Here is a 111,617-nt window from a genome sequence, read left to right as displayed (position 1 = left end):
TGATGATCGTCGCCGGCACGCTGACCAACAAGATGGCTCCAGCTCTGCGCAAGGTCTACGACCAGATGCCGGAGCCGCGCTACGTCATCTCCATGGGCTCCTGCGCCAATGGCGGTGGCTACTACCATTACAGCTATTCGGTGGTACGCGGCTGTGACCGCATCGTGCCGATCGACGTCTATGTGCCGGGCTGCCCGCCGACCGCGGAAGCGCTGCTCTATGGCGTGCTGCTGCTGCAGAAGAAGATTCGGCGGACGGGGACGATCGAGCGGTGAGCGAAGCTGGCGCCAGCGTGATGCGGCAGTGGCGGGCAAGAGCCACGCCGGAGGGAGCGCTCGCCTATCGCGCGCATCTCGCCGGTTCGGTGCTGCCGCAGCTGCAGGCGCTCGCCGGGTTCCGGGGCGTTGCACTGCTCAATCGCCCGGTTTCTGGCGAGGTCGAGATTACCGTGCAGACCCGCTGGGACAGTATGGCGGCGATCGCGCCCTTCGCGCCGCCGGATCTGGAAGCTGCAGTGGTCGAGCCGGCGGCGGCGGCCGTGCTGTTGAGCTATGATGACGTGGTGACGCATCACCAGGTCATTCTCGAAGGATGATGCGATGAGCGAAGCGCTCGTGACATTGGGCGAAGAGATCAAGGCGGCGCTGCCCGGCGCTGTGACCGACATCGCCGTCGCCTATGACGAGCTCACCGTGCTCGCCGAGGCCGCCGAGATCGTTCGGGTCCTTAAGACCCTGTACGACGATTCACGCTTCCGCTTCGTCAATTTCACCGATATCGCCGGCGCCGACTATCCGCAGCGCGAGAAGCGCTTCGAGGTCGTCTACCACCTGCTCTCGCCGCGTCATAACCAGCGCGTGCGCGTCAAGGTTCAGACTGACGAAGCGACCCCGGTCCCTTCCGTGATCGAGGTCTTCCCGGCGGCGAACTGGTACGAGCGCGAGGCCTACGACTTCTACGGCATCCTGTTCTCGAACCATCCGGATCTGCGCCGCATCCTCACCGACTACGGTTTCGAGGGCTATCCGCTGCGCAAGGACTTCCCGCTGACCGGCTTCGTCGAGGTCCGCTATGACGACGAGCAGAAGCGCGTCGTCTACGAGCCGGTGAAGCTGAACCAGGAGTTCCGTAACTTCGACTTCCTCTCGCCCTGGGAAGGGACCGAATACGTCCTGCCGGGCGACGAGAAGGCCAAGGCGGGCTGACGCGATGGGCGAAGGCGACAAACTCTCAGGCGGCTGTCTCTGCGGCTCCGTTCGCTTCACGGCGACGATGGCCAAGCCGGAGATGGACGTCTGCCATTGCGACATGTGCCGCAAATGGAGCGGCGGCGTGCTGATGACCGTGCCGTGCACGGACCTCGCCGTCGCCGACCAAACGCATCTTGCCGTCTACCCTTCGTCCGAATGGGGCGAGCGCGTTTTTTGCCGGAGCTGCGGAACCAGCCTGCTCTGGCGTCAGCGGTCCGGGCAGGGGCCTGTCGCGGTGGCGTTCCCGAGCCTCGACAACCCTGCCGACCTCGTCTTCGCCGAAGAGATCTTCATCGACGAGAAGCCCGCCATCTACGCCTTCGCGGGCGAGCGCCGGCGCAAGACCGGCGAGCAGGTGATCGCAGAGTTCACGGCTCAGTTCGGAGCGCAGCAGGCCGGAGGGCGCGAATGATGAACGCCTTTCGCTATCGCCGCGGATTGAAGAGCCTGGCGGCCATTTTGCTCGTGGCTTTGGCCCCGGCTGCATGGGCTCAGCAAACGCGCTCAGTGACGGTGCGCCTCCCGAACGGACAGGAAACGACCCTGATGGGCGTTCAGGTCTTTCGGATGGCCTTGGCGGCGGAGCATGTTCTGAAGGCCTGCGCTTCGCAGATCGTGCGCTCGGCCGTGGCCGACCCCTCCTATGTTCGAAGCATGTTGAGCCAGGCCGCGACGCTGCCGAGTTACGATCGCGAAGAGGTTCTCGCGGCGGCTTCGGAAAATTCAGCGAATGCCACCGCCTGCAAGCGATATGCGGGCCGTCTCAAATCCGATCCGCTTGAGAACATCTTTCTCAAGCCACAACAGCGGTCCTGACCGATGACCGAACACAACATCCGCAACTTCTCGATCAATTTCGGCCCGCAGCATCCGGCGGCGCACGGCGTTCTGCGCCTGGTGCTGGAACTGGACGGCGAGATCGTCGAGCGCGTCGATCCGCATATCGGCCTGCTGCATCGCGGCACCGAGAAGCTGATCGAGCACAAGACCTATCTCCAGGCCCTGCCCTATTTCGACCGGCTCGACTACGTCGCGCCGATGAACCAGGAGCACGCCTACTCGCTCGCGGTCGAGAAGCTGATGGGCGTGACCGTGCCGCGTCGTGGCCAGCTGATCCGCGTGCTCTATTCCGAGATCGGCCGCATCCTCTCGCACATCCTTAACGTCACCACGCAGGCCATGGACGTCGGCGCGCTCACCCCGCCGCTCTGGGGCTTCGAGGAGCGCGAGAAGCTGATGATCTTCTACGAGCGCGCCTGCGGCGCGCGCATGCACGCCGCCTATGTCCGGCCGGGCGGCGTCCACCAGGACCTGCCGACCTCGCTGATCCACGACATCGCCGAATGGTGCGACCCGTTCCTCAAGGTCTGCGACGATCTCGAGACCCTGCTCACCGACAACCGCATCTTCAAGCAGCGCAATGTCGATATCGGCGTCGTCGATCTCGAGACCTGCTGGAAATGGGGCTTTTCGGGCGTGATGGTGCGCGGCTCCGGCGCGCCCTGGGACCTGCGCAAGTCGCAGCCCTATGAGTGCTACGAGGAGATGGAATTCGACATCCCCGTCGGCAAGAACGGCGACTGCTACGACCGCTACTGCATCCGCATGGAAGAGATGCGCCAGTCGGTCCGCATCATGAAGCAGTGCTGCAAGAAGCTGCTCTCGGCCGATGGCGGCGGGCCGATCTCCTCGCTCGACGGCAAGATGGTGCCGCCCAAGCGTGGCGAGATGAAGCGCTCGATGGAAGCGCTGATCCACCACTTCAAGCTCTACACCGAGGGCTACAAGGTGCCCGAGGGCGAGGTCTACGCCGCCGTCGAGGCGCCCAAGGGCGAATTCGGCGTCTATCTCGTCTCCGACGGTACCAACAAGCCCTATCGCTGCAAGATCAAGGCACCCGGCTTCGCCCATCTCCAGGCCATGGATTTCATGTGCCGCAAGCACATGCTTGCCGACGTCTCCGCGATCCTCGGCTCCCTCGACATCGTGTTCGGGGAGGTCGATCGGTGACGCGAGGCTCAGCTACAAGCGGAGCTCGGCTCGGGCGTTACGTGCTCGGCCTGTGGCTTGCTGCGCCGGCTGTCATGCTCTTGGGCGCGCCGCCGACTGTTGCGCAACCTGCCTACGACCCTCAACGAGGCGGCTTGCAGCCCCAGCGAACCATGCAGCGCCTGAAGACTACACGGCGCAGCCTGCAGGAGGTGGAATCTGCTGGGTTTCGGTATGCTGGGGGCGGTGGCGTCGGAGCCTTTGTCTATTATGTCTACCGTCGGGCCGACGGTGCCGAGTATCACTGCAAGCAGGTCTATTTGTCGGTCGGCGATTGCTATCCTCAAACACCGCCGCATTTGCGCCCAATACCGCGCCACGTCGGCATTCCATTCCTGAAGAATGCCGGCTTCGAGTATGGTGGCATCAACTATGCCAACGGCAGGGTTGAGCACATTTACCGCCAGCCGCAGGGCGGAACCGTCTATCTCTGTCCCAATGAAGGCCCTGAAAGTTGTCGTGTCAGCTCTGCTGTGCGGCCGCGTGCGGGTGCCCGCGTTGGTCTGAACTAACCGTTGGATCGAACATGTCCGTCCGTCGTCTCGCGCCTGATCACGTTCAGCCTGCCTCCTTCGCCTTCACCGCGGCGAACGAGAACTGGGCCGATCAGCAGATCGCCAAATATCCCGAAGGCCGCCAGGCCTCGGCTGTGATCCCGCTGCTGTGGAAGGCGCAGGAGCAGCATGATGGCTGGCTGCCGCGCGCCGCGATCGAGGAGGTCGCCCGCAAGCTCGGCATGGCTCCGATGCGGGTGCTGGAGGTCGCGACCTTCTACACCATGTTCAGCCTGCAGCCGGTGGGCGAGCACTTCATCCAGCTTTGCGGCACGACGCCTTGCGCGCTGCGCGGTGCCGAGGCGCTGAAGAAGGTCTGCGAGGACGTCATTGGTCCGCAATCGACCGTCACCGCTGACGGCAAGCTCTCCTGGCTCGAAGTCGAATGCCTCGGTGCCTGCTGCAACGCCCCGATGGCGCAGATCAATTTCGACTACTACGAAGACCTGACGCCCGAGAATTTCCGCAAGCTCCTCGGCGACCTGCGCGAGGGCCGCCCGACCAAGCCTGGCCCGCAGGTCGACCGCTCCTGCTCGGAGCCGCTCGGCGGCGGCGATACGCTGAAGGATCCGGCCCTCTTTGATGGCTCGGTGATCGGTGCCGGCGACTGGCAGAAGCGTATCGCCAGGCAGCGCGAGGACGCGATCAAGATCGCCAGCGAGAAGGCTGCGGCCGAGGCCAAGGCCAAGGCGGAAGCCGAGGTGGCCGCGGCGACCGCCAAGGCCGGGCCGACCGACGTCAAGACAGCGCCGGCGCCCGAGGTCGCGGCTCCCGGCCGCCCGAAGCCGTCCGAGCCGAAGCAGCCGGCCAGCGCCGCGCAGGACACCCCGTCCGCGACCAGCAAGGCGATCAAGGACACACCTGCCAAGGGTACAGCTGAGAAGGCGCCGACGGCCAAGGCGGCCCCTGCCGCCGAGCCGGCTCCCGCCGTGGCTGAATCCAAGCCGCAGCTGCTGGCCGCGGCCCGCGGCGGCAAGGGTGACGATCTCGAATTGATCTGGGGCGTTGGTCCCAAGCTCGGCAAGATGCTCAATGAAATGGGCATCTGGCACTTTGACCAGGTCGCCGCCTGGACCCCGGCCGAGCTCGCCTGGGTCGATGCAAGGCTGACCGGATTCAAGGGCAGGGCCGTGCGCGATGACTGGATTTCGCAGGCGAAGAAGCTTTCGACAGGCTGGCGGCCGGAATCGGCCCTCGGCGACAAGCCGGTGAAGTGAGGCGACGACAATGCTGGCTGATCGCGACCGCATTTTCACCAATCTCTACGGGCTGCACGACCTGTCGCTGAAGGGCGCCATGCAGCGTGGCGCCTGGGACGGCACCAAGTTCCTGCTCGAGCAGGGGCGCGACTGGATCATCGACGAGATGAAGAAGTCGGGCCTGCGCGGGCGTGGTGGCGCCGGCTTCCCGACCGGCCTGAAATGGTCGTTCATGCCCAAGCAAAGCGACGGACGCCCGCATTATCTGGTCGTCAACGCCGACGAGTCGGAGCCGGGCACCTGCAAGGATCGCGAGATCATGCGCAACGACCCGCATACGCTGGTCGAGGGCTGCCTGATCGCTTCTTTCGCCATGGGCGCGCATGCGGCCTATATCTACATCCGCGGCGAATATGTCCGCGAGCGCGAGGCGCTGCAGCGCGCCGTCGACGAGGCCTATGAGGCGAACCTCATCGGCAAGAACAACAAGCACGGCTATCCCTTTGATCTTTATGTGCATCACGGCGCCGGCGCCTATATCTGCGGTGAAGAGACGGCGCTGCTCGAGAGCCTCGAGGGCAAGAAGGGCATGCCGCGGCTGAAGCCGCCTTTCCCAGCCAATGTCGGCCTCTATGGCTGCCCGACCACCGTCAACAACGTCGAGTCGATCGCGGTCGCGCCGACCATCCTGCGCCGCGGCGCGAGTTGGTTCTCCTCGATCGGCACGCCCAACAATGTCGGCACCAAGCTGTTCTGCGTCTCGGGCCATGTGAACAAGCCCTGCAACGTCGAAGAGGCGATGGGCCTGACCTTCCGAGAGCTGATCGACCGCCATTGCGGCGGTATCCGCGGTGGCTGGGACAATCTCAAGGCGGTCATCCCAGGCGGCTCCTCGGTCCGCATGGTTCCGGCCGAGCAGATCATCGACACGCCGATGGATTTCGACTCGCTCTCGAAGCTGAAGTCGGGCCTCGGCACGGCGGCGGTGATCGTCATGGACAAGTCGACAGACATCATCCGCGCCATCGCCCGCATCAGCTATTTCTACAAGCATGAGAGCTGCGGCCAGTGCACGCCCTGCCGCGAGGGCACCGGCTGGATGTGGCGCGTCGTCAACCGCATGGCCGAGGGGCGCGCCCAGAAGCGCGAGATCGACATGCTGCTCGATGTCTCCAAGCAGATCGAGGGCCACACCATCTGCGCGCTCGGCGATGCTGCCGCCTGGCCGATCCAGGGCCTGATCAATCATTTCCGTCACGAGATCGAGCAGCGCATCGACGACTATGCCGCCAACCCGCATGGCGAGCCGGTCAGGCTCATGGCGGCGGAGTGAGACCATGACCAAACTCCTCATCGACGGCATCGAGGTCGACGTTCCGCCGGAGTACACGGTGCTCCAGGCCTGCGAGGCGGCGGGCGCCGAGGTGCCGCGCTTCTGCTTCCATGAGCGGCTCTCGATTGCCGGCAATTGCCGCATGTGCCTGGTCGAGGTGAAGGGCGGCCCGCCGAAGCCGCAGGCCTCCTGCGCCATCGGCGTGCGCGACCTGCGTCCCGGCCCGAACGGCGAGCCGCCGGTGGTGCTGACCAAGTCGCCCATGGTCAAGAAGGCGCGCGAAGGGGTGATGGAGTTCCTGCTCATCAACCACCCGCTCGACTGCCCGATCTGCGATCAGGGCGGTGAGTGCGACCTGCAGGACCAGGCGATGGCCTACGGCGTCGACACATCGCGCTATGCCGAGAACAAGCGCGCCGTCGAGGACAAGTATATCGGTCCGCTGGTCAAGACCTCGATGACGCGCTGCATCCAGTGCACGCGCTGCGTCCGCTTCACCACCGAGGTCGCCGGTGCCTCCGACCTCGGCGCCATCGGCCGTGGCGAGGACATGGAGATCACCACCTATCTCGAGCACGCGATGAGCTCGGAGCTGCAGGGCAATGTCGTCGACCTCTGCCCGGTCGGCGCCCTGACCTCCAAGCCCTACCAGAACAAGGCCCGGCCCTGGGAGCTGACCAAGACCGAATCCATCGACGTGATGGACGCGGTCGGCTCGGCGATCCGCGTCGACTCGCGTGGCCGTGAGGTGATGCGCGTGCTGCCGCGCGTCAACGAGGCGGTGAACGAGGAGTGGATCTCCGACAAGACCCGTCACATCGCCGACGGTCTCAGGACGCAGCGCCTTGACCAACCCTATATCCGCGAGCACGGACACCTGCGGCCGGCGAGCTGGACCGAGGCGCTGGCGCTGGTCGCGAGCAAGCTCAAGACCGCCAAGCCCGAGCGCATCGGCGGAATCGCCGGCGACCTTGCCGCGGTCGAGGAGATGTATGCGCTTAAAAGCCTGATCGCGGGCCTTGGCTCGAACAACCTCGACTGCCGCCAGGACGGGACGAAGCTCGATCCGGCCTTCGGTCGCGCTGCTTACATCCTCAACGCCGGCATCGCCGGCATCGAGGATGCGACCTCGCTGCTGATCATCGGCTCGAACCCGCGCCGCGAGGCACCGATCGTCAACGCCCGCATCCGCAAGCGCTGGCTGCGCGGTGACTTCAAGGTCTCGCTGATCGGCGAGAAGGTCGACCTGACCTATGCCTATGACTATCTCGGCGCTGGCCCTGAGACGCTGGCCGATCTGGTCAAGCGTGCCGGCGCGGCCGGCGAGCGGCCGATGGTACTGATCGGGCAGGGCGCTCTGACCCGCGCCGACGGCGCCGCCGTGCTCTCGCTTGCGGCCAAGGCCGCCGACCTGCTCGGCGCGGTCAAGGATGGCTGGAATGGCTTTGGCGTGCTGCACACGGCCGCCGCCCGCGTCGGTGGTCTCGATCTCGGCTTCGTGCCGGGTGAAAGTGGTCTCGACGTTGCCGGCATGACGGCGGCGGGTGCGCTCGACGTGCTCTTCCTGCTCGGTGCCGACGAGATCGAGGTGCCGGCCGGCGCCTTCGTGATCTACCAGGGCAGCCATGGCGACAAGGGCGCGCATCGTGCCGACGTGATCCTGCCGGGCGCGGCTTACACCGAGAAGTCCGGCACCTACGTCAACACCGAAGGACGGGTGCAGATGGCGGCCCGCGCCACCTTCCCGCCCGGCGATGCCAAGGAGGACTGGGCGATCCTGCGGGCGCTCTCGGCCTCGCTCGGCAAGCCGCTGCCCTTCGATTCGCTCGGGGCGCTGCGCCGCGAGCTCTACGCCGCGCATCCGCATTTCGCCGCCGTCGATGCGGTGGCGGAGGGCGATCGCGGCGGCCTGGCGAAGCTGGCCGGGCAGGGCGGTGCGACCGACAAGGCGGGCTTTGCCCCGGCCGTCAGCGACTTCTACACCACGAACCCCATCGCCCGCGCTTCGGCGGTGATGGCGGAATGCTCGGCGCTGGCCTCCGGCCGCATGCGCCAGGCGGCGGAGTAAGCCTAAGATGAACTGGGACCTCGTCCTCGACCTTGCGATCATCGCCGGCAAAAGCCTGCTCCTGCTGGTCTGCCTGCTGGTCTTCATCGCCTTCATCCTGCTCGCCGACCGGAAGATCTGGGCGGCGGTCCAGCTGCGGCGCGGCCCGAACGTAGTTGGTCCGTTCGGTCTGTTCCAGAGCTTCGCCGACCTCTTGAAGTTCGTCTTCAAGGAGCCGATCATCCCCTCCAGCGCCAATAAGGGCGTGTTTTTGCTGGCGCCGCTGATCTCCTGCGTGCTGGCGCTGGCAGCCTGGGCGGTGATCCCGGTGGCGGAAGGCTGGGCGATCGCCGACATCAATGTCGGCGTCCTCTACATTTTCGCGATCTCCTCGCTCGGCGTTTACGGCGTCATCATGGGCGGCTGGGCCTCGAACTCGAAGTATCCGTTCCTCGGCGCGCTGCGCTCGGCGGCGCAGATGGTCTCCTACGAGGTCTCGATCGGCTTCGTCATCATCACCGTCCTGCTCTGCGTCGGCTCGCTCAACCTCTCGGCGATCGTCGAGGCGCAGAACTCGAAGGCCGGCCTGTTCGGCTGGTACTGGCTGCCGCTCTTCCCGATGTTCATCGTCTTCTTCATCTCGGCGCTGGCCGAGACGAACCGGCCGCCCTTCGATCTGCCGGAAGCGGAATCGGAGCTCGTTGCCGGCTTCATGGTCGAGTACTCCTCGACGCCGTACCTGCTGTTCATGCTCGGCGAATACGTGGCGATCATGACCATGTGCTCGCTGACCACGATCCTGTTCCTCGGTGGCTGGCTGCCGCCATTCCCGATCGCGCCCTTCACCTGGCTGCCGGGCGTGTTCTGGTTCGCGCTCAAGATCTGCCTGGTCTTCTTCATGTTCGCGATGGTGAAGGCCTTCGTGCCGCGCTACCGCTATGATCAGCTGATGCGGCTGGGCTGGAAGGTCTTCCTGCCGCTGTCGCTGGCGTCGGTCGTCGTGGTGGCGGCAGTGCTGCAGATCACCGGTTGGGGCCCCGCTCCCTGATGGCGGGGCAGGCTGGCCTGATCGGAGCTCTTATCGGCTTCGTCGTCGGTCTGATCGAGTATCGGCTTGTCACGGGTGTTGTGGTTGCGAGCTTACGTCGCACCGACAACTCGCAGACGCAGGCTGAGAAGGATGATTACGAGCGGCGCATCCGCCTGTTGAAGGCGGCGGTGCTGGTGGTTTCGGTGGGTGGATTGCCTATCGTCGGTTACCTGATCGGCCGGGCATTGTTCGGTTGAGACGAGAGAAGGACGGAAAGATGTCACTCGCGCAGGCTGCCAAGGGACTGCTCCTCAAGGAGTTCGTCGGCGCGTTCGTCCTGTCGATGCGCTATTTCTTCAAGCCGAAGGCGACGCTGAATTATCCGTTCGAGAAGGGCGTGCTCTCGCCGCGCTTCCGCGGCGAGCATGCGTTGCGCCGCTATCCGAATGGCGAGGAGCGTTGCATCGCCTGCAAGCTCTGCGAGGCGATCTGCCCGGCACAGGCGATCACGATCGAGGCCGGCCCGCGCCGCAATGACGGCACCCGCCGCACGACGCGCTATGACATCGACATGACCAAGTGCATCTATTGCGGCTTCTGCCAGGAGGCCTGCCCGGTCGATGCCATCGTCGAGGGCCCCAACTTCGAATTCGCCACCGAGACCCGCGAGGAGCTGTTCTACGACAAGGACAAGCTGCTCGAGAACGGTGCGCGCTGGGAACGCGAGATCGCGCGCAATATCGCGATGGACGCGCCCTATCGCTGAGGACGGAGGCTCGTCGCGCGGTTGTCGCGCTAGGCGGGCCTGACTATAGACGCTCCAAACTGCGGCGGGCCCACGACTCGCCGCGTGATGAAAACGAGGGCCGCCCGAAAGGGCGGAAAGGCTGGCGAGATGAATGCCGCAGCGGCTTTCTTCTATCTCTTCTCAGGCGTCACCATCGCTTCGGCGCTGATGGTGATTTCGGCGCGCAACCCGGTCCATTCGGTGTTGTTCCTGATCCTCGCCTTCGTCAACGCGGCGGGCCTGTTCCTGCTGCTCGGGGCCGAGTTCCTGGCGATGCTGCTGATCGTCGTCTATGTCGGCGCCGTCGCCGTGCTCTTCCTCTTCGTGGTGATGATGCTCGACGTCGATTTCGCCGAGTTGCGCCAGGGCTTCCTGCAATACCTACCGATCGGCGGCCTGATCGGGCTGATCTTCGCGGTCGAATTGTTGCTGGTCGTCGGCGCCTGGGTGATCGATCCGCAGATCGCGCGGGCGCCTGTCGCGGCGATCCCCGCTGGTGTCACCAACACGGCGGCGCTGGGGCAGGTGCTCTATACCAAGTACGTCTACTACTTCCAGGCGGCCGGGCTCGTGCTGCTGGTCGCGATGATCGGCGCGATCGTGCTGACGCTGCGCGGCCGGCCGGGCGTCAAGCGCCAGGATATCCCGACCCAGAACGCCCGCACCAAGGCTGCGGCGATGGATGTGAAGCAGGTGCCGTCGCGCGCCGGCGTTCCCGAGGAGATGGCGTGATGATCGGGCTCGGACACTATCTCGCGGTCGGCGCGATCCTGTTCACGCTCGGCGTGCTCGGCATCTTCATCAACCGCAAGAACGTCATCGTCATCCTGATGTCGATCGAGCTGATCCTGCTCTCGGTCAACATCAATTTCGTCGCCTTCTCAAGCTTCCTGAACGACATCGTCGGCCAGGTCTTCGCGCTCCTGGTGCTGACCGTCGCCGCCGCCGAGGCCGCGATCGGGCTCGCCATTCTCGTCGTCTACTTCCGCAACCGCGGCACGATCGCGGTGGAAGACATCAACATGATGAAAGGCTGAGCGCGGCAACGCGCCCGTAACCTGCCATGTATCAAGCGATCGTCTTCCTCCCTCTGATCGGCTTCTTCATCGCCGGCATTTTCGGCCGGCTGATCGGCGCCCGCGCCTCGGAGATCGTCACCACCACGCTGCTGCTGGTCTCGGCGGTGCTGTCCTGGATCGCCCTGTTCCAGGTCGGCTTCGGCTCCGGCACCACCCGCGTCCAGGTCGCGACCTGGCTGGCCTCTGCGGACCTGCGCGTCGACTGGGCCTTCCGTATCGACACGCTGACCGCCGTGATGCTGGTCGTCGTCAACACCGTCTCCTCGCTCGTGCACGTCTATTCGATCGGCTATATGCACGAGGATCCCTCGCGGCCGCGTTTCTTCGCCTATCTCTCGCTGTTCACCTTCGCCATGCTGATGCTGGTGACGGCCGACAACCTCGTGCAGATGTTCTTCGGCTGGGAAGGCGTCGGTCTCGCCTCCTATCTGCTGATCGGATTCTGGTACCAGAAGCCCTCGGCCAACGCCGCGGCGATCAAGGCCTTCGTCGTCAACCGCGTCGGCGATTTCGGCTTCCTGCTCGGCATCTTCCTGGTTTTCGTGCTGACGGGCTCGGTCGCCTTCGACAGCATCTTCCCGCAGATCGCTGGCCTCACCGAGCGCAGCTTCCGCTTCCTCGGCTATGACTGGAACGCGCTGACGCTGACCGCCCTGCTGCTGTTCATGGGCGCCATGGGCAAGTCGGCACAGTTCATGCTGCACACCTGGCTGCCGGACGCGATGGAGGGCCCGACCCCGGTCTCGGCGCTGATCCACGCCGCGACCATGGTCACCGCCGGCGTCTTCATGGTGGCGCGCCTGTCGCCGATCTTCGAATACGCGCCGGTCGCGCTGACCGTCGTCGTCGTCATCGGCGCCACCACCGCCTTCTTCGCCGCAACCGTCGGCCTGGTGCAGAACGACATCAAGCGCGTCATCGCCTATTCGACCTGTTCCCAGCTCGGCTACATGTTCGTGGCGATGGGTGTCGGCGCCTATTCGGCCGGCATCTTCCATCTGTTCACCCACGCCTTCTTCAAGGCGCTGCTCTTCTTGGGAGCCGGCTCGGTCATCCATGCGATGCACCACGAGCAGGACATGCGGAACATGGGTGGCCTCAGGAAGCACATCCCGTGGACCGCGGCCGCAATGACGATCGGCACGCTGGCGCTGACCGGCGTCGGCATTCCCGGGACTGTGTTCGGCTTCGCCGGCTTCTTCTCGAAGGACGCGATCATCGAGAGCGCCTATGCCGCCAAGGGCGTCGCGGGTGGATACGCCTTCCCGCTGCTGGTTGTCGCGGCGCTGATGACGTCGTTCTACTCCTGGCGGCTCTATTTCATGACCTTCGAGGGCAAGCCGCGTTGGGCTGGTCACGGTCATGACGCGCACGGTCACGACGATCATGCGCACGGCGCCCATGGTCACCACGACGACCATGCCCATAGCCACGACGATCGCGGGCATGGTCACGACCACAAGCCGCATGAGAGCCCGCTCGTCATGCTGATCCCGCTCGCCGTGCTGTCGCTCGGTGCGGTAGCGGCGGGCTTCGCCTTCAAGGAAGCGTTCGTCGGCCACGACTACGAGCACTTCTGGAAGGCGGCGCTGTTTACCGGCAAGGACAACCACATCCTGCACGCCATGCACGAAGTGCCGAAATGGGTCGTCGCCTCGCCCTTCGTCGCGATGCTGACCGGCTTTGCCCTAGCTTGGTACATGTACGTGCGCCGCCCGGACGTGCCTGGCAAGCTCGCCGCCGCCAACCCGGTGCTCTACAAGTTCCTGCTCAACAAGTGGTACTTCGACGAGATCTACGACTTCCTGTTCGTGAAGCCGGCGATGTGGCTCGGCCGCTTCCTCTGGAAGAAGGGCGATGGCTTCGTCATCGACGGCATGGGGCCGGACGGGGTTTCGGCCCGCGTCGTCGACGTGACCAACCGGGTCGTGCGGCTGCAGACCGGCTATGTCTACCACTATGCCTTCGCCATGCTGATCGGCGTCGCCGGGCTGGTGACCTGGTACCTCATGGCCCGTGGGTGAGATGATGTTCGGCTTCGGTATCCTCACCGGTCTCCTGGTCCTGCCGCTGGTCGGCGCCGCCTTCATCCTGGCGCAGCGCGGCGACGAGGCCTCGGTCAACTCCAACGCCCGCTGGGCGGCGCTGATCGCGACGGTTGCGACCTTCATTCTGGCGCTGGTCGCCTGGAGTCGTTTCGACTCGGCCAATCCCGGCTTCCAGATGGTCGAGACCCATGGCTGGGTCTCCGACATCATCAAGTTCAAGCTCGGCGTCGACGGCTTCTCCTTCCCCTTCGTGGTCCTGACCGCCTTCCTGATGCCGTTCTGCATCCTGGCGTCCTGGACCTCGGTCGAGAAGCGGGTGCGCGAATACATGGTCGCGTTCCTGATCCTCGAGACGCTGATGATCGGCGTCTTCGTCGCGCTCGACCTCGTGCTGTTCTACCTGCTGTTCGAGGCCGGCCTGATCCCGATGTTCCTGATCATCGGCATCTGGGGCGGCAAGCGCCGGGTCTATGCGTCGTACAAGTTCTTCCTCTACACGCTGCTTGGCTCGGTGCTGATGCTGCTCGCCATCATGGCGATGTACTGGAACGCTGGCACCACCGACATCCCGACGCTGCTGACGCACAAGTTCCCGGTCCAGATGCAGCCCTGGCTCTGGCTCGCCTTCTTCGCCTCCTTCGCGGTGAAGATGCCGATGTGGCCGGTGCACACCTGGCTGCCCGATGCCCACGTCGAGGCGCCGACCGCCGGCTCCGTGATCCTGGCGGCGATCCTCCTGAAGATGGGCGGCTACGGCTTCATCCGCTTCTCGATCCCGATGTTCCCCGATGCCTCGGCGATGTTCGCGCCGCTGGTCTACGCGCTCTCCGTCATCGCCATCGTCTACACCTCGTTGGTGGCGCTGATGCAGGAGGACATCAAGAAGCTGATCGCCTACTCCTCGGTGGCGCATATGGGCTTCGTCACCATGGGCCTGTTCACCCTGACGCCGCAGGGCATCCAGGGCGCCATGTTCCAGATGGTCAGCCACGGCCTGGTCTCGGGCGCGCTCTTCCTCTGCGTCGGCGTGATCTACGACCGCATGCACACCCGCGAGATCGCTGCTTATGGCGGCCTGGTAAACCGGATGCCGCTCTACGCGGTGGTGTTCATGATCTTCACCATGGCCAATGTCGGCCTGCCGGGCACGGCGGGCTTCGTCGGCGAGTTCCTGACGCTGATGGGCGCCTTCAAGGCCAATCCCTGGGTGGCGTTCATTGCGACCTTCGGCGTGATCCTGTCGGCTGGCTACGCGCTCTGGCTCTATCGCCGCGTCGTCTTCGGCGAGTTGGTCAAGCCCGAGCTCAAGGACATCACTGATCTGAACGCCCGCGAGATCGCGATCTTCGTGCCGCTCGTCCTGCTGACGATCTGGTACGGCATCGCCCCCGGCACGATCCTCGACGCCTTCGCGGCGCCGACCGAGGCCCTCATCAAGAACTATCAGGCCGCCATCACCGCCGCGAAGACGGCGATGCTGGCTGTCCAGTAAGGCTGCTCCGATGACCTTGCCCGCTCTCGGCCCCGCGCTTCCGGAAATCGTGCTGGCGCTCGGCGCCATCGCCATGGTGCTTTACGGCGCGATTCAGGGCGAGCGCTCGACGCGTACGCTCGAAATCGCGGCGCTGGCGCTCCTGGCTTTGGCGCTGGTGCTCGTCCTGCGCGGCGAGGGCAAGGTCGTCACCTTCAACGGTGCCTTCATCGCCGACGGCTTCGCCCGCTTCATGAAGGTGCTGACGCTGATCGGCGCCGCCGCCGCGATCGTGCTCTCGGCCGATTTCCTGCGCCGCGACGGCGCCATGCGCTTCGAGTTCCCGATCCTCGTCGTCCTCGCCATCATCGGCATGATGATGATGATCTCGGCCAACGACCTGATCGGGCTCTATGTCGGCCTCGAGCTGCAGTCGCTCGCGCTCTATGTCGTTGCCGCCTTCGATCGCGACAACCCGCGCTCGACCGAGGCCGGCCTGAAATATTTCGTCCTCGGCGCGCTCTCCTCGGGCATGCTGCTTTACGGTTCGTCGCTGGTCTATGGCTTCACCGGCACGGTGAGCTATGTCGGCATCGCCGAGGCCGTGAAGGGTGGCCATCCTGGCATCGGCCTGATCATCGGCCTCGTCTTCGTCGCCGCCGGCGTCGCCTTCAAGATCTCGGCCGTGCCGTTCCATATGTGGACGCCGGACGTCTACGAGGGCGCGCCGACCCCGGTCGCCGCCTTCTTCGCCTCGGCGCCGAAAATGGCGGCGATGGCGATGACCGTGCGCATCTTCGTCGGAGCCTTCCCGGGCGCCCTGCACGACTGGCAGCAGATCATCGTCTTCATGGCGATCGCCTCGATGGCGCTCGGCGCCTTCGCCGCGATCGGCCAGAGCAACATCAAGCGCCTGCTCGCCTATTCCTCGATCGCCAATATGGGCTACGCGCTGGTTGGCCTCGCCGCCGGCACGCCCTCCGGCGTCCAAGGCGTGATGACCTATATGGCGATCTATCTCGCCACCACGCTCGCCGCCTTCGCCTGCGTGCTGATGATGAACCGCAATGGCAAGCCGGTCGAGGACATCGGCGAGCTCGCCGGCCTGTCCCGCACCAATGGCTGGATGGCGTTCGCGATGTCGATGATGATGTTCTCGCTCGCCGGCATCCCGCCGCTCGCCGGCTTCTGGGCGAAGTGGTACGTCTTCCTCGCCGCGATCGAGGCCAAGCTCTATGTGCTCGCCGTCGTCGGCGTCGTCACCAGCGTCGTCGGCGCCTATTACTACCTGCGCATCGTCAAGGTGATCTACTTCGACGACGCCAAGCCGGCTTTCGACAAGGGCGATGCCGGCGTGCGGACCGTGCTGCTGATCTCGGCGGTTTTCGTCCTGGTGCTGTCCTTCCTGCCGGCGCCGCTGTTCGATTCCGCGGCAGCGGCAGCGAAGTCGCTGTTCTGAGCGCTTAGGTGCTCGGCGAAACGGCGCGTGCCGCCGGCTATCGCCTGATCGTCCGCGACGAGGTCGCCTCCACCATGGAGGAGGCAAGGCGGGCGCTCGGCGAAGGCGATCCGGGGCGGCTCTGGATCGTCGCAAAAAGCCAGAATGCCGGTCGCGGCCGTCATGGTCGGCACTGGGGCTCGCCGCCCGGCAATCTCTACGCAAGCCTGCTCATGGTCACGCCCTGCGAGCCGGCTCTTGCGCCGCAGCTCGGCTTCGTCGCCGGGCTCGCTTTGCATGATGCGGCTGCTGCGGTGACCGGGCTCGCTGCGCCAGCGCTCGGGCTGAAATGGCCCAACGATCTGCTGCTCGGCGGCGCCAAGACATCGGGCCTGCTGCTCGAAGGCGAGAACCGGGCAGGGCACTTCAACGTCATCATCGGGATCGGTATCAACGTCGCGTCCGCGCCGGAAGAAACGCCTTATCCCGCCACGCATCTCGCCGCGCATGCTGCCGGTGCGAGTGTCGAGCGCTTGCTGGCGGCCCTTTCCGATGCCTGGCACCGGCGCTTCTCGGCCTGGTCCCTGCCGGGTGGCTTCGGCCCGACCCGTTCCGCCTGGCTCGAGCGCGCCGCCTATCTCGGCGAGGTCATTACCATGCGTCTGCCGGAGGGGCCGGTCTCCGGCCGCTTCCGCGGCCTCGACGCCTCCGGACGCTTGGAACTGGAGACGGAAGCCGGCCTTCGCGTGATCGACGCCGGCGATCTCTTCTTCGGCACGGCATCGGCCTCCGATCGGTCGGCTAGTTGATGAGGCAGCGCCCGCTTGCCCGCTGCTGCCGCTATGGAGACCGGTGGGTGGGCATGCTAGGCCTGCCGCCGCATGCTTCAGAATAGAATGTCAGGATTGCCAGTGACCCGCTCCAGCGACCAGCTCGTCTTCGTTCCGCTCGGCGGCCTCGGTGAGATCGGCATGAACGCCGCGCTCTACGGCTTCGGGCCGGAGAAGAAGCGCAAATGGATCCTGGTCGATTGCGGGCTCTCCTTTGCGGGGCCGGAGGCGCCGGGCGTCGACATCGTCCTGCCCGACCTCAGCTACATCATCCAGGATCGGGCCAACCTCCTCGGCATTGTCATCACCCACGCCCATGAGGACCATATCGGCGCGCTCGCCGCGCTCTGGCCCTCGCTGCGCGTGCCGGTCTGGTGCACCCGCTTCGCAGCCGGCCTGCTCGCGACGCGCCGCCTGTCGGAGCCGGGCGCGCCCAAGGTCGAGATGAACATCGTCGCGCAGGGTGGACGTTTCACGCTCGGGCCCTTCGACATCGAATTCGTGCCGGTCGCCCATTCGATCCCGGAATCGAACGCGCTCGCGATCCGCACCGCGGCCGGCCTCGTCGTCCATACCGGTGACTGGAAGATCGACCCGACGCCGCGCGTCGGACTGCCGACCGACGAAGCCCGCCTGCGCGAACTAGGCGAGGAGGGCGTGCTGGCGCTGGTCTGCGACTCGACCAATGTCCTGCGCGACGGCATCAGCCCGAGCGAGGCCGATGTCGCCGCCAAACTCAAGGAGTTGGTCGCTTCCGCCCCCAACCGCGTCGCCGTCACCACCTTCGCTTCTAACGTCGCCCGCCTGCGTGCGGTCGCCGAGGCGGCCATGGCCAATCAGCGCGAGGTCGTCGTCGTTGGCCGCGCCATGGACCGCGTCATCGACGTCGCCCGCGAATGTGGATTCCTCGATGGCATCCCGGCGTTCCGCGGCGTCGATACCTATGGCTATCTGCCACGCGACAAGGTCGTCGCGTTGGTAACCGGCAGCCAGGGCGAGCCGCGCGCGGCGCTCTCACGCATTGCCGCGGACGATCACCCCGAGATCGCCCTTGCAGCAGGCGACCGGGTGATCTTCTCCTCGCGCACCATCCCTGGTAACGAGAAGGCGGTCGGCGCCATCCTCAACCGGCTGGCGCGCGACAACATCGAGATCATCACCGACCGCACCCATCTCGTGCACGTCTCCGGCCACCCCCGTCGTGAGGAGCTGGCGCGGCTCTATGGCTGGCTGAAGCCGAAGATCGCGATCCCCGCTCATGGCGAGGATCAGCATCTGACCGAGCACGCGACCTTCGCGCGCAGCCTCGGTGTCAAGCATGTGCTGCGCGCCGGCAATGGCGATGTCGTCGCGATCACCGAGGAGGGCGCCCGCAAGCTCACCGAGGTCCAGCATGGCCGGCTCTATCAGGATGGCGAGCTGCTGATCGGCGCACTCGACCGCACCATTCCCGAGCGCCGCAAGCTGTCCTTCGCCGGCGTGATCTCGATCGCGGTGGCGTTGGACGAGAAGGGCGAGCTCGCCGGCGATCCTGAGGTTGCGCTGATCGGCCTGCCGCTCGCCGCCAAGGACGGCACGCCCTTCGACGATATCGTCGCCGATGCGGTCGAGGACCTGATCGAGGGCATGCCCAAGGGGAAGCGCCGCGATCCCGAGGCGGTGCGCAACGCCCTCGAACGTGGCGTCCGCAGCGCCGTCAATGAGGAGTGGGGCAAGAAGCCGCTGGTGAACGCGCTGGTGATCACGGTGTAGGATCGGGCATATCGCCCGCTGAACGCCGCGCCTGAACGGAGTCTTTGAATGATCGGACGCCTCAACCACGTCGCCATCGCCGTGAAGGATCTTGCCGCCTCGACCGCGCTCTATCGCGATACGCTCGGCGCCCGCGTCTCGCAGCCGCTACCGCAGCCCGAGCATGGCGTCACCGTGGTCTTCGTCGAACTGCCGAACACCAAGGTCGAGCTGCTCGAGCCGATGGGCGCGGATTCGCCGATCGCCAAATTCCTGGAGCGCAATGCCGACGGCGGCATCCACCACATCTGCTACGAGGTCGACGACATCCTCGCCGCGCGCGATCGGCTGAAGGCGCAAGGCGCGCGCGTGCTGGGCTCCGGCGAGCCGCGGATCGGCGCCCATGGCAAGCCCGTGCTTTTCCTGCACCCGAAGGATTTCTGCGGCACGCTCGTCGAACTGGAACAGGCCTGAGCCATGACGTCCGAGATCGCATTCTTCGGCGAACCGGAGGCCGGGTCGCCGCGCCCCTTCAGCCTCGCTACGCGCGCCGGCGGCCTCGTCTTCGTCTCTGGCCAGTCGGCGCCGCATGATCCCGCGAACGGCATCGTTCGCGGTGCGACGCCCGGAGAGCAGGTAAGGCAGGCGTTGGGGTATATCGCCGGCATCTTGGCGGAGGCCGGCAGCAGCCTCGATCGCGTCGTGCAGATGACGATGCTGATCACCGATCCCAGCGACTACGCTGCCTGCAATGCCGAATACGTGAAGCATTTTCCGAACGGCCTGCCGGCTCGGCATACGGCGCGGTTCGGTGTTCCGACAGAGGCCAGGGTCGCGTTCTCCTGCATCGCCTTGGCCGGTGAGGGCAACGAATCATGACGATCGGCGGCGGGCTCGCGGTCTATTTCGTGATCTGGTGGACGGTGCTGTTCGCCGTGCTGCCGTTTGGCGTGCGCAGTCAGGCGGAGAGCGGGGAAGTCGAGAAGGGCACCGATCCCGGTGCGCCAGTTCTGCCGGGTCTTGCCAAGAAGGCGGTGGCAACGACGATCCTCGCTGGCATCGTCTTCGGCATCGTCTGGTATGTCTGGACCAATCTCGATATCTGAACAGCGTTCAGTACAACTTAGCGTATAGTCCAAAAACAAAAAGCAAGGCTTTCGCCTTGCCTTTGGAAGTCTGTTTTTTACCGAAGTATCGGCGCGCCATTGTCGATGCGCACTCATATACTAGCGGCTGTTTGTTCCTCCCGAGACCTGGTCCGCGGCGCCCGGAAAACGGTCGGGCGAGCCCAGCGCTGAATTGATTAGCGGATCGCAATAATGTTGTCACCTGTTTAGGCAGGTCGCGACCGAACTTTTTGCAAAATTATTCCAGTTTGTTCTTGTGCGGTGCAACATTGTGCTCCGATGGCGATTCCACGCCTTGTTCCAGTCATAGGATATCGCTACCTCGCTGCCTCAGATGCGCCGGGCCGTTCCGGCGGTCAGGAGAGATTCCGATGCTTCGCACCACGCTCGCCGCTTTGGCGCTTTCCGCTTCCGTCAGCCTGGCTCAGGCCCAGGTGCCCGCGCCGGCCAATCTTGATCCGCAGAACACCGTGGTGCTCGAGACCAAGGACGGGCCGGTGACCATCCGTCTGCGGCCCGACCTTGCGCCCAAGCATGTCGAACAGATCAAGGCGCTGACCAAGCGCGGCTTCTACAATGGTATTGTCTTCCACCGCGTCATCGATGGCTTTATGGCCCAGACCGGCGATCCGAAGGGCGACGGCACCGGCGGCTCCGACCTGCCGAACATTCCGGCCGAGTTCACCCCCACACCGTACAAGGCCGGCTCGGTCGGTATGGCGCGCTCGCAGAGCCCGAACTCGGCGAACTCGCAGTTCTTCATCTGCTTTGAGGGCTGCGGCTCGCTGACCGGCCAGTATACCCTGTTCGGTGAGGTCGTCTCCGGCATGGACGCGGTGCGCAAGATCAAGAAGGGCAGCAGCGCCAACAACGGCTCTGTGACCGGCCCCGACAAGATCATCCGCATGCGCCTGCTGGCGGACGCCAAGTAACTCCCATGCGCCGGTCGCGCCTGCCTGCGCTTTTGCTCCTGCTGCTGGCTTGCACCGGCAGCACGGTGCAAGCGCAGGACACGCGCGATCTCGGCCTGCCGCCTGCCTCCGGCTTCCAGAATCCTGTCCTGCCGCCGCCATCGGGTTCACAGAATCCGGTGCTGCCGCCGCAATCGGGCCAACGCTATATGCCGGGCATCGGCGGTCCCTTCGGTGAAGGTGCGCGCCGGCCGGTCAGGCCGCCGCAAACGCCTGGCGTCGACAACGGCGTTAGTGGCACGGTCAATCCCGAGACGATCGGCCTCGGCGGAGAGACCATCGACAGGCTCGACCAGATCGGTCCGGCGCTGCGGCGCTGCTGGCAGCCGCCCTCGCTCGATGCTCAAAGTGGTAGTGCCAGCGCGAGCGTGCGCTTCAGCCTGCGCCGCGACGGCACGCTCTTCGGCCAGCCGCGCGTCACCTGGGAGATGCGGCGCGCACCGCCCGGCCTGCGCGAGCGTTTCAGCGACTCGCTGATGCGAGCCGTGCGCGACTGTACGCCGATGAGGTTGTCGCCGGGGCTCGGAGGGAGTATCGCAGGCCGCCCGATCACCATCCGCTTCTTCGGCCGTGTGCCGACCAACGAAAGATCAGTCTGATGTCGCTCGACCCTGAGAACACCCTCGTCATGGAGACCACCAAGGGCCGCGTGGTCATCAAGCTGCGTCCGGACCTCGCCCCCAACCATGTCGAGCGGATCAAGCTGCTCGCCCGCGAGGGCTTCTACGACGGCATCGTCTTCCATCGCGTCATCGACGGCTTCATGGCGCAGGTCGGCTGCCCGCACGGCACCGGCACCGGCGGCTCGAGCCATCCGGACCTCGCCCAGGAGTTCAACGCCGAGCCGCATGTCCGCGGCGTCTGCTCGATGGCTCGCTCCCAGAACCCGAACTCGGCCAACAGCCAGTTCTTCATCGTCTTCGACGACGCCCGCTTCCTCGACAAGCAGTACACCGCCTGGGGTCAGGTCGTCGAAGGCATGGAGAACGTCGACAAGATCAAGCGCGGCGAGCCGGTGCGCGATCCCGACTCCATCGTCTCGATGAAGGTTCAGGCGGACGCCTGAGGCGCCTGCCCGCTGTCGGCGCCTGAATCGTGGACGTCGACCTTTTCGACTTCGATCTGCCTGAAGAGCGCATCGCGCTGCGGCCTGTAAGCCCGCGCGATGCCGCAAGGCTGCTCGTCGTCCGCCCGGGTACGCCCAGGCCGCTCGAAGATCGCGGCATCCGCGATCTCATCGAACTGCTCCGGCCCGGCGACGCGCTGGTGCTGAATGACACCCGCGTCATCCCCTCCCGGCTCTGGGGGCGGCGCTATCGCGGCGAGGCCTCGGCCCGCATCGAGATCATGCTGCACAAGCGCGAGGCGGATGATCGCTGGCGCGCCTTCGCGCGCCCGGCCAAGAAGCTGAATATCGGCGAGACGATCGTCTTCGACAGCGACGGCGCCGGCAATGCCTGCGAACTTGCCCGGCTTCAGGCCGAGGTCGAAGACAAGGGGGAGGGCGGCGACATCGGCCTGCGCTTCTCGCTGACCGGCCCCTATCTCGACGAGGCGATCGCGCGGCTCGGCGAGTTGCCGCTGCCGCCCTATATCGCCGGCAAGCGCGCAACCGACCAGAACGACGTCCGCGACTACCAGACGACCTATGCCCGCGAGGAAGGCGCCGTCGCCGCCCCGACAGCCGGTTTGCACTTCACGCCGGAGCTGTTCGACGCGCTCAAGAATCGCGGCGTCTCCAGCCATTTCGTCACGTTGCATGTCGGCGCCGGCACCTTCCTGCCGGTCAAGGCCGATGACACCGACGCGCATCGCATGCATGCCGAATGGGGCACTGTCAGTGCAGCGACGGCTGACGCGCTCAATGCGGTCAAGGCGGCTGGCGGCCGCATCGTCGCGGTGGGCACGACCTCGCTGCGCCTGCTCGAAAGCGCGGCTGGCGAGGATGGGATGATCCGGCCGTTCTCGGGCGATACGGCGATCTTCATCACGCCGGGCTATCGCTTTCGCGCCGTCGACCTGCTGATGACCAATTTCCACCTGCCGCGCTCGACGCTGTTCATGCTGGTTTCGGCCTTCGCCGGCCTCGACCTGATGAAACGCGCCTATGCCCACGCCATCGCCGGGGGCTACCGCTTCTATTCCTATGGCGATGGCAGCCTGCTGTTTCGGGCAGAGCCGTTGGTCTGAGCGCTATTTGGCCGGCAGCGGCGGCACGCCCTTCTGCCACTCGCCCCAGTTGCCGACGATGTGGTCGACGACGCGCGAGCCGACTGCTTCGACATTGGCGACGGTCTCGGCGAAGCCGCCGGCCGTCTGGCCCGGCGCCGGGTCGAGATGTTGCAAGGTCGTCTCGTTCGGATTGCCCTGGTCGAAGTTGACCGCGCCGCGCAGGCTGAGGACCCGGTCGGTGCCGAATTGCCGCTTGATCACCAGCGTGATCGCCGCCGCTTCCATCTCCGTGATGACATAGTCGTCGGCGCCGTAGAGCTTGGCCATGTACTGCGCCTCCTTCGACAGGCCGGGCCCGTGGAAGAAGGTGTCGCCGGTCATGTGCGTGCCGGTCTGGACGGAAGGGGCCGCCCGTGCCCGCTCCTCGGGATAGCGCTGGCGATACTGCTTTGCCGACTCCGAATCCTGCAGGTTTGCCCCCGCGCTCAGCCGCGTCGCCCAACCGACCAGCGTCGGGTTGAGCTTGAAGACCCGGTACTCCTCATAGCCCTTGCGCGGGATGAACACCGGCTCGCCCGGCTTGCCTTCCTCCGGCGCCCAGCGGTGGCCGAGATCGTAATCAACCAGCCAGGTCCCCCAGGAGACGTCACCGATCGTGCCGCGCGAGGGCGGGGTGCCGGCGACGCCGGTGATGACGAAATAGGCTTGCGAGAAGTCGTAGTCGGGATCGAGCAGGATCGCCTGCATCGAGGAGGAGGAATTGACCTTGCCCATGCCGAGCACGGCGCCGCAGACGCCGTCTTCGTTGCAGTAGACCGGCTTCAGCGCGCCGCGCGCCTCATGCGGCTGGCTCTTCTGCCAGTAGCGCTCATACCAGTGCTGGAACTCGCCGGCCCGGTCGCCGGTGTTGGCGCCGATCTCGAACATCGAGGCGACGAAGACCTTGACCTTGGTCGGCGCCGCCTCGGCCGTGCCGAACGAGGCGAGGGTGAGAAGGGCTGCTCCCAGCCCGCTGGCGATCCGGTTCATGGCGATCCTCCTTGCGATGGCCGAAGCCAAAGCAAGGTGCCTGCCATGCACGGCCCGATCAAGCGTGGGCTTCGGGTGGGGCGCTCATCGGAATCGGCTTGATCACGTCGATCAATACGCCGCTGGGGTCGGCGGTGATGAAATGGCGCTGGCCGAACCATTCGTCGCGCAGGTCCTGCAGGATCGGCAGGCCGGCCGCCTTGAGCCGGGCATATTCCGCATCGACGTCCTCGACCTCGAAATTCAGGATCAGCCCGCTGATGCGCCCGCGGCCGGGGAGGGGGATGGTGTCATGGCTGCCATTCAGCACCGCCAGCGTCACCCGCTCGTCGACCGTCGATTGCAGGTGGACGTACCAATCCGCCTCGAACAGGGCCTGGAAGCCGAAATGCGCGATATAGAAGGCAGTGGTCTCGGCGACCTTCTCGGTCATGATCACCGGATAATAGCTCGTGACTTTCATGGGCTTGCTTGCCTCTCGCCATAAACATACAATCTGCATGTTTCTGTTAATTAACATACAGGCTGCACGTATGCAAGAGATGGCACGCCGATCCAATAAGGATCGTTCCGACACCACCCGCGCCGCATTGATCGCGGCGGGGCGCAAGCTCTTTGTCAGCCGCGGCTATGCCGAGACCGGCACACCCGAGCTGGTCGCGGAGGCGGGCGTGACGCGTGGCGCGCTCTATCATCACTTCGCCGACAAGCGCGCTTTGTTCCGGGCCGTGGTCGAGGCGGAGTCGGCCGCAGTCGCGCATGAGATCGAGAGCGCGGCGCGGCCCGGCCTTTTGCCGCTGAAGGCGCTCAGCAAGGGCGGCGCGGCCTTCCTGGAGGCGATGCAGGTGCCGGGACGGACCCAGCTGCTGCTGATCGACGCCGCAGCAGTACTCGGCCGCGACCAGCTCGATGCCATTGACGCCCGTCACGGCGGTCGGACCTTGCAAGAAGGGCTTGCGGCGGCGATGCAGTCCGGCGCTTTGCCGTCTCTGCCATTGACCGCAACTACCCAGTTGCTCAGTGCCGCCTATGACAGGGCTGCCCTGGCCATTGCGGCTGGAGCCGATCCCGGCGAATGGCACAAGCTCATCGACCGCGTGCTTTCCGGACTGGCTTCGCCCAGCGCCGCGCCGCCATAGGCGTGCGCCGATGGCCATATGTGGCCGTTCCGGCTCGCATTCCGCCGGCAAAGGTGCTACCCGGCAGGCGAGAGCAGTTTGAGGCGTCATGTCCGATATTTTCCGCGAGATCGATGAGGAGGTTCGCCGCGACAAGGCGACCGCCGTCTTCAAGAAGTATGGCAATGTCTTCATCGCCATCGCCGTGCTGGCTGTCGCCGGCGTCGGCGGCTGGCAGTTCTGGCAGCAGCAGGAGCGCAAGAAGGCAGAGGCCGTCGGCGCCAAGTTCGAGGCGGCGGTGCGTGCCTCGCGCGACAACGACGCCAGCGCGGCCGAGGCGACGTTGGCCGAACTTGCCGCCAATGCTCCGGCGGGCTATCGCCAGCTCTCGCGCTTCCGCCTCGCGGCCGAGATCGGCAAGCGCGATGGAGCGGCCGGCGCCACTGCCTTCGATGCGCTCGCCAACGACGCGTCGCTCGAACAGTATTACCGCGATCTCGCCCGCCTGCGTGCTGGCTTGCTGCGCGTCGACCTCCTGCCTTATGCCGAGCTGCGCAAGGAGCTCGAACCGCTGGTGACGCCGACCGGTCTCTGGCGCCATTCTGCCCGCGAATTCCTCGGCATTTCCGCGCTGAAGGCCAACCTCTTCGAGGACGCCGGACGCTGGTTCGATGCCGCCGTCGCGGATCCGCAGTCGCCGCAGGTGCTGCGCCAGCGCGTCGAACTCTATCTGACGCTGGTCCGCGGCGGGCCGGTGACTATCAAGAATTGATTCCGGGTGCCGGTTGTTGCCGGCGGCTGCGCCCGGCACAACTGGACGGATCATGACTGCAATCATTGCCATCGTCGGCCGGCCCAATGTCGGCAAGTCGACCCTGTTCAACCGGCTCGTCGGCAAGAAGCTGGCGCTGGTCGACGACCAGCCGGGCGTCACCCGCGACCGGCGCGAAGGCGAGGCCAGCCTCGGCCACCTGCGCTTCACGGTGATCGATACCGCGGGTCTCGAAGAGGCCGACAAGGATTCGCTTGCGGGCCGCATGCGCGCCCAGACCGAAACAGCGATCGACCAGGCCGACGTCATCCTGTTCATGATCGACGCCAGGCTCGGCCTGACGCCGATGGACCAGCCTTTCGCCGATCTGGTGCGCCGCTCCGGCAAGCCCGTCATCCTGCTCGCCAACAAGGCCGAGGGGAACAAGGGCAAGGACGGCGTTATGGAGGCCTATGCGCTCGGCCTCGGCGATCCCGTGCCGTTCTCGGCCGAACATGGCGAGGGCACCTCCGACCTGCTGGAAGCGCTGGCACCTTACGTCGACGACGAGCCGGAGGAGGACGAGGAGGAGGCCTGGGCCGACGCCCCTGCCGCTGTCGCGGACGAAGAGGGCGAGGACCCCAGCCGGCCGGTGCGCGTCACCATCATCGGCCGCCCCAATGCCGGCAAGTCGACGCTGGTCAATAAGATGATCGGCGAAGAGCGCTTGCTGACTGGCCCTGAAGCCGGAATCACCCGCGACACGATCTCGGTCGAGTGGGAATGGCGCGGCAGGCCGGTGAAGCTGTTCGACACGGCTGGCATGCGCAAGCGCGCCCGTATCGACGAGAAGCTGGAGAAGCTCGCGGTGGCGGATTCGCTGCGTGCCATCCGCTTTGCCGAGGTCGTCGTCGTTTTGCTCGACGCGACCATCCCCTTCGAGAAGCAGGACCTGACGCTGGCCGACCTGACTGAGCGCGAGGGGCGCGCCGTTGTCATCGGTCTGAACAAATGGGACCTTGTCGCCGACAAGCAGGGCCTGCTCGCCGAGCTCAAGGAGAAGGCGCATCACCTCTTGGCGCAGATCCGCGGCGTCGAGATCGTGCCGCTCTCGGGGATTGCCGGCGAGGGCATTGATCGGCTGATGCAGGCGGTGTTCCGGGCCTATGAGGTCTGGAACCGCCGCGTCTCCACCGCGAAGATCAATCGCTGGCTCGAAGGCGTGCTCTCGGCCCATCCGCCGCCGGCTGTCGCCGGTCGCCGGATCAAGATCCGCTATATGACGCAGGCCAAGGCGCGGCCGCCGACCTTCGCGCTGTTCGGCAACCAGCTCGAGCACCTGCCGATCTCCTATATGCGCTATTTGACCAACAACCTGCGCGAGGCCTTCGAATTGCCGGGCACGCCGGTCAGGCTCCATACCCGCGGTGGCGCCAACCCCTACGACAAGGCCAAGAGCTGATGCTGGAGACCGTCAGCGCGCTCTTCCTGCGCGCCGACGGGCGGGTGCTGCTGGGCCTCCGTGCCTCGTGGAAGCGCGCCTGGGCCGATCACTGGGACGCAATCGGCGGCCGGGTCGAGGCAGGCGAGGGGCTCGAAGCCGCGCTCATTCGCGAATGCCGCGAGGAGGTCGGGCTGACGCCGCTGACCTATCGGCTGATGCTCTCGGCCGAGGAACGCTTCCCGGAGCGCAACGGCGCAGCACTGCACCACATCTATGTCGTCTCTGGCTGGGACGGCGGCGAAGCGGAGAACCTGTCGGACGAGCATGTCCGGATCGGCTGGTTCTCGCTCGACGAGATGGCAGCCCTGCCGAACCTGACAGTGGCGGATTTGATCGCGGTGGTGCGGGAGTACGCGGCTGCGTGACCACACCGTCATGCTCGCCCTTGTGGCGAGCATCCACGTCTTAAACGCCGCACTGCCCGAGGAAGGCGTGGATGGCCGGGACAAGCCCGACCATGACGAAGCACGGATCGCTACGCCGACAGCTGCAGCCGCAGCATCTGCCTTGCGGGCGGTCGACGATCTTGCCGTCGCTCAACGCTGCGCGGGAGTATTGCTTGGAGAAGACAGCTCGCGCGCTTTGGTCTCGTCCGCGCGAGCCCCATCCTGATCGCCTGCGGCACGTTTGGCTGCGGCGCGGAAGCTGTAGTTCTCGTCAGAGTTTGGCGCCAGACGAATGGCTTCATCGAAATCGGCGATGGCTTTGGCAAAATTACCCTGGTCGAGATGGGTCAGGCCGCGAACGGACCGGGCTTTTTCAAATGTGGGCGCGAGGGCGATGGCGCGATCGAGATCGGCGAGAGCTTTGTCGGGCTGTTTGAGCCAAGCTTGAACCGATGCGCGTGTGACAAAGAAATCCGCTTGCGACGGGTCGAGGCGGATGGCGGTATCGAGGTCGCGTAAAGCCTGCTGGAGGTTCCGCATATACAGCAGATGAGCCTTCCCGCGCTTCGAGAATGTAATGGCCGCTGTCGGCGCAAGGGCGATGGCCCGATCATAATCGGCGAGCGCCCTTGCGTACGTGTCGCCTGTCCCCGGTGCCAGGATATCTCCGCGATCGAGGAGGGCGCCGGCGAGATCGCCGCCCGTGAGGCTCCCGCTGTCAATCAGCCTGGTGCAGGCTGCGAGAGCCCGATCGCCACGTGCGATGATCTCCTGGGCACGGGCCATGATCTCCTGCGCATCGGCCGACGCTCCCGCAAACGATAGTTCGCTGATCGAGCGACAGGTCTGGCGCAATTCCTTTGCCAGAGCGGAATCGGGGCTTATGCGAGTGCTGTCCGCTACAACTCGCCCCGCCGTCATCGCAGCTATCGACAAACCGAGGGCGGCGAGGGCAGGCAATAGCGAGAGGGAGCGTAGAAGCATTTTACTCCGGTGCTCGCCTCTTCCAGCCAATCTTCAGGGCACTCTCACGCCGGCATCTGCGGCGTCAGCACCTTGCCCTGCGGGAAATCGAAGATCTTGCCGGTCTCGGTCCAGCTTGGCGAGGCGATCTCGACCAGATGTGGCGCCAAGTCTTCCGGCGTCTTCAAGGTCATCGGGTCTTCGCCCGGCATCGCTTGGGCACGCATGCGCGTGCGCAAGGGGCCGGGATTGACCAGCATGACCCGCAGATTGGTCGTGCGCGTCTCGTCGGCGTAGCTGCGCGCCATCGCCTCGAGCGCCGCCTTGGACACCGCATAAGGTCCCCAATAGGCGAGTCCCTTATGCGCTGCGCCGGAAGACAGGAAGATCGCCCGGCCGGATTCGGAGGCCTTCAGCGCCGGCTCGACCGATTTCAGCAGCCGCCAGTTGGCGCTGACATTGATGTCGAAAACCTCGGCCCATTCCTTCGGGCTGACATGGGTCAGCGGCGCCAGCGGGCCGAGGACACCGGCATTGGCGAGCAGGATGTCGAGCCTGCCCCAGCGCTCCAGCACGGCGGGGCCCAGCTTCTCGATTGCGGCGGCATCGGCGAGGTCGGCCGGCACCAAAGTCGCGCTGCCGCCGATCGCCCGGATCTCGTCGTCGAGCTCCTCGAGCGCGCCTGTGGTGCGCGCCAGGGCGATCACATGTGCGCCGGCCTGGGCAAAGGCGAGCGCCGCAGCGCGGCCGATCCCGCGCGACGCGCCGGTGACGAGCGCGACGCGCCCTTCCAGAGGCTTGCTCATCGAAATCCCGTCGAAAGGGTCAGCCGGCGGCCAGAAGCGAGATTTGCTGCTTGGCGCTCTCGCCGATGACATCGGTCAGCGAGGTCGGATAGTCCCCGGTGAAGCAATGGTCGGTGAACTGCGGTCGGGTCGGATCGCGCTGCTCATGCCCCATCGCCTTGTAGAGCCCGTTAACCGAGATGAAGGCGAGGGAATCGGCGCCGACGAACTGGCGCATCTCCTCGAGCGTATGGGTCGCGGCGAGCAGTTTTGCCTGGTCGGGCGTGTCGATGCCGTAATAGTCGGGATGGGTGATCGGCGGCGACGAGATGCGGAAATGCACCTCGCGGGCGCCGGCCTCGCGCATCATCTTGACGATCTTCAGCGACGTCGTGCCGCGCACAATGGAGTCGTCGACCAGCACGATGCGCTTGCCTTCGACCACGCTGCGATTGGCCGAATGCTTCAGGCGCACGCCGAGTTCGCGAACCTTCTGCGTGGGCTCGATGAAGGTGCGGCCGACATAGTGGTTGCGGATGATGCCAAGCTCGAACGGAATGCCGCTCGCCTGGGCGTAGCCGAGCGCTGCCGGCACGCCGGAATCCGGCACAGGCACGATCACGTCGGCATCGGCTGGTGCCTCCGAAGCGAGCTGAGCACCCATCGCCTTGCGGCGCTCATAGATGCTGCGGCCTTTCACGATCGAATCCGGCCGGGCGAAATAGATGTACTCGAAGATGCAGGGCCGTTCCGGCACCGGCGGGAAGGGCTTGTGGCTCTCGATGCCCTGCTCGGAGATGACGACGACCTCGCCATTTTCGATCTCGCGGACGAACTTGGCGCCGATGATGTCGAGCGCACAGGTCTCGGAGGTCAGGATCGGGCAGCCATTAAGGTCGCCGAGCACCAGCGGGCGGATGCCGAGCGGATCGCGCGCGCCGACCAGCTTCTTGTTGGTGATGCCGACGAAGGCATAGGCGCCCTCGATCTGGCGCAGCGCGTCGATGAAGCGCTCGATGAACTTCGCCTTGCGGCTGCGGGCCACCAGATGCAGCAGGACCTCGGTGTCTGAGGTCGACTGGTAGATCGCGCCGTCGCGCACGAGGTTGCGCCGCAACGTCAGCCCGTTGGTTAGGTTGCCGTTATGGGCCACCGCGAAGCCGCCGCCATGCAGCTCGGAGAAGAGCGGCTGGACGTTGCGCAGGATGGTCTCGCCGGTGGTCGAGTAACGGACGTGGCCGATCGCTTGCTTGCCCTTGAGCTTCTCGATCACGCTGGCGTCCGAGAAGGCGTCGCCGACGAGGCCGAGCTGGCGCTCGGTATGGAAGCGGTGGCCATCGAAGGAGACGATGCCGGTGGCTTCCTGGCCGCGATGCTGGAGCGCATGCAGGCCGAGCGCGGTCAGCGCCGCGGCGTCGGCATGGCCGAAGATGCCGAAGACGCCGCACTCCTCGCGCAAACGATCGGCGTTCGGGTCGAACACGGCGTCGGCATCGTGGATCTGGCTCATCGCAGGCTCCATCGCGGCATTATACTCCAGTCAGGGCCGGCGTTGCGCCGGGGCGGGTGTCGCGCCGGTGGTGGCCGGAGCGGACGAATCGATCACGCGCTGCAGCGCCTGCCGATCGGTGGCAGGCGCCTGCGTGCGGCGCTGCGGATCGGCCGGGGCGGGGCTGCCGGCCGGCGGAGTGGCGCCTGGCGTGCGCGGCTCTTCTGCCGGAGCTTCCGTGGGCTCGGAGCCGCCCTTCGTCGGAATAAGCTTCTTGAAGAAGTCGGAATTCAGGTCCTGCGGCAGCATGGTCAACAAGCTGCGCCCGGTTTCTTCGAGAAGCGGCTTGGCTCGTGCGTCCTTGGCCCAGGTCGGCAGGTTCTTGTCACCCATCAGGGTCATGAAGAACAGATAGCCGACCACGGCGAGCAGCAGGCCGCGGGCGGCGCCGAAGACGAAGCCGAGAGTGCGGTCGAGCGCGCCGATGCGCGAATCGAGCACGAAGTCCGAGATCCGCGCCGTGATCAGCGAGACCACGATCAGCGTGCCGAGGAAGAGCGCGGCGATCACTGCGACCAGGGCCACGGTCTTGTTGGGGATGTACTGCTCGGCGAGCGGCATCAATTGCGGATGGAAGATCCAAGCGACGACGGCCGCGGCCGCCCAGGAGGCGATCGCCAGCACTTCGCGCGTCAGACCACGCACGGCTGCCAGCAAAGCCGAGATCAACACCACGCCGATGACGACGAGATCGAGAATTGTCACAGGCATGTCAGGGCCGCTTCGCTGCAAAATCGGGGCCGGCACGCGTCAAATGGGTGGGCCGGGCGGATTTTGCTATACCCGCTCGCGTGCCGCGCGTCACCCATGCAGTCGGCTCATTTTGCACTGCGGCGAGAGCTGTCACCGATCAGGCTGTTCAGTCTGATCGGTGAATCCGTCTCTCCCTTGAGAATCGAGACCATTTTATCGATCACCCTGCGCCGCAGGCTGGCGGGAACGGGCTCGAGGCGCGCTCGCCGCAATCTCCGCTACGAGCTCACCGACATGGCTCAGCCGCCGCAATCTCAAGCCGTTGCCGTCGCCGATATCGGCTCCGGCGGAAGGCAGCACCGCGCTTTCGAAACCGAGCTTCGCCGCTTCGCGCAGCCGGGCCGCAGCGACCGAAACCGGCCGGATCGCGCCCGAGAGTGCGATCTCGCCGAAATGGACCGCGCCCGAGGGCAGGATCGCTCCGGTCAGCGAGGAGATCAGCGCCGCAGCCACCGCGAGGTCCGCTGCCGGCTCGCCGACGCGCAGGCCGCCTGCGACATTGAGATAGACGTCATGCTGGCCGAGCTTCAGCCCGCCATGCGTTTCCAGCACCGCCAGCACCATGGCAAGGCGGCTGTTCTCCCAGCCGACCACGGCGCGGCGCGGCGTCCCGAGCGCGCTCGGCGCCACCAGCGCCTGGATTTCGACCAGCACCGGCCGCGTGCCCTCAATGCTGGCGAGCACGGCTGCGCCCGGCGCATCTTGGTCCCGGCCGGCGAGAAAAAGGGCAGAAGGGTTACCCACTTCGGAGAGACCGGCGCCGGTCATCTCGAAGACGCCGATCTCGTCGGTCGCGCCGAAGCGGTTCTTCTGGCCACGCAGGATGCGGAAGGCGTGCGTGCCTTCGCCTTCGAAGGACAGCACTGCGTCGACCATGTGCTCGACGACGCGCGGCCCGGCGATCTGGCCATCCTTGGTGACATGGCCGACCAGGATCAGGCAGGCGCCCGAGGTCTTGGCATAGCGAATCAGCGCCTGCGCCGAGCCGCGCACCTGCGTCACCGTGCCAGGCGCGCTCTCGACCTCTGACGACCACATGGTCTGGATCGAATCGATCACCACGAGGGCAGGGCGCTCGCCTTGCCCAAGCGTTGCGATGATGTCCTCGATATTGGTCTCGGCCGCGAGATCGACCGGCGCCTCGGCGAGACCCATGCGCTGGGCCCTGAGCCGGACCTGGCCGGTCGATTCCTCGCCCGAGACATAGACGACGCGCCGGCCGGTCAGGGCCATGGCGGCGCAGGCCTGCATCAGCAGCGTCGACTTGCCGATGCCGGGATCGCCGCCGATCAGGAGGACCGAGCCCGGCACGAAGCCGCCGCCGGTGACGCGATCGAGCTCGCCGATGCCGGAGACGATGCGGGGTGCATCCTGCGTCTCGCCCTTCAGGCTCTCCAGCGCGAAGATGCGGCCACGCGCCCGTCCGCCCGAGGATAACCGGCCGCCACCGGGGACCGGCGCAGCTTGCGCCTCCTCCGACAGCGACGACCAGGTTCCGCAGGCGTCGCATTTGCCCTGCCAGCGATGATAGACCGCGCCGCAGGCCTGGCAGGTATAGGTCGGGCCGCGCTTGGCCATTTAAAGCCTAGAGCCCGACATAGCGCCGCGCGTGGCGGCGGCCGAGGCTGGTCAGAATCTCGTAGCCGATCGTCTTGGCGCCGGCACCAACCGCTTCGAGGTCGAGCTCGCCGCCGATCAGCGTTACAGGTGCACCGCGCACGGCTGCGTCGGCCGGCGCATCGGAGATGTCGACGATGATCAGGTCCATCGAGACCGTGCCGACGAAGGGGCAGCGCACGCCGCCGACCAGCGCCGAGCCGCCCTGCGAGTGGTCGGTCCAGCTGCCATTGCGCGGATAGCCGTCGGCGTAGCCGAGGCAGATGGTGGCGAGCTTGCTCCGGCCCTTCGCTGTCCAGGTGCCGTTATAGCCAACCTGCATCCCGGCTTGGACCTCGCGCAGCTGGATGATCCGGGCCTCTAGCCCGACGACTGGCCGCATCGGGTTCGGCTTTCCGGGGGTCGGATTGCCGCCATAGAGCGCATAGCCCGGCCGGGTGAGCTGATAGGAGGGACAGTTCGGCAGGAAATGGCCGGAGGAATTCAGCAGTGATGCCGGCACGCCGGGGAAGGCCGCGGCGATTTCGGCGAAGGCAGCGATCTGCCGGGCATTGGCCGGATCGTCGACCACCTCGGAGGAGGCAAAATGGCTCATCAGCAGCCCGATCCCGGCTGCGGCGATGACCCCGCTCTTCTCGCGCGCCAGGTCGAGCCCTTCGCCTGGCCAAAGCCCGAGGCGGTTCATGGCGGTGTCGACATGCAGCGCCGCCGGCCTGACCTTGGCGCCTCTCTGCCGGAAGCCGGCCCATTCGAGCAGTTCCTCATGCGAGCCCAGCACCGGCGAAAGATCGTGCTCGGCGAAAGTGCCGCCGCTCTCCGGTGCGAGGCCGTTGAGCACGTAGATCGTCGCGTCCGGGGCGACGGCGCGGGCGCGCACCGCTTCCGAGAGATGCGCGACGAAGAAGGTTTTGCAGCCGGCTTTGGTGAGCGCGGTGACAGCCGGTTCGATGCCGATGCCGTAGGCATTGGCCTTGACCACGGCGGACGCTTCCGTCCCGGCGCGCTGGCGGAGCATGCGCCAATTGGCGGCGAGCGCGTCAAGATCGATGGTCAGCAGCGCGCCATAGCCGGCGTTTTCAGGAGTATCGAAGGAGTTCATTCGAGACGTTCCGGTAGATGGCTCTGGTCAGCCCTGTCGGAGAAGCGCGTCACGTCGGCGTCGAACTGCAAGGCGACGGTTCCGGTCGGGCCGTGGCGCTGCTTGCCGATGATGAGTTCGGCGAGCCCATGGGCTGCCTCCATTTCGATCTGCCACTTGTTGTGCTCGTCGGTGCCCGGCCGGGGCTCCTTCCCCTTGAGATAATACTCCTCGCGATAGACGAACATGACCACGTCGGCGTCCTGCTCGATCGAGCCGGATTCACGCAGGTCCGAGAGCTGCGGGCGCTTGTCGTCGCGACTCTCGACCTGTCGCGAGAGCTGTGAGAGCGCGACGATCGGGACGTTGAGCTCCTTGGCCAGCGCCTTCAGGCTGGTGGTGATCTCGGTCAGCTCCTGCACGCGGTTCTGGCCATTCTTCGAAGAGCCGGAGAGCAGTTGCAGGTAGTCGATGAACAGGATGTCGAGCCCCTTCTGGCGCTGCAGCCTTCGGGCGCGGGCGACGAGCTGGGCGATCGAGATGCCGCCGGTCTGGTCGATATAGAGCGGCAGCTTCTCGATCTGGGCAGCGACGTCGGTCAGTCGGGCGAAATCGCCCTCGGTGATGCGGCCCTGTCTGATCTTGTAGGAGGAGATGCCCGATTGCTCGGCCACAATACGGGTGGCGAGCTGATCGGCCGACATTTCGAGCGAGAAGAAACCGACGATGGCGCCGTCGACCGATTTGAGCGTGCCATCCTCCTGGCGCTCGCCGCGCCAGGCCTTGGCCATGTTGAAGGCGATGTTGGTGGCGAGCGAGGTCTTGCCCATGGCCGGGCGGCCGGCGAGCACGATCAGGTCGGAGCGCTGCAGGCCGCCCATGCGCTGGTCGAGATCGCGCAGGCCTGACGAGATGCCCGAGAGACCGCCGGCGCGCTGGAAGGCGCTGGCCGCCATGTCGATGGCGAGCCGGAGCGCTCCGTCGAATTTCTGGAAACCGCCCTCATAGCGGCCTTTCTCGGCGAGCGCATAGAGCTTGCGTTCGGCATCCTCGATCTGCTCGCGCGGAGCCATCTCGACCGGCGCATCATAGGCGACGTTGACCAGCTCCTCGCCGACGCCGATCAGCTGGCGGCGGATGGCGAGATCGTAGACCGTGCGGCCATAGTCGCCGGCGTTGATGACAGTCGTCGCCTCGGCCGCAAGCCGCGCCAGGTACTGGGGCGCCGTGACGCCGCCGAGATCGATCTCGCCGATGAAGGTCTTGAGTGTGATCGGCGTCGCGATCTTGCCGGCGCGGATCAGGCTCGCCGTCATCTCGAAGATGCGCCGATGCAGCTCCTCGAAGAAATGGTCGGGCAGCAGGAAGTCCGAGACGCGGTAGAACGCGTCGTTGTTGACCAGGATCGCGCCCAGCAGTGCCTGCTCCGCCTCGATGTTGTGAGGCTGGACACGGAAGTTCGCCTCGCGACTGGCGTCGAGGCGGGTGACGAGGGCGGTGGCGCTGGACATGGTTTTGGATAGGTCAACGCCCGTGAGTCATGAACCTGAACAAAATAAGAACATTCTCAATAGCACTGACTCAACCCCGCTGTCCACAGCGCATGAAAAAGGGCGCCGTGTTGCCACGGCGCCCGTTGACTCGGGTAAGCGTCTGGAAGTGCTCAGCGGTCGTCGTTGTCGCCGGCCTCGGCCAGCGCCGCACCGACCTCGAGGCCGAGATCGTCCAGATCGAACTCTTCGCGGGCCGTGACGTTCTCGCCGGCAGCCTGGCGCTCGGCTTCCTGGGCGGAGCGGGCGACGTTCACAGTGACGGTGACCGAGACCTCCGGATGCAGCACGACCGGGAGGGTATGCAGGCCGAGCGTCTTGATCGGGGTGTTGAGCGTGACCTGGTTGCGGTCGACCGAGAAGCCTGCAGCGCTCAGCGCCTCGGCGATGTCGCGGGTCGAGACCGAGCCGTAGAGCACACCGGATTCGCCGGACTGGCGCAGGATCACCACCGACTGGCCGTTCAGGCTCTCGGCGACCGAATCGGCCTCGCGCTTCAGCTCGAGGTTGCGGGTCTCGAGCTGGGCACGCTGGGTCTCGAAGCGCTTCTTGTTTTCTTCGGTGGCGCGCAGGGCCTTGCCGCGGGCGAGCAGGAAATTGCGGGCATAGCCGTCGCGGACGCGCACGGTCTCACCCATCTGGCCGAGCTTGGCGACGCGTTCGAGCAGGATCACTTCCATGGGTCTTCTCCTTCAAAGTTCGTAATCGAGGATCTTGGGCAGGCGTGGGTTTCAGGCAGCAGGCGACGCTGGCGGTTTCCGCCGGCGAAGGTCGATCAGCGCATCGGCGATGCCGAACAGCGCAAGGAACGGGAAGACGGTGACCAGCATGATCACCAGCGCGAGATAGAGCGCGAACAGGGTCGGCGACCGCCAGGCCTTGCCGCGGCTGAGATCGTGCACGGCGGCGAGCCCGGTGAGCCCGAAGGCGGCGATCAGCGCCCCAGCCAAAGCCGCTCCGGCGAGCCCGACAAAGCCGCCGGCGAAGCTCAGCAGAATCCCGCCGACGAGCCCGGCCACGGCCACGGCCGGCAGGCGTGTCGAGGGAATGAAAGGCCAGGGCCGAGGCAGCCGGCCGGAGAGCTGTACGGCTTTCGCCGCCAGCCAGAGATTGGCGACGATCATCGGCACGAAGGAAGCGCCGGCAGCGACCGGGACAAGGAGGGCGAGCTGTGCCGCGAGCTCCCCGGGATCGACGCCGGGCGGCAAGCGCACGACCGGGCTGATGCCCTCGCCGCCGCTGAACAGGAGCTGCAGCCCATGGGTCATCACGCGACGATAGGTCTCGAAGTCGGTTGAAATGGCGAGTGCGCCGCCGACCGTCACCAGCGTCGCGACGGCGGCGATCCAGACGAGCAGGCGCCCGAGCGGATACCATTCGCTCGCACCCGTTTCGTCGGTGCGTGCCAGCAAAGCGAGATAGGCGATCCACCAGGCCGGCAGCGCCGCGCCGACCGCGAAGGCGAGGCCGAGCGAGAGCTTCAGCACGACTGTGACGGCAAGCGTGCCGGCGGCGACCGCGACCAGCCCGGCGCGATGGTTCCAGCCGAGCGCCGCGATGAAGACCGGGAGCGGCGCGACATAGGACAACAGCAACGCCAGCGGCGATCCGGTGATCACCACTGTGAACAAAAGGGCTGAGACCAGCCCGGCGCCGATGCCGACGATAGGGAGCATATCCGTCCTGCTGTCCCGCTGCTCAAAAGGGCAGGGTGAGAGGCTCTTGCCTCAACATACCAGACGGGGTTTCACCGCCTGGCGACCAAGTCATGTCAAATCGAAGACCCGGCGGCGCAGGACGCCGCCGGGAAAACTCTCACCCGCTCAGCGGATGACGTAGGGCAGCAGGCCAAGGAAGCGGGCGCGCTTGATCGCCTGGGCGAGCTCACGCTGCTTCTTGGCCGAGACGGCCGTGATGCGCGACGGCACGATCTTGCCGCGCTCGGAGATGTAACGCGAAAGCAGGCGCACATCCTTGTAGTCGATCTTCGGCGCGCCCTCGCCCGAGAACGGGCAGGACTTGCGGCGGCGGAAGAAGGGGCGGCGGGCGCCGGCGGATGCAGTCGACATGCTCAGGCCTCCCCAGCGGTGGTTTCGGTGGTCGCTTCGTCTTCACGACGCGGGCGCTCGCGGCGCGGGCCGCGGTCACGGTCGAAACGGTCGCCGCCGCCGGGGCCGCGGTCGAAGCGATCGCTGCGCTCGTCGCGGTCGCGCTTCTGCAGCATGACCGACTGACCTTCCTCGAGTTCCTCGACGCGGATGGTCATGAAGCGCAGCACGTCCTCGTTGATGCGCATCTGGCGCTCCATCTCGGCCACGGCGGCCGCGGGAGCGTTGATGTTCAGGAGCGAGTAGTGCGCCTTGCGGTTCTTCTTGATGCGATAGCCAAGCGACTTCACACCCCAGTACTCGACCTTGGGGATGGAACCGCCATTCGCCTCGATGATGCCCTTGAACTGCTCGACAAGGGCCTCGACCTGCTGCGCGCTGACATCTTGCCGCGCGAGCAGAACGTGCTCGTACAATGCCATAAGTGGCCTTTCTTCGTTCACCGGTTTCGTTCGACGCGGAGCCCTCCGAGCCCTGGATAAAGGCCCGACAGGATTTCTTCGAAGGCGGAGACACGGGACGGCGGCCCTCGAAGAACGAGGAGCCTGCGAAACGCTTCTTGGAGAATCGCTTCGCCGTCCGTTCAGCCTCCGGCCGAACAAACCGAGGCGGTCGTTACATCGTGGCGGCGTGCCATGCAAGCCGAAAACATCGGAAAACGTCGATGCAAGTCGACTTTCGTCGCGTAAACGCCTTGACTTGGCCGGCTGCACGGTGCGAGTGCGCCCAATCTTGTTAACCAAGCATCATTTTCGGGACCATTGCGGCATGGCGACGGCTTTCATCTTTCCAGGGCAGGGTTCGCAGGCGGTCGGCATGGGCAAGGCACTCGCTGAAGCCTTCCCGGTCGCGCGCGCCGTCTTCGACGAAGTCGACGCCGCGCTCTCGCAGAAGCTTTCCACCCTGATGTGGGAAGGCCCGGCCGAGGAGCTGACCCTGACCGCCAACGCACAGCCCGCCCTTATGACGGTCAGTCTCGCCGCCATCCGCGTGCTCGAGGCTGAAGCCGGGCTCTCTCTCAAGAACGATGCCGCCTTCGTTGCCGGCCATTCGCTCGGCGAATATTCGGCGCTGGCCGCGGCTGGTACCTTCTCGATTGGCGATGCCGCCCGGCTGCTTCGCATCCGCGGCGACGCCATGCAGAAGGCTGTGCCGGCTGGTGAGGGTGCGATGGCGGCACTACTCGGTGTGGAGCTCGACCAGGCCCGTGCCATCGCTGCCGATGCCGCCGAGGGTCAAGTTTGCCAGGTGGCCAATGATAATGGTGGCGGCCAAGTCGTGCTCTCGGGCGCCAAGGCGGCGATCGAACGGGCTATCGCGCTCGCTGGCGAGCGCGGCGTGCGTCGTGCCATGCTCCTGCCGGTCTCCGCGCCCTTCCATTGCGCCTTGATGCAGCCGGCTGCCGAAGCGATGCAGGCGGCGCTGGCCGAGGTTTCAATGTTGGCGCCGGTCGTGCCCGTTATGGCCAATGTCGGCGCCGCCCCGCTGAGTGATCCGGCTGCGATCCGTGCTTCGCTGGTGGCGCAGGTCACTGGTACGGTGCGCTGGCGCGAATGCGTCGAGGCGATGGCAGCTGCCGGCGTGACCCAATTCTACGAGGTCGGCTCCGGCAAGGTGCTCGCCGGTCTGGTCAAGCGCATCGCGGCGGGAGCTACGGCGGCGTCGATCGGTTCGCCGGACGACATCGCGGCTTACAAGGCCCAAAAGGGCTGAACGGCGCCAGAGCCGGGACAAGGGAGGCACTATGCTCGATCTGACGGGAAAGAGGGCGCTGGTCACTGGCGCCACCGGCGGTCTCGGCGGCGCCATCGCGCGCCGGCTTCATGCCCAGGGCGCGACCGTCGCCCTGTCCGGTACGCGGGTCGAGGCGCTGGAGGCGCTGGCGAAGGAACTGGGCGAGCGGGCCGAAATCACGCCTTGTGATCTGTCCAATCGCGACTCGGTCGAGGCGCTGGTGCCGGCGGCCGAAGCCAAGCTCGGCGGGCTCGACATCCTCGTCAACAATGCCGGCGTGACCCGCGACAACCTCTTCATGCGCCTCAAGGACGAGGACTGGGACTTCGTGCTCGCCGTCAACCTCACCGCGGCCTTCCGGCTCTCGCGTGCGGCCGTGAAGAGCATGATGCGCCGACGCTATGGCCGCATCGTCTCGATCGGCTCCGTTGTGGGCACGAGCGGTAATCCGGGACAAGGCAACTACGCCGCCTCCAAGGCCGGCCTGATCGGCATGTCGAAGTCGCTGGCGGCGGAGGTGGCGAGCCGCAACATCACCGTCAACGTCGTCGCACCTGGCTTCATCGAGTCGCCGATGACAGAAGTGCTGAATGAGAAGCAGCGCGAGGGCATTCTTTCCGACGTTCCGATGGGGCGGCTCGGGCAGGGAGCGGACATTGCCGCTGCTGTCGCGTATCTCGCCAGCGAGGAAGCCGGTTACGTCACCGGGCAGACCCTGCACGTCAACGGCGGAATGGCAATGATCTGAGCCTGTTAGGCTGGTCTTTTCACTCGTCTAAAGGTATGGACTGCGCTCTCGTCAGCCTATTACGAGTATGTTAATGACCCAGCCGGCCAAGCGCCGATCGGCACTCTTGGGACTTGACGCCGGCCCGGTTGTTGCGTTTGTGCAGCCATGAACTCCCGGCGCGGTCCGCCACCAGGCGAAGGTCCGAGCCGGGAAATCAGTTTTCACCCACGCGTCGCTGTCAGCGGTGTGTTTTCGAGGTTTGAGGGAAAGACCCATGAGCGATGTCGCCGAGCGCGTGAAGAAGATCGTGATCGAGCATCTCGGCGTTGAGCCGGAGAAGGTGGTCGAGGGCGCCAATTTCATTGAGGACCTCGGTGCGGACAGCCTCGACACCGTCGAGCTGGTCATGGCGTTCGAGGAAGAGTTCGGCGTCGAGATTCCCGATGACGCGGCCGAGACGATCGTGACCGTCGGCGACGCGGTCAAGTTCCTGTCGAAGTCGGCCTGACAAGGCCATGGTCCCGGCGCGCTTCGGCGCGCCGAGGCTGAATCGAGGAAGACCGATGCGACGTGTCGTCGTCACCGGACTAGGCATGGTGACCCCGCTTGCTTGCGGGGTTGAGCCGAGCTGGTCACGCATTCTGGCTGGTGAAAGCGGCGCCCGCCCGATCACCACCTTCGACGTGTCCGATCTGCCAGCGCAGATCGCCTGCACTGTTCCGCGCGGCGACGGCTCGAACGGCACCTTCAATCCCGACGACTGGATGGAGCCGAAGGAGCAGCGCAAGGTCGATGATTTCATCATCTTCGCCATGGCCGCGGCGACGCAGGCGCTGCGGGATTCCGGTTGGAAGCCCGAGAGCTACGAGGACCAGATCGCGACCGGCGTAGCCATCGGCTCCGGTATTGGCGGGCTGGGCGGTATCTATGAGGCCTCGCTGCTGCTGAAGGAGCGCGGCCCGCGCCGGCTCTCACCCTTCTTCATCCCCGGCCGCCTCAGTAATCTGGCCGCCGGCTATGTCTCGATCGAACATGGTCTGAAGGGGCCGAACCACGCGGTCGTCACCGCCTGTTCGACCGGCGCCCATGCCATTGGCGATGCGGCCCGTATGGTCGCGCTCGGCGATGCCGAGGTCATGCTGGCCGGCGGCGCCGAATCCGCAGTCAACCGTATCGGTATCGCCGGCTTCTGCGCTTGCCGTGCCCTGTCTACCGGTTTCAATGAGACGCCGGAGAAGGCGTCGCGCCCCTATGACAAGGATCGCGACGGCTTCGTCATGGGCGAGGGCGCTGGCGTCGTGGTGCTCGAGGAACTCGATCACGCCAAGGCGCGCGGCGCGCGAATCTATGCCGAGGTCGTCGGCTACGGCATGTCGGGCGATGCCTATCACATCACCTCGCCCTCCGAGGATGGCGACGGCGCCTATCGCTGCATGCAGGCGGCGCTGAAGCGGGCCGGTCTGCGCGCCTCGGATCTCGACTACATCAACGCCCACGGCACCTCGACCCAGGTCGGTGACGAGATCGAGCTGCGCGCCGTCGAGCGCCTGCTCGCCAACGCTCCGAATCGACCGGCCATGTCCTCGACCAAATCGGCGACCGGCCATCTGCTCGGTGCCGCCGGGGCGATCGAGGCGATCTTCTCGATCTTGGCCATCCGCGATCAGGTCGTGCCGCCGACGATCAATCTCGACAATCCGTCCGTCGAGACCGAGCTCGATCTGGTGCCGCACAAGGCGAAGAAGCGGAAGGTCGACATCGCTCTGTCGAACTCGTTCGGTTTCGGCGGGACCAACGCCTCGCTGGTGATGCGCCGCTTCGTCGACTGACGAGAAGCGCGCTTTCGCCACAATTTTCGCTAGCCTGTCGCCGCCGTCGTGCCAGTATGCCGCCGGCATAGCCACTAGATCGGATCGACGCCGGCACTGCCGGTCGCGATGTCAGGGAATCGGGCGAAAGCATCATGAGTCAGCCGCCTCGCGTCGCGCCGAGGAGTCCAAACGAGGCGTTGAAGCCTGTCGCGCCGCCGGCCCCGCCGCCGAAGGCGCGCAAGCGGCGGCGTTCGCCCTTTATCGCCCTGCTCAGCGGGCTGTTCACGACGGCTCTCATCCTCGCCGGCGCTGTCGGCGGCGGCATTGTCTATCTCGACGGCCGCAGCAAGGCGCCGGGGCCGCTTGCCACTGATCGCGTGCTGATCATCCCGAAGGAGCACGGGGTGACGGAGATCGCCGATCTGCTGCAGCGCGAGGGCATGATCGAGCACCCTTGGGCCTTCAAGGTCGCGGCGTACACCTCTGGCAAGGCCGCCAGCCTCAAGGCCGGCGAATACCTCTTCAAGGCACGCGCCAGCCAAAGGGATATTCTCGACGTCATCGCCGAGGGCAAGGCGGTCGAGCATTCGATCACCATCCCCGAGGGGCTGACGAGCGAGCAGATCATTGCCCGCCTGCAGCAGAACGATATGCTCACCGGCGACGTCATCCAGGTCCCGCGCGAGGGCCAGATCCTGCCCGACACCTACAAGTTCCAGCGCGGCTCGACACGCCAGGCCATCGTCAATCGGATGACGCGAGACCAGACCCGCGTCCTCAACGAAGTCTGGGCCAAGCGTCCGGCGGACCTGCCGATCAAGACGCCGGCGGAGCTGGTGATCCTCGCCTCGATCGTCGAGAAGGAGACCGGACGCGCCGACGAACGGCCACGCGTCGCCGGCGTCTTCATCAACCGGATGAACCGCAAGATGAAGCTGCAATCCGACCCGACGATCGTTTACGGCCTCGTCGGCGGCAAGGGCACGCTCGGACGCGGCATCACGCGCCCCGAGATCACCCAGGCGACACCCTACAACACCTATGTGATCGAAGGCCTGCCACCAGGACCGATCGCCAATCCGGGGCGCGCGGCTCTCGAGGCGGTGGTCAACCATTCGCGGACCAAGGACCTCTACTTCGTCGCGGATGGCAGCGGCGGACATGCCTTCGCCGAGAGCCTTGAGCAGCACAACCGCAACGTCGCGCGCTGGCGCCAGGTCGAGTCGGCTCGCCGTGAGGCCGGCCGGCCGCCCACCGATGGCGGTGTCGACCGCGCCGAGCCGCCGCCGGCTCCCGATCAGCGCACCGAAGCTCCGGCTGCGGCGCGGGCAGACGGTCAGGCCGCGACGGCGCCCGATCAGGCTCAGCCGGAGAGCTTCCCGGTTCCGGGCAACCGCCGTGCGGCGGCTGGCCAGCCGGTACAGGCTGGCGCGTCAGCGGGGCCGGCCGGGACGCGGGCCCGCGCCTTCGACGCTTCCGAAGGCACCACCCGGGATCCGCTGCTGAACAAGACCTTCGACCTCAACAGCCCCAAGCAGGTGCCGCCGCTGAAGCCTTGATGCGCCTCAGGACGATGCGCGCGAACATCAGGCGCGTGGAGCGTTCAGAACCGCAGCGCTGCTCGCGCGGGACCGATTTCGCGCCAAGGCGAGAGCAAGTTCGGCCAGGGCACAAACGAGGACGACCACGAGGAAGGCCTGTGTGCCCCAATGGACGATCAGCCAGCCGCCGATCGCCGGGAAGCCGAAAATCCCGATAAAGTATGACACCACGAACCATGTCAGAGCGCCGGTGCGGTGAGCTTCCGGCGCATCGTTGACGACCTGCGTCTGAATGACGGTATAGACCAGCCCGTAGCCGAGCCCCAGCAGGATGCCGCTGACGACTTGCACCGACGCGCCATAGCCGATGGCGAAGTAGACCAGGACGCCGGCCGACATCAGGATCAGCAACAGGACTGACATCCGATTGCCATCGGCGCGGTTGATGGCGGGCGCGAGCGTAAAGCGCGCGACCACCACCACGGCTGCATAGGTGGTGAAATACAGACTGGCATCGAGGCCGCTACCGCGCGCCAGCGAGCTTTGAAACGTCAGCATGCCGGTGAAGACACAAGCCCCAATTCCGACCATGAGAATTGGATAGATCGCCCTGGTGCCCGCCAAGGGAACGATCGAGGTAACCCAGTTCCTTGGCGCGCCTGTGCTGCCTGGATGGGGCTGGGCTGGCCGAGGCGTCGTCAGTTCGAACGCCCATAGGCAGGCCGCGGCGCAGACGCAGCCGAACGCGAGCAGGCGAAAGAGCGAGGCTGTCGACAAGCCGAGAGTGTCGACGAGAAACAACGCCAATGCCGGGCCGCCGCCGATGCCGGCCATCTGAAACGCGCCGAAGCGCGTGAACCAGAAGCCGCGATCGAGATCGCTCACCCGTTCCGAAACGGCCATAGGGGCGGCCAGATAAAACATGCCCCAGCCGCAGCCGACCATGAAGCCGGCGATCACGATGGTATTGGAGAGCGAGGCGACACCGGCCAGGAGCAGATATCCGGCGGTGACCAGAACGGCCCCGATTGCGGCGAGGCGGGCGCCGCCGAAGCGGGCGCCGACCCATCCGATCAGGGGCACGCCGATAAAGGTGCCGACCATCGCGCCCGCCAGAACCTTGCCAGTCTCGATCTCGCTGCCGCCGAGGCTGCGAAAATGCTCCGTCAGCAGGAACGTCGCGCCATAGCCTGTTGCGGTCAGCAATGCGCCGACAAACAACAAGCTCACACCAATTCCACGCATGATCGTTGAGCCTCCCAAGTCACCTTCTTTGACTTCTGAGGCGTCGCATGCCGAAGTGGTCGCTGATAGGCCCACTTTGAAGAAAGAAATGGCAACCACTTTGCCACGGCGAACGCTCGACTTGCCGATCGCATTGGATCCGGGCATCCCCAATCAGGCATCGCGGGTTCACTCCGCGCTGCGGGTGGCGATCGTCGACGGTTATCTGAGCCCGGGTCTGAAGCTGCCATCCAGCAGGGCGTTGGCCGAGCAATTGGACGTGCCGCGCAATGCCGTTGTCGCGGCTTACGAGCATCTCCTCAGCGACGAGCTGGCAGAGGCTCGGCGAGGCTCCGGTACTTATGTGGCTGCGGATCTGCCGGCGGCGCAGTCAGCCGCGGCTCCTGTCCGGCTCGACGTCGAAACCCTTCCGAGCCGCGCCTTCGCCCTGGGGCGGACCCATGTCGACGGTCGCCTCCTGCGCCAACTCGGCGCGGGCGTTCGCCGTCATATCGTCGCTGCGAACCCTGATCAGCTCGGCTATGGCGATCCACGCGGCAGCCTGACGCTTCGAACAGAGATCGCCCGACACCTCGCAGCAAACCGGGGCATTCGTTGCGATCCAGGCTGCATCATGATCACCAGTGGCACGCAACAGGGCTTGCGCCTCTGTGCTGAAGCCCTGCTTTCATCTGGCGATGAGATCTGGCTGGAGGAGCCGGGCTATTACGCGGCCCATGGCACCTTGCGAGCCGCCAAGATGCACTTGATCCCGGTGCCCGTCGATGGCGACGGCATCAGGGTCGACGAGGGCCGAAAGCGCGCTCCATCGGCACGGGCCGCCTATGTCACTCCCTCGCATCAGTTTCCGACCGGCATCACCATGAGCATGGCGCGGCGGGTAGCGCTGCTGGATTGGGCGAATGCGGCGCAGGCCTGGATCATCGAGGATGATTACGACAGCGAGTTTCGCTATGCCGGGCCGCCTCTCACGGCGCTGGCCGGTCTTGGCGGCGAGCGGGTGATCTATAGCGGCACCTTCTCGAAAACGCTGTTTCCCTCCTTGCGCCTTGCCTATCTCGTCCTGCCTCCGGCCGTTGCCGAACGGGTGATGAGGGCCAGGAGTGCCGCTGATCGATTTCCGCCCGGCTTCTTGTCGGACGCTGTGGCCGAGCTCATGTCCAGCGGCGCGTTTGCTGCGCACCTCCGGCGTGCCCGCCTGCGCTATCGTCAAGCTCGCGATACCGTCGCATCGGTCCTGGTGGAGGCGGGCCGTGGCCGGCTGCGCGTCGTCGTTCCGCCGCAGGGCCTGCATCTGGTTGCCTATCTCCCTGCCGGCCTTCCCGTCGATGCCGGCGCCCGCATTCGCGCGATGGCGGCGGTCGAGACAAGATTGCTGTCCGAGGCCAGCCTCTCCCCGGGCGGTACGGAGGGTTTCATCCTCGGCTTCTCAGGGCATGACAGTCGCGATTTGATCGCAGCTGCCAGGCGGCTCGGCGAGGCAGCCGACGCGTATATGGCGGGACGAGGCGTGCCTGCCTGCTGATCGAGGGTACGGAGGCATTCTGTTCCCAGATTTGCTGTGGCGGCAGCTTGCGACAGGCGCAGCGCCTCTCTACGGTCCCGCCGCATTCCAGAAGGGGTTATGAGCGATATGGCGATCGAGAGCATGACGGGGTTCGCCCGGGTGGCCGGGACCATCGACATGCATGCCTGGGCCTGGGAGGTCCGCAGCGTCAACGGCCGGGGGCTCGATGTCCGCGTCCGTGCCCCGACCGGTTTTGAGAGCTTCTCCGAAGCGGCGCGCAAGCAGTTCTCGGCCGCCTTCGCACGCGGCACCTTGCATGTCAGCCTCGCCATCACCAGCGAAGCTGCTGCTGCGCGTCCGCGCATCAACCAGGAGGCGCTCGCCGCCCTGATCGAGGCCGCGAGTCAGGTAAAATTGCCCGCTAGTATCGCCCCGGCGACGCTTGATGGTCTGCTCGCGATCCGCGGCGTGGTCGAGGTTTCCGAGGAGGGCGGCGATACGCTCAGCGACCTCGAAAAGCCGGTGCTCGCTGCATTGGAGGGGACGATCGCGGCGCTGAAGCAGGCGAGGCTCGCCGAGGGGCGGGCGCTCGAGGCGATCCTCGTCGGCCATCTCGACACCATCGCCCGCCTGACGGTCGAAGCCGAGAATCACCCGGCTCGCAGTGTCGAGGCGGTCCGCACGCGACTCGCGACCCAGGTCGCTGCGTTGATGGAGACCGGCAAGGCCTTCGAGCCGCAGCGCCTGCATCAGGAAGCTGCGCTGCTGGCGGTCAAGGCCGATATCCGCGAGGAGGTCGATCGGCTTCACGCCCATGTTGCGGCGCTCCGCGAACTGCTCGCCCAGGGCGGGCCGATCGGCCGCAAGCTCGATTTCCTGGCACAGGAGTTCGGCCGGGAAGCCTCGACGCTCTGCGCCAAGGCTGGCGATCCCGGCCTGTCGCGGATCGGCCTCGAATTGCGCACGACCGTCGACCAGCTGCGCGAGCAGGTCCAGAACGTGGAGTAATGGCGATGGCCGATCCTACCCGCCCGGCCCGTCGCGGCCTGATGCTGATCCTGTCGTCGCCGTCCGGCGCCGGCAAGTCGACGCTGACCCGGACCTTGTCGCAAAAGGAAACCAATCTCGACCTTTCGATCTCGGTCACGACGCGCGGGAAACGCCCCTCCGAGATCGACGGTGTCCATTATCGCTTCATCGAGCGCGATGCCTTCGACCTGCTGCGCCAACGCGACGAGATGCTGGAATCGGCCGAAGTCCATGGCAATGGCTACGGCACGCCGCGCAAGCCCGTCGAAGAGGCGTTGAAGGCCGGCCGCGATGTGCTGTTCGACATCGACTACCAGGGCACGCAGCAGATCCTCGAGAAGGCGCGCGAGGACGTCGTCGCGATTTTCATCCTGCCACCTTCCATGGCCGAGCTGCGCTCGCGGCTGGTCCGGCGCGCCGAGGATGCGCCGGAGGTGATCGCGCGCCGGCTCGACAATGCGCGCGACGAGATCGCACGCTGGAGCGTTTACGACTACGTCATCGTCAATGACGATCTCGGCGCCGCCTATGAATCGGTTCGTTCGATCCTGGCGGCCGAGCGGTTGAAGCGCAGCCGCGCGGTCGGCATGGCGGACTTCGTCGAGACCCTGCTAGCCGAGAAGGTCGGCTGATCAGCGCTGCGCCGCCGATGCCAGCGCGTTGGCGAGGGCGACGAAGCCGCTGACCGAGACCTCCTCCGCCCGCATGGTCGGTGAGAGTCCGGCGGTTTCGATCATTGCCGCTGGATCGGCGAGCACGGCCTTGAGACTTTGGCGCAGCATCTTCCGCCTCTGGCCGAACGCAGCGAGCGTGACCCGTTCGAGCAGCCGCCGATCGCATAGTTCAGGATGCTGCCTCGGCACCAGCTGGACGATCGAGGATGTGATCTTTGGCTGCGGCACGAAGGCGGTCTTCGGCACGTCGAACAGGATCTTCCTCTCGCAACGCCAGTTGGCGAGCACGGCGAGCCGGCCGTAAGCCGCGCGCTGCTCTGGCGTCGCGACGATGCGCTCGGCCACCTCACGCTGGAACATCAGCGTCAGCGAGGTCCACCAGGGCGGCCAGGGCTCGGCGCTGAGCCAGCCCACCAGCAGAGGCGTGCCGATATTATAGGGCAGGTTGGCGACGATCCGGGCCTGGTTGCCGCCGAGCAGGCCGGAGAGGTCGACGGCGAGTGCGTCGCCATCGACGACCTCGAGCCGACCTGGATAATGGGCGCCGATCTCGGCCAGTGCCGGCATGCAGCGTCTGTCGCGCTCGATGGCGATGACCCGGCCTGCGCCATTGGCCAGCAAGGCGCGGGTGAGTCCCCCGGGACCAGGACCGATCTCGACGATGGTCTGGCCGTCCAGCGGTCCAGCGGACCGCGCGATCCGGCCGGTCAGATTGAGGTCGAACAGAAAGTTCTGGCCGAGCGCCTTCTGCGCCATCAGACCGTGGCGCTCCACGACCTCGCGCAGCGGCGGCAACCCGTCCGGGGAGGTGGCGCTCATGTGGTTGCCTTGCTCTCGGCGGCAGCCATGCGGGCTGCGAGCTTCAGCGCCGCGCACAGGCTGTCCGGCCGGGCGATGCCCTTGCCGGCGATGTCGAACGCCGTGCCGTGGTCCGGCGAGGTCCGAATGAAGGGCAGACCGAGCGTGACGTTGACGCCCTCGTCGAAGGCGATGGTCTTGATCGGGATCAATGCCTGGTCGTGATACATGCCGAGCGCGACGTCGTAGCCGGTACGGGCCCGGGCATGGAACAGCGTGTCGGCTGGATAGGGGCCGCTTGCATCGATGCCGAGCCCTCGCAGTTGCTCGACTGCCGGCGCGATCACCGCCGCATCCTCCCTGCCGAGCGCGCCGCCTTCGCCCGCATGTGGGTTGAGCCCGCACAATGCCAGCCTCGGCCGCAAGACACCGAAGCGGCGTTCGAGGTCGGCTGCCGCGATCCGGCCGGTCTCGACGATCAGCTCCGTCGTCAGCTGCCCCGGCACCGCCTCCAGCGGAATATGGATGGTGACCGGAATGACGGCGAGCCCTTCCGACCAGATCATCATCACCGGCCGCGGCACCGTGTCCCGGCCACGGCCCGCCAGCTCCGCCAGAAATTCGGTATGGCCGGGATGCTGGAAGCCGGCGGCATAGAGCACGCTCTTGGCGATGGGGTTGGTGACGAGCGCCGCGGCTCGCCCGGCCTCGACGGCCTCGACGCCGCGCTCGATCGCTTCGATCACACCGCCTGCGTTGGCCGGATCGGGAGATCCGGATCGCGCTGGCGAGCGATTGTCGAGCTCGATCACGGGCAAGGCGGTCGCGAAGCAGGCTTCGGCTTCATCCCAGCCGACATTGCGCAACTGCACATCGAGGCCGAGCCGCTGCACCAGCCCGGCGAGCATGTCGGAATTGCCCAGATAAGCGAAGGGCGGAATGGAGCGCACCGCACGCTGCCTCCAGGCGGCGAGAGCCAACTCCGGGCCGATCCCGGCGGGATCGCCCTGAGTCAGAGCCAGAAGACGCCGGCTCAAGCGCGATCCCTTTCAATAACCTTCGGAAACGCCGGCAACGGCGCCATCAATTGCTGGACGCGACACCGTCGCCGGAGCTGCTCGTACCCAGGTTCTGCGAATAACTGATCTCGCCGAGCGTGCGCAGCTCGAGGCGGAACATCACCGTCCGCGTATCCTTGGTCGAGCCCGCCTGCCTGTCGGCATAGGACTGCGAATAGGACACGTCGAAGATCGTGCACTCATCCTGATAACGCAGGCCCAGCGAAGCCGCCGCCGTCTGGAATGGGCCGGTGTTCGGATAGACCGGGTTCGGGGTGCTGGCAGGGTTCGCCATATAGAGCGACAGCGCATCGCGATAGCGCTCGCGATCGTACTTGAATTTGTCGAGGTCGAACAGAACGCTGCCGCGCACGCTCCAGTACTGGGCGAACGAGACGGACTGGGTGAGGCTGAGACCTTCGCGGCGGCGCGGGATGCCGAGGTCGGGCTGCGGTTCGTAGCGGCTGTAGCCGACTGTCGTCGACAGGAACTTGTAGCTGAAGGCCGCGGAGGCATCGACGCGCTGCGGCTCGAAGGTCGATTCGTTGAAGCGTCCACCGGCCTGCAGCAGCAGACCCTTGAACGGCTGGAGCTGTGCCTTGGCGACATAGTCCGAGCGGCGGGTGTCCAGGCCCGAGTTGAGGCCGGTGTTGGTCAGGTCGCCGCTGGAATAGGAATTGCGGCCGCCGAGATGATAGGACTGTCCGAACAAGGCGTTGGCATACGCGTCCTGGCCGAACGTGCCGCTATAGCGCAGGCCGATGTTCGCCCGGCTGCCGCCCTCGACCCGATCGTATCCGGAAAATTTGTTCCATTCGAACAGATTGGTGTCGTCGAAGACGAGACTCTGCGAATCTTCGTTGGCAACGCGCAGGCTGTTCGTCTCGTTCGGGCGCGCCACGACCTGCGCGACCGGCTCGAGGATGTGCGTTCCCCAAGAGGTCGAGGCGACGAACGGGAACCGGTACATCAGGCCGATCGCCGGCATCGCTCGTCCAAACACCTCGTCGGAGGTGTCGGCGATGGTGTTGACATGCGTGTTGGCATAGCTGGTCGTGTTCGGGTTGAGGGAGAACACGTCCGCTCTCAGCGAGGCGTAGGGCGTCCAGACCTGACCGATCGGATCGACGAAGTTGCGCCGCCAATCGACCTCGGCGGTGGCGCGCGCGATCGAGCCAGCGAGGCCGGTCACGAGGCATTGCCCCTTCTGATAGACCGCGCAGCCATCGAACAGTGAATAGCTCGGCGTGTTGATCAGGAAGGTCTTCTGGACCGGCAGTTCCTTGAAGGAGGCCGCCTCGCGGGTCAGATGCGTCAGATTGACGGTGAACGACAACTCACCGCCGATCATGGAAGGCTTGTGGACCCGCCGGTTGTAGTCGACGACCGGCCCGACCACCGGCTGCTGCTTCTGCCAGTCGTAATAGGTCAGCGGCTGGAAGTAATAGCCGCGCATATCGAACCAGGCGTTCGCCGTCTGGCCGTTGAGCGAGACGGTCGAGGTCGATTCCTGCAGATAGGTCGAGGCCGTGATGCTCTCGCTGCGGATCCGGTAGTTCTTGAAGAAGAACCGGTCGGTCGCTGCCGCGACGTCCCAGCTGAAATTCCAGCGCGGGTTGATGAACACCTTGCCGGAGCTCTCGACCGAGCCGCGGAATGTGTCGTCACCGGCGCCGAAGGGGCTTGATAGGAAAGCCTCCTTTTCCTGCTGGAAAATACCGGCGGCGCGGATGTTGTACGAGCCGTTGACGAAACGATGCCGCCACTCGACCTCGCCGAGCAGGCCCTGGCGCGAGAGATAGGTCGGCGTCACCGTCAGATCGTAGTTCGGCGCGAGATTGATGAAGTAGGGCAGGCCCACGCCATAACCGAGCGCCGAGGTGTTGATGAATTTTGGCGCCAGGAAGCCGGTCTTGCGCTTAACGGTCGCGTCCGGCCCCGACATGAACGGGATATAGGCGATCGGGATGCCGGCGAACTCCAGCCGGGCCTCCTCGTAGTAGATCATCTGCTCGGACTTCTTGTGGATGATCCGGGCAGCGCGCACCTGCCAGAACGGCGGGCGCTCGGGTTGATCGACGCAAGGCTCGCAGGCCGTGTAGATGCCCTTGTCGAAGACGAAGACCTCGCCATCGGTGCGCTCGGCGCGCGGTGCCGAGAACCGGGTCTTGTCGGTGTTCACCACGCGCAGCGAATCGATGAAGCCGTCGCGAAAGTCGTCGGTCAGGTTGAAACGGTCGCCGGTGATCACCGTGCCGTTGGATTCGGTGATGCGGGCGTTGCCGGTCGCGACCACGCGCTTGCTCTGGCGGTCATAGACGACGCGATCTGCCTCGATCGTGCGGCCCTGATAAAGAATCTGGACGTCGCCGACCGCGGAAACGGTGTTGTTGTCCTTGTCGTAGACGAGCTCGCGCGCGTCGACGACCATGCGCTCCTGCGGCTTGGCCGCCGGAGTTTGGGCATAGGCCAGGCTCGTCCAGCCGAGGACCGGGGCAAGCGTCGTTGCCAGCGCGGTCGCAGCTGCAAGGCGCGTGATGCGTCTTACGCCGGAAGCCATGAACTCAATCCAAAATTAACCATAGCCACCGTATTCTCAGCCGTCTTCCTGATGGAGAAGGGCGAGCGCGCCGAGCAGTGTCCCCACGATCGCGGGCAGCCAAGCGGCCACCGAGGCATTGACGATGCCCGATGAGCCCAATTCCTCAGATAACTGTGTCGCCACATAGAGCATGAACCCGGCCGCGACGCCACCTACCACCAATCTGGTCACACCACCAAACCGGAAAAATCTTAAGGAAACGGATGCCGCGACCAAGATCATGGCGATCAATAGCAGCGGCCGCGCCTTGAGCGATTCATAGCGCAGTTCGTAGCGCGTCGTATCGAGCCCGGCCTTGCGGGTCCGATCGAGAACGGCCGGCATCGACCAGAACCCGACAGAATCGGGCGGCGTGAAACTTTGTCGCACCTGGTCGGGCTCCAGCGTCGTCGCGATCAGGTATGTCGAGTAGCTCTGTGGCTCTTCCGTGGCGGAGGTGACCCGAGCCTCCGACAATTCCCAGTAGCCATGATACAGCACAGCCTGTTTCGCTTCGATGCGCTCGCTGAAGCCACCGTCGGCGGAAAAGGTGAAGAAGGCGACCTGAGCGAGCCCCACGCCGTCCCCCAGCGCCGCGGCGGCGCGGATGATCGCCTGGCCGTCCATGCTGCGCTGGCGGAGCCAGATTTCCTTGCCACCGACGATCTGCCCCGTCCGGGCGAAGAGCGAGGCCTCGAGCGCGGTCGCGCGCTGCTTCAGTTCGGCGGCGACCGGGTTGTAGATTCCGATCGAGACGAGGCCGACCGCGCCTGCGACCAGCGCCGCCGGCTGCAGGAACTGCCAGGCGGAGATGCCGACCGAGCGGGCGACGACCAGCTCCAGCTTCCGGCTGAGGTTGAGCAGGGCGAACATGCCGCCGAACAGCACCGCAAATGGGAATATCTGCTCGGCGACCGAGGGCGCGCGGTAGAGCGCGAGCTGGATGATGCTCGGCGTCGTCGCGGTTGGGGAATCGCCGGCGCGCCGCATCAGCTCGACGAAGTCGAGCGTCGCGATCAGGAAGAAGAAGGTGCCGAACACGCTCAGGATCGCGCGCAGGAAGCGCTGCGTCAGATAGCGGCCGAAGGTCTGGAACAGCAGCATCAGGCGCGCCGGAAACGTGCTGCGAGGGCAATGAAGGGCGCGATCAGCGGCTCCGTCAGCTGGTCGATGAGAACACGCGTTCGTGAGCCGAAGCCGATGGCGAAAGCGGACAGGAGGATCGTTCCGATCGGCAGGATGTAGAGCAGGGCGGCCGCGAGGGGCGAGCGCACGCTGGCGGTCCAGGCGGCATAGGCGCCGATCCTGATGGCGCCGACCAGAAGGATGGCGATCTGGATCGCGGCGGCGCGGCCCTGGCGGGTGGTGCGCGCCTCGCCGAGGATGGCGAAGGCGACCAGCATGAAGGCGATCGGGTAAAGCGGCGCCGAGAGGCGGTTGTGCAATTCGGCCCGGAAGCGGCCCTCCTGGATCTTGTAATAGGGCTCGTTCGGATTCTGCATCAGCAGCGCCCAGGTGGTGCGCTCGCGCGGCTTGTAGATGACCTTGTCGCCGTCACCGCTGCCGCCGGCGGGGCCGTCGGAATCGCCCGTCAGCGCGGAGAGATTGAGTGCATAACGCTCGAACGAGATGATCGAGCTTGAGTTCTGGTTGCGGCTCTCGCGCTGGATCGTGCCCTTCTCCAGCATCAGGAAGCTATTGCCATCGGCCTCGGCCGATTGGCCTCGCTCGGCGATGTAGACTGCGGGCTGGTTGGGGTCGCGCCGGTCCTGCATGAAGATGCCGAGCAGAGCCTGCCCCTGCTTCTCGCGATAGTGGAAGGTGACGCCGGAATCGAGCGAGACGAACTGGCCTTCCTTGATCACGTTGGCGACGAAGTCGGCGCGGATCAGCGTAATGAGGTCGCGTAGCGCCCGGAAGCCCGCCGGCATCACCCCGAGCGACATCCAGCCGACCAGCGCGGAGGTTATCAGGGTCAGCACGATGAAGGGTCGCGTCAGCCGGCGCGGGGGCACACCCGCAGCGTTCATCACGATCAGCTCGGAATCGCTGTTGAGCTTGTTGAGCGTGTAGAGCGTCGCCATGAACAAGGCGACCGGCGCGATGCCTGCGATCAGCGCCGGCAGCGAGAGCAGGGTCACGGTGAAGAAGATCACCAGCGTCTGGCCCTTGCCGGTGATGAGGTCGACCTCGCGCAGCGCCTGCGTGACCCAGATCACGCTTGTGAGACCGACGAGCAGAATCACCGCCGCACCGGCGGCGATCTTCAGGATATAGCGGTCGAGAAGTCCGAAACGCACGCGGTGACGATCCTGGGGCCGACGGTGTTTTAGTGAAGGCGCTCCCCTTGGACGGCTCGCCTCGAACTCCCTATGGTATAGCTTCGATCATGGCGCAAACGGGAATCGTTTGTGGCCTTTGCGAGCCCCGACCTCGGTCGGCTCCGTCCGCCAACCCTTCTCCCGCAACCCGTGAGCCTTCGATGTCGCAGCGCCTGAAGCTTGAGGTCAAAGCCCTGAACGCCATTGCTGGAGGGGATCTCGTCATCCTCGTCTCGGACAGGCTGGCGCCGCCCAAGGCGGCAGAGGATTGGATCGGTGCGGGCGCCCATGCCCTGATCGCGCGCGCGGCCGCAGCCGAGCGCTTCAAGGGCAAGGCGCTCTCCGGATCGACGCTGCTCGCGCCGGACGGTGCCGGCTACGAGCGCCTGATTCTGGTTGGAACTGGCCCGGCGGCCGATCGGGACAAGCTCGATTTCGCCGCGCTCGGCGGGGCCATCGCCGGCCGGCTCGGCCACGGCCGCAGCGCCGACATCGTTACGGCACTGCCCGAGGGCGAACTCTCCGCCGATGAGGTCGCCGAAATCGCGCTCGGCCTGCGACTGAGGAGCTACGTCTTCGATCGCTACAAGACCAAGAGCCGGGACAAGGACCAGTCCGAGCCCAAGGCCGTGACCCTGCGCGTCGCCGACCCGGCCGCGGTCAAGAAGGCGCTGAAGGCGCGCGAAGCCATCGCCAATGGCGTCGAGCTTGCTCGCGATCTCGTGAACGAGCCGCCGAACGTGCTCTTCCCCGAAGAGTTCGCCGAACGGGCCGGCAAGCTCGAGAAGCTTGGTGTCGAGGTCGAGATCCTCGACGAGAAGGAGCTGAAGAAGATCGGCATGCGGGCGCTGCTCGGCGTCGGCCAGGGTTCGCACCGCGAGAGCCGCGTCGTGGTGATGCGCTGGAACGGCGGCGCCAAGGGCGACAAGCCGGTCGCCTTCGTCGGCAAGGGTGTGACCTTCGACACCGGCGGCATCTCGATCAAGCCGGCCGGCGGCATGGAGGACATGAAGGGTGACATGGCTGGCGCTGCCTGTGTCACCGGCCTGATGCAGGCGCTTGCCGCCCGCAAGGCGAAGGTCAACGCCGTCGGCGTGATCGGCCTGGTCGAGAACATGCCGGACGGCAAGGCCCAGCGGCCGGGCGACATCGTCACCTCGCTATCGGGCCAGACCATCGAGATCATCAATACCGACGCCGAAGGCCGGCTCGTCCTCGCCGATGTGCTCTGGTACACGCAGGACCGCTTCAAGCCGGTTTTCATGGTCAATCTGGCGACCTTGACCGGCGCGATCCTGGTCGCGCTGGCGCAGGAGAATGCCGGGCTGTTTTCCAACAGCGACGAGCTGGCGGAACGGCTCGCAGCCGCCGGAAAGGCGACCGGCGAGACGGTGTGGCGCATGCCGCTCGGCGCGGCCTACGACAAGATGATCGATTCCAAGTTCGCCGACATGAAGAACTCGGCCGGCCGCCATGGCGGCTCGATCACCGCCGCGCAGTTCCTGCAGCGGCATGTCAACGACACGCCATGGGCGCATCTCGACATCGCCGGTACCGGCATGGGCTCGCCGAACAGCGAGACCAATCGGTCCTGGGGTTCCGGCTGGGGCGTGCGCCTGCTCGACCGGCTGGTGACGGATCACTACGAGAGCTGATTCGAACTCTGAGCCGAGGCTCGCAAAGGATTGTGCTGACTGCATAATGGCCGAAGTCCTGTTCTACCATCTGCAGGGACGTCCGCTCGAGCAGGTCCTTCCGACCCTGCTTGAGCGCTCGCTCGCCCGGGGTTGGAAGGCGGTGGTGGAGGTGTCGAGCCGCGAGCGCCTGGCCGCGCTCGACGATAAGCTCTGGACCTATGCGGACGAATCCTTCCTGCCGCATGCGGCGGCATCCGAGCCGGACGCCGCCGCCAATCCGATCGTGCTCACCACGGCCAGCGACAACCCGAACGGCGCCCAAGTTCGCTTCTGTGTTGACGGCGTTCGCATTCCGGACGCATTGGACGCTTACGAGCGCGTCATCCTGATGTTCGATGGCGACGATCCCGATGCGCTCGCCTCGGCACGCGAAGATTGGAAAAAACTGCGGACGCTCGGCGTCGCCGCCACCTATTGGCAGCAGGACGAGACCGGCCGCTGGGAGAAAAAAGCGTGAAAGTTCCTGTTGCCCTGGCCCTGGCGGCTGCTCTGGCCGGCTGTTCCGTCGATATGGGCGGATTTTCCTTCGTATCCGATGAGCGCGGCACCCGCAGCAGCAGTGCCTCGGCGCGGGTCTCGACGCAGGAGGCGTTGCTGACGCCGGAGGGCGAATGCAGCGCCGATGTCTCGCTCGATCCGGCGACGCGGCCCCTGCCGAAGGAGATCGCTGTCGGAATCACTGAATGCGAGCTTGTCAGGCTCAAGGCCAAGCGGCCGACGGACGTGCTGATCGGCGACAACGGCAAGGGCCAGCGCGAGGTGCAGGTGCTCTATTCCGAGCCGGCCAATCGCGAGATCTACATGTTCACCGACAATCGGCTGAGCCGGATTGTGAAGCCGGGACAGCCTGAGCAGCAGGGCTGACGCTCGCCAGCTTGTGAACGCCCGGTTCGTCCGGGCTCCGCTAAGCGATCTGATCTGCTGTCTGCGTAAGGATGGATCGCCAATGCTCGTATCGCTCGCCCGCTGGAGCCGCATCGCCCTCATGGCGCTTGCGGTCGCATTCGTCACGCCAGCCGCCGCGCAGCCGGCTGCAACTGCGGATACGGCGGCGAATAAGGCGCTCGTGCTGGGGTTCTGGCGCAACGTCTTCGACGCGCAGGACTGGGCCAAGGCCAAGGACTACCTGTCTGAGGACTATATCCAGCACAATCCCAATGTCGCGAGCGGACTGAAGGGGTTCACCGACTATTTTTCCAAGCTGTGGCCGGCGCCGAAGCTGGCTGGGAGCGTGGTCGAGACGCAGTTCGCCGCCGTTCTGGCTGAAGGTGATCTCGTCCAGCTGATGATGCGCCGCCCGCGCCCCGAACCGGCCGACGCGACCAAGACCTATGACAGCTATTGGTTCGACCTCTTCCGCGTCAAAGACGGCAAGATCGTCGAGCATTGGGATTCGGCGCTGAAACCCGCCAAATGACCGATTGACGAAGCTGGAGAGCGCTCAGGCGCCGCCAACTTATCGCTCAACATCTCTTCGGCCGCGGTGAGCGCGTCGGTCAACCCGAGCAGCAGGGCTGACGCGCGTTCATCGCGCGAGGAATCCGCCTCTGATGCGACCAAGGCAACCGTTCGATCGATTGGCTCGTTGATGAGGTGATCGGAGCGGGCGATCGCGCAGAGACGGGAGTGTCGAGATGCAGCTTCAACGGCAGAGGCGGGTGGTATTCGGTGGCCTTGGGCTTTTGGGCGCTGCGCTCATGGCCTCGCCCGCAGCGGCTCAGGTTGTCGATTTCCGCTCCTCCGACCGCGAGATGAACCGCGCGATCGAGCAGGCACGCAACACGTTGCCGGACTTTGTCGCGCTCTATCGCAGCGGCAAGGGCGAGCGTCATGCCGTGAAGGTCGCGATCCCCTATGACCGAGGGCGCGAACATATCTGGATGAACCTGACGGCCGTTGAAGGCGACGTCTTCGTCGGCAAGATCGCGAACGATCCCGTCCATCTCGACAATCTGAACCGGGGCGACGGCTACCGGGCCGGCAGCGCGATGGTCAGCGACTGGAACTATATGTCGGGCGGCCAGATGTACGGCAGCTATACCACCCGCGTCGCGATCAAGAAGCTCACCCCGACGCAGGTCAGGGAACTCGGCCTCAAGCTCGCGCCGCTGCCCTGAGAGCGCCTCAGGCGCTCTCCAGCTCCTCACTCAGCATCAGCCATTCCTCCTCGGCAGCGACCAGCGCCTCCGTCAGTTCGCCGCGCTGGCGCGAGAGCAGCAGCGCCTTGTCCGGCTCGCGGGCGAAGGCGCCGTTGGCGAGCGCGCCGTCGACCTTCTCGATCAGCCCGGTCAGCTTGGCGATGCGAGCCTCCGCCAGATTGAGCTTCTGCCGGAGCGGCCCGAGCGCCTGGCGCTTCGCCGCCGCGCCCTTGCGTTCCTCAGCTTTGCCCGCTGCTTCAGGATCGGACTTGCTGCGCTGGGCCGGCTTGTCGCGACCGAGCACGAAGTCGCGATAGTCGTCCATGTCGCCGTCGAAGTTCTTCACCGTGCCATCCCCGACCAGCCAGAGCCGGTCAGCGCAGGCTTCAATCAGGAAGCGGTCGTGGCTGACCAGGATGACCGCGCCGGGGTAGTCGTTGATCGCCTTGACCAAAGCGGTGCGGCTGTCGATGTCGAGATGGTTGGTCGGCTCGTCGAGAATGAGCAGATGCGGGCCGCCAAAGGTGGCGATGCCGAGCATCAGGCGCGCCTTCTCGCCGCCGGAGAGGTTCTTGACCGGCGTGTCGGCCTTGTTGGCGGGAAAGCCGGTTTGTGCGGTACGGGCCCGCACCCTGGCCTCGGGAGCGTCCGGCATCAGCTCGCGGATATGGCCGACGGGCGTATCCTCCATGCGCAGCTCATCGAGCTGGTGCTGGGCGAAATAGGCCGTCTGCAGCTTGGAGGAGCGGCGCATCTCGCCCGAGAGCGGCGCAAGGCGCCCGCCGATCAGCTTGCAGAAGGTCGACTTGCCGTTGCCGTTGGAGCCCAGCAGGGCGATGCGGTCGTCCGGCGCCAGCGACAGGTTGAGCCGCGACAGCACCTTGCGCTCGCCGTAGCCGGCGCTGGCGCCCTCCAGCACGACCATAGGCGGTGAGAGCGGCCGCTCGGGGGCGGGGAAATTGAAGGGCTGCACGTCGCGATCCTGAACGACCGCGATCTCCTGCATCTTCTCCAGCCGTTTGACGCGCGACTGGGCCTGGCTGGCCTTGGAAGCCTTGGCCTTGAAGCGGTCGACGAAGGATTGCAGGTGCTTGCGCTCGGCGTCCTGCTTCTCGCGCGCCTTGGCGAGATGGGCCTGCTTCTCGGCCCGAAGCTTCTCGAAATCGCTGTAGCCGCCGCGATAAATCGTCAGCTTGCCCTGGTCGAGATGCAGGATGTGGTCGACGCAGGTGTCGAGCAGTTCGCGATCGTGGCTGACGACGAGAACGGTGTGCGGATAGCGCTCGAGATAGTCGTAGAGCCAGAGCGTGCCTTCGATGTCGAGATAGTTGGTCGGCTCGTCGAGCAGCAGCAGATCGGGCTCTGAGAACAGCACGGCGGCGAGCGCGACGCGCATGCGCCAGCCGCCCGAGAAATCGGAGCAGGGCCGCTGCTGCGCCGCCTCGTCGAAACCGAGTCCATGCAGCACGGTCGCGGCACGCGCCGGCGCGGAATGGGCGCCGATATCGGCAAGCCGGGTTTCGATCTCGGCGATCCGCATCGGGTCGGTCGCAGTCTGCGCCTCCTTCATCAGCGCAGCGCGCTCGATATCGGCGGCGAGCACGACCTCGATCAGCGTTTCGGGCCCGCCGGGAGCCTCCTGCGCCACCCCGCCGATGCGCATTCCCTTTGGCAGGGCGACATTGCCGCCTTCCGGAGAAAGATCGCCGGTGATGATGCGGAACAGCGTCGTCTTGCCGGCGCCGTTGCGACCGACGAGGCCGACGCGCGAGCCGGTAGGCAGGAAAGCACTGGCCTTGTCGAGCAGGAGGCGCTCGCCGAGGCGATAGGTGATGTCGTTGAGGGTCAGCATGGCGAGCGGGGTTTAGCGCGCTTTCGATCCGTCTGGAAACGGCAGAAGGAGAGAAATGACCGGGATCTGTGCGCGGCGTTTTGGCTGCCTTTGGGGCAGGGCCACGATTTCTCCATGTTTCCGCCACGGCATGGCCGGGCGCTCAGCGCAGGCATGGGCTGGGGTAACGCACTGATTCGCAAAGAGGATCCATGCAGTTCGGCTCTCTGGTCCGGCGCCCGCGCCGGGTATCGCTCGCAGCCGTCGTCGTCGCGCTGCTCACTCTGGTCCTCGGGAGCGCCGCGGCGCTCGCCGCCTTGGCGCCATTGCCCGGCGCCTTGTGAAGCGATTGCGGCGCGTTGCACGCTTCAAGCAACGTTAACTGCACTCGTGTTGGGTCTCCTGGCGCAGTCGACGCCGGGCGGAGACCTGATTCGTGTTCAGCCTCAGAATCAGGCTTCCTATCGCGATGCTGGCATTGGCGTTGCTCGCGGCGCTGGCTGTCGGCTCGTCCGCTTATCTTGCCGTGTCGAGCTGGGCGCAGGGCGCAGTGCGCGAGCGCATGCACACTCTGGTCGAAAGCCATGTCCGGGCCATCGAGCGCCGCTGGTCCCAGCTTCGCGCAGAACTTGCCGTCCAGGCGCGCAGCGCCTTCACCGTCTCGGCGCTCGACGAGATCGGCAAGTGGATGGAGCTCGGCCCGCACGACTACAAGAGCATCCTTGGCCACTATCAGGGTGATGGCTCGCTTTCGCTGGCCGAACGCATCGCCCGCACCGGCCGCGAGCATCAGCACGGCTACTCCTGGCGGCATGTGCCGATCCACGAGACCTATGCCGCGGCACTGAAGCAGTTCAACTACGCCGATATCTATCTCGTCTCGCGCAAGGGTCGGGTGGTCTACAGCGTCACTAAGGGCTCCGAGTTCGGCCGTCTCCTCAGCGAGGAGGATCTGGCCGGCACCGGCCTCGCCAGATCCGTCGAGCTGGCGCGGGGTAAAGCTGCCGGGGAGCAGGTGGTGCTCGACTTCGCGCCCTATGATCCGGCCGGTGGTGAGCCGCGCGCCTTCCTGGCCGCTCCGTTTTATGATGCCGAAGCCGGGACTGGCCAACAGCTGGGCACGATCGTCATCGCCGTCGATACGCGCCTGATCGACGATGTGCTCGCCTTCAACCCGGTCGGCTCCAGCGCGGAACGGGTTTTCGTCGTCGGCTCCGATGGCTTCATGCGCTCCAATCCGGCGCTGCGGCGCGACGGCGCTTCGCCACGCGAGACGCTCGACCGGAATCGCCTGACCGGCCAGCCTGAGAACGCGCTCATCAGCATGGTCAGCCATGACGGTCGGGCACTGGTCGCGAGCGGGGAAGAGGTCGTGATCGGCGACTGGCGCTGGCTGCTCTGGCTGACCGCTCCCCAGGACAGTGCCTTCGCTGTCGTCGGTAAGATCCGCAGCGCCGTCGTCTCCGCCGGCCTGCTGGTCCTGCTGCCACTGTTTGGCATCGCGATTCTGCTCGGCTGGTCGGTGGCCCGCCCAATCGCGCGGCTTTCTGACAGGCTCGCCGGCGTCGCCGCGGGCCGGACGGAGGAGGAGATTCCGGGAGCCCGGCGTCGCGACGAGATCGGCGGCATCGCCAAGTCGATCGAGCTGATCCGCGAAACGCTGCGCGGCGAGGCGCAACGACGCGAGGCCGAGCAGGAGACGCGCCGGGCAGAGGCCGAGCAGCATCGCCGCACCCTTTTGGGCGAACTGGCGAGCGAATTGGAGGATTCGGTGCGGACCGTTTCGGCCTCAGTCTCGGTTTCCGCGAAAACCCTGGGAACCACGGCGCACCAGCTTGCCGAGGGCGCGCGCGAGGCCCAGGAAGGCGCCGCCGACACCGATCATTCGACAAGCAACGCAATCCGCAGCGTCACGTCGATCGAGCGCGCGGCGCAGGACCTGCTCGGCGCCGTCGACGCTTTGGCCGCCGAGGTGCGTTCCTCGGATGCAACCGCTGGCCGGGCGCGCGAGCATGCGGATTCGGTGAGTCGGATCGTCGACAGCCTGTCCAATGGCGCTGAGCGTGTGTCGGAAGTGGTCGGGCTGATCTCGGCGATCGCCGGCCAGACTAATCTGCTTGCGCTCAACGCCACCATCGAAGCGGCCCGCGCCGGCGAGGCGGGCAAGGGCTTTGCGGTCGTCGCCAGCGAGGTGAAGTCGCTCGCGACCCAGACCGCCAATGCGACGCAGGACATCGCCCGCCAGATCGAGGCGATGAACCAGGCGACCGCCGCGACCGTCGAAGGGATCGCCGGGATCCGCGCCTTCGTGCAGGATCTGAACGAGGCGACGCGGCGGACCAGCCAGACCATGCAGCGCCAGCACGCGGCGACCCATGCCATCGCCGCCGAGGTCCTCGCCGCGACGCAGGAGATCGTCCTGATCGGACAGGCGACCAGCCAGGTCGCGCTCGCCTCGCGCAACACCGCCGGTGCCTCCGATGCGGTCCTGAAGGCGGCGAGCGAACTGACCGCGCTGACCCAGGCGCTGACCGCTCGGGTCGATCATGTCATTGACGAGCTGCGTGTTGCCTGAGCGCCTTGTCGTGGGCGCCTGCGTTGGCTAACGCTTTGGCATGAGCCACACAGCTTTCTATGCAGGATCGTTCGACCCCGTCACCAACGGCCATGTCGACATGATCGAAGCCGCTTGCCGGCTGTGCGACAGGTTGATCCTCGCCATCGGCATCCATCCTGGAAAAACGCCGATCTTTTCCGCCGATGAGCGCGCCGAACTGCTGCGCGCCATCGCTGGTCCGGTCGCGGCCGAGTTCAAGACCGAGCTTGAGGTGACCACCTTCGCCGATTTGACGATCGACGCGGCCAAGCGCGCCGGCGCCACTATCCTGGTGCGTGGCCTGCGCGACGGCACCGATCTCGACCTCGAAATGCAGCTAGCCGGCATGAACCACACCATGGCGCCCGGCCTGCAGACCGTACTGCTGCCCTCGACGCCGCAGGCGCGGCACATCACTGCGACGCTGGTGCGCCAGATCGCCGCGATGGGCGGCGACGTCTCCGCCTTCGTTCCGCCAATCGTCAGCGACAGGCTGAAGGCGAAGTTCGCCAAGCACTGACACGCCGCCTCACGGCAATGCGATGTGCATTTGCCTGAATGCGATCTGCATTAGCGTTTGCAATTTGCAAACGCCGATGGTGTCTCTGGACTGACCTGACTCGGTGCGCTCGTCCTGGCGCACCGCCCCTCGACGAGTGTTCCGATGCGCCTGTCCCGCTATTTCATGCCGATCCTGCGCGATACGCCCAAGGAAGCGGAGATCGTCTCGCACCGGCTGATGCTGCGCGCCGGCATGATCCGCCAGCAATCGGCGGGCATCTACTCTTGGTTGCCGCTGGGCCTGCGCGTCCTCAACAAGATCAGCGCCGTGGTCCGCGAGGAGCAGAATCGCGCCGGCGCCATCGAGATCCTGATGCCGACCATCCAGTCGGCCGATCTCTGGCGTGAGAGCGGGCGCTACGACGCCTATGGCAAGGAGATGCTGCGGATCAAGGATCGCCACGACCGCGAGATGCTGTACGGCCCGACCAATGAGGAGATGGTCACCGAGATATTCCGGTCCTACGTCAAGTCCTACAAGGACCTGCCGCTCAACCTCTACCATATCCAGTGGAAGTTCCGGGACGAGGTCCGCCCGCGCTTCGGCGTGATGCGCGGCCGCGAGTTCCTGATGAAGGATGCCTATTCCTTCGATCTCGACCAGGCCAGCGCTCGCCATGCCTATAATCGCATGTTCACCGCCTACCTGCGGACCTTCGCGCGGCTCGGCCTGAAGGCGATCCCGATGCGTGCTGATACTGGCCCGATCGGCGGTGATCTTTCGCACGAATTCATCGTGCTCGCTTCGACCGGCGAAAGCGAGGTCTTCTGCCACAAGGACTATCTCGACTTCGCGACACCGGCCGCCGACACCGATTTCGACAGCATCGAAGGCCTCCAGGGCATCGTCGACAAATGGACGAGCCTCTATGCCGCGACCGAGGAGATGCACGAGAAGGCAGCCTTCGAGGCTATCCCCGCTGAAAGCCAGGTTTCGGCGCGCGGCATCGAGGTCGGCCACATCTTCTATTTCGGCACCAAGTATTCCGAACCGATGGGCGCGACCGTCGCCGGCCCCGACGGGCAGCTGGTGCCGGTCCATATGGGCTCCTACGGCATCGGCCCGAGCCGTCTCGTCGCCGCGCTGATCGAGGCCGGTCATGACGAGGGTGGCATCGTCTGGCCCGACGAGATCGCGCCCTTCGACATTGCCGTGCTCAACCTCAAGACCGGCGATGCCGCGACTGACGGTGCCTGCGAGCAGCTTTATAAGGGGCTCGCCGCCAAGGGCTACGACATGGCCTATGACGACCGCGACGAGCGCCCGGGCGGCAAGTTCGCCACCGCCGACCTGATCGGCATTCCCTGGCAGATCATCGTCGGCCCGAAGGGGCTGGCCGAAGGCAAGGTCGAGCTCAAGCGCCGCGCCGGCGGCGAGCGTGAACTGGTCTCGCTCGAGGCGGCGCTGGCGCGCTTCCCAGGCAAGGGCGCGGAGACGAACGCGTGAGCGGAGGAGGGCGGTCATGAGCGCCGTCGCCGAAGCCCGGGGCGCCAAGAGCGTGCCGACCGGCACCAAGCCCTTCGCCGGATTCGAATGGCTGCTCGCCGGCCGCTATCTGCGCACGCGCCGGCGCGAGGGCTTCGTCTCGGTCATCGCCGGCTTCTCTTTCCTCGGCATCCTGCTCGGCGTCGCCACGCTGATCATCGTGATGTCGGTGATGAACGGCTTCCGCAAGGAGCTGCTGGAGAAGATCGTCGGCGTCAACGGCCACATCTTCGCGACGCCGATCGATCGGCCGCTCGACGATTACGAGCAGGTCGCGACCAAGCTGCGCCAGGTCCAGGGCATCAAGCTGGCGATCCCGCTGGTCGAGGGGCAGGCGCTCGCATCCTCGCAGGTCGGCAATGGCGGCGTGCTGGTGCGCGGCATCTCGGAAGACGACATCAAGTCGATCCCGTTCATCGCCAACAATGTCCGCCAGGGCACGCTCGACGGCTTCGCCTCCGCGGGCGGCGTCGCGATTGGCCGCCGGCTCGCCGGCTCGCTCGGCCTGCAGGCCGGCGACACCATCACCATCGTCACGCCGCGCGGGGCATCGACGCCGTTCGGCACGGCGCCGCGGATCAAGGCCTATCCGGTCACGGCGGTGTTCGAGATCGGCATGTCGGAGTTCGACGCTTCCTTCGTCTTCATGCCGCTCGCCGAAAGCCAAGCCTATTTCAACCGCGATGGCGACGTGAACGTCATCGAGATCTTCATCGACAATCCCGACCAGACGCAGGCGGTGCGTGACCGGATCGAGGCCGATCCGCCGAGGCCGCTGGTCCTGTCTGACTGGCGTCAGCGCAACCGCACCTTCTTCAATGCGCTCGAGGTCGAGCGCAATGTGATGTTCATCATCCTGACCTTGATCGTGCTGGTTGCGACGCTGAACATCGTCTCCGGCCTGATCATGCTGGTGAAGGATAAGACTGAGGATATCGCGATCATGCGCACCATGGGCGCCTCACGCGGTACCGTGCTGCGGGTCTTCCTGATCACGGGCGCGACGATCGGCGTGGTCGGAACCTTCGCCGGATTCGTCCTCGGCATCGCCTTCGCCAAGAACATCCAGACCATCAACAAGGGCTTGAGCAAGCTGCTCGGGATCAATCCCTGGGATCCGACGGTGCGCTTCCTGAGTGACATCCCGTCGGTGATCGACTGGCGCGAGGTCATGAGCGTCGTCATCATGACGCTCATCCTGTCGCTGCTGGCCACGCTCTACCCGGCCTGGAAGGCGGCGCGTCTCGACCCCGTCAAAGCCCTGCGGATGGGTTGAGGATTTCGATCGATGGCAACCGAGACGCCAGCGCTCTTTCTCTCCCAGATCGAGCGCTACTACCCCCAATCCGACAGGCCGCTCGAGGTGCTGCGCAAGGCCGATTTCGCGATCTGGCCAGGCGAGCTCGTGGCGTTGGTCGCGCCGAGCGGCACCGGCAAGTCGACTTTGCTGCATGTCGCCGGCTTGCTCGAGAGTCCTGACAGCGGCGAGGTCTTCATTGGCGGCGTGCCGACCTCGCAGCTCGACGACAAGGGCCTGACCCGGCTCCGGCGTACCGAGATCGGCTTCGTCTACCAGTTCCACCATCTCCTGCCGGAGTTCACGGCGCTGGAGAACGTCATCCTGCCGCAGCGCATCCGCGGGCTCGGCAAGGTCGAGGCGAAATCGCGCGCGACTGAGTTGCTGAGCTTCCTCGGCCTCGGCGAGCGGCTCGACCATCTGCCGGGCGAGTTGTCGGGCGGCGAGCAGCAACGTGTCGCGATAGGGCGTGCCGTCGCCAATGCGCCGCGCGTGCTGCTGGCCGACGAGCCGACCGGCAATCTCGACCCGCAGACTGCGCTGCACGTCTTCAACACGTTGGTGGCGCTCGCGCGCGCGTCTGGGTTGGCTGCCCTGATCGCGACGCACAATCTCGACCTTGCCCGGCGCATGGACCGCCAAGTCACGATCCGCGACGGGCTGGTGGTGCCGTTGACCTAAGCGTTTGGTTCAGCGGCCGCCGCGATCGTAACACTCGGCGAAATAGAGCATGAAGGCGTCGACCAGCCCGTCCTCGTAAGGCGCGGTCTTCGCTTCCCAGCGCGCGACATAGGCGTCCCAGAGCTTGCCCTTGCGCGAGGACAGCAGACCTTCGATCCCGCGACCGGCGTCGAGGCCCTCGGCGACCGCCTGCGGATCGAGATCCTCGACCAGCATGCGCAGTGCATGCTGCATGGCCGAATAGGTCTTGATCTGGTGGATTTTGAGATCCTTGAAGCTCTCCTCGAACGCTTTCTGGGCGCTGAGATAGCCGCTGGTCGGCCGTCCGAAGATCAGCTTCAGCGCATCCTCGATCGTCGGCGAGAACTTTAGCGGGTTGTTGTCCTGTGCCTGGATCATCGTCTGGTTCGAGCTGCGGGCGATGCGCTTGCTCTCGGCACGGGCCGCCAGCAGGGCCTTGAGCTCGATAGCGATCAGGCGCATGAGCGCGCCGGTCTGCTGGGCGAAGGCGCCGGGGTCCTGCCATGACAGTTCCTCGACCGGCAGGCCGGCACCGCGGGCGAAGCGGGCGATGAACTCGGCCGGCGAGATTCCCGGGCCGCCAATCGGAGCCCCCATCGGTGTAGGCGGAGGAGCGGGGCGCGATGGCGCCGGCTCGTGCGGCGCATCGAAGCTCGGGCGCCCTGGCGGCGCGGCTTGAGCCTCGTTCCAGGGATCGCCATTGCCGCCTTGCGAAGGTGGCCGGCGCGGCGTCGGGATCGGCGCGATCGGCTCGGGCTCGGGAATTGGAGGGGCCTGGTAGGGCGCCCAGGCGAGATCGTCGGGCCGTGACGAGGGCGGCGGCGCGGCCGGTTGCGGCGCGTAGGCTTGCGCTGACTCGGCCGGCGTCGGGATATCGGCGGCCCAGTCGATGAAAGGCGCGTGCACCGGCTGGTACTTCTGCGGTGGGATCAGGTCGCGACGGGCGATCGGCGGTGCCTCGTCGCCATTCGACTCCCACAGCGATTCTCCCGGCGGCGGCGGCATGGCCGATCGCTCGGCAGGGCCGGGCGCTCCGCGCTCGGCTTCGTCGATCGCGACCGCGATGAGGTAATGGCCGATCTCGAGGCGGTCGCCATGCTGCAATCGGTAGGGCGACTGCACGCGATAAGCTCCGCCATTGACGAAGGTGCCGTTGGTCGAGATGTCGCGCAGCCAATAGGCGTTGTCGTTGAAGCGGATCTCGCAATGGCGGCCGGAGACGGCGCGGCTCGGGTCGGGCAAACACCAGTCGAGATGCTGGTCACGACCAATGTCGAGTCCGCGCCCGCCGCTCAGCGTCACGCTCAACGGGCCGCCATCCGGCAGCGAGGCCTGATTCTCGATCGTCAGCGTCAGCGCCATGTCGGGCCGCCCGCCTTGCCGTCGCCGGGCCCTGGCAGCCGCATTGGCGCCGGGGCCATGTTATGGTCTGGTCCTGCCGCTTTCGTCATCGAGCAGACGAATGCACGCTTCGACGCAGTTTCGCAATGCGGTATCACGCTCGCGCTCGGGTACGCGCCCAAGCGCGGTTAATACCGCTATGCGTGCCGTCTTTGCCGTTAGGTCCGGGGGAGAGGGTATGGTGTGAGTCGCGACCATGCTTCCACCGGAATAGCCGGCCGCGAGTGCGACCCAGGTGCCCAGGCTGGCATGATGGCCGCTCTCGCCCAGTGCCAGAGCAGCCCGGCGTGTCTCGTCGGTCGGGTCGCGCACCCAGGCCTCAGCCAACTTTAGGCCGGGATCGGCCGGAGTTCCAGGTGGCATCATGCGCTGGATGCTTTGCAGCGCCCACCAGACTGTCTCGCGGCGCGGCATCAGGAAAGCGCAGAAGCCGATCGCGTCCTTGTGTTCGCCAGTTTTGACCAGGGCGCGCAGGAAGGTCAGCGGCGGCTCACTGGTCGGTGCGGTGCCGATGACCTGCCGCGCAGTCGGAAAGGCCTCAAAGACCTGCTGCGCCGTGCTGAAGCGAAGTTTCGACATCGCCGCCTCAGTTGATCTTGATGATGCCGCCGGTGATCGTAGTCGCACCGCCGCCATGGATTTCGGTCTTGCCGGTGCTTTGGACCGTGATCGTCGGCGAGGAGATGGTGATGTTGGTCGGCGTCATCGTGATCTCGCTCTCGCCGCAGACCAGCTTGATCTCCAGCGCGGCCTCGACATAACGCTTGCCCTGCTTGACGTGCAGCTTGTCACTGCCGCTCAGGATCTGTGTAGTGCGGGCGAAGTCGGTCGGGCCGCCCTCGAAGTTCTTGCCGACATCGCGAGTCTCGAGGTTGAAGACCTCGGTCTTGTGGTCACGCTCGGCCTGCATGGAGAAGACCTCCTTGCCGGCGAGATCCTCGAACTTGATCTCGTTGAACTTGCCCGACTTGCCGCCGCCATCGGTGGATTCCGACTTGAGTCCGGATTGGGTCTTGTTGGCCGGCAGGTCGTAGGGCGGCATGTGCTGGTCGTTGACCACCGCGCCGGTGATGATCGGTCGGTCCGGGTCGCCACCGATATAGGAGACGACGACCTCTTGGCCGATGCGTGGGATGACCTGCCCGCCCCAGTTCTTGCCCGACCAGGCCTGTGCAACGCGAACCCGGCAGGATGTCGACTCCTTCTCGCGGTCCCAATGGAAGCGCAGCCAGACGCGGCCATATTTGTCGACGTCGATGTCGCCTTCCTCGCCCTTGTTCTTCTCGCCCACCACCTTTGCCGTGTCGGGGCCGATCACGAGTGGCGAGGGGGTCACCAAGGGTGCTCGGAAGCGCTTGTCGGCCTTCTGCAACTCGTAGGAGCCGTGATAGATCGCTTCGTCGGAGCGTTTCGACGAACGGTAGCTCTGCACGCCATAAGCATGTGTGGCGCGCACCACCAGATACTCTGCATTCTCCGCCCCGACCGCGTGATCGGTCAGCGTCATCAGCGTGCCGGGGTTGAGGCTCGGGGCATCGCCCATGGCGAGGCGGCGCTCGTCCTGCGCCTGTTCGGCCTGGGCTTGGATTCGGGCGAACTTATCGCCCTGGCCGCGCTCCAGATATGCTCCCGGATAGTCGAAAGCCTCGTACGCCTTGGTACGCGGGAAGCCCTCCTCGGCCCGGGCTGTCAGGTCGGAGGTCGATTTCTCGAAATCATAGTCCTTGAGCTCGACCTTGCCGGTGCGCAGCCGTCGCTGCGCCGACCACTGTGTCAGATGCTCGATAGGGCGCCGCTGGCTCTTGTCCTTCGGCATGAACGGATAGGCGCTGCCGGCGCCGGCGAAAGTCGGTTCGGCGGCTGCGGTAACCGCATCATGTGAGCCGCGGGCATCTGAGAGGATGAGCTTGTGATCGCCTTCGGTGTGCTGAAAATAGTAATAGATGCCGTACTTCTCCATCAAGCGCAGGACGAAGTCGAGATCGCTCTCGCGATACTGCACGCAGTAGTCGATCACCGGCGGCTTCTCGCTGACGCGGTCGTCGAAGCTCGCCTTGTCTTCTTTTCCAAAAATGATCTTGATGATGTCGATCGCGGTCTTGTTCTTGAAAATGCGGCAATCCGAGCGCTGCGAGAGCAGCCAGAGCCAGGGGCGCAGTACGAAGCGGTAATGGTCGAGATCGTTCTCGCGGCCAAGCCATTGAGCCTCGACCAGTACCCCGTTGAAGATTCTATCCTTGCCGTTCTTAAGCGTCATCTTGATGGCGCATTTCTCGCCGATCAAGCTTTGTAGGTCGGAATTTGCAGTCGTGCACGTAGCTTCGACCTGATAGACGAACAATTCGCTGAGAGCTTCTCTTGCCTCAAATTTGAGAAGCGAAAAGACATCTTGCCCGGCCGGCGTGGTAAAAGAGGCAAGTCTTTTAGTTTGTCCAAGGGCGGCGGGCATCAACCAGACCTCATGGGTTGCGGCAAGAAACGACTATTGACTCAGCAAGCGCTGCGAGCCATAATTTGCGCCGTCAATCTTCAACCGCCTCAGCGAACCTAAACAGGAGGAAGACCGTGCGCAAGCAGGCCCTTGTCATGGTTAGTGCCGCTCTTGCAGCAGGCTTCTGCGCGCTGTCGCCACTTTCCGCGCAGGCGCAGGCCTACAAGGCGGATGACATCGTCAAGCACTTCGGGCCCGCGACGCCGAATCTCGGTGTTTCGCGTGGCTTGTGCGTCGGCACCGAAGCCGAATGTAACAAGGCCGGTCACGTCGTGAAGCCGGCCAGCGCCTTCGATCTCATCGTCAAGTTTAAGTACAATTCCGATGTGCTCGAGTCGGAGGCGAAGCTGAACCTCGACGAGTTCGCCAAGGCGCTAAAGGACCCGCAACTCGCGGCGAGCAGCTTCCTGGTCGAAGGACACACCGACGCCAGCGGCACAGCCGACTATAATCTGAGCCTGTCGGAGCGCCGGGCAAAGGCGGTCGTGCGCTATCTGAGCGAGCGCGGCGTCGATACCGCCAAACTCGTCCCGCGCGGCCTTGGCCAGACCAAGCCCGTTGTCGCCGACAAGTTCTCTGCCGATAATCGCCGGGTCGAGACACGGCTGCAGGTGGAATGACGGCCTGGCGGCCGAGCCCCGACATACTCGACCAACGGTGAGGGGGCATGGCTGCGCTCAATTTCGCTGACCTGGCGAAGCCGGTTTCGGCCGACGACCCCTGCGGTCCCGATCCGGACGCCGAGGCGGATTTCATGAATGTGCTGGGGCGCCTGGAAGTGGCGCTGCCGACCTCCTATTTCCGTCGCGAGGACGATGGGCGGCAGGTTTCCTTCGATCGCAGCGCGATCGATTTTCCAGCTGCTTTCGATGATCTCGGCAAGATTCTGAAACAGAGCCGCGATCTGCGCGGCTTCGTCCTCGCCGGCAAGCTCTGCCTCCTCAATCGCGACATCCCCGGCTTTGCAGCCTGCCTCGGGCTGATTACGAGCTACCTTGGCGAGTATTGGGAGGAGATCTATCCCAGGGCCGAGGACGGCGACTTCATCATGCGCGAAGTCGCCCTGCAGGGGCTCGACGAAAACGCCACCATCGTCCTGCCGTTGCAGCATGCTCCGGTCTTCACCAGCAAGCGGCTGGGGCCGGTGATGTTCCGTAGCCAGCTCATCGCCTTGGGCGAGCTGCGTGCCAGCGAGGACGAGCAGCATCCCGATGCCGGCGGTATTGCTGCCGCTCTGAAGGAAGCCGAGGTCTCCGATCTGACGGCGATGCTCGGCCACGTGACGGCGATCCGCGACGCACTCTTGCGGCTGCGTGCGATCTGGAGCGAGCACCTCGGTGCCGACCAGGCGGTGACCTTCCCGCGGTTGGCGGGGCTGGTCGGGCAGATCATCACCTTCCTCGAGGCCGCGCTCGAAAGACGTGCGCCGGCTCAGCAAGGTGTCGTCGCCGTCGAGGTGCCAGGCGGCACCGGCGGCACGGTCATGGTCGCTGCAGTGGCCGTCCCGGCCGGAGCCTGCGCCTCCGTTGCCGAGGCGCAGGCTGCGCTCACCGGCTGTCTCACCTATTTCCGGCGGGTCGAGCCGTCGAGCCCCGCTGTGCTCCTGATCGGGCAGGCGCAACGCCTGATCGGAAAGTCGCTGATCGAGGTCATCCAGATCATGTTCCCGGAGCATGTCGACAAGGCGATGCTCGAAATCGGTGACGACACGAAATATCAGCTGCCGCTCGAGCGTCTGGGTGGTGACGGCTACGACGGCGGCAGTGAGGACGAGAGCAGCAGCTACGACGACAGTAGCGGCTATGATGACAGCGGCGACGACGACAATTCCTCATCCGGCGATGATGAGGACAGTGGCGCAGAGGACGAGCCGGCCAACGATGCTGGAGAGTCCGAGGCGGAGACGTCGGAAAGCGCGGACGACTGGACAGAAGACGCACAGCCGGAGGCTGAGCCCGAGCCCGAGCTCGAGCCAAAAAGGCCCGCGGCGGCTGCAGGTGTGCCTGCGATGATCGTCGCAAACCGCGCCGAGGCGATCGCCCGGATGAAGTCGGTGGCTGCCTTCTACCGCCATGCCGAGCCGTCCAATCCGGTCCCCTTGCTGATGGACAAGGCCTGTGCGCTGGCGCAGCAGGATTTTCTGTCGCTGCTGAGCGATATCCTCCCTGAAGTCGGCATAAGGCAGAGCAGCGACGAATAGCGTCGCGTCGGCCCGATAACGGACCGTCGCGCCTCATTCGTTCGGTGGATGCGGATAACGTCATCCATCTGCAAAGTCGGGCTGGCTGAACTCTGCCGCCGCCGATTCGCGCAGTTCGAAGAGAACTGTCAAGCGATTGGCAAGTGTGTATGGTATAGCGAGCTGGATCGTTAGCGTGGTATCGCGCTGTCCTTGCGTGATGCCTCTAGAGGAAGGGGCGCCGTCATGGCCGGAGATTCAGGGCAGAGATTCATTCGCCGCAACAGGCCGCCGCGCGTCCACATCACCTATGAAGATCCCTACAATGCGGATCAGAAGATCGAGCTGCCCTTCGTCATGGGCGTCCTCGCCGATCTCTCCGGCAATGCCTCCGAAGTCGAGAAGTCCGATATCGGCGAGCGCAAGTTCCTCGACGTCGACATGGACAATTTCGACCAGCGCATGGCCGCGATCTCCCCGGGTGCTGCTTTCGCCGTGCCGAACAAGCTCGGTGGCGAGGGCGGCGACAAGCTCTCGGTTTCGCTGAAATTCAAGAAGTTCGACGATTTCAGCCCGGCTGCGATCGCTCGTCAGATTCCGGCGACCGCCAAGCTGCTGGAGGCGCGCGAGCAGCTCGCCAACCTGCTGCGCTACATGGACGGCAAGGTTGCGGCCAGCGACCAGCTCAAGGCCCTGCTCTCCGATCCAAATCTGATGGCGGCGCTGAAGGACAAGCTCGGCGAAAAGCCAGCTGACGATAACAAGCAGGACGGCAACGGGTAAGCGAGGCGGCCATGGCGGAAGCACAGATCAAACAACCCGGCACAGAGACTGCAGAAGTCCGCGAGGTCGATGACTTCTCGGCGCTCCTGAAGCAGAGCTTCAAGCCGAAGACCGAACGGGCGGCGAGCGAGGTCGAGAATGCGGTTGCGACCCTGGTCAACCAGGCGCTCGCCGACCAGACGCTGATCAAGGGCGACGTGCTCGATACCATCGAGGAGATGATCGCCCGGCTCGATGCTAAGCTCAGCGAGCAGATGAACGAGGTGCTGCACGCGCCGGAGTTCCAGAAGCTCGAGAGCGCCTGGCGCGGCCTCAACTACCTCGTCTTCAACTCCGAGACCGACTCGCAGTTGAAGATCAAGGTGATGAATGTCGGCAAGAGCGAGCTCTACCGCAATCTGAAGACCTATCCCGGCGCCCGCTGGGATCAGAGCCCGCTCTTCAAGCAGATCTACGAGCAGGAATTCGGACAGCTCGGCGGCCAGCCCTTCGGTGCCTTGGTCGGCGACTACCACTTCAGCCACGTCCCGGCGGACGTGCAGCTGCTGCGTGATCTGTCGAAGGTCGCCTCCGCCGCCCATGCCCCGCTTTTCACCGGCGCCGATCCGACGCTGATGGGCATGGACTCCTGGACGGAGCTCTCCAATCCGCGCGATCTCGGCAAGGTCTTCGACACGCCGGACTACGCGGCCTGGAAGGGCCTGCGCGACGCCGCCGACTCCCGCTATGTGGGCCTGTGCCTGCCGCGGGTCCTCGCGCGGGTTCCCTACGGGGCGAAGTCGGAGCCGGTCGAGGAGTTCGCCTTTGAGGAGGACACCGACGGTCACAAGGGCGAGAAATACGCCTGGATGAACGCCGCCTATGCGATGGCGGTCAACATCAACCGGGCCTTCAAGGAGTATGGCTGGTGCACCCGCATCCGCGGCGTCCAGTCGGGCGGCGAGGTTCTGAACCTGCCGACCCACACCTTCCCGACGGATGACGGTGGCGTCGACCTGAAGTGCCCGACCGAGATCGCGATCAGCGATCGCCGCGAGGCGGAGCTGGCCAAGTCCGGATTGATCCCGCTGATCCATCGCAAAAACACGGACAAGGCGGCCTTCATCGGAGCGCAGTCGCTCTACAAGCCCAAGGCCTTCTTCGGGCCAGACGGCGTTGCTGCGACGGCCTCCGACAACCTGTCCTCGCGTCTGCCCTACATGTTCGCCGTGTCGCGCTTTGCGCACTATCTGAAGTGCATGGTGCGCGACAAGGTCGGCTCCTACAAGGAGCGCGAACCCCTGCGTCGCTGGCTGCAGGAGTGGATCACCGAGTATGTCGACGGCGATCCGCTGAACTCCAGCGAGGAGACGAAGGCGCGCAAGCCCCTGTCCGAAGCGCGCATCGACGTCTTCGAGGACGAGGAGAACCCCGGCTATTATTCGGCCAAGTTCTACCTCCGGCCGCATTTCCAGCTCGAGGGCATGGATATCGGTCTGAGCCTCGTCTCGCGCCTGCCGGCGCCCAAGACCTGAGGCCCGGGCGCGCCGCCAGCGCGCAGGACATCCAGGACGATAGTTGGCCCTGCGCTTGCCGCGCAGGGAGAGTGGCGACGCATGGGGGGAGCTCTCCAGGCGACGCGAGTTCTATGCCCAAATCACCCTGAAACAGCCAACCATTGGAGAGCACCATGGCAAGCGACTTTCTCTTAGAGATCGACGGCGTCAAAGGCGAGAGCCAGGATTCCAAGCACAAGGAGACGATCGAAATCGAATCCTTCTCCTGGGGCGTCAGCAACTCCGGCACACACGCAGCCGGACATGGCGGCGGCGCCGGCAAGGCCAGCTACCAGGACCTGCACTGCACTGCCAATGTCAGCAAGGCTTCGCCGGTGCTGATGTTGAAGTGCGCCACCGGCGACCACATCAAGAAGGCTGTCCTCTTTGTCCGCAAGCAGGGCAAGGAGCAGCAGGAGTTCTACAAGGTCACGCTCGAGGACCTGCTGGTGTCGAGCTATCAGTCCGGCGACTCGACCGGCGGAAACCCGGTTCCGACCGACCAGTTCTCGCTGAACTTCTCCAAGATCAAGTTCGAGTACAAGGTCCAGAACAAGGACGGTTCGCTCGGCGCGACCTCGACCGGAACCTGGAACCTCAAGGAAAACAAGGAGTAAGATGCTGCTGCGGCCGGGCTCGCTTCAACGGGCCTGGCCGGCGCAGTATTCGGCTTCGAGCGGGCTCCTGGCGATCATGGCAGCGATCGCCGGGAGTCCATCGCTTTGAGTAACCGCGTTCGGGAATGCGCATATGGTTGACCCCAAGGCGAAGAACCGGTTGCGTCCGCCGCTGATGTTCGCCTTCCGTGAGGCGCATCGCAGCAAGGACGCCAAGGTCCATCTCGACTTGCGTGACGCTGGTGGCGAGCGGGTGGTGGCCGGCCGCCGCGCCGCGCCGCGGGCCGCGATCACCGAAAGCAAGCTCCGCCAGGAAATCGCGCTTGATCTCGAGGCCCTGGTCAACACGATCAATTTCGGCTCGTCCACTGATCTGTCGCGCCACGAGCATGTACGCCGCTCCGTGCTCAACCACGGCTTTCCCGATATCCAGAACAAGTCGATCGACGAATACCGGGTCGGCGCGATCAAGGACGAACTTGCCCAGGTCCTGCTCGCCTACGAGCCGCGCTTGCTGAAGCAGTCGATCGTGGTCGAGCGCGACGAGGGGCTCGACAAGGCGGAGTTGAAGATCCGCTTCGTCGTGCGCGCCGATCTCAACTGCGAGCCGCTCAACATTCCGGTACAGTTCGTCGCCGATGTCGAGCTCGATACCGGCAAGATCGCGATCAAGAATAGATAACGCCTCATGAACCAGGAATTCCTCGACTTCTACAATCGCGAACTCCGGCTCTTCACCGAGCATACGAAAGAGTTTGCCGAGGAATATCCCGGGATCGCCGAACGGCTCGGCGGACTGGTCGGCGAGCGCATGGACCCGATGGTCGCCGGCTTGCTCGAAGGCGCTGCCTTCCTCGCCGCGCGAGTCCAGCTCAAGCTCAAGCACGAATTCCCGGAATTCACCAACAATCTACTTGAGCAGCTCATCCCGAATTACCTCGCGCCAACCCCATCGGCCCTTCTCGCCGGAATTGCGCCGATCTACGGCGACCCGGCCCTGCGCGACGGTGTCGAGGTGCCGCGCGGCTCTTATCTCGACGCAACTTACGTCGAGCGCGACCGGCGGGTCGCCTGCCGCTATCGGCTTGGCTCGGCCGTGACGCTCTGGCCGTTTGACGTCGCCTCCGCCGAGTACATCGCGGCGCCGGGGCCGCTGCAGGCGCTAGGGCTACCAGCCGACGGGCGGGTACTCTCGGGCCTGCGCCTGTCGCTGACGCACCGCGTTGCCGCCGACCCGACGGAGGAGCCGTCGCCGGAGGAGGCCAAGAAGCAACCGGCGAGCTGGTTCGCCGGCTGCAAGACCCGCGAACTCACAATCCATCTTCTCGGCACCGAGGCGGACGCGATCGCACTCTACGAGCAGATCTTCGGTGACCGCCTCGGCGTCTATTTTCGCTACCTCGACGAGTTCGGCGATCCTGTCGTGCTGTCGGGCGCGGAATGCTCGGTCGAACAGATCGGCTTCGATGAGGACGACGCGTTGCTGCCGGCCGACACGCGGATTTTCCGCGGATTCGACCTACTGCGTGAGCAGTTCTGGTTTCCGCGCAAATTCCTCGGCTTCAAGCTGGCCGGTCTCGACAAGGTGATGTCGCGGCTCAAGGCCAAGACGGTCGACGTGATCTTTGTCTTCGACGAGGTCAACACGCGCCTGCCGGCTGCGGTGCAGCGCCAGATGTTCGCACTCTATGCCGCCCCGGCGGTGAACCTGTTCGAGAAGACCACCGACCGCATCCCGGTTCGCAAGAACGAGCACGAATATCATGTCGTGCCCGATCGCAGCCGCATGCTCGATTATGAGCCGCATTCGATCCTCGAGGTCTATGCGCACTATACCGGGGGGCGGGACAAGCAGCCGGTCCACCCACTCTATTCCTCGCCGGATGGCGCCTCGCCGACGCAGGGCCTGCTCTATACGCACCGGCGCTTGCCGCGCCGCCGCTCGACGGCCGAGCGGCGCGAGGGCAGGGCGTCCGACTATACTGGCACCGAGATCTTCATCTCGCTCTACGAGCCGGCGACGGTCTCCGATGCCGCCTCTGTCGCCGAGCTCAGCGTCCGGGCTCTGTGCTCCAACCGACACCTCACCGAGCATCTGCCAACCGGCACTGGTGGGGCCGATTTCCGCCTGATCGACAATGTCGTGCTCGACGTGACCTGCCTCGCTGGGCCAACCCCGCCGCGCGAGCCGATCGTCTCGCAGCTCAGGCTGCGTTCCGAGATGGCGAGCACGGGCGTGGTTGCCTGGCGGCTGATCAACATGCTCAGCCTCAACCATCTCGGCCTCGTCCAGCGTGGCGCCGGCGAGAATGCCGAGGCACTGCGCGAGATGCTCTCGCTCTTCGCTGACCTTGCCGACAGTGCCACCGAGCGCCGCATCCGCGGCATCAAGAGTGTCGACAGCCGCCCCGTGATCCGGCGTTTCCCGCAGCGGGCCGGAACTGGCGCTGCCCGCGGGCTCGAGATCACGGTCCTGCTCGACGAGAAGGCCTTCGAGGGCAGCGGCGTCTTCCTGCTTGGCGCCGTGCTTGATCGCTTCTTCGCAGAATACGCGGCGATGAACCACTTCACCCAGACCGTGATCCGAACGGTCGAGCGCGGCGAGGTGATGCGCGGGCCGCCGCGCGCCGGCACGAGGCGCATCCTGTGAACAAGACCGCGCCCACGCTACCGGAACCGGCCGCGCTCGATGTGCTGCGCGTCGAGCCGCCTTTCGTCGAGGGGTTGCAGGCCGAGCCCTGGCGCCATGATTTCTACGCGGTACTACGCCGGATCGAGCGTAGCTTCCCGGAGCGCGAGCGTATCGGCGATGTCGCCGCACGGCGCGACGAATACGTCGCGCTCGGCGAGCAGCCTTATATGGACTTCCCGGCCTCGACTTTCGCTGAGGTCGACCGCGACCTGCAGGGGCGGCTGCGGCTCTTCGTCAAATTCCTCGGCCTGCTTGGCCCACAGGGCGCATTGCCGCTAGCGACGACCGAGGAGAGCTATCACTGGCAGCTCGTCCGCGACGACGCCTTCCCGCGCTTCCTCGACATCTTCAACAACCGCTTCCTGCAGCTCTTCTATCGAGCCTGGGCCGATTCCCGGCCGATCGCGCAGCATGACCGGCCCGACAAGGACCGTTTTGTCGCCTATGTCGGCAGCATGGTCGGCTTGGGTTCCAAGCCCTACCAGAACCGCGATAGCGTTCCCGATCCCGAAAAGCTGGCCCATGCCGGGCTCGCTGGTGCGCAGGCCAAGTCAGCCTCGCGCCTGCGCAGCCTGCTCGCTGGCCTCTTCGACATCGAGGTCGAGGTCGAGCAGTTCGTCGGCATGCGGCTGGTCTTTGATCCGGAGGACCGGACCAAGCTCGGCCGCGGCCAGTGCAGCCTCGGCAGCAATGTCCTGCTCGGCGCCAGTGTCTACAGCGTCGAGGACAAGTTCCGGGTCAAGCTCGTCGCGCGCGATCTTGAGCAGTTCAATCGCTTCCTGCCGAATGGTGATCGCTGCGAGCCTCTGGCCGATGCGGTGTTCTTCTATCTCGGCGAACAGTTCGAATGGGATGTCGAGCTCGCCTTGCCGGTCGGCAAGGTCAGGCCGATGCAGCTCGGCCGTTTCGGCGCGCTCGGCTGGTCGAGCTGGGTCTCGCCGAACTGGAACGTGCCGGACGGCAGCTTGCGCCGCGATGCGCGTTTCCATCCCGCTGAACGCATGCGGCTGAAGCGCAGCCAGCAGACACAGAACCGACGATAAGGAGGCAGTCATGGCCGATATCAGTCTCGAAGCCGTCACCGGAAAACTCAACCGCGTCGGCTATGAGGCCTTCATCCAGGCACTGCGCCAGGCCAAGGGCGCCGGCAACCGCAATGTCGAGCTGGCGCACTGGCTCGCCCAGATCCTGCAGCGACGCTCGACCGATATCGGGCTGACGGCGCAGCATTACGGCCTCGACATGGCCCGGCTCGCCACCGATATCGGCGGCGTCATCGAGGGCTTCCGCAAGAACGAGACCGAGATGCCCGGCGTTGCCAACAACGTCGTCGACGTGCTCGACCGCGGCTGGCACTACGCCACCCTGTTCTTCGGCGAGACGCAGATCAGGACCGGCCATGTCCTGGTCGCGGCGCTGAAATCGCTCGAGCTCAAGCGGGCGCTCACCGGCATCTCGAAGGAGTTCGGCAAGATCCCGGTCGAGGAGCTCGCTGCCGGCCATGCCAAGATCTGGAAGGACTCCGAAGAGGAGAACCTGCGGCCGATGGACGGCTCGGGCCTGCGCGCCGCGGGTACGCCCGGCGCCGAGCAGGCCGAAGGCGCCAAAGGCACCACCGCGCTCGACCGCTTCTCGCAGGATCTGACCGAGAAGGCGCGCTCGGGTACGATGGACCCGATCCTCGGTCGCGACGACGAGATCCGCCAGGTCATCGACGTGCTGATGCGCCGGCGTCAGAATAACCCGATCCTGACCGGCGAGGCCGGCGTCGGCAAGACGGCGATCGCCGAGGGCTTTGCCCAGCGTATCGTCGCCGGCGACGTGCCGCCGCCGCTGCGCGGGGTCAAGGTCTGCGCGCTCGACATCGGCCTGATGCAGGCCGGTGCCTCGATGAAGGGCGAATTCGAGCAGCGCCTGCGTTCGGTCATCGACGAGGTCCAGTCCTCGCCGACGCCGGTGATCCTGTTCATCGACGAGGCGCATACCCTGATCGGCGCCGGTGGCCCTGCCGGCACGGGCGACGCCGCCAATCTGCTCAAGCCGGCGCTGGCCCGGGGCACCTTGCGCACTGTCGCGGCGACGACCTGGTCGGAATACCGCCAGTATTTCGAGAAGGACCCGGCGCTGACCCGGCGCTTCCAGCCGGTGCAGGTCGATGAGCCCGATGTGCTGCGCTGCTGCACCATGCTGCGTGGCCTGATCGGCCCGATGGAGAAGCACCACAAGGTCCGCATCTCCGACGCCGCCATCGTCGCCGCGGTACAGCTCTCCTCGCGCTACATCCCGGCTCGCCAGCTGCCCGACAAGGCGGTGAGCCTGCTCGACACGGCTTGCGCCCGCGTCGCGATCAGCCAGACCGCGACGCCGGCGGCGATCGAGGATGCCCGCGTCGCGATCTCCGCACTGGAGAAAGAAAAGGTCGCCCTGATCGCCGACAAGGATCTCGGCGATGCCACCGACGAGCGCCTCGGCAAGATCGACGAGGAGAACGCCGAGCTCCAAGCGAAGCTCGAGGCGCTGGAGGCAGACTGGGCCTCCGAGCTTGCTCTCGTCGAGGAGATCACGCTGCTGCGCGGCAAGCTCGGTGAGAAACCGGCCGGCGAGGCCGTGGCTGCCGACGGAGAAGCCCCAGCCGAGACCGCTCCGGCCGAAGCGCCCGTCGATCCGGAAGCGACGCGCGCCAGTTTGAAGGACAAGTTCACCACGCTCGGCGCGATCGATCCGGCCAACCGGATGATCTACGCCCATGTCGACGAGCAGTCGGTCGCCTCGGTCGTTTCCGACTGGACCGGCATCCCGGTCGGCCGCATGGTCAAGGACGAGATCGAGACCGTGCTCAACCTCGCCGCGACGCTGAACAAGCGCGTGGTCGGGCAGGGGCATGGCATCGGCATGATCGCCAAGCGCATCGAGACCAACCGCGCCAAGCTCGACAATCCGAACAAGCCGATCGGCGTCTTCATGCTCTGCGGCCCCTCCGGCGTCGGCAAGACCGAGACCGCGCTGGCACTGGCGGAATCGCTTTATGGCGGCGAGCAGAACGTCATCACCATCAATATGAGCGAGTTCCAGGAGGCGCACACCGTCTCGACGCTGAAAGGCGCGCCTCCCGGCTATGTCGGCTATGGCGAGGGCGGCAGGCTGACCGAGGCTGTCAGGCGCAAGCCCTATTCCGTGGTGCTGCTCGACGAGGTCGAGAAGGCCCATCCCGACGTGCACGAGCTGTTCTTCCAGGTCTTCGACAAGGGCCAGATGGAGGACGGCACTGGCCGGCGCATCGACTTCAAGAACACGCTGATCATCCTGACCTCGAATGTCGGCACCGACGAGATCATGCGCATGGCCGGTGACGAGAGCAGCCGTCCCGATGCCGAAGAGCTCGCAGTCGCGCTGCGGCCGGCCCTGCTCAAGGTCTTCCCGCCGGCGCTGATCGGCCGCCTCGTGACGATCCCCTACTATCCGCTCTCGGGCGAGATGCTGGGCGGCATCGTCAGACTGCAACTCGGTCGCATCGGCAAGCGCCTGCGTGACAACCACAACGCCGCCTTCGTCTATGACGATGCGGTGGTCGAGCACATCGTCGCCCAGTGCAACGACCCCGATTCAGGCGGACGCATGATCGACAACATCATCACCAATTCGATGCTGCCGGCGCTCTCGCGCAGCATCCTCAACCTGCAATTGGAGAAGAAGCCGCTGACGGAGGCGAAGGTCACTGTTGAGGACGGAGCGTTCCACTACGCCTGCAACTGAGGCTGGGCCCGCCGATCGGCGCGGTCGTCATTGCGAGCGCAGCGAAGCAATACATGAGCGTTCGCGCGACGGCGTCCGGGTCGCTTCGTCGCTTCGCTTCTCGCAGTGACGGGGGGACGCCGGCGGAGAGACAAGTATCGCTGGCAGGCGCTGTTTGAGCTATACTTGCGTGGTGGGATCGGAGCGGAAATAGAAACGTGCAACCGGTTCGCCTCAAGCGGCGGTCTGACGAGGCTGCCACCCCGACCGCTCTCCAGCCGGAGAGCGAGATTCCGCGCCGTCCGCGCAGCGGTGGCGGCAGGTCAGGATCACGGCGCGGCGGGGTGTTGCCCTGGACGCTGGCGGTGCTGGCGATCATCGGCGCCGGTGTCACCGGCTACCTGCTCTATGAGGAAAAGAGCCGCGTCGCCGCGCTCCAGCAGGAGCAGGCGATCCTGCAGAGCAGCTATGACGAGAAGCTCAAGGCGCTGCAGCGCCGCCTCGTCAGCGCCATCGTCGCATCCGGTAGTTCACCCGGCCTGCCGGCGCAGCCGGGCCAGCCGGCCGGGACTGGACGGGCGGGCGATCAACTTGCCGACCTGATCACCCGCCAGATCGAACTCGAGGCCCGTCAGGCCCTGCTCGGCGCGCTCGCCGGTCAGGCGGTCGGGCCGATCCTGCCGCAGGGCGGTGCGCAGGCGCCGGGCGGCAACCAGTTCGCCGATGGTCAGAACGTCCTCGACCGCGTCAATCCGGCCGTGTTGGCACAGCAGCGCCGGCAGGTCGCGGCGGCGGTCAAGGCAGCTGAGACCATGTCGCTCGACCAGCGCATCACCATACTCGGCCAATCGCTCGACCGCGTGCAGAACGGTCAGAGCCAGCAGCTCCCGGCGCTTGGGCGCCAGCTCGTCGGACGCGTGCAGGAGGTGAGGGCAGCGCTGGCCGAGGTCGGGCTCGACCCGGCCAATGTCAAGCTGCCACCGGGCCGGCCCGGCATGGGCGGGCCGCTGATACCGATGACGGTAACGCTGAAGGCAGGCACCTTCGAGCATGCGTTGATGCAGCTCGGAGAGGCGAGGGCGGTTTTCGGCCGCTGGCGGGACCTGGCGGCGATCGTCCCATTCCAGCGCCCGCTCGAAGGCGACGACAGCACGACCAGCAATTTCGGCCCGCGCTCGGATCCCTTCACCGGCGGCACGGCGATGCATGCCGGCATGGATTTTCGCGGCGAGACCGGAACGCCGGTCCGCGCCCCCGGAGCGGGAAAGGTGCTGCGCGCCGAGGTCGCCGGCGGCTACGGCAACCTCATCGAACTCGACCATGGCAACGGCATCACCACCCGCTACGGCCACCTCTCGGCCTTCGACGTCAAGGAAGGGCAGCTTGTTGCAGCAGGGCAGATCATCGGCCGTGTCGGCTCGACGGGACGCTCGACCGGACCGCATCTGCATTATGAAACAAGGTTGTCGGACGAGGCGCGCAATCCGCTGAAGTTCATTCAGCTCGGCGACAAGCTCGCGGTCGGGCCGAGCGGCCTGCGCTAACCCTCAAGGCTATTCGATCACCTGCCAGGCGCTTCCGGTATCGTAGAAGAAGCGCTCCTCGGCGATGCGATCACCCTGCCAGCGCTGGAAGGCCAGCTCCTCCAAGCGGCGCGTGACGCCGGTCTTATCGGTTGCATCAAAAATCCAGCGGACGACGACATGATCGCCGTCGACGAGCACCGCAACAGGCGGGTGCGTGTGCATCTCGTTGAGTCTCGCCAAGGCCCGCGCCTCATGCGCCATCAACGCCTCGCGGCCCCGACGGGGCTCGTTGGCGTTCTCCTGCATGGTCGCGTCGTCGGTGTAAAAATCACGGATAGCGCCGACATGGTCGCCGCTGACGACGGCGGCGACGAAGGCATCAACTCTGGCGCGCTCAGGCATGGTCATCTCCATCTCGTCAGGTCGAGATGGGGAGAGTAGCTGCATTCGCAACCGGGCCTGTCAGTATCAGGTTCGGCGCTTGGGCGCTCCGGGCTTGGTTGGACTTTGGGGTGCGACAGGGTCACTGGCGGGAAATGTGCCCTCGAGCGCCTTGTCGAGGTCGTTCTCGCCCTTACTGCGGGCCTTCTTCTCGTCCTTACGCTGCTCGCGCTGCTCCTTGCGCAAGCTCTCGACCGCCTGGTTCGCGGAATTCGCCATGACGTTCCCCTGTTGCGTCGCAGGGCCCAGCCTGCCTGTCCGCTCAACGCAGGTGCCGGAGCGAAAGTTCCTATGGCAAAGGGCAAGCCGCACCGGTGTTCGCCGCGTCAGTTAGGCAACGCTGGAAGGATCTTCTCCTTCTTCCTCCAAATAAGAAAATTCACGCTACCTGATGTAAATTGATTGGTCGGCGTTCAGGTTATATGTGGATTGTTCGATTTACAGAACACCCGAGCGATCGGTTTGGAACGGGTGATGATAGGCGAGGGCGCCGCCAAGCGGCTCGCGCCATCGTCGTCCGTGTAGAGCAAGCACATGTTCGAGTTGCAGGAACAGGCCGGAAACCTCAATGCTGCGTTCGGAACGGCGGATGCCGCCGAACGCCTTGCGGGACTGGCGCGGCAAGTTGCCGGGCGCCTCGTCTTCACCACCAGCTTCGGTCTCGAAGACCAGGTCGTCACCCATCTGATCGCAACCCAGGCGTTGCCGATCGAGATCGTCACGCTCGACACGGGTCGGCTTTTCGGTGAGGTCCATGCGCTCTGGGCGGACACTGAGGCGCGCTACGGCATCGCGATCACGCCGTTCTATCCGCGGCATGACGCCGTCGAGGCTTTCGTGCTCAGCCACGGCATCAACGGCTTCTACAATTCGATCGAGGCCCGCAAGGCCTGCTGCAATGCCCGCAAGGTCGAGCCGCTCGGCCGGGCGCTCGCCGGGGCCGCTGCCTGGATCACCGGCCTGCGCGCTGACCAGTCGGCTGCGCGCGGTGGCGTCGCCCTTGCCGAGGTCGACCGGGAGCGCGGTCTGGTCAAATTCAATCCGCTGCTCGACTGGTCGCGCGACGAGGCCCTGGCCTTCGCCCGCAAGCACGACGTCCCGCTCAACCCGCTGCACGAGCAGGGTTTCCTCTCGATCGGCTGCCAGCCTTGCACCCGCGCGATCCAGCCGGGCGAGCCGGAACGGGCCGGGCGCTGGTGGTGGGAAGAAGAGGCCGCCAAGGAATGCGGCCTGCATGTCGGCCCGGATGGCCGGCTGGTGCGGTCCAAGCCGGCCGCGGAGGTTTTGGCGTGATCCAGCTCAGTCATCTGCAGAAGCTTGAAGCCGAGGCGATCTTCATCATCCGTGAGGTCGTCGCGACCTGCGAGAAGCCCGTTCTGCTGTATTCGATCGGCAAGGACTCGGCGGTGCTGCTGCATCTCGTGATGAAGGCCTTCTATCCCGGCAAGCCGCCTTTCCCGCTGCTCCATGTCGATACGACCTGGAAGTTCCGCGACATGATCGCCTTCCGCGACCAGACCGCCAGCCGCCTTGGCCTCGACCTGATCGTGCACGTCAACGAGGAGGGCGTGCGTGCCGGCGTCAATCCGTTCGCCTCGGGCTCGCGCCTGCACACCGACGTCATGAAGACGCAAGGGCTGAAGCAGGCCCTCGACAAGCATGGCTTCGACGCGGCCTTTGGCGGCGCCCGGCGCGACGAGGAGAAGAGCCGGGCGAAGGAGCGGGTGTTCTCGCTGCGCTCGGAGCAGCATCGCTGGGACCCGAAGAACCAGCGCCCGGAGCCCTGGCGGCTGTTCAACACGCGCAAGGCGCCGGGCGAGAGCTTCCGCGTCTTCCCGCTGTCCAACTGGACCGAGAAGGACGTCTGGGACTACATCGCGCTCGAGAACATCCCGGTCGTGCCGCTCTATTTCGCCGCGCCACGCCCGGTCGTGCGTCGCAACGGCGCCTGGATCATGCGCGACGACGAGCGCATGGAGCTTTTGCCCGGTGAGCAGCTCGAGACCCGCATGGTCCGCTTCCGCACGCTCGGCTGCTACCCGCTGACCGGGGCGGTCGAGAGCGAGGCGGCGAACCTCACCGACATCATCGCGGAAATGCGGGCGTCACGCTCCTCCGAGCGCGAGGGCCGCGTCATCGACCATGACGGCTCGGGCTCGATGGAACAGAAGAAGCAGGAAGGCTATTTCTGATGGCGGCGCTCGCGAAGTTGAAGGGCCAGCCCGCTCCGGCTGGCCAGCCGCATCCCGCCAATGATCAGGGCCAGAACACCGAGGGCAGCGCTCGTGCCCTGCTGCGGTTCATCACCTGCGGCTCGGTCGACGACGGCAAGTCGACCCTGATCGGCCGCATCCTCTACGAGGCCGGGGCGGTCTTCGACGACCAGCTCACCGCGCTCGACAGCGATTCCCGCAAATTCGGCACGCAAGGCGCGGCGCCGGACTTCGCGCTGCTGGTCGACGGGCTCTCGGCCGAGCGCGAGCAGGGCATCACCATCGATGTCGCCTATCGTTATTTCTCGACCGACGCTCGCAGCTTCATCGTCGCGGACACCCCCGGCCACGAGCAGTACACCCGCAACATGGCGACCGGCGCCTCGACCGCCGACCTCGCCATCATCCTGATCGATGCCCGCAAGGGCCTGCTGCCGCAGACACGCCGGCATTCCTTCATCGTCTCGCTGGTCGGCGTCCGCCATGTCGTCGTCGCCGTCAACAAGATGGACCTGGTCGGCTATGACGAGGCGGTCTATCGGCAGATCGAACAGGATTACCGCAAGGCGGTCGCCGGACTCGGCTTCGCCAGCATCGATTTCGTCCCGGTCTCGGCCCGCGACGGCGAGAACGTGACCAGTCTCTCCGGGCTGACGCCATGGTATCGTGGGCCGGCGCTGCTGCCCTTGCTCGAATCCGTCGTGGTCGTCGCAGAGGCTGAGGTCGAGGCCGGCTTTGCCTTGCCCGTGCAATGGGTCAACCGGCCCGATCTCGACTTCCGTGGCTTCGCCGGCACGGTCGCGCGCGGACGCCTGCGCGTCGGCGATGTGGTCGCGGCGCTGCCTTCCGGCCGGCGCAGCACGATCGCCCGCATCCTCGCGCCCTCCGGCGACGTCTCGCAGGCGGGCGCCGGCCAGTCGGTGACTGTCACGCTCACCGACGAGATCGATGTCTCCCGTGGCGACGTCATCGCCTCGCTCACGCACGGCCCCGCGGCGCAACAGGAGCTGCGGGCGCGGCTGCTCTGGACCGGCGAGGCGGCGCTGCGCGAAGGCGGCGAATTCATCCTCAAGCTCGCCACCGCGACCGCCAACGCCCAGATCATCCGGCTGCACCATAGCGTCGATATCGAGAGCTATGCCGAAGCGCCGGCCGAGAGCCTGGCGATGAACGGGATCGGCTTGACGACCCTGAAGCTCGATCGGCCGCTCGCGGTGCTCGACTACGCCCGCAGCCGCGAGCTCGGCGGCTTCATCCTGATCGACAGGCTCAGCAACCAGACGGTTGCCTTCGGTTTCGTCGATATCCGCACGGCTCAGGACAAGACTCGCTCTATTACTGAAGCCGGTGCTGCTGGCCGCGCTATTCTGCGGCTCGTCGGCTGGCGAGGTGCGCAGGAGCGGCGTGTCTGGTTCGAGGCGGCGAGCTGGCGTCTGGCGTCCGGATTGTTCGTCTTTGCCGCCGTGGCGCTGCCGACGGGGCAGTGGGCTCTCGCGGCTGCTCTTGGGCTGGGCGATGTGGTGCTCCGGCCGCTGCTGAAGGGCCTGCATGCCAGACTATGGGCTCGGAGGGCGCCGCCTGCGCTCTATGACGGGGCCGGAATCTGAAAAGCAAAATCTGAAGAGCGCCGGACGGCCTTCTGCCGGCCCGGCGTTGTGCAAGCGGTGACTTAAGCCGCCTGGGAATAGGTTGCGCCAGCCGGGGGTTTTGCTCCAAGCTGGTAGGTCTGGCCATAGGCTTCGGACGCGCCGGCGACTTCCGGTGGCGGCGGTGGAGGCGGCCGGTGCGAGGCGCGCTCCTCCATCTGCTTCTTGAAGTCGTCCATCTCCTTCTTGGAGATCTTGCCGTCCTGATCCGCGTCCATCGCGGCGAAGAGGCGGCTGAGCAGGCCGTTCGAGCCATCGCCATCGGGAGCGACCGCCTTCAGGAATTCTTCCTTGGCGACGCTGCCGTCGGAATCGGCGTCGAGCTTGGCGAAGTAGTTCTTGTCGTCGCCGTCCTTGGCGTCGGCCTTCTTCGCCGTGGTGGCGCTGGCCGAATCCGACTGGAGCATCAGCAAAAGGGCCTGCATCTGCTGGTCGGCCTTCTCGAACTTCGCCTTGAAGGCGTCCGATTCCGCCTTGCTGACCGAGCCGTCCTGGTCGGCGTCCATCGCCTTGAACAGCCTCTCGGTCTTCTTGCTGTCGGCGCCCTTCGGCGCGCCGGCGGCAAATTCATCGAGGTTGAGCACCCCGTCGCTGTTGCCGTCGAGCTTGTCGAAGCTCGGTGGTTTCCCGGGCGGTGGCGGACGAAAGCCCCCAACGCCGCCGATGCTTGTCATGCGATACTCCTGGTTACGCACCGCCCGGGAATGGGCGGCGCCGTCGAGTATCGTGGATAATTCTTGGTAAATTCCTATCAGCTCGGAAACCTTGCCGGGTCGAATGCTCAGTCGGCCAGCACCGCCGTCGCTTCGATCTCGACCATCGCCTCGGGCTCGACCAGAGCCGCGACCGCGACCACCGCCATGGCCGGGAAATGCCGGCCGAAATTGGCGCGATAGGCCGGGCCGAGCTCGGCCAGGCTTTTGCGATAGGCCTCGATGTCGGTGACGTACCAGGTCAGCCGCACGATATCCTCGACCTTGCCGCCGCCGGCTTCGACCACCGCCTTGATGTTGGCGAGCGTCTGGCCGACCTGCGCGACGAAGCCTTTGGCGAAGACGCCTTGAGCATCCCAGCCGACGAGACCGCCGGTCATCAGCACCTTGCCCTCGGCGACCATGCCGTTGGCATAGCCGCGTGGCTGGGGCCAGCCTTCGGGCAGGACGGCGCGGGCGCGACGCGAAACAGGGTCGGAGGGCGGCATGCCGCTGGTCATGGCGTGATCTTTCTCAAGCAGTAGTCAGGAGGCCGAGGCTTCCTGGCGCGCGATCTCGCGCAGGGCGAAGCGCTGCAGCTTTCCGGTAGAGGTCTTCGGCAGGGTTGTCACGAAGGCGATGGCGCGCGGGTATTTGTAGGGCGCGATCGCCGCCTTGACGTGGTCTTGCAGCGCTTTGGCCAGGGCAGCATCGCCGCTGAAACCCTCACGCAACAGCACATAGGCCTTCACGATCTGTCCACGCTCGGGGCAGGGCGCGCCGACGACGCCGCACTCGGCGACCGCTTCATGCGTCAGCAGGCAGGCTTCAACCTCCGGCCCGGCGATGTTGTAGCCGGCCGAGATGATCATGTCGTCGGAGCGGGCTTGATACCAGAAATAGCCGTCGGTATCGCGCAGATAGGTGTCGCCGGTGACGTTCCAGCCGTCGAGGATGTATTTGGCCTGGCGCGGATCGGCGAGGTAGCGGCAGCCGGTCGGGCCGCGCACGGCGAGGCGACCTGGCGTGCCGTCGGGCACTTGCCTGCCGTCCTCGTCGACGATCTTGGCCTCGTAGCCTGGCACCGGCAGGCCGGTCGCGCCCGGCCGGATTGCCTCGCGTGGCGCACCGATGAAAATGTGCAGCATCTCGGTCGCGCCGATGCCGTCCATCAAAGGCAGCCCGGTCGCTGCCTGCCAAGCATCGAAGGTCGCCTTCGGCAGTGCCTCACCAGCGGAGACGCAGATGCGCAGCGATGACAGATCGCGCTCGCCGAGCTTGGCGAGCATGGCGCGATAGGCGGTCGGCGCCGTGAAGCAGACAGTGGCGCGGTAGCGTTCGATCGCCTCGGCGAGATCGGGCGGCGCGACCTTGGCCGGCAGGATGCAGGCGGCGCCGATCCGCAAGGGGAAGAGCACGATGCCGCCGAGCCCGAAGGTGAAGGCGAGCGGCGGCGAGCCGATGAAGCGGTCATCCGAAGCAGCCTGCAGCACGCGCGCACCATAGGCGTCGCAGATCGCCAGCAGGTCGCGCTGGAAGTGCATCGTGCCTTTGGGCTCGCCGGTCGTGCCCGAGGTGAAGGCGATCAGGCAGACATCATCCTGCGCCGTGTCAGCCGGCTCGAAAACCTCGTAGCCGGCTTTGTCCATCATGGCTTCGAGAGCGCCGTCTCCCGAAGCTCCTGCGCCCCATGTCACAATGCTCGAGAGTTCCGGCGCAAGCTGTTGCGCTGCCTTGAGTTCGTCGACCAGCGTCGCGTCGCAGAGCGCCCGCGCGATCTTTGCCTTGCGGATTGGATAGGCGATTTCGCGGGCGCGCAGCATCGGCATGGTCGCGACCACGACGCCGCCGGCCTTGAGCACCGCGAAATAGGTCGCGACCATCATTGGCGTATTGGCGGCGCGCAGCAGCACGCGGTTGCCGGGCACCATGCCGAGATCGCGGGTCAGCACATTGGCGATGCGATTCACCTTGTCGGCGAGCGCCTCATAGCTCCAGGTTTCGCTCGGGCCGATCACCGCATCGCGCTCGCCGCGCCCCTCGGCGACATGCCGGTCGACGAATTCGGTGACGACGTTGAGCCGCTCGGGATAGCTCAGCCCGGCGGCTGCGAGGTCGAGGCGCGGCCAGCTCTCGCGCGGCGGCAGGTTGTCCCGCGCGAAAGTGTCCACATGTCCCGACCGCGCCCAGTCTGCGGTTGTCATCTCGTTCCCCTGGCGTTCTTTGCCTTACTTCAGGAGGTCGCGGGCGATCACGACCTTCTGGACCTCGCTGGCGCCCTCGTAGATCCTGAGCGCCCTGATCTCGCGGTAGAGTTCCTCGACCTTGACCCCGCGGGTGACGCCGAGCCCGCCATGGATCTGCACGGCGCGATCGATCACCTTCTGGGCGTTCTCGGTCGCGACCAGCTTCGCCAGCGCCGCCTCGCGGGTGACGCGGGGCGCACCCAGGTCCTTGGTCCAGGCGGCGCGGTAGACGAGCAAAGCGGCGGCATCGACCTCGGTCGCGCTGTCGGCGATCGCTGCCTGCGAGAGCTGGAGATCGCCGAGCGTGCCGCCGAAGAGCTTGCGGGTCTTCGCGTGTAACACCGTCTCGTGCAGCGCTCGGCGGGCGAAACCGAGCGCCGCGGCGCCGACCGTCGAGCGGAAGATGTCGAGCGTTGCCATCGCGACCTTGAAGCCGTCGCCCGGCCCGCCGATGCGATTCGTGACGGGGATGCGGCAGCCATCGAAGCGCAAGGTCGCCAGCGGATGCGGCGCGATCACGTCGATGCGTTCGGCGATGGAGAGGCCGGGCGTATCGGCCTCGACCAGATAGGCGGAAAGGCCGCGCGCGCCCGGCGCTTCGCCGGAGCGGGCGAAGACGACATAATGGTCGGCGATGCCGCCATTCGAGATCCAGGTCTTCTCGCCGTCGATCCGGACATGGGTATTGCCGTCCGGCGTGGCCGAGGTCGCCAGAGCCGCGACGTCGGAGCCGGCCTCTTTCTCGGAAAGGGCAAAGGCGGCGATCTTCTCGCCGCGCGCCACTGCCGGCAGGATGCGCGCCTTCATCTCGGCCGAGCCGGCGACGCTGATCGAACCGGTGCCCAGCCCCTGCATGGCGAAGGCGAAATCGGCGAGGCCGTCGCGGGCGGCCAATATCTCGCGGGCGAGGCAGAGCGTGCGCACGTCCAGCGCGGCATGCAGACCGCCATGGTCCGCCGGTACGGCCGCCTTGAGGAAGCCGGCTTGCCCGAGCGCCGTCACCCGGGCGCGGCAGGCCTCGTCGACATCGTCATGCGGCAGGCCGGGCAGAGTGGCGTCGGCCCAGGCGGACAGGCGCTCAGCGAAGTCGCGGTGATGCGCCTCGAAGAAGGGCCAGTCGAGCGTGTCGCCGAGAATGCCGAGGCCGAGCGAAGCCATCTCAGTTGCCCTCGAACACCGGTTTCCGCTTCTCGGCGAAGGCGTGATAGGCGCGAGCGAAATCCTCGGTCTGCATGCACAAAGCCTGCGCCACCGCTTCGGCCTCGATCGCGGATTCGACCGACATCGCCCATTCCATCTCGAGCATGCGCTTGGTCATGGCGTTGGCGAAGGTCGGGCCGTCGGCGAGCTCGGCGGCGAGTGCCTGCGCCTCGGCGAGCACGCTTTCGCGGGCGATCAGCCGGTTGAGGAAGCCCCAGCGCTCGGCCTCCTCGCCCTTGAGCACCCGGCCGGTATAGAGCAGTTCAGCGGCGCGGCCCTGGCCGATGATGCGGGGGAGCATCGCGCAGGCGCCCATGTCGCAGCCGGCAAGGCCGACGCGGTTGAACAGGAAAGCGATCTTGGTCTCGGCCGTGCCGAACCTGAGGTCCGAGGCCATGGCGACGATCGCGCCGGCGCCGGCGCAGATGCCGTCGATCGCGGCCACGATCGGCTGCGGACAGGCGCGCATGGTCTTGACCAGCTCGCCGGTCATCCGGGTGAACTTCAAGAGGTCCTTGGTGTCCATCGCCACCAGCGGCCCGATGATCTCGAAGACATCGCCGCCCGAGGAGAAGTTGCCGCCGGCGCCGGTCACCACGATCGCCTTGACCGCCTCGTCCTTCTGCGTGGCGAGGAAGAAATCTGTCAGCTCGCGATAGCTCTCGAAGGTCAGCGGATTCTTCTTCTCCGGCCGGTTCAGCGTCACGGTCGCGACCTTGCCGGCGACAGCGAGTTGGAAGTGCTGCGGCTGGAAGCCGGAGAGCGGCAGGGTGACAGGGTTAGCGATCGTCATTCGTTCTCTCCCGCCGAGGTCGGCGTGCCGTTCTGGCGCTTGCTGATGGCCTGATGGAGCGAGGCCTTGGCCCCGCCGAGCAACCGGAAGAGCTGGCCGATCTCGGCCGATCCAAGCCCGGCGAAGAGCTCGGCGATCCAGTTCTCATGGCGCTCGGCCATCGCCTTGAAAGCGCGCCGGCCCTGGGCAGTCAGCGTCAGCACCTGGACGCGCCGGTCCTGCGCCGCCGGGCGCTTGTCGACCAGCCCGTCGGCGAGCAGGCCGGCGACGACGGCGGTGACGTTGCCGTTCGAGACCATCAATCGCTGCGAGACCTCGCCGACAGTCATGCCGGTGGTCGACTTCTCCAGCTGCGCCATCAGGTCGAAGCGCGGCAGCGTCGTCTTGAACTCCTCGCGCAGGCGGGTGCGGATCTCGCTCTCGATCAGCGTCGAGCAGGTCAGCATCCGCAGCCAGAGCCGAAGCTCGTCCTTGTGGTCGCCGGGGCGTTCGCTCGCCTTGGTCTCGCGGTCGAGCAGGGGGGCGTTGGACGGAATCTCCATCGTCAGAACTCCCCGCCATTGATCAGGATGGATTGCCCGGTGATGCCACGGCTTTGCGGCCCGCAGAGATTGAGGACGGCGGCCGCGACTTCCTCCGGCATGATCAGCCGGTGCTGCGGATTATCCTTGGTGAGCTCCGCCAGCGCTTCGTCACGAGTCTTGCCGGTCTTGGCAGCGATCGTGGTCAGGCTGCCGGCGACCATGTCGGTGTCGGTATAGCCTGGGCAGACGGCGTTGACGGTGACGCCGCTCCGGGCCGTCTCCAACGCTAGGGAGCGCACGAGGCCGACGACCGCATGCTTGGCGGCGACATAGGCCGAGACATAAGCATAGCCGCGATGCCCCGCGGTCGAGGCGATCGCGATCAGCCGGCCGGAGCGACGCTGGGTCATGGCGGGCAGGGCCGGCCGGAAGCAATTCACCGTGCCGATCAGGTTGATCTCGACCATGCGCCGGAACAGCTCTGCATCGCTGCGCTGGAAGCTGGCGCTCTCGGCCGCGCCGGCATTGGCGACGACGATGTCGAAGGGCTGCCCTGCCGCGAGCCCAGCCATCGCCTCGCTCACGGCGCTCTCATTGGTCACGTCGACGGAACGGGCGGCATCTGCCGCGCCGTCGAGCACAGCCTGTTGCAGGATGTCGTCATTGCGGCCGATGATCGAGACGCGGGCGCCGGCCTGGCGCAGGGTGGAGGCGATGGCGCGGCCGATGCCGCGTCCGCCGCCGCTCACCAGGGCATGCTGTCCCGCCAGAGCCGATGCCATGCCGTTCACTCCCTCTTGGGTTCAATATATTTTAGGTCTGAAACATTTTGCAAGGGGCACGGAGAACAGCGATGAGGGAATATCGAAAATACATATATGACAGTGCATTATACGAGGTTTTAATCGAGGTTGCCTGCATTTTTCGGAGCGAGATGGATATCCGATCCGTCAGGGCTTGAGCCAAAATTATTTTAGGTTTAAAATGATTTCGTCAGCGAGGGAGGACGTCATGCGCATTGCGGTGGTGGGCGGCGGGCCGGCGGGGCTCTATTACGCGCTGCTGATGAAGCGCGATTGGCCGGCGCTCGACGTCACCGTGTTCGAACGCAATCGCGATGACGATACCTTCGGCTTCGGCGTCGTCTTCTCCGACCAGACGCTCGACCTGTTCAAGGCGGCGGACCAGCCGAGCTATGAGGCGATCGTCAAAAGCTTCGCCTACTGGGACGACATCGAGATCCATTTCAAAGGCACGGCGCAGCGCGTGCCCGGCAACGGCTTCTGCGGCTGCTCGCGCCGCACGTTGTTGATGCTTCTGCAGGAGCGGGCCCGCCAGGTCGGCGTCAGGCTCGTCTTCTCCCAGGAGATCGAGGATGTCGCGGCGCTGAAGCGCGATTACGATCTCGTCGTCGCCGCCGACGGCATCAACAGCCGCATCCGCGAGGGTGATCGCGAGCGCTTCGCGCCTGAGGTCGATCTGAGGCCCAACCGCTTCGTCTGGATGGGGTCGACCCGACCCTTCGACGCCTTCACCTTCTTCTTCAAGGAGACGCAGCACGGCGTCTTCATTGCCCATTGCTACCAGTACGAGGTCGGGCAATCGACCTGGGTGCTGGAGACCGACCCCGAGACCTTCGCCCGTGCCGGGCTGGAGGGCATGGACGAGGCCGGCACGGCCGCTTTCCTGGAGGAGGTCTTCGCCGAGGAATTGCAGGGCCACAGGCTGATCACCAACCGCTCGCTCTGGCGGCAGTTCCCGATGATCCGTTGCGCCAACTGGGTGGTCGACAATGTCGTGCTCATCGGCGACGCCAAGGCGACGGCGCATTTCTCGATCGGCTCCGGCACCAAGCTCGCCATGGAGGATTCGATCGCGCTGCATCGCGCCTTCCATCGCGCCGGGCTCGACGTCAGGGCAGCGCTCGCCACCTTCGAGACTGGGCGGCGCGAGGAGGTCGAGAAGACCCAGCACGCCGCAGATGTCTCGCTGGTCTGGTTCGAGCAGCTCAAGCGCTTCTGGGATTTCGAGCCGCAGCGCTTTGCCTTCGGGCTGATGACCCGCTCCAAGGCGATCACCTACGACAACCTCGCTTTGCGTGCGCCCGAATTTGTCGCGGCGATCGATCGTGTGGTCGCCGCCGATCTCGGCGCCGACCAGGCGACGCGCCGCGATGGCACGCCGGTGCCGCCGGCCTTCCAGCCTTTCCGCCTGCGCGAGATGCAGGTCGCCAACCGCTTCGTCGTCTCGCCGATGTGCCAGTACTCGGCGCAGGAAGGCCTGCCGGGCGACTGGCACCTGATGCATTACGGCGCGCGCGCCGTCGGCGGGGCAGGGCTCGTCTTCACGGAGATGACCTGCGTTTCCGCCGATGCGCGCATCACGCCCGGCTGCACCGGCCTGTATAATGACCAGCAGGAAGCGGCCTGGACCCGCATCGTCGATTTCGTCCATGGCAACTCGGCGGCGAAGATCTGCCTGCAGCTCGGCCATGCCGGCCGAAAAGGCGCGAGCAAGCTGATGTGGGACGGGATGGACCGGCCGCTCGACGAGGGCGCCTGGCCGATCGTCTCGGCCTCGCCCTTGCCATACTACCCCGAGAGTCAGGTGCCGCGCGAAATGACCCGCGACGACATGGACCGGGTCAAGGCCGACTTCGTCGCGGCGGCGAAGCGTGGCCTGCGCGCCGGCTTCGACATGCTCGAACTGCACTGCGCCCATGGCTATCTGCTCGCGAGCTTCCTCTCGCCGCTGACCAACCAGCGCACGGACGACTATGGCGGCCCGCTCGAGAACCGCCTGCGCTTCCCGCTCGAAGTCTTTGCCGCGCTTCGCCAGACATGGCCGGCCGACAAGCCGATGTCGGTGCGCATCTCGGCGACGGACTGGCAGGACGGCGGGATCAGCCCGGACGAGTCGGTCGCGATCTCGGAAGCGTTTGCTGAGGCCGGCTGCGATTTGGTCGACGTCTCGACCGGGCAGACCACGCCGCGGGCCCGGCCGCTCTATGGCCGCATGTTCCAGACGCCGTTCTCCGACCGCATCCGCAACGAGGCCGGCGTCGCCACCATGTGCGTTGGCGCCATCACCTCGGCCGACCAGGCCAACACCATCGTTGCCGCCGGCCGTGCCGATCTCGTCGCGCTCGGGCGACCGCATCTGGCCGATCCGTCCTTCGTGCTGCGGGCGGCGGCCTGGTATGGCGCCGATGTCACGCAGCCGGTGCAGTACCAGCCCGGCAAGGACCAGCTCATGCGCAATACGCCGCGTGAGCGCGAGGAGCTGGAGACCCTCAAACTCAAAGCCAAGCCGAGCCGGCATGGCGGCGCGCCGGCTGACGCGACGATGGCTCCGGCGGCGCGGGCGGCAGAATAGCCGGAACTTCATTGCGCAGTGGCGGGTTGATCGGCGACTTCCTCGATCAGCCGGAGATCCGCCATGACTGCCAGGACGACGATGCTTGCCCTGCTGACGACGGTCGCACTGACCGCCGCCGCCGTGGCGCAGACACCTCAAACCACAAAACAGCCCGACAACTCCGGCGTCGGCCCGACGACGACGCATCCGAGCCAGGTCGACAAGGGCCAGAACATGATTCTGCCTTCGGCCGGGCAGGCCGGGCAATCGGCGGCGCCGACCATGGTCTATGATTGCAAAAACAAGCCGCACGACTGCACCACAGCGCCGGCTCCAGGCGACAAGAGCAGCATGCCCAAGCAATCGGAGCCGCCGGTGACCACAGCACCCTCCAAGTGAGAGAGGTGACATTGCGTTTGTGCAATTTATGATTGGATTGACGCTCTCTTTATGGCGTCTTCGCAATAGCTATCTTCCTGGGCAACCGATCCTGCTGCTTCTTTCGATGAGGCGCACAACCAAGGGGCCCAGATCATGCAACTCACCGGCATCCACCACGTCACCGCCATCACCGCCCAGGCAGCCCAGAACCGGCGCTTCTATGTCGAGACCCTTGGCTTGCGCCTGGTCAAGAAGACGGTGAACCAGGACGACACCTCCGCCTATCACCTGTTCTATGCCGATGGCGCCGGCTCGCCCGGTTCCGACCTGACCTTCTTCGACTGGCCGACATCTCCTGCCCGGCGCGGGACGAACTCGATCACGCGCACCTCGCTCAGGGTCGCGAGCGAGGCCTCGCTCGACTTCTGGCGCGAGCGGTTGACGGCTGCGGGCGTCGCGGTCTCCGACACGCGCCTGCTCAACGGCCGCGCCGCGCTCGATTTCGAGGATCCGGAGGGCCAGCGCCTGACGCTTGTCGTCGATGGCGGCACGATCCCCTTCGTCGCCTGGGAGAAGAGCCCGGTTCCGGCCGAGCATCAGATCCGCGGTCTCGGCCCGGTGACGATCTCGGTGCCGCAGATCGAGCGCACCGAGCTCGTCCTGACCAAGCTGCTCGGGCTGGAGCGCATCGCGGACTATCGCGACGCGGCCCACGCCACCGGCGACATCCATGTCTTCCGGATCGGCGAGGGCGGCCCGGCGGCCGAGCTCAATGTTGCGGTCGAGCCCAATCTTTCCCCGGCCCGTGAAGGCGCTGGCGGCGTACACCATCTTGCCCTGCGGACGCCGAGCTTCGGCGAGTATGACGCCTGGGCCGAGCGGCTGCGTACCTCAGGCTATCCGAACAGCGGGCCGGTCGATCGCTTCTACTTCCGCTCGCTCTATCTGCGCGAGCCGAACGGCGTGCTGATCGAGATCGCCAGCGACGGGCCGGGCTTTGCCACCGATGAGCCCTTCGAGACGATGGGCGAGGGGCTCTCTCTGCCGCCCTTTCTCGAGCCGAAGCGGGCGGCGATCGAAGCCGGGCTGAAGCCTCTGGCCTGAGCTATTCCGAGGGTATCAAGACGCGCTGCGGCCACCCGACCGCAGCGCGTTTGGCTTTCCGTAAAACTGTTTCGATTCATCGGGAATTAACCAGGTTCGCGCTCAATGCGCAGACGAGGTTGGGGTTTCCCGAGACTGACGAACAGGCCGAAACGGTCTGCCCAGCGCGATAAAGCGTGTCGGCGAGACGAGTGCGGCGCTGCGCCAGAGCGGGATGCCTGCAAGGTGTCCCGAGGCGTTGCGTATGCGTAGCTCGAACAAATTCACCGGCTATTCCTATAGCCTGAAGCGCCGGCGCCGCAGCCCCTTCATTCGCCTTGGCGTGCTTGTTGCCGTTGCCGGTGGTGCGATGGCGGGCTTCTCTGCCTGGTCGGGCAGGCACGCCGAGCCCGCAGTGACAGCGACCTCACCTGTTCAAAAACACACACAGGCCCGTTCAGCGGCACTGGCCCACACCTCGACGCCGCTGCTCCGCCCAGGCTATGTCGTCGGCTACGTCGCGCAACCGCTCGCCGGCAGCGCGCCCTTGTCCGGTCACTTTCAGTCGGCGATTCCTGCCCCGCAAGCGGTCATGTTCGACCCCGAAACCACCGGGTCGATCGCGCCGTCCGAGCCGGTCGGCCCGAGCGTGGCGACGACCGCGATCGTTATGCAGCCCGCGGCCGAGACGCCCCAGATTGCCCTGATCGTGCCGCGCCCGGTCCCGCGTCCATCCGATCTGACGCTGCCAACGCCGACCGAACCGCGTGTCGCCCTGCGTGCTACGTCACGCCAGAGCAAGGACGTCGTCGCCAAGGCCGAGCCGGCCGACAACCGCTCCTTCTTCGAGAAGCTCTTCGGCGCGAATGCGCCGCAGAGCTCCGGCGAGCGCCTCGCCTATGCGGCACCACAGGACGACATCACCCAGCGCAGCGGTCGCGGCAGTGGCCTGACCGTTGCCCCGGCGCCCATGCCTGCACCCCTGGCGTCCACGACACCGGTCGCCAGCGGCAAGACCGCGGTCTACGACATCAGCGCGCGTGTGGTTTACCTGCCCAATGGCGAGCGGCTGGAGGCCAATTCCGGCCTCGGCGACAAGATGAACGACCTGCGCTTCGTCCATGTCCGCATGCACGGGCCGACGCCGCCGCATGTCTATAATCTGACCGAGCGCGAATCCCTGTTCCACGGCGTGCGCGCCATCCGCATGCATCCGGTCGGCGGCAGCGGCAAGATTTTCGGCCGCGCCGGCTTGCTGGTGCACAACTACCTGCTCGGCCCGCGCGGCGATTCGAATGGCTGCGTCTCGGTCAAGGATTATGAACGCTTCCTGCAGGCGTTCCTGCGTGGCGAGATCAAGCAGCTCGTCGTAGTCGCCGGCCGGAGCTGAAACACGCTCCTTGCCTTGCGCGATCTGCGTAGGGCTGGTCTGATCGGCGGATGATACGACTGGCCGATCTTGCGACACGCCTGCTGGCGCTATCCGCGCTGGCGTTTCCATTGGCGATGGCCGCTCCGGCTGCCGCCGAAGTGCGTTTCGGCAACAATGTCCGCATCGGCGGGCATGACGCCTCAAACCAGCGCTTCGACCGCAGGAATCGCGGCGTCTACCACATCTATGAGGGCCGGCCGCGCAATCCGGGCTGCACGTGGCGAGCAGATGGCCGAGGCGGGCGAGTGAAGGTCTGCCACCTTCAGCGCATCAGGCGGCACTGACGACGACCGCGGGCTAGCGTGAAGCTCGCCTCGGCGGGGAACCCGCACGACGCCGAACAAGGCAGAGCAGATTTCGTCTGACTGAAGTGCGCATCCGTCATTGCGAGGAGCAAAGCGACGAAGCAATCCAGGGATGGCAGCGCTCTAAGTCCTTGTGGATTGCTTCGCTGCGCTCGCAATGACGAGGCGGCCTAGCTCTTTGGCCTTTTCGCCGCGAGCTCGGTGCTTGGCTCAGAACTCTTCCCACCCAGCGTCACCGCCGCGGGCGTTCGCGACCTTACGGGCTGGAGCTGGAACGCGAGCGGAAGCTGCGCGCTCGCGGCGCGGCATCGGCTGCTGCTGAGCAAAAGCGGCCTCCGCCAGCGTCCGCAGCCGTTCGGGCTCGGATGCGGCCGGCTGGCGCGAGTGGGCGACGGGGCTCTCGCTGGTCCGGAAGCCTGCGACTAGGGCGTTGAGCTCACCGATCTTGCCCGAAAGCGCACCGGCGGAGGCGGCACTCTGCTCGGCGAGCGCGGCGTTGGCCTGGGTCATTTCGTCCATATGCGCGACGGTCTGGCTCATCTCCTCGATGCCGTTGGCCTGCTCGCTCGAAGCAGCCGCGACCTCAGAGACGGTCGCCTGGACGCTTCCCGCCGCTTCGACGATGCGGGTGAGCGCATCGCCGGCCTGGCGCACGAGCTTTACGCCGGCCTCGACCTCGCTGTTCGAGGAGGAGATCAGGCCCGAAATGTCCTTGGCAGCCTCGCTTGAACGCTGCGCCAGTGTGCGCACCTCGCTGGCCACCACAGCGAAGCCCTTGCCGGCGTCGCCGGCGCGGGCGGCCTCGACCGCTGCGTTGAGCGCCAGCAGATTGGTCTGGAAGGCGATGTCGTCGATCACCCGGATGATATCGGAGATCTTCTTGGAGGCCTGCTCGATACGAGCCATCGCCGAGACGGCATCGGTGACGATGATGCCGCCGTCCTGGGCGACCTGCATGGCCTGGCCGGCCTGACGTACGGCCTGCTGGGCCGCTTGCGCGGCGGCCTTAACCGATGCTGCGAGCTGCTCTGTCGTGGCAGCGCTTTCTTCCAACGAGGAAGCCTGCTCCTCGGTGCGCTTGGAGAGGTCGTCTGCGCCCGTGTTGATCTCGCGCGCCGACAGGCCGACATCGGCCGACATCGTCTGGATCGTGCTGACGGTCGAGGACAGACGCGACACCGTCTCGTTGATCGCGTCCTTCAGCTCAGCGAAGCGCCCACGATAGGCGGTCGGCACCTGGTTGGTCAGATCGCCGGCGGCCAGAGCTTGCAGCACCGCGACGAACTCCGTCGTGGCATTGTCGACCACTGCGTTGATCTCGTTGATCCCGGCAACCAGCTGCTCCATCTGCTCGTCGCCATGGTCGATCTGGAGCCGTGCCGAGAAATCGCCGGCGGCAGCAGCGGCAACGACCTCGCCGACATCGGACACCACCGAGGCCATCGCATCCGCCGAGCGAATGCGCGCCGCGGCGGCGGCACGCTCCTGCTCCTGCAGCAGCGCGACCTGCTCGGTGCTCTCGCGTAGAACCGAAACGGCCCGCGCCATCTCGCCGATCTCGTCCCGCCGCTTGGTGTGCGGCACCTCGATCTGGGTGTCGCCCGCGGTCAGGCGGCTCATCGTCCCACCGAGATCGACCAGGGGGCGGATGATCGAGCGTCGGGAGAAGACCAACGCGCCAAAAATCGCGGCGCCTAGGACCAGCACGAGCGCAACCGGCAGCCAGGTCCGGACTTGTTCGGAAAAGGCGCTCGACTCCGCATCGACCTCGTTGGCGCGCGCCTCGTTGGCACTGCTCAGCGATGTCAGCTCTTCCTGAAGCGTCGCGCGGTTCTTCTTGCTGGCGTCGCTGTTGCCCCAGGCTTCGGCCGCGCGGGCCGAGATCTCGCGGACCATGCGGGTCGTCTCGAGCCGGATGCCGGTGAATTCGGCGATCAGTCCGCTGATCTTCTCCATGCGTTCGCGCTCGCTGGCGGGAACGACCTTGGCGAGGTCCTTGCGGCGTTCCTCGACCTTGGTCAGGCCGCCTTCGACCGTCGTTGCGGCGATCCCGGCGAAATGTGGGTTGCGGGCGGTGTAGACGAGATAGGAATCGGCGACGACCAGATTGACCGCGGCATTGAGCCGTTCGGCAGCGAGGGCGATATGGTTCTGCTGCGATGAGCGCTCGTTCATCGTGTCGATGCGGGTCATCGCCAGTAGCGCGCAGCCAAGTGCAACCAAGGCGCCAGCCGCGACAATCGCGATCAGCCCCAAAATCTGGGTCCTGATGGATTTCATGATGTCCCCCGCAAGCCGCCGTTTTTGATCGCGGCGCCGCAAGGTAACCCGAGCCCTTGAATGCGAAGTTAACCTTCCCCGCTGCCGTGTTCACTCTCTGGCGGCAGCGAAGAAGATCGGACTCAGCTCTTGGCGGTACTCGCCGTCTTGGGCTTGGCGCTCTTAGCCTTTGCGGGGGCTTTGGCGCTCTTCGCCTTCGCCGGCGCTTTGGCGGCCGCCGGCTTCTTGGCAGATGCTTTCGTCTTGGCCTTCGCGCCGCCACCAGCCGCGGCCTTGGCGTTGACCAGCTCGATCGCTTGCTCGGTGGTGATGCTCTCCTGCGCCATCGTCTTCGGCAGGGTGGCGTAGACCTTGCCCCAGGCGACATAGGGCCCGTAGCGGCCGGCCCTGACCTCCATCTTGCCGCCCTGCGGGTGCTCGCCGAGCTCACGTCCCGGCGTCGCAGCCGCATTACCGAAGCGACGGCCACCCGCACCGCTCTCCTTGGCGACAATCAGGTCGATGGCGCGGTTGGCCCCGATTTCGAGGATGTCGTCTTCCTTGTCGATATTGGCGTAGGTCTTGCCGTGCTGAACATACGGCCCATAGCGGCCGATGCCGGCGAGGATCGGCTCGCCGCTGGTCGGATGCTTTGCCACCTCCCGCGGCAGCGAGAGCAGAGCGAGCGCCTTTTCCAGCGTCAGCGAGCCGACGGTCTCGCCCTTGGGCAGGCTCGAACGCTTCGGCTTCTCGCCCTCGCCGAGCTGGATATAGGGGCCGAAGCGGCCTTCGCGAACACTGATCTCCTGATCCGTCGCCGGATCCTTGCCGAGGATGCGCACGCCGTTCTGGGCCTGACCGCCCTCGGCCGAACCGTCCCCCTCGGCGGCAGAGGCGCTGAGCGGGCGGGTGAAGCGGCATTCGGGATAGTTCGAGCAGCCGACGAAGGCGCCGAACTTGCCGAGCTTGAGCGAGAGCGTGCCGGTGCCGCAGACTTGGCAGCTGCGCGGGTCGCCGCCATCGGCGCGCGGCGGGAAGACATGCTCACCCAGGATGCCGTTCAGCGCCTCCAGAACATCGCCGACGCGTAGTTCCTTGGTCTCGCCTATCGACTTGGTGAATTCCTCCCAGAATTCGCGCAGCAGGACCTTCCAGTCGACATCGCCGCTGGAGACCAGGTCGAGCTTCTCCTCCAGGCTGGCGGTGAAGTCGAACTCGACATAGCGCTTGAAGAAGCTCTCCAGGAACGCCGTGACCAGCATACCCTTGTCCTCGGGCACCAGCCGCTTCTTCTCGATGCGGACATATTCGCGGTCGCGCAGCGTCGCCAGCGTCGCGGCATAGGTCGAGGGCCGGCCGATGCCGAGCTCTTCCATGCGCTTGACCAGGCTCGCTTCCGAGAAGCGCGGCGGCGGCTCGGTGAAATGCTGGTCGGCGGCGATGGCGCGCTTCTCCAGCGGATCGCCGGCCTTCATCGCAGGCAGCTTCTTGCTATCCTCGTCTTCCTCGTCGTCGCGGCTCTCCTGATAGAGCGTCAGGAAGCCGTCGAAGAGCACGACCTGGCCGGTCGCACGAAGTTCGAGGCTGCGGGCGCCGACCTTGGCGGCGATGTCGACCGTGGTGCGCTCCATCGAGGCCGATTCCATCTGGCTGGCGATGGTGCGCTTCCAGATCAGCTCGTAGAGCTTCGCCTGTTCCGGCTCGAGATGGCGCACGACCATGGCCGGCAAACGGCCGAGATCGGTCGGGCGGATCGCCTCGTGAGCCTCCTGCGCGTTCTTGGCTTTGACCGTATACTTGCGTGGGGCGTCCGGCACGTAATTATCGCCGAACTCCTTGCCGATCACCCGCCGCGCCGCAACGATCGCCGAGCCGTCCATGTCGACGCCGTCGGTTCGCATATAGGTGATCAGGCCGACGGTCTCGCCGCCGATATCGACGCCCTCATAGAGGCGCTGCGCCACCTGCATGGTACGGGCCGGCGCCATGCCGAGCTTGCGCGAGGCCTCCTGCTGCAAAGTCGAGGTCTGAAAGGGTGGCTGGGGGTGGCGTCTGACCGGCTTGGCCTCGACCTCGGAGACCGAGAAGCGCGCGGTCTCCAGCGCGGCCTTGAACGCCGCGGCCTCATCGCCGGTACCGACGTCGAGCCGTGTGATCTTCTTGCCGTCGGCGCCGGAGAGGCGCGCGTCGAAGGTCGCACCGCTGCCGGTCGCGAGCGTTGCGACCAACGACCAGTATTCGCGTGCCCGGAAGGCCTCGATCTCACGCTCGCGGTCGCTGACCAGCCTGAGCGCGACCGACTGCACGCGCCCGGCCGAGCGGGCGCCCGGCAGCTTGCGCCAGAGCACCGGGGAGAGCGTGAAGCCGACGAGATAATCGAGGGCGCGGCGGGCCAGATAAGCGTCGACCAGCGCCTGGTCGATCGGGCGCGGATTGGCCAGAGCCTTCTGCACAGCGTCCTTGGTGACCGCGTTGAAGGTGACGCGTTCGACCGGAATGCCCTTGAGCACGCGCTTCTGGTTCAGTGCCTCGAGCACATGCCAGGAGATCGCCTCGCCCTCGCGATCCGGGTCGGTTGCGAGGATGACTTTCTCGGCGTTCTTGGCTGCCCGCGCGATCTCGGCGACCTGCTTGGCGCCGCGCCCTTCGGTTTCCCAGAGCATGGCGAAGTCGTTCTCGGGATCGACCGAGCCGTCCTTGGCCGGCAGATCGCGGATATGCCCGAACGAGGCGATGACCTCGTAATCGGATCCGAGATACTTATTGATCGTCTTGGCCTTGGCCGGCGACTCGACGATGAGGAGCTTCATGACGCTTTCGATCTCATAGGCAAGCGGCGGGGCGGCACGAGAGCCGGACCCGATCAGGTCGATTTCCTGACCGGTGAATCCGTCTCTCACTTTCAGAAGAGACCGTTTGACCGATCAGCTTGCGATGCAGGCGACCGGAACGGGCTCTAGCGTGCCAACCTCGCCGAACTTGGCGCGGGGCGCGTTGATAGCGGTTCGGGATTGCGCGCGAAAGTGGTTCACGCGGCCAGTCCTGTCAAACCCGATTCTACTTTTCGGGGAGCGGCGGTCAGGCTACGTCACCAGCCGTTGCCATTTTGGCGCTAAACGGCGGGAGAACTGAGCATGTCGTCACAGAACCGGACAACCCGGCTGACCTCGCTCGATATCCGCGGGCGCAAGGGCGGCGAGCCGCTCGTTGCCCTGACGGCCTATACGGCGCCAATGGCGAAGATTGTCGACGAAGTCGCCGAGATCGCGCTGGTCGGCGACTCGCTCGGCATGGTCGTCTACGGCCTCGACAGCACTGTGCCGGTGACGCTGGAGATGATGAGCCTGCATGGCCAGGCGGTGACGCGCGCCACGGCACGCTCGCTGGTCGTGATCGACATGCCCTTCGGCAGCTATGAGGAAAGCCGGGAGCAGGCCTTCCGCAACGCCGCCCGGCTGCTCAAGGAGACCGGGGCAGGGGCGGTCAAGCTCGAAGGCGGCCAGAGGATGGCCGAGACGGTGCGCTTCCTGGTCGAGCGCGGCGTGCCGGTGATGGGCCATGTCGGCCTGACGCCACAGGCAGTCAACACGCTCGGCGGCTACAAGGCGCAAGGGCGCAGCAAGACCGAGTGGCCGGCGATCATCGCTGATGCAACGGCGATTGCCGATGCGGGCGCCTTCTCTCTGGTGGTCGAGGCCGTCGCCGAGCCGCTGGCCGCCGAGATCACCGGCCGGATCGCGATCCCGACCATCGGCATCGGCGCCTCCGCCACCTGTGACGGCCAAGTCCTTGTCCTCGATGACATGCTCGGCCTGACCGGCCGCGTGCCGAAATTCGTCAAGGCCTATGGCGATCTGGCCGGGCAGGCGCGCGAAGCAGTGCAGACCTATGCGGCCGAGGTGCGCAGCCGGCAGTTCCCGGGCGAGCAGCACGTCTATGCCTTGAAGGCGGAATGACCCACAGGGAAAGCGCGCGCTGCCTTGCGCCGGCCACGACTCGCCCCTAAACAGCGGTCTTCAAATGACAGCGACCGCACCGCTCTATCCGCACCGGCACCTCCTCGGGATCGAGGGGCTGTCCCATTTGGATATCGAGGCTCTGCTCGAGCGCGCCGAGACCTATGTCGCGCTCTCGCGCCAGGTCGAGAAGAAGACGGCGACGCTGCGCGGCCGCACCCAGATCAACCTGTTCTTCGAGCCCTCGACGCGGACGCAGGCCTCGTTCGAGCTCGCGGGCAAGCGTCTTGGCGCCGATGTGATGAACATGTCGGTCGGCTCGTCCTCGGTGAAAAAGGGCGAGACGCTGATCGACACCGCCGCGACGCTGAACGCGATGCGGCCTGACATCCTGGTGGTTCGCCATCATGCCGCCGGCGCGGTCAACCTGCTCGCCCGCAAGGTCGACTGCTCGGTGGTCAATGCCGGCGACGGCGCCCATGAGCACCCGACCCAGGCCCTGCTCGATGCGCTGACGATCCGCCGCAACAAGGGCCGCATCGCCGGGCTGACCGTCGCGATCTGCGGCGATATCGTGCATTCGCGCGTCGCCCGCTCCAACATCATCCTGCTCAGCGCGCTTGGTGCCAAGGTGCGCCTGATCGCGCCCTCGACCTTGCTGCCGACCGGCGTCGAGCGCATGGGCGTCGAGGTCTTCCGCGACATGAAGAAGGGACTGGAAGGGGTCGACATCGTGATGATGTTGCGCCTGCAGCTCGAACGGATGAACGGCGCCTTCGTCCCGTCATCGAAGGAGTATTTCCGCTATTTCGGCCTCGATCGCGAGAAGCTCTCGCTGGCCGCGCCGGATGCGCTCGTCATGCATCCCGGTCCGATGAACCGCGGCGTCGAGATCTCATCCGAGGTCGCCGACGGCGCCCAGTCGCTGATCCGCGAGCAGGTCGAGATGGGTGTTGCCGTTCGCATGGCCGTGCTCGACGCGCTCGCGCAGCACCTGCCCAATGGCTGAACGGGATGGAGCTCTTCCTTGCCTGGCTGCTGCGACAGATGCGCCGGGCTCGGATCGTCTTCGTAGGACTCTATCTCCTGGTCGTGGCCGGCTTCGCCTATGCCGAGCCGCGCTCCGCCTGGACCTGGCTGATCGCGCTTCTCGGTGGGCTCCTCTGCGTCGGCATCTGGGGGCTGGTCGGGTTCTGGAGTTACGTTTTCACGCAGCGCCGCGAGCGCGAGAATGGGGTCGAGCGTAACGATGGCTGAAAGCAGCGGGCAGGGTAGCGACGTTGCGATCGTCGGCGCGCAATTGGTCGACCCGGCCTCCGGGCGCGAGGGCGTGGGCAGCGTCCTGATCCGCGACGGGCTGATCGTCGATGTCCATTGGGGCGGCGATCGCCCGGAGCTGCCGGCGGGCATCGAGGTTGAGGAGGCACGGGGCCTCGTGCTGGCGCCAGGTCTCGTCGATCTGCGCGCTTTTCTCGGCGAACCCGGCGCCGAATTCCGCGAGACGCTCGGAACCGGTTCGCAGGCCGCAGCCGCTGGCGGGGTCACCACTGTGATCTGCCGCCCCGATACCGATCCGCCGATCGACGACCCCTCTGTCATCGACTTCATCAAGCGCCGCGCCCGCGACAAGGCGATCGTCAATGTGCTGCCGGCGGCGGCACTGACCAAGCGGTTGGCGGGCAAGGAGATCACCGAGTTCGGCCTTCTGCTCGAAGCCGGCGCGGTCGCCTTCAGCGACGGCGCTAACGGCGTGCGCAATCCACAAGTGATGCGCCGCGCCATGATCTATGCCCGCGACTTCGACGCGCTGCTGATCAACCATGTCGAGGATCCCGACCTGCGCGGCGACGGCGTGATGAACGAGGGCGAGTTCGCCAGCCGTAAGGGCTTGCCGGGTATCCCGCACGAGGCCGAGACGGTGATGCTGGAACGCGACCTGCGCCTCGCCCGCGCCTCTGGCGCCCGCTACCACGCCGCCATGGTCTCCTGCTCGGATTCGCTTGCGCTGATCCGCCGGGCCAAGGAGGACGGGCTCAACGTCACCTGCGGCGTCTCGATCAACAATCTCTGCCTGAACGAGAACGATGTCGGCGAATACCGCACCTTCTGCAAGGTTTCGCCGCCGCTGCGGCACGAGGACGAGCGGTTGGCGATGATCGAGGCCGTGGCCGAAGGCCTGATCGACGTGATCGTCTCCGACCATGACCCGCAGGATGTCGAGACCAAGCGCCAGCCCTTTGCCGAGGCGGCCAACGGCGCGCTCGGCATCGAGACGCTGCTGTCGGCGGCGCTGCGCCTCTATCACAGCGAGCAGATCGGCCTGCCGGCACTGTTCGCTGCTTTGTCGAGCCGCCCGGCCGAACTGCTCGGGCTCGGCTGCGGCCGGCTGGCGGCCGGAGCGCCGGCCGATCTCGCCTTGATCGACATCGACGCGCCCTTCGTCGTCGACAAACGCAAGCTCAAATCGCGGGCCAAGAATTCGCCTTTCGACGAGGCGCGGCTGCAGGGAATTGTGCAGGCGACCTGGGTCGGTGGCCGGGTGGTGTATCGCGGCGAAGCTGCGTAAGCTCGCACCAGGACGGGCAGGGGAGGTTTTATGGCTGAGGCGTTCGCTTGGGCGTTTTCAGGCCCGATGGGGCTTGCCGCGCTCGTCCTCGGCTATCTGCTCGGCTCGATCCCGTTCGGCATCATCCTGACCCGGCTTTCCGGCGGTCCGGACCTGCGCACGATCGGCTCCGGCAATATCGGCGCGACCAACGTCCTGCGTACCGGCAGCAAGAAGCTCGCCGCGCTGACGCTTGTTGGCGACATGCTGAAGGGCACCGCCGCGGTCCTGCTCGCCGGCTGGTTGCTCGGCGGCAAGAGCGCGACGTTGGTTGCCGGTCTCGGCGCCTTCCTCGGCCATCTCTTTCCGGTCTGGCTGCGCTTCAAGGGCGGCAAGGGGGTCGCCACCTTCCTCGGCATCCTGATCGGGCTGAAATGGTCGATCGCGCTGATCTTCGCCGCTGTCTGGCTCAGCATCGCCTATCTGACCAAGTACTCATCGCTATCGGCCCTGATCGCCAGCCTGCTCACGCCGCTGCTGTTCTGGTTCTGGGTCCGCGATGCCCAGGCCGCCGGACTGATGGCCATCCTGGCGCTGCTGCTCTGGTTCATGCATCGAGAAAACATAGCAAGGCTGCTTACCGGCCGAGAAGGCAAGTTCGGACAGAAGGGCTGAATGCCGATGGCCGGTTTCGCTCTCGATGACCGGCAACGCCTCGACTGGCTCCGACTGATCCGCAGCGAGAGCATCGGCCCACGCACTTTCCGCACATTGGTCAACCGCTTCGGCGGTGCGGCCGGGGCGCTCGACGCCCTGCCGGAACTCGGCCGCCAGGCAGGACGCACGCTCAGGCTCTGCACCGCCATAGAAGCGGAACGGGAACTAGAGGCACTGCGCCGGCGCGGCACTCATCTGATCGCACTCGGCGAGGCCACCTATCCTGTGCCGCTCCAGGCGATCGATTCGGCTCCGCCGCTGATCGCGATCGAGGGCGATCCGGCCGTTCTGAATCGTCCTTGCGTCGCGCTGGTCGGCTCGCGCAACGCCTCCGCGGCTGGGCTGAAATTCACGGCGACACTGGCGCGCGAATTGGGGGAAGCGGGCTTCGTCGTCGTCTCGGGGCTGGCGCGAGGCATCGATACCACTGCCCATCAAGCGAGCCTGGAGAACGGCACCATCGCCGTACTGGCAGGGGGCCTCGACGAGGTCTATCCGCCGCAAAACATCCCCCTTATCGATCGCATTCGCGAGCGCGGCGCAGCGCTAAGCGAAATGCCGATTGGTTGGGCCCCACGCGGGCGCGATTTTCCCCGTCGTAATCGTTTGGTCTCAGGCTTGGCGCTCGGAACGGTGGTGGTCGAGGCCGCACGCAAATCGGGCTCGCTCATCACCGCCCGCTTTGCCAACGAACAGGGGCGCCAGGTCTTCGCCGTGCCGGGCTCGCCGCTCGATCCACGCGCCGAGGGCGGCAATCATCTGATTCGCGAGGGCGCGATCCTCTGCGCCGAGACGGCGCATGTCGTCGATGCGCTGACGCCGATGCTTCGGCGCGGCGATCTGTTCGATCCTGCACCGTTCCTGGCACGCGAGGAGGGCGAACCGCGCGGTCGACAGGAGGCGCTTTGGGACGAGCTGGAGTTGCCGGATGTGCTGCCGGCGCCAACGGCTGAGCTCAACGGAGATGAGCTGGGGACGCGGCCGACCGCGCAAGCCGGCGACACATCACATCGGCGATTGCTCGATCTTATCGGTTCGACGCCGGTGGCAATGGACGATCTCGTTCGCGCGAGTGGCCGGCCTGCGCGCGAGGTCAGTCGAATCCTGCTTGAGCTGGAGTTGGAAGGCGTTGTGCAACGCCACGTCGGCGGAGCGCTCTCGCGGCTGGCGTGAACATGGCGACGGGTATCAGCCTGCCGCTTCACCCCAGCGATCGCACTCGCGCTC

109 protein-coding genes (2 of these 109 cut by a window edge) are annotated in these 111,617 nt (G+C 65.8%); 74 read left to right on the top strand and 35 right to left on the bottom strand.

The features are described 5' to 3' along the window. From BLM15_RS07360 to queA, 27 genes are all read left to right on the top strand, one after another. Nucleotides 1-275, top strand: the 3' end of a protein-coding gene (locus tag BLM15_RS07360; protein WP_126111765.1) for a NuoB/complex I 20 kDa subunit family protein. 304 nt of this gene lie to the left of the window's left edge; 275 of the gene's 579 nt are visible here — the last part of the coding sequence; the start codon falls outside the window, past its left edge; the stop codon is at nucleotides 273-275. Further along, nucleotides 272-595: a hypothetical protein gene (locus tag BLM15_RS07355; protein ID WP_126111763.1), complete on the top strand. Its 324-nt coding sequence runs from the start codon at nucleotides 272-274 to the stop codon at nucleotides 593-595. Before BLM15_RS07360 ends, BLM15_RS07355 begins: the two co-directional genes overlap by 4 nt. Nucleotides 596-599: 4 nt before the next feature. Next, on the top strand, nucleotides 600-1,205 hold the full coding sequence (locus tag BLM15_RS07350; RefSeq protein WP_126111761.1) for an NADH-quinone oxidoreductase subunit C: 606 nt from the start codon (nucleotides 600-602) through the stop codon (nucleotides 1,203-1,205). A gap of 4 nt (nucleotides 1,206-1,209) precedes the next feature. Further along, nucleotides 1,210-1,662 carry a GFA family protein gene (locus tag BLM15_RS07345; protein ID WP_126111759.1) on the top strand — a complete coding sequence of 151 codons (453 nt, stop codon included), beginning with the start codon at nucleotides 1,210-1,212 and terminating at the stop codon, nucleotides 1,660-1,662. Beyond that, nucleotides 1,659-2,066: a hypothetical protein gene (locus BLM15_RS07340; RefSeq protein ID WP_126111757.1), complete on the top strand. Its 408-nt coding sequence runs from the start codon at nucleotides 1,659-1,661 to the stop codon at nucleotides 2,064-2,066. The genes BLM15_RS07345 and BLM15_RS07340 overlap by 4 nt, the downstream gene beginning before the upstream one ends. A 3-nt stretch (nucleotides 2,067-2,069) precedes the next feature. Next, nucleotides 2,070-3,260: an NADH-quinone oxidoreductase subunit D gene (locus BLM15_RS07335; RefSeq protein ID WP_126111755.1), complete on the top strand. Its 1,191-nt coding sequence runs from the start codon at nucleotides 2,070-2,072 to the stop codon at nucleotides 3,258-3,260. Between the two features lie 152 nt (nucleotides 3,261-3,412). After that, nucleotides 3,413-3,811, top strand: coding sequence for a hypothetical protein (locus BLM15_RS07330; RefSeq protein WP_126111753.1), 399 nt, complete (start codon nucleotides 3,413-3,415; stop codon nucleotides 3,809-3,811). 14 nt (nucleotides 3,812-3,825) lie between these two features. Next, nucleotides 3,826-5,070: an NADH-quinone oxidoreductase subunit NuoE gene (gene nuoE / locus BLM15_RS07325; RefSeq protein ID WP_126111751.1), complete on the top strand. Its 1,245-nt coding sequence runs from the start codon at nucleotides 3,826-3,828 to the stop codon at nucleotides 5,068-5,070. A 10-nt stretch (nucleotides 5,071-5,080) separates the two neighbouring features. After that, nucleotides 5,081-6,385, top strand: a complete 1,305-nt coding sequence (gene nuoF, locus BLM15_RS07320; RefSeq protein ID WP_092154251.1) for an NADH-quinone oxidoreductase subunit NuoF — start codon at nucleotides 5,081-5,083, stop codon at nucleotides 6,383-6,385. Nucleotides 6,386-6,389: 4 nt separating this feature from the next. Beyond that, entirely contained in the window at nucleotides 6,390-8,453 is a 2,064-nt protein-coding gene (gene nuoG, locus BLM15_RS07315) for an NADH-quinone oxidoreductase subunit NuoG (protein ID WP_126111749.1), read from the top strand. A gap of 7 nt (nucleotides 8,454-8,460) precedes the next feature. Next, the gene (nuoH, locus tag BLM15_RS07310; protein WP_126111747.1) at nucleotides 8,461-9,480 is read left to right on the top strand and encodes an NADH-quinone oxidoreductase subunit NuoH; all 1,020 of its coding nucleotides are present in this window, start codon (nucleotides 8,461-8,463) and stop codon (nucleotides 9,478-9,480) included. Further along, nucleotides 9,480-9,719: a hypothetical protein gene (locus BLM15_RS07305; protein ID WP_126111745.1), complete on the top strand. Its 240-nt coding sequence runs from the start codon at nucleotides 9,480-9,482 to the stop codon at nucleotides 9,717-9,719. The genes nuoH and BLM15_RS07305 overlap by 1 nt, the downstream gene beginning before the upstream one ends. Nucleotides 9,720-9,739: 20 nt before the next feature. After that, complete coding sequence (nuoI, locus tag BLM15_RS07300) at nucleotides 9,740-10,228, top strand: NADH-quinone oxidoreductase subunit NuoI (RefSeq protein ID WP_126111743.1); 489 nt, start codon at nucleotides 9,740-9,742, stop codon at nucleotides 10,226-10,228. Nucleotides 10,229-10,357: 129 nt separating this feature from the next. After that, the gene (locus BLM15_RS07295; RefSeq protein ID WP_126111741.1) at nucleotides 10,358-10,981 is read left to right on the top strand and encodes an NADH-quinone oxidoreductase subunit J; all 624 of its coding nucleotides are present in this window, start codon (nucleotides 10,358-10,360) and stop codon (nucleotides 10,979-10,981) included. Then, a complete protein-coding gene (gene nuoK, locus BLM15_RS07290) occupies nucleotides 10,978-11,286 on the top strand; it encodes an NADH-quinone oxidoreductase subunit NuoK (RefSeq protein ID WP_110491227.1) in 309 nt (102 codons plus the stop codon). The genes BLM15_RS07295 and nuoK overlap by 4 nt, the downstream gene beginning before the upstream one ends. 26 nt (nucleotides 11,287-11,312) lie before the next feature. Beyond that, nucleotides 11,313-13,352 (top strand): NADH-quinone oxidoreductase subunit L, encoded by a 2,040-nt coding sequence (nuoL, locus tag BLM15_RS07285; protein WP_126111739.1) that lies wholly within the window; start codon nucleotides 11,313-11,315, stop codon nucleotides 13,350-13,352. Nucleotides 13,353-13,356: 4 nt separating this feature from the next. Then, nucleotides 13,357-14,868 carry an NADH-quinone oxidoreductase subunit M gene (locus BLM15_RS07280; RefSeq protein ID WP_126116100.1) on the top strand — a complete coding sequence of 504 codons (1,512 nt, stop codon included), beginning with the start codon at nucleotides 13,357-13,359 and terminating at the stop codon, nucleotides 14,866-14,868. A 10-nt stretch (nucleotides 14,869-14,878) separates the two neighbouring features. Further along, nucleotides 14,879-16,306 (top strand): NADH-quinone oxidoreductase subunit NuoN, encoded by a 1,428-nt coding sequence (gene nuoN, locus BLM15_RS07275; RefSeq protein WP_126111737.1) that lies wholly within the window; start codon nucleotides 14,879-14,881, stop codon nucleotides 16,304-16,306. Between the two features lie 8 nt (nucleotides 16,307-16,314). Further along, nucleotides 16,315-17,094: a biotin--[acetyl-CoA-carboxylase] ligase gene (locus tag BLM15_RS07270; protein ID WP_236846599.1), complete on the top strand. Its 780-nt coding sequence runs from the start codon at nucleotides 16,315-16,317 to the stop codon at nucleotides 17,092-17,094. Nucleotides 17,095-17,196: 102 nt separating this feature from the next. After that, nucleotides 17,197-18,867 (top strand): ribonuclease J, encoded by a 1,671-nt coding sequence (locus BLM15_RS07265; protein WP_126111735.1) that lies wholly within the window; start codon nucleotides 17,197-17,199, stop codon nucleotides 18,865-18,867. 48 nt (nucleotides 18,868-18,915) lie between these two features. Beyond that, a complete protein-coding gene (mce, locus tag BLM15_RS07260; RefSeq protein WP_126111733.1) occupies nucleotides 18,916-19,320 on the top strand; it encodes a methylmalonyl-CoA epimerase in 405 nt (134 codons plus the stop codon). A 3-nt stretch (nucleotides 19,321-19,323) separates the two neighbouring features. Beyond that, a complete protein-coding gene (locus BLM15_RS07255) occupies nucleotides 19,324-19,725 on the top strand; it encodes a RidA family protein (protein WP_126111731.1) in 402 nt (133 codons plus the stop codon). Further along, nucleotides 19,722-19,952, top strand: coding sequence for a DUF1467 family protein (locus BLM15_RS07250; protein WP_126111729.1), 231 nt, complete (start codon nucleotides 19,722-19,724; stop codon nucleotides 19,950-19,952). The genes BLM15_RS07255 and BLM15_RS07250 overlap by 4 nt, the downstream gene beginning before the upstream one ends. Nucleotides 19,953-20,344: 392 nt before the next feature. Beyond that, the gene (locus BLM15_RS07245; protein ID WP_126111727.1) at nucleotides 20,345-20,905 is read left to right on the top strand and encodes a peptidylprolyl isomerase; all 561 of its coding nucleotides are present in this window, start codon (nucleotides 20,345-20,347) and stop codon (nucleotides 20,903-20,905) included. A gap of 5 nt (nucleotides 20,906-20,910) precedes the next feature. Beyond that, nucleotides 20,911-21,543 (top strand): hypothetical protein, encoded by a 633-nt coding sequence (locus BLM15_RS07240; RefSeq protein WP_126111725.1) that lies wholly within the window; start codon nucleotides 20,911-20,913, stop codon nucleotides 21,541-21,543. Next, nucleotides 21,543-22,010, top strand: a complete 468-nt coding sequence (locus tag BLM15_RS07235) for a peptidylprolyl isomerase (RefSeq protein ID WP_126111723.1) — start codon at nucleotides 21,543-21,545, stop codon at nucleotides 22,008-22,010. The genes BLM15_RS07240 and BLM15_RS07235 overlap by 1 nt, the downstream gene beginning before the upstream one ends. Nucleotides 22,011-22,039: 29 nt before the next feature. After that, nucleotides 22,040-23,134, top strand: a complete 1,095-nt coding sequence (gene queA / locus BLM15_RS07230; protein WP_126111721.1) for a tRNA preQ1(34) S-adenosylmethionine ribosyltransferase-isomerase QueA — start codon at nucleotides 22,040-22,042, stop codon at nucleotides 23,132-23,134. Between the two features lie 3 nt (nucleotides 23,135-23,137). Here queA and BLM15_RS07225 read toward each other — a convergent pair whose 3' ends face one another. Both BLM15_RS07225 and BLM15_RS07220 read right to left on the bottom strand, forming a co-directional pair. Further along, on the bottom strand, nucleotides 23,138-24,145 hold the full coding sequence (locus BLM15_RS07225) for a purine-nucleoside phosphorylase (RefSeq protein WP_126111719.1): 1,008 nt from the start codon (nucleotides 24,143-24,145) through the stop codon (nucleotides 23,138-23,140). A gap of 58 nt (nucleotides 24,146-24,203) precedes the next feature. After that, nucleotides 24,204-24,608: a VOC family protein gene (locus tag BLM15_RS07220; RefSeq protein WP_126111717.1), complete on the bottom strand. Its 405-nt coding sequence runs from the start codon at nucleotides 24,606-24,608 to the stop codon at nucleotides 24,204-24,206. Nucleotides 24,609-24,678: 70 nt separating this feature from the next. Between BLM15_RS07220 and BLM15_RS07215 the strand changes: the two genes are divergently transcribed. The 4 genes from BLM15_RS07215 to BLM15_RS07200 all read left to right on the top strand — a co-directional run bounded on the left by BLM15_RS07215 (nucleotide 24,679) and on the right by BLM15_RS07200 (nucleotide 27,883). Beyond that, nucleotides 24,679-25,284 (top strand): TetR/AcrR family transcriptional regulator, encoded by a 606-nt coding sequence (locus BLM15_RS07215; protein WP_126116098.1) that lies wholly within the window; start codon nucleotides 24,679-24,681, stop codon nucleotides 25,282-25,284. A gap of 88 nt (nucleotides 25,285-25,372) precedes the next feature. Next, nucleotides 25,373-26,035, top strand: coding sequence for a tetratricopeptide repeat protein (locus tag BLM15_RS07210; protein ID WP_126111715.1), 663 nt, complete (start codon nucleotides 25,373-25,375; stop codon nucleotides 26,033-26,035). Nucleotides 26,036-26,087: 52 nt separating this feature from the next. Further along, nucleotides 26,088-27,476 carry a ribosome biogenesis GTPase Der gene (der, locus tag BLM15_RS07205; protein WP_126111713.1) on the top strand — a complete coding sequence of 463 codons (1,389 nt, stop codon included), beginning with the start codon at nucleotides 26,088-26,090 and terminating at the stop codon, nucleotides 27,474-27,476. Then, entirely contained in the window at nucleotides 27,476-27,883 is a 408-nt protein-coding gene (locus BLM15_RS07200; protein WP_126111711.1) for an NUDIX hydrolase, read from the top strand. The genes der and BLM15_RS07200 overlap by 1 nt, the downstream gene beginning before the upstream one ends. A 171-nt stretch (nucleotides 27,884-28,054) precedes the next feature. On the opposite strand, the gene BLM15_RS07195 is transcribed toward BLM15_RS07200, so the two are convergent. From BLM15_RS07195 to rpsF, 11 genes are all read right to left on the bottom strand, one after another. Beyond that, a complete protein-coding gene (locus BLM15_RS07195) occupies nucleotides 28,055-28,690 on the bottom strand; it encodes a tetratricopeptide repeat protein (protein WP_164985388.1) in 636 nt (211 codons plus the stop codon). Between the two features lie 242 nt (nucleotides 28,691-28,932). Beyond that, nucleotides 28,933-29,673 (bottom strand): SDR family NAD(P)-dependent oxidoreductase, encoded by a 741-nt coding sequence (locus tag BLM15_RS07190; RefSeq protein WP_126111707.1) that lies wholly within the window; start codon nucleotides 29,671-29,673, stop codon nucleotides 28,933-28,935. A gap of 19 nt (nucleotides 29,674-29,692) precedes the next feature. Next, the gene (gene purF / locus BLM15_RS07185; RefSeq protein ID WP_236846598.1) at nucleotides 29,693-31,162 is read right to left on the bottom strand and encodes an amidophosphoribosyltransferase; all 1,470 of its coding nucleotides are present in this window, start codon (nucleotides 31,160-31,162) and stop codon (nucleotides 29,693-29,695) included. Between the two features lie 30 nt (nucleotides 31,163-31,192). Continuing rightward, complete coding sequence (locus tag BLM15_RS07180; RefSeq protein WP_126111703.1) at nucleotides 31,193-31,912, bottom strand: CvpA family protein; 720 nt, start codon at nucleotides 31,910-31,912, stop codon at nucleotides 31,193-31,195. 195 nt (nucleotides 31,913-32,107) lie between these two features. After that, a complete protein-coding gene (gene radA / locus BLM15_RS07175) occupies nucleotides 32,108-33,532 on the bottom strand; it encodes a DNA repair protein RadA (RefSeq protein ID WP_126111701.1) in 1,425 nt (474 codons plus the stop codon). A gap of 7 nt (nucleotides 33,533-33,539) precedes the next feature. Further along, nucleotides 33,540-34,670 (bottom strand): alanine racemase, encoded by a 1,131-nt coding sequence (alr, locus tag BLM15_RS07170; RefSeq protein WP_126111699.1) that lies wholly within the window; start codon nucleotides 34,668-34,670, stop codon nucleotides 33,540-33,542. After that, complete coding sequence (locus tag BLM15_RS07165; RefSeq protein WP_126111697.1) at nucleotides 34,667-36,160, bottom strand: replicative DNA helicase; 1,494 nt, start codon at nucleotides 36,158-36,160, stop codon at nucleotides 34,667-34,669. The genes alr and BLM15_RS07165 overlap by 4 nt, the downstream gene beginning before the upstream one ends. Nucleotides 36,161-36,312: 152 nt before the next feature. Continuing rightward, on the bottom strand, nucleotides 36,313-36,879 hold the full coding sequence (gene rplI / locus BLM15_RS07160) for a 50S ribosomal protein L9 (RefSeq protein ID WP_126111695.1): 567 nt from the start codon (nucleotides 36,877-36,879) through the stop codon (nucleotides 36,313-36,315). 51 nt (nucleotides 36,880-36,930) lie between these two features. After that, nucleotides 36,931-37,875, bottom strand: coding sequence for a YybS family protein (locus tag BLM15_RS07155; protein ID WP_126111693.1), 945 nt, complete (start codon nucleotides 37,873-37,875; stop codon nucleotides 36,931-36,933). A 147-nt stretch (nucleotides 37,876-38,022) separates the two neighbouring features. Beyond that, complete coding sequence (gene rpsR / locus BLM15_RS07150; RefSeq protein ID WP_038367644.1) at nucleotides 38,023-38,268, bottom strand: 30S ribosomal protein S18; 246 nt, start codon at nucleotides 38,266-38,268, stop codon at nucleotides 38,023-38,025. A 2-nt stretch (nucleotides 38,269-38,270) separates the two neighbouring features. Next, nucleotides 38,271-38,729 (bottom strand): 30S ribosomal protein S6, encoded by a 459-nt coding sequence (gene rpsF, locus BLM15_RS07145; RefSeq protein ID WP_126111691.1) that lies wholly within the window; start codon nucleotides 38,727-38,729, stop codon nucleotides 38,271-38,273. 346 nt (nucleotides 38,730-39,075) lie between these two features. Here rpsF and fabD point away from each other — a divergent pair, with 346 nt between their 5' ends. The 5 genes from fabD to mltG all read left to right on the top strand — a co-directional run bounded on the left by fabD (nucleotide 39,076) and on the right by mltG (nucleotide 44,141). Continuing rightward, nucleotides 39,076-40,020 carry an ACP S-malonyltransferase gene (fabD, locus tag BLM15_RS07140; protein ID WP_126111689.1) on the top strand — a complete coding sequence of 315 codons (945 nt, stop codon included), beginning with the start codon at nucleotides 39,076-39,078 and terminating at the stop codon, nucleotides 40,018-40,020. A gap of 31 nt (nucleotides 40,021-40,051) precedes the next feature. Then, nucleotides 40,052-40,789: a 3-oxoacyl-[acyl-carrier-protein] reductase gene (gene fabG / locus BLM15_RS07135; protein ID WP_126111687.1), complete on the top strand. Its 738-nt coding sequence runs from the start codon at nucleotides 40,052-40,054 to the stop codon at nucleotides 40,787-40,789. Nucleotides 40,790-41,045: 256 nt separating this feature from the next. Further along, nucleotides 41,046-41,279: an acyl carrier protein gene (locus BLM15_RS07130; RefSeq protein WP_043236751.1), complete on the top strand. Its 234-nt coding sequence runs from the start codon at nucleotides 41,046-41,048 to the stop codon at nucleotides 41,277-41,279. Between the two features lie 55 nt (nucleotides 41,280-41,334). Continuing rightward, complete coding sequence (gene fabF / locus BLM15_RS07125; protein ID WP_126111685.1) at nucleotides 41,335-42,600, top strand: beta-ketoacyl-ACP synthase II; 1,266 nt, start codon at nucleotides 41,335-41,337, stop codon at nucleotides 42,598-42,600. Between the two features lie 134 nt (nucleotides 42,601-42,734). Further along, nucleotides 42,735-44,141 (top strand): endolytic transglycosylase MltG, encoded by a 1,407-nt coding sequence (gene mltG / locus BLM15_RS07120; protein WP_126111683.1) that lies wholly within the window; start codon nucleotides 42,735-42,737, stop codon nucleotides 44,139-44,141. Between the two features lie 27 nt (nucleotides 44,142-44,168). Here the strand turns inward: mltG and BLM15_RS07115 are convergent, their stop codons facing one another. Continuing rightward, entirely contained in the window at nucleotides 44,169-45,368 is a 1,200-nt protein-coding gene (locus BLM15_RS07115; protein ID WP_164547422.1) for an MFS transporter, read from the bottom strand. Between BLM15_RS07115 and pdxR the strand changes: the two genes are divergently transcribed. From pdxR to gmk, 3 genes are all read left to right on the top strand, one after another. After that, a complete protein-coding gene (pdxR, locus tag BLM15_RS07110; protein ID WP_236846597.1) occupies nucleotides 45,367-46,893 on the top strand; it encodes a MocR-like pyridoxine biosynthesis transcription factor PdxR in 1,527 nt (508 codons plus the stop codon). The two genes, BLM15_RS07115 and pdxR, sit on opposite strands and share 2 nt — an antisense overlap. Nucleotides 46,894-47,001: 108 nt before the next feature. Next, nucleotides 47,002-47,883: a YicC/YloC family endoribonuclease gene (locus BLM15_RS07105; protein ID WP_126116096.1), complete on the top strand. Its 882-nt coding sequence runs from the start codon at nucleotides 47,002-47,004 to the stop codon at nucleotides 47,881-47,883. Beyond that, entirely contained in the window at nucleotides 47,883-48,536 is a 654-nt protein-coding gene (gmk, locus tag BLM15_RS07100; RefSeq protein WP_442859434.1) for a guanylate kinase, read from the top strand. Before BLM15_RS07105 ends, gmk begins: the two co-directional genes overlap by 1 nt. Here gmk and rsmA read toward each other — a convergent pair whose 3' ends face one another. The 5 genes from rsmA to lptF are packed head-to-tail and all read right to left on the bottom strand — an operon-like array spanning nucleotide 48,537 to nucleotide 55,315. Next, the gene (gene rsmA, locus BLM15_RS07095; RefSeq protein ID WP_126111677.1) at nucleotides 48,537-49,397 is read right to left on the bottom strand and encodes a 16S rRNA (adenine(1518)-N(6)/adenine(1519)-N(6))-dimethyltransferase RsmA; all 861 of its coding nucleotides are present in this window, start codon (nucleotides 49,395-49,397) and stop codon (nucleotides 48,537-48,539) included. It abuts the gene before it with no gap. After that, the gene (pdxA, locus tag BLM15_RS07090; protein ID WP_126111675.1) at nucleotides 49,394-50,413 is read right to left on the bottom strand and encodes a 4-hydroxythreonine-4-phosphate dehydrogenase PdxA; all 1,020 of its coding nucleotides are present in this window, start codon (nucleotides 50,411-50,413) and stop codon (nucleotides 49,394-49,396) included. Before pdxA ends, rsmA begins: the two co-directional genes overlap by 4 nt. Nucleotides 50,414-50,459: 46 nt before the next feature. Next, entirely contained in the window at nucleotides 50,460-52,994 is a 2,535-nt protein-coding gene (locus BLM15_RS07085) for an LPS-assembly protein LptD (protein WP_126111673.1), read from the bottom strand. Nucleotides 52,995-53,030: 36 nt separating this feature from the next. Beyond that, nucleotides 53,031-54,119, bottom strand: coding sequence for an LPS export ABC transporter permease LptG (gene lptG, locus BLM15_RS07080; RefSeq protein WP_126111671.1), 1,089 nt, complete (start codon nucleotides 54,117-54,119; stop codon nucleotides 53,031-53,033). Further along, nucleotides 54,119-55,315 carry an LPS export ABC transporter permease LptF gene (gene lptF / locus BLM15_RS07075; protein ID WP_126111669.1) on the bottom strand — a complete coding sequence of 399 codons (1,197 nt, stop codon included), beginning with the start codon at nucleotides 55,313-55,315 and terminating at the stop codon, nucleotides 54,119-54,121. Before lptF ends, lptG begins: the two co-directional genes overlap by 1 nt. 182 nt (nucleotides 55,316-55,497) lie before the next feature. Between lptF and BLM15_RS07070 the strand changes: the two genes are divergently transcribed. From BLM15_RS07070 to BLM15_RS07050, 5 genes are all read left to right on the top strand, one after another. Continuing rightward, nucleotides 55,498-56,991 (top strand): leucyl aminopeptidase, encoded by a 1,494-nt coding sequence (locus BLM15_RS07070; RefSeq protein WP_126111667.1) that lies wholly within the window; start codon nucleotides 55,498-55,500, stop codon nucleotides 56,989-56,991. Nucleotides 56,992-57,037: 46 nt separating this feature from the next. Then, entirely contained in the window at nucleotides 57,038-57,490 is a 453-nt protein-coding gene (locus BLM15_RS07065) for a DNA polymerase III subunit chi (protein WP_126111665.1), read from the top strand. Further along, nucleotides 57,487-57,897: a hypothetical protein gene (locus BLM15_RS31595; protein WP_206438614.1), complete on the top strand. Its 411-nt coding sequence runs from the start codon at nucleotides 57,487-57,489 to the stop codon at nucleotides 57,895-57,897. The genes BLM15_RS07065 and BLM15_RS31595 overlap by 4 nt, the downstream gene beginning before the upstream one ends. An 82-nt stretch (nucleotides 57,898-57,979) precedes the next feature. Further along, nucleotides 57,980-58,450 carry a nuclear transport factor 2 family protein gene (locus BLM15_RS07055; protein ID WP_236846596.1) on the top strand — a complete coding sequence of 157 codons (471 nt, stop codon included), beginning with the start codon at nucleotides 57,980-57,982 and terminating at the stop codon, nucleotides 58,448-58,450. A gap of 280 nt (nucleotides 58,451-58,730) precedes the next feature. Next, a complete protein-coding gene (locus BLM15_RS07050) occupies nucleotides 58,731-59,150 on the top strand; it encodes a DUF2314 domain-containing protein (protein WP_164547421.1) in 420 nt (139 codons plus the stop codon). A gap of 7 nt (nucleotides 59,151-59,157) precedes the next feature. Here the strand turns inward: BLM15_RS07050 and BLM15_RS07045 are convergent, their stop codons facing one another. Next, nucleotides 59,158-61,023 (bottom strand): ABC-F family ATP-binding cassette domain-containing protein, encoded by a 1,866-nt coding sequence (locus tag BLM15_RS07045; RefSeq protein WP_126111661.1) that lies wholly within the window; start codon nucleotides 61,021-61,023, stop codon nucleotides 59,158-59,160. A 191-nt stretch (nucleotides 61,024-61,214) separates the two neighbouring features. Between BLM15_RS07045 and BLM15_RS32125 the strand changes: the two genes are divergently transcribed. From BLM15_RS32125 to BLM15_RS07020, 6 genes are all read left to right on the top strand, one after another. Beyond that, nucleotides 61,215-61,346: a hypothetical protein gene (locus BLM15_RS32125; protein WP_257791806.1), complete on the top strand. Its 132-nt coding sequence runs from the start codon at nucleotides 61,215-61,217 to the stop codon at nucleotides 61,344-61,346. Nucleotides 61,347-61,438: 92 nt separating this feature from the next. Beyond that, nucleotides 61,439-63,577 (top strand): methyl-accepting chemotaxis protein, encoded by a 2,139-nt coding sequence (locus BLM15_RS07040; protein ID WP_126111659.1) that lies wholly within the window; start codon nucleotides 61,439-61,441, stop codon nucleotides 63,575-63,577. A 40-nt stretch (nucleotides 63,578-63,617) separates the two neighbouring features. Continuing rightward, nucleotides 63,618-64,118: a pantetheine-phosphate adenylyltransferase gene (gene coaD / locus BLM15_RS07035; protein ID WP_126111658.1), complete on the top strand. Its 501-nt coding sequence runs from the start codon at nucleotides 63,618-63,620 to the stop codon at nucleotides 64,116-64,118. 144 nt (nucleotides 64,119-64,262) lie between these two features. Further along, on the top strand, nucleotides 64,263-65,606 hold the full coding sequence (gene proS, locus BLM15_RS07030; protein ID WP_126111656.1) for a proline--tRNA ligase: 1,344 nt from the start codon (nucleotides 64,263-64,265) through the stop codon (nucleotides 65,604-65,606). Between the two features lie 16 nt (nucleotides 65,607-65,622). Then, nucleotides 65,623-66,921, top strand: coding sequence for a lipoprotein-releasing ABC transporter permease subunit (locus BLM15_RS07025; RefSeq protein ID WP_126111654.1), 1,299 nt, complete (start codon nucleotides 65,623-65,625; stop codon nucleotides 66,919-66,921). A gap of 12 nt (nucleotides 66,922-66,933) precedes the next feature. Then, nucleotides 66,934-67,623, top strand: coding sequence for an ABC transporter ATP-binding protein (locus BLM15_RS07020; RefSeq protein WP_126111651.1), 690 nt, complete (start codon nucleotides 66,934-66,936; stop codon nucleotides 67,621-67,623). 9 nt (nucleotides 67,624-67,632) lie between these two features. Here BLM15_RS07020 and tagH read toward each other — a convergent pair whose 3' ends face one another. The 3 genes from tagH to BLM15_RS07005 are packed head-to-tail and all read right to left on the bottom strand — an operon-like array spanning nucleotide 67,633 to nucleotide 71,494. Further along, a complete protein-coding gene (tagH, locus tag BLM15_RS07015) occupies nucleotides 67,633-69,006 on the bottom strand; it encodes a type VI secretion system-associated FHA domain protein TagH (RefSeq protein WP_126111649.1) in 1,374 nt (457 codons plus the stop codon). Between the two features lie 60 nt (nucleotides 69,007-69,066). After that, entirely contained in the window at nucleotides 69,067-69,624 is a 558-nt protein-coding gene (locus tag BLM15_RS07010) for a DUF6931 family protein (RefSeq protein ID WP_126111648.1), read from the bottom strand. Between the two features lie 7 nt (nucleotides 69,625-69,631). After that, on the bottom strand, nucleotides 69,632-71,494 hold the full coding sequence (locus BLM15_RS07005) for a type VI secretion system Vgr family protein (protein ID WP_126111645.1): 1,863 nt from the start codon (nucleotides 71,492-71,494) through the stop codon (nucleotides 69,632-69,634). Between the two features lie 116 nt (nucleotides 71,495-71,610). On the opposite strand from BLM15_RS07005, the gene BLM15_RS07000 reads away from it, so the two are divergent. The 10 genes from BLM15_RS07000 (at nucleotide 71,611) to BLM15_RS06955 (ending at nucleotide 84,618) form a co-directional block, all read left to right on the top strand. Beyond that, on the top strand, nucleotides 71,611-72,156 hold the full coding sequence (locus tag BLM15_RS07000) for an OmpA family protein (protein ID WP_236846595.1): 546 nt from the start codon (nucleotides 71,611-71,613) through the stop codon (nucleotides 72,154-72,156). Between the two features lie 47 nt (nucleotides 72,157-72,203). Continuing rightward, nucleotides 72,204-73,736, top strand: a complete 1,533-nt coding sequence (locus BLM15_RS06995) for a type VI secretion system protein TssA (protein ID WP_126111643.1) — start codon at nucleotides 72,204-72,206, stop codon at nucleotides 73,734-73,736. A gap of 225 nt (nucleotides 73,737-73,961) precedes the next feature. Then, nucleotides 73,962-74,498, top strand: coding sequence for a type VI secretion system contractile sheath small subunit (gene tssB, locus BLM15_RS06990; protein WP_126111641.1), 537 nt, complete (start codon nucleotides 73,962-73,964; stop codon nucleotides 74,496-74,498). An 11-nt stretch (nucleotides 74,499-74,509) separates the two neighbouring features. After that, complete coding sequence (gene tssC, locus BLM15_RS06985; RefSeq protein WP_126111639.1) at nucleotides 74,510-76,012, top strand: type VI secretion system contractile sheath large subunit; 1,503 nt, start codon at nucleotides 74,510-74,512, stop codon at nucleotides 76,010-76,012. Between the two features lie 155 nt (nucleotides 76,013-76,167). Further along, a complete protein-coding gene (locus BLM15_RS06980) occupies nucleotides 76,168-76,650 on the top strand; it encodes an Hcp family type VI secretion system effector (protein WP_126111637.1) in 483 nt (160 codons plus the stop codon). 133 nt (nucleotides 76,651-76,783) lie between these two features. After that, the gene (locus tag BLM15_RS06975) at nucleotides 76,784-77,332 is read left to right on the top strand and encodes a type VI secretion system baseplate subunit TssE (RefSeq protein WP_236846594.1); all 549 of its coding nucleotides are present in this window, start codon (nucleotides 76,784-76,786) and stop codon (nucleotides 77,330-77,332) included. Nucleotides 77,333-77,338: 6 nt separating this feature from the next. Further along, complete coding sequence (gene tssF, locus BLM15_RS06970) at nucleotides 77,339-79,300, top strand: type VI secretion system baseplate subunit TssF (protein ID WP_126111635.1); 1,962 nt, start codon at nucleotides 77,339-77,341, stop codon at nucleotides 79,298-79,300. Then, nucleotides 79,297-80,385, top strand: coding sequence for a type VI secretion system baseplate subunit TssG (gene tssG / locus BLM15_RS06965; protein WP_335904819.1), 1,089 nt, complete (start codon nucleotides 79,297-79,299; stop codon nucleotides 80,383-80,385). Before tssF ends, tssG begins: the two co-directional genes overlap by 4 nt. A 10-nt stretch (nucleotides 80,386-80,395) precedes the next feature. Then, nucleotides 80,396-83,095 carry a type VI secretion system ATPase TssH gene (tssH, locus tag BLM15_RS06960; protein WP_126111633.1) on the top strand — a complete coding sequence of 900 codons (2,700 nt, stop codon included), beginning with the start codon at nucleotides 80,396-80,398 and terminating at the stop codon, nucleotides 83,093-83,095. Nucleotides 83,096-83,292: 197 nt separating this feature from the next. Next, complete coding sequence (locus tag BLM15_RS06955; protein ID WP_126111631.1) at nucleotides 83,293-84,618, top strand: M23 family metallopeptidase; 1,326 nt, start codon at nucleotides 83,293-83,295, stop codon at nucleotides 84,616-84,618. A gap of 9 nt (nucleotides 84,619-84,627) precedes the next feature. Here BLM15_RS06955 and BLM15_RS06950 read toward each other — a convergent pair whose 3' ends face one another. Then, complete coding sequence (locus BLM15_RS06950; protein WP_126111629.1) at nucleotides 84,628-85,002, bottom strand: nuclear transport factor 2 family protein; 375 nt, start codon at nucleotides 85,000-85,002, stop codon at nucleotides 84,628-84,630. A gap of 66 nt (nucleotides 85,003-85,068) precedes the next feature. Continuing rightward, entirely contained in the window at nucleotides 85,069-85,260 is a 192-nt protein-coding gene (locus BLM15_RS06945; RefSeq protein ID WP_126111627.1) for a hypothetical protein, read from the bottom strand. Nucleotides 85,261-85,575: 315 nt separating this feature from the next. On the opposite strand from BLM15_RS06945, the gene BLM15_RS06940 reads away from it, so the two are divergent. Genes BLM15_RS06940 through cysN form a run of 3 tightly spaced genes read left to right on the top strand, consistent with a single transcriptional unit; the run spans nucleotide 85,576 to nucleotide 88,861 of the window. Further along, the gene (locus BLM15_RS06940) at nucleotides 85,576-86,334 is read left to right on the top strand and encodes a phosphoadenylyl-sulfate reductase (RefSeq protein WP_126111625.1); all 759 of its coding nucleotides are present in this window, start codon (nucleotides 85,576-85,578) and stop codon (nucleotides 86,332-86,334) included. Beyond that, nucleotides 86,331-87,233, top strand: coding sequence for a sulfate adenylyltransferase subunit CysD (gene cysD, locus BLM15_RS06935; RefSeq protein WP_236846593.1), 903 nt, complete (start codon nucleotides 86,331-86,333; stop codon nucleotides 87,231-87,233). Before BLM15_RS06940 ends, cysD begins: the two co-directional genes overlap by 4 nt. Then, entirely contained in the window at nucleotides 87,233-88,861 is a 1,629-nt protein-coding gene (gene cysN, locus BLM15_RS06930; protein WP_126111621.1) for a sulfate adenylyltransferase subunit CysN, read from the top strand. Before cysD ends, cysN begins: the two co-directional genes overlap by 1 nt. 62 nt (nucleotides 88,862-88,923) lie before the next feature. On the opposite strand, the gene BLM15_RS06925 is transcribed toward cysN, so the two are convergent. The 7 genes from BLM15_RS06925 to BLM15_RS06895 all read right to left on the bottom strand — a co-directional run bounded on the left by BLM15_RS06925 (nucleotide 88,924) and on the right by BLM15_RS06895 (nucleotide 95,137). Beyond that, nucleotides 88,924-89,574, bottom strand: a complete 651-nt coding sequence (locus tag BLM15_RS06925) for an EF-hand domain-containing protein (protein WP_126111619.1) — start codon at nucleotides 89,572-89,574, stop codon at nucleotides 88,924-88,926. A 107-nt stretch (nucleotides 89,575-89,681) separates the two neighbouring features. Further along, complete coding sequence (locus BLM15_RS06920; protein ID WP_126111617.1) at nucleotides 89,682-90,113, bottom strand: RidA family protein; 432 nt, start codon at nucleotides 90,111-90,113, stop codon at nucleotides 89,682-89,684. 24 nt (nucleotides 90,114-90,137) lie between these two features. Further along, entirely contained in the window at nucleotides 90,138-91,796 is a 1,659-nt protein-coding gene (locus BLM15_RS06915; RefSeq protein WP_126111615.1) for a benzoate-CoA ligase family protein, read from the bottom strand. A 24-nt stretch (nucleotides 91,797-91,820) separates the two neighbouring features. Beyond that, nucleotides 91,821-92,996, bottom strand: a complete 1,176-nt coding sequence (locus tag BLM15_RS06910; RefSeq protein ID WP_126111613.1) for an acyl-CoA dehydrogenase family protein — start codon at nucleotides 92,994-92,996, stop codon at nucleotides 91,821-91,823. A gap of 1 nt (nucleotide 92,997) precedes the next feature. After that, a complete protein-coding gene (locus BLM15_RS06905; protein WP_126111611.1) occupies nucleotides 92,998-93,831 on the bottom strand; it encodes an enoyl-CoA hydratase family protein in 834 nt (277 codons plus the stop codon). Further along, nucleotides 93,828-94,373 (bottom strand): MarR family winged helix-turn-helix transcriptional regulator, encoded by a 546-nt coding sequence (locus tag BLM15_RS06900; RefSeq protein WP_126111609.1) that lies wholly within the window; start codon nucleotides 94,371-94,373, stop codon nucleotides 93,828-93,830. The genes BLM15_RS06905 and BLM15_RS06900 overlap by 4 nt, the downstream gene beginning before the upstream one ends. Nucleotides 94,374-94,375: 2 nt before the next feature. Further along, nucleotides 94,376-95,137, bottom strand: coding sequence for an SDR family NAD(P)-dependent oxidoreductase (locus BLM15_RS06895; protein WP_126111607.1), 762 nt, complete (start codon nucleotides 95,135-95,137; stop codon nucleotides 94,376-94,378). 229 nt (nucleotides 95,138-95,366) lie between these two features. Between BLM15_RS06895 and BLM15_RS06890 the strand changes: the two genes are divergently transcribed. The 5 genes from BLM15_RS06890 (at nucleotide 95,367) to BLM15_RS06870 (ending at nucleotide 100,892) form a co-directional block, all read left to right on the top strand. Then, nucleotides 95,367-97,730: a bifunctional salicylyl-CoA 5-hydroxylase/oxidoreductase gene (locus BLM15_RS06890; protein ID WP_126111605.1), complete on the top strand. Its 2,364-nt coding sequence runs from the start codon at nucleotides 95,367-95,369 to the stop codon at nucleotides 97,728-97,730. A 63-nt stretch (nucleotides 97,731-97,793) separates the two neighbouring features. Then, the gene (locus tag BLM15_RS06885) at nucleotides 97,794-98,111 is read left to right on the top strand and encodes a hypothetical protein (RefSeq protein WP_126111603.1); all 318 of its coding nucleotides are present in this window, start codon (nucleotides 97,794-97,796) and stop codon (nucleotides 98,109-98,111) included. Nucleotides 98,112-98,246: 135 nt separating this feature from the next. Beyond that, complete coding sequence (locus tag BLM15_RS06880) at nucleotides 98,247-99,197, top strand: ring-cleaving dioxygenase (protein ID WP_126111601.1); 951 nt, start codon at nucleotides 98,247-98,249, stop codon at nucleotides 99,195-99,197. Between the two features lie 244 nt (nucleotides 99,198-99,441). Next, entirely contained in the window at nucleotides 99,442-100,566 is a 1,125-nt protein-coding gene (locus tag BLM15_RS06875) for a DUF2778 domain-containing protein (protein WP_236846592.1), read from the top strand. Between the two features lie 50 nt (nucleotides 100,567-100,616). Continuing rightward, a complete protein-coding gene (locus BLM15_RS06870; RefSeq protein WP_236846591.1) occupies nucleotides 100,617-100,892 on the top strand; it encodes a hypothetical protein in 276 nt (91 codons plus the stop codon). A gap of 231 nt (nucleotides 100,893-101,123) precedes the next feature. Here BLM15_RS06870 and BLM15_RS06865 read toward each other — a convergent pair whose 3' ends face one another. Beyond that, on the bottom strand, nucleotides 101,124-103,193 hold the full coding sequence (locus BLM15_RS06865) for a methyl-accepting chemotaxis protein (protein WP_126111597.1): 2,070 nt from the start codon (nucleotides 103,191-103,193) through the stop codon (nucleotides 101,124-101,126). Between the two features lie 122 nt (nucleotides 103,194-103,315). Continuing rightward, a complete protein-coding gene (topA, locus tag BLM15_RS06860) occupies nucleotides 103,316-105,982 on the bottom strand; it encodes a type I DNA topoisomerase (RefSeq protein ID WP_126111595.1) in 2,667 nt (888 codons plus the stop codon). 324 nt (nucleotides 105,983-106,306) lie between these two features. On the opposite strand from topA, the gene panB reads away from it, so the two are divergent. The 6 genes from panB (at nucleotide 106,307) to dprA (ending at nucleotide 111,563) form a co-directional block, all read left to right on the top strand. Next, complete coding sequence (gene panB, locus BLM15_RS06855) at nucleotides 106,307-107,128, top strand: 3-methyl-2-oxobutanoate hydroxymethyltransferase (protein ID WP_126111593.1); 822 nt, start codon at nucleotides 106,307-106,309, stop codon at nucleotides 107,126-107,128. Nucleotides 107,129-107,192: 64 nt separating this feature from the next. After that, nucleotides 107,193-108,137, top strand: a complete 945-nt coding sequence (locus BLM15_RS06850) for an aspartate carbamoyltransferase catalytic subunit (RefSeq protein WP_126111591.1) — start codon at nucleotides 107,193-107,195, stop codon at nucleotides 108,135-108,137. A 5-nt stretch (nucleotides 108,138-108,142) separates the two neighbouring features. Then, nucleotides 108,143-108,385: a hypothetical protein gene (locus BLM15_RS06845; RefSeq protein WP_126111589.1), complete on the top strand. Its 243-nt coding sequence runs from the start codon at nucleotides 108,143-108,145 to the stop codon at nucleotides 108,383-108,385. Beyond that, nucleotides 108,378-109,694, top strand: coding sequence for a dihydroorotase (gene pyrC, locus BLM15_RS06840; protein WP_126111587.1), 1,317 nt, complete (start codon nucleotides 108,378-108,380; stop codon nucleotides 109,692-109,694). Before BLM15_RS06845 ends, pyrC begins: the two co-directional genes overlap by 8 nt. Nucleotides 109,695-109,724: 30 nt before the next feature. Further along, complete coding sequence (gene plsY, locus BLM15_RS06835) at nucleotides 109,725-110,348, top strand: glycerol-3-phosphate 1-O-acyltransferase PlsY (RefSeq protein ID WP_126111585.1); 624 nt, start codon at nucleotides 109,725-109,727, stop codon at nucleotides 110,346-110,348. Continuing rightward, nucleotides 110,349-111,563: a DNA-processing protein DprA gene (gene dprA / locus BLM15_RS06830; RefSeq protein WP_126111583.1), complete on the top strand. Its 1,215-nt coding sequence runs from the start codon at nucleotides 110,349-110,351 to the stop codon at nucleotides 111,561-111,563. It begins immediately after the preceding gene. A 15-nt stretch (nucleotides 111,564-111,578) separates the two neighbouring features. On the opposite strand, the gene BLM15_RS06825 is transcribed toward dprA, so the two are convergent. Continuing rightward, nucleotides 111,579-111,617, bottom strand: the final stretch of a protein-coding gene (locus BLM15_RS06825; RefSeq protein WP_126111581.1) for a hypothetical protein. The gene runs 243 nt beyond the window's last position; 39 of the gene's 282 nt are visible here — the last part of the coding sequence; its start codon lies off the right edge, out of view; the stop codon is at nucleotides 111,579-111,581.

Source organism: Bosea sp. Tri-49, from assembly GCF_003952665.1.
Lineage (GTDB): Bacteria > Pseudomonadota > Alphaproteobacteria > Rhizobiales > Beijerinckiaceae > Allobosea.
Note: the sequence above shows the minus strand (reverse complement) of the source record. Positions and strands in the feature narration are given on the sequence as shown.

Coding starts and splice junctions, on each gene's coding strand:
- BLM15_RS07350 (WP_126111761.1), top strand. CDS start 600: ATGAGCGAAGCGCTCGTGACATTGGGCGAAGAGATCAAGGCGGCGCTG.
- BLM15_RS07345 (WP_126111759.1), top strand. CDS start 1,210: ATGGGCGAAGGCGACAAACTCTCAGGCGGCTGTCTCTGCGGCTCCGTT.
- BLM15_RS07340 (WP_126111757.1), top strand. CDS start 1,659: ATGATGAACGCCTTTCGCTATCGCCGCGGATTGAAGAGCCTGGCGGCC.
- BLM15_RS07335 (WP_126111755.1), top strand. CDS start 2,070: ATGACCGAACACAACATCCGCAACTTCTCGATCAATTTCGGCCCGCAG.
- BLM15_RS07330 (WP_126111753.1), top strand. CDS start 3,413: ATGCAGCGCCTGAAGACTACACGGCGCAGCCTGCAGGAGGTGGAATCT.
- nuoE (WP_126111751.1), top strand. CDS start 3,826: ATGTCCGTCCGTCGTCTCGCGCCTGATCACGTTCAGCCTGCCTCCTTC.
- nuoF (WP_092154251.1), top strand. CDS start 5,081: ATGCTGGCTGATCGCGACCGCATTTTCACCAATCTCTACGGGCTGCAC.
- nuoG (WP_126111749.1), top strand. CDS start 6,390: ATGACCAAACTCCTCATCGACGGCATCGAGGTCGACGTTCCGCCGGAG.
- nuoH (WP_126111747.1), top strand. CDS start 8,461: ATGAACTGGGACCTCGTCCTCGACCTTGCGATCATCGCCGGCAAAAGC.
- BLM15_RS07305 (WP_126111745.1), top strand. CDS start 9,480: ATGGCGGGGCAGGCTGGCCTGATCGGAGCTCTTATCGGCTTCGTCGTC.
- nuoI (WP_126111743.1), top strand. CDS start 9,740: ATGTCACTCGCGCAGGCTGCCAAGGGACTGCTCCTCAAGGAGTTCGTC.
- BLM15_RS07295 (WP_126111741.1), top strand. CDS start 10,358: ATGAATGCCGCAGCGGCTTTCTTCTATCTCTTCTCAGGCGTCACCATC.
- nuoL (WP_126111739.1), top strand. CDS start 11,313: ATGTATCAAGCGATCGTCTTCCTCCCTCTGATCGGCTTCTTCATCGCC.
- BLM15_RS07280 (WP_126116100.1), top strand. CDS start 13,357: ATGTTCGGCTTCGGTATCCTCACCGGTCTCCTGGTCCTGCCGCTGGTC.
- nuoN (WP_126111737.1), top strand. CDS start 14,879: ATGACCTTGCCCGCTCTCGGCCCCGCGCTTCCGGAAATCGTGCTGGCG.
- mce (WP_126111733.1), top strand. CDS start 18,916: ATGATCGGACGCCTCAACCACGTCGCCATCGCCGTGAAGGATCTTGCC.
- BLM15_RS07255 (WP_126111731.1), top strand. CDS start 19,324: ATGACGTCCGAGATCGCATTCTTCGGCGAACCGGAGGCCGGGTCGCCG.
- BLM15_RS07250 (WP_126111729.1), top strand. CDS start 19,722: ATGACGATCGGCGGCGGGCTCGCGGTCTATTTCGTGATCTGGTGGACG.
- BLM15_RS07245 (WP_126111727.1), top strand. CDS start 20,345: ATGCTTCGCACCACGCTCGCCGCTTTGGCGCTTTCCGCTTCCGTCAGC.
- BLM15_RS07240 (WP_126111725.1), top strand. CDS start 20,911: ATGCGCCGGTCGCGCCTGCCTGCGCTTTTGCTCCTGCTGCTGGCTTGC.
- BLM15_RS07235 (WP_126111723.1), top strand. CDS start 21,543: ATGTCGCTCGACCCTGAGAACACCCTCGTCATGGAGACCACCAAGGGC.
- BLM15_RS07225 (WP_126111719.1), bottom strand. CDS start 24,145: ATGAACCGGATCGCCAGCGGGCTGGGAGCAGCCCTTCTCACCCTCGCC.
- BLM15_RS07220 (WP_126111717.1), bottom strand. CDS start 24,608: ATGAAAGTCACGAGCTATTATCCGGTGATCATGACCGAGAAGGTCGCC.
- BLM15_RS07215 (WP_126116098.1), top strand. CDS start 24,679: ATGCAAGAGATGGCACGCCGATCCAATAAGGATCGTTCCGACACCACC.
- BLM15_RS07210 (WP_126111715.1), top strand. CDS start 25,373: ATGTCCGATATTTTCCGCGAGATCGATGAGGAGGTTCGCCGCGACAAG.
- der (WP_126111713.1), top strand. CDS start 26,088: ATGACTGCAATCATTGCCATCGTCGGCCGGCCCAATGTCGGCAAGTCG.
- BLM15_RS07200 (WP_126111711.1), top strand. CDS start 27,476: ATGCTGGAGACCGTCAGCGCGCTCTTCCTGCGCGCCGACGGGCGGGTG.
- BLM15_RS07195 (WP_164985388.1), bottom strand. CDS start 28,690: ATGGCCCGTGCCCAGGAGATCATCGCACGTGGCGATCGGGCTCTCGCA.
- BLM15_RS07190 (WP_126111707.1), bottom strand. CDS start 29,673: ATGAGCAAGCCTCTGGAAGGGCGCGTCGCGCTCGTCACCGGCGCGTCG.
- purF (WP_236846598.1), bottom strand. CDS start 31,162: ATGAGCCAGATCCACGATGCCGACGCCGTGTTCGACCCGAACGCCGAT.
- BLM15_RS07180 (WP_126111703.1), bottom strand. CDS start 31,912: ATGCCTGTGACAATTCTCGATCTCGTCGTCATCGGCGTGGTGTTGATC.
- radA (WP_126111701.1), bottom strand. CDS start 33,532: ATGGCCAAGCGCGGCCCGACCTATACCTGCCAGGCCTGCGGCGCGGTC.
- alr (WP_126111699.1), bottom strand. CDS start 34,670: ATGAACTCCTTCGATACTCCTGAAAACGCCGGCTATGGCGCGCTGCTG.
- BLM15_RS07165 (WP_126111697.1), bottom strand. CDS start 36,160: ATGTCCAGCGCCACCGCCCTCGTCACCCGCCTCGACGCCAGTCGCGAG.
- rplI (WP_126111695.1), bottom strand. CDS start 36,879: ATGGAAGTGATCCTGCTCGAACGCGTCGCCAAGCTCGGCCAGATGGGT.
- BLM15_RS07155 (WP_126111693.1), bottom strand. CDS start 37,875: ATGCTCCCTATCGTCGGCATCGGCGCCGGGCTGGTCTCAGCCCTTTTG.
- rpsR (WP_038367644.1), bottom strand. CDS start 38,268: ATGTCGACTGCATCCGCCGGCGCCCGCCGCCCCTTCTTCCGCCGCCGC.
- rpsF (WP_126111691.1), bottom strand. CDS start 38,729: ATGGCATTGTACGAGCACGTTCTGCTCGCGCGGCAAGATGTCAGCGCG.
- fabD (WP_126111689.1), top strand. CDS start 39,076: ATGGCGACGGCTTTCATCTTTCCAGGGCAGGGTTCGCAGGCGGTCGGC.
- fabG (WP_126111687.1), top strand. CDS start 40,052: ATGCTCGATCTGACGGGAAAGAGGGCGCTGGTCACTGGCGCCACCGGC.
- BLM15_RS07130 (WP_043236751.1), top strand. CDS start 41,046: ATGAGCGATGTCGCCGAGCGCGTGAAGAAGATCGTGATCGAGCATCTC.
- fabF (WP_126111685.1), top strand. CDS start 41,335: ATGCGACGTGTCGTCGTCACCGGACTAGGCATGGTGACCCCGCTTGCT.
- mltG (WP_126111683.1), top strand. CDS start 42,735: ATGAGTCAGCCGCCTCGCGTCGCGCCGAGGAGTCCAAACGAGGCGTTG.
- pdxR (WP_236846597.1), top strand. CDS start 45,367: ATGATCGTTGAGCCTCCCAAGTCACCTTCTTTGACTTCTGAGGCGTCG.
- BLM15_RS07115 (WP_164547422.1), bottom strand. CDS start 45,368: ATGCGTGGAATTGGTGTGAGCTTGTTGTTTGTCGGCGCATTGCTGACC.
- BLM15_RS07105 (WP_126116096.1), top strand. CDS start 47,002: ATGGCGATCGAGAGCATGACGGGGTTCGCCCGGGTGGCCGGGACCATC.
- gmk (WP_442859434.1), top strand. CDS start 47,883: ATGGCGATGGCCGATCCTACCCGCCCGGCCCGTCGCGGCCTGATGCTG.
- rsmA (WP_126111677.1), bottom strand. CDS start 49,397: ATGAGCGCCACCTCCCCGGACGGGTTGCCGCCGCTGCGCGAGGTCGTG.
- BLM15_RS07085 (WP_126111673.1), bottom strand. CDS start 52,994: ATGGCTTCCGGCGTAAGACGCATCACGCGCCTTGCAGCTGCGACCGCG.
- lptG (WP_126111671.1), bottom strand. CDS start 54,119: ATGCTGCTGTTCCAGACCTTCGGCCGCTATCTGACGCAGCGCTTCCTG.
- BLM15_RS07070 (WP_126111667.1), top strand. CDS start 55,498: ATGTCGCAGCGCCTGAAGCTTGAGGTCAAAGCCCTGAACGCCATTGCT.
- BLM15_RS07065 (WP_126111665.1), top strand. CDS start 57,038: ATGGCCGAAGTCCTGTTCTACCATCTGCAGGGACGTCCGCTCGAGCAG.
- BLM15_RS07055 (WP_236846596.1), top strand. CDS start 57,980: ATGCTCGTATCGCTCGCCCGCTGGAGCCGCATCGCCCTCATGGCGCTT.
- BLM15_RS07050 (WP_164547421.1), top strand. CDS start 58,731: ATGGCCTCGCCCGCAGCGGCTCAGGTTGTCGATTTCCGCTCCTCCGAC.
- BLM15_RS07045 (WP_126111661.1), bottom strand. CDS start 61,023: ATGCTGACCCTCAACGACATCACCTATCGCCTCGGCGAGCGCCTCCTG.
- BLM15_RS32125 (WP_257791806.1), top strand. CDS start 61,215: ATGCAGTTCGGCTCTCTGGTCCGGCGCCCGCGCCGGGTATCGCTCGCA.
- coaD (WP_126111658.1), top strand. CDS start 63,618: ATGAGCCACACAGCTTTCTATGCAGGATCGTTCGACCCCGTCACCAAC.
- proS (WP_126111656.1), top strand. CDS start 64,263: ATGCGCCTGTCCCGCTATTTCATGCCGATCCTGCGCGATACGCCCAAG.
- BLM15_RS07025 (WP_126111654.1), top strand. CDS start 65,623: ATGAGCGCCGTCGCCGAAGCCCGGGGCGCCAAGAGCGTGCCGACCGGC.
- BLM15_RS07020 (WP_126111651.1), top strand. CDS start 66,934: ATGGCAACCGAGACGCCAGCGCTCTTTCTCTCCCAGATCGAGCGCTAC.
- tagH (WP_126111649.1), bottom strand. CDS start 69,006: ATGGCGCTGACGCTGACGATCGAGAATCAGGCCTCGCTGCCGGATGGC.
- BLM15_RS07010 (WP_126111648.1), bottom strand. CDS start 69,624: ATGTCGAAACTTCGCTTCAGCACGGCGCAGCAGGTCTTTGAGGCCTTT.
- BLM15_RS07005 (WP_126111645.1), bottom strand. CDS start 71,494: ATGCCCGCCGCCCTTGGACAAACTAAAAGACTTGCCTCTTTTACCACG.
- BLM15_RS06995 (WP_126111643.1), top strand. CDS start 72,204: ATGGCTGCGCTCAATTTCGCTGACCTGGCGAAGCCGGTTTCGGCCGAC.
- tssB (WP_126111641.1), top strand. CDS start 73,962: ATGGCCGGAGATTCAGGGCAGAGATTCATTCGCCGCAACAGGCCGCCG.
- tssC (WP_126111639.1), top strand. CDS start 74,510: ATGGCGGAAGCACAGATCAAACAACCCGGCACAGAGACTGCAGAAGTC.
- BLM15_RS06980 (WP_126111637.1), top strand. CDS start 76,168: ATGGCAAGCGACTTTCTCTTAGAGATCGACGGCGTCAAAGGCGAGAGC.
- BLM15_RS06975 (WP_236846594.1), top strand. CDS start 76,784: ATGGTTGACCCCAAGGCGAAGAACCGGTTGCGTCCGCCGCTGATGTTC.
- tssF (WP_126111635.1), top strand. CDS start 77,339: ATGAACCAGGAATTCCTCGACTTCTACAATCGCGAACTCCGGCTCTTC.
- tssH (WP_126111633.1), top strand. CDS start 80,396: ATGGCCGATATCAGTCTCGAAGCCGTCACCGGAAAACTCAACCGCGTC.
- BLM15_RS06950 (WP_126111629.1), bottom strand. CDS start 85,002: ATGCCTGAGCGCGCCAGAGTTGATGCCTTCGTCGCCGCCGTCGTCAGC.
- BLM15_RS06945 (WP_126111627.1), bottom strand. CDS start 85,260: ATGGCGAATTCCGCGAACCAGGCGGTCGAGAGCTTGCGCAAGGAGCAG.
- BLM15_RS06940 (WP_126111625.1), top strand. CDS start 85,576: ATGTTCGAGTTGCAGGAACAGGCCGGAAACCTCAATGCTGCGTTCGGA.
- cysN (WP_126111621.1), top strand. CDS start 87,233: ATGGCGGCGCTCGCGAAGTTGAAGGGCCAGCCCGCTCCGGCTGGCCAG.
- BLM15_RS06925 (WP_126111619.1), bottom strand. CDS start 89,574: ATGACAAGCATCGGCGGCGTTGGGGGCTTTCGTCCGCCACCGCCCGGG.
- BLM15_RS06920 (WP_126111617.1), bottom strand. CDS start 90,113: ATGACCAGCGGCATGCCGCCCTCCGACCCTGTTTCGCGTCGCGCCCGC.
- BLM15_RS06915 (WP_126111615.1), bottom strand. CDS start 91,796: ATGACAACCGCAGACTGGGCGCGGTCGGGACATGTGGACACTTTCGCG.
- BLM15_RS06910 (WP_126111613.1), bottom strand. CDS start 92,996: ATGGCTTCGCTCGGCCTCGGCATTCTCGGCGACACGCTCGACTGGCCC.
- BLM15_RS06905 (WP_126111611.1), bottom strand. CDS start 93,831: ATGACGATCGCTAACCCTGTCACCCTGCCGCTCTCCGGCTTCCAGCCG.
- BLM15_RS06900 (WP_126111609.1), bottom strand. CDS start 94,373: ATGGAGATTCCGTCCAACGCCCCCCTGCTCGACCGCGAGACCAAGGCG.
- BLM15_RS06895 (WP_126111607.1), bottom strand. CDS start 95,137: ATGGCATCGGCTCTGGCGGGACAGCATGCCCTGGTGAGCGGCGGCGGA.
- BLM15_RS06890 (WP_126111605.1), top strand. CDS start 95,367: ATGCGCATTGCGGTGGTGGGCGGCGGGCCGGCGGGGCTCTATTACGCG.
- BLM15_RS06885 (WP_126111603.1), top strand. CDS start 97,794: ATGACTGCCAGGACGACGATGCTTGCCCTGCTGACGACGGTCGCACTG.
- BLM15_RS06880 (WP_126111601.1), top strand. CDS start 98,247: ATGCAACTCACCGGCATCCACCACGTCACCGCCATCACCGCCCAGGCA.
- BLM15_RS06875 (WP_236846592.1), top strand. CDS start 99,442: ATGCGTAGCTCGAACAAATTCACCGGCTATTCCTATAGCCTGAAGCGC.
- BLM15_RS06870 (WP_236846591.1), top strand. CDS start 100,617: ATGATACGACTGGCCGATCTTGCGACACGCCTGCTGGCGCTATCCGCG.
- BLM15_RS06865 (WP_126111597.1), bottom strand. CDS start 103,193: ATGAAATCCATCAGGACCCAGATTTTGGGGCTGATCGCGATTGTCGCG.
- topA (WP_126111595.1), bottom strand. CDS start 105,982: ATGAAGCTCCTCATCGTCGAGTCGCCGGCCAAGGCCAAGACGATCAAT.
- panB (WP_126111593.1), top strand. CDS start 106,307: ATGTCGTCACAGAACCGGACAACCCGGCTGACCTCGCTCGATATCCGC.
- BLM15_RS06850 (WP_126111591.1), top strand. CDS start 107,193: ATGACAGCGACCGCACCGCTCTATCCGCACCGGCACCTCCTCGGGATC.
- BLM15_RS06845 (WP_126111589.1), top strand. CDS start 108,143: ATGGAGCTCTTCCTTGCCTGGCTGCTGCGACAGATGCGCCGGGCTCGG.
- pyrC (WP_126111587.1), top strand. CDS start 108,378: ATGGCTGAAAGCAGCGGGCAGGGTAGCGACGTTGCGATCGTCGGCGCG.
- plsY (WP_126111585.1), top strand. CDS start 109,725: ATGGCTGAGGCGTTCGCTTGGGCGTTTTCAGGCCCGATGGGGCTTGCC.
- dprA (WP_126111583.1), top strand. CDS start 110,349: ATGCCGATGGCCGGTTTCGCTCTCGATGACCGGCAACGCCTCGACTGG.